At 66.9% G+C, this 110,523-nt stretch carries 115 protein-coding genes and 1 tRNA gene (2 of these 116 running past the window's edge); 47 read left to right on the plus strand and 69 right to left on the minus strand.

Annotation, left to right across the window (positions count from 1 at the left end; all coding sequences use genetic code 11):
- From KXR53_RS10045 to KXR53_RS10075, 7 genes are all read right to left on the minus strand, one after another.
- Positions 1 to 71: the 5' portion of a c-type cytochrome gene (locus KXR53_RS10045; RefSeq protein ID WP_437374988.1), read on the minus strand. Its footprint begins 229 nt before the window's first position; the window shows 71 of its 300 coding nt (coding positions 1-71); its start codon is at positions 69 to 71; the stop codon falls past the left edge of the window.
- Positions 68 to 2,242, minus strand: coding sequence for a molybdopterin cofactor-binding domain-containing protein (locus KXR53_RS10050; protein WP_437374989.1), 2,175 nt, complete (start codon positions 2,240 to 2,242; stop codon positions 68 to 70). Before KXR53_RS10050 ends, KXR53_RS10045 begins: the two co-directional genes overlap by 4 nt.
- 11 nt (positions 2,243 to 2,253) lie before the next feature.
- Entirely contained in the window at positions 2,254 to 2,727 is a 474-nt protein-coding gene (locus KXR53_RS10055; protein ID WP_437374990.1) for a (2Fe-2S)-binding protein, read from the minus strand.
- A gap of 85 nt (positions 2,728 to 2,812) precedes the next feature.
- Positions 2,813 to 2,986 carry a hypothetical protein gene (locus tag KXR53_RS10060; protein WP_437374991.1) on the minus strand — a complete coding sequence of 58 codons (174 nt, stop codon included), beginning with the start codon at positions 2,984 to 2,986 and terminating at the stop codon, positions 2,813 to 2,815.
- A gap of 145 nt (positions 2,987 to 3,131) precedes the next feature.
- On the minus strand, positions 3,132 to 3,521 hold the full coding sequence (locus KXR53_RS10065; protein ID WP_437374992.1) for a c-type cytochrome: 390 nt from the start codon (positions 3,519 to 3,521) through the stop codon (positions 3,132 to 3,134).
- Positions 3,522 to 3,574: 53 nt separating this feature from the next.
- Complete coding sequence (locus KXR53_RS10070; RefSeq protein ID WP_437374993.1) at positions 3,575 to 3,919, minus strand: hypothetical protein; 345 nt, start codon at positions 3,917 to 3,919, stop codon at positions 3,575 to 3,577.
- Positions 3,920 to 4,060: 141 nt separating this feature from the next.
- Positions 4,061 to 4,720 (minus strand): adenylate/guanylate cyclase domain-containing protein, encoded by a 660-nt coding sequence (locus tag KXR53_RS10075; protein WP_437374994.1) that lies wholly within the window; start codon positions 4,718 to 4,720, stop codon positions 4,061 to 4,063.
- Between the two features lie 184 nt (positions 4,721 to 4,904).
- Here KXR53_RS10075 and KXR53_RS10080 point away from each other — a divergent pair, with 184 nt between their 5' ends.
- Complete coding sequence (locus KXR53_RS10080; protein WP_437374995.1) at positions 4,905 to 5,624, plus strand: response regulator; 720 nt, start codon at positions 4,905 to 4,907, stop codon at positions 5,622 to 5,624.
- A complete protein-coding gene (locus KXR53_RS10085) occupies positions 5,621 to 7,057 on the plus strand; it encodes a sensor histidine kinase (protein WP_437374996.1) in 1,437 nt (478 codons plus the stop codon). The genes KXR53_RS10080 and KXR53_RS10085 overlap by 4 nt, the downstream gene beginning before the upstream one ends.
- A 20-nt stretch (positions 7,058 to 7,077) precedes the next feature.
- On the opposite strand, the gene KXR53_RS10090 is transcribed toward KXR53_RS10085, so the two are convergent.
- From KXR53_RS10090 to KXR53_RS10100, 3 genes are read right to left on the minus strand one after another with little or no spacing between them, the layout of a single operon-like run.
- The gene (locus KXR53_RS10090) at positions 7,078 to 8,181 is read right to left on the minus strand and encodes a DUF2218 domain-containing protein (protein WP_437374997.1); all 1,104 of its coding nucleotides are present in this window, start codon (positions 8,179 to 8,181) and stop codon (positions 7,078 to 7,080) included.
- Positions 8,178 to 9,332, minus strand: coding sequence for an ABC transporter substrate-binding protein (locus tag KXR53_RS10095; RefSeq protein ID WP_437374998.1), 1,155 nt, complete (start codon positions 9,330 to 9,332; stop codon positions 8,178 to 8,180). The genes KXR53_RS10090 and KXR53_RS10095 overlap by 4 nt, the downstream gene beginning before the upstream one ends.
- On the minus strand, positions 9,326 to 11,503 hold the full coding sequence (locus KXR53_RS10100) for a TonB-dependent siderophore receptor (RefSeq protein ID WP_437374999.1): 2,178 nt from the start codon (positions 11,501 to 11,503) through the stop codon (positions 9,326 to 9,328). The genes KXR53_RS10095 and KXR53_RS10100 overlap by 7 nt, the downstream gene beginning before the upstream one ends.
- 293 nt (positions 11,504 to 11,796) lie before the next feature.
- On the opposite strand from KXR53_RS10100, the gene KXR53_RS10105 reads away from it, so the two are divergent.
- From KXR53_RS10105 to KXR53_RS10140, 8 genes are all read left to right on the plus strand, one after another.
- Entirely contained in the window at positions 11,797 to 12,753 is a 957-nt protein-coding gene (locus KXR53_RS10105) for a helix-turn-helix transcriptional regulator (protein WP_437375000.1), read from the plus strand.
- 309 nt (positions 12,754 to 13,062) lie between these two features.
- Positions 13,063 to 13,821, plus strand: a complete 759-nt coding sequence (locus tag KXR53_RS10110; RefSeq protein ID WP_437375001.1) for a FadR/GntR family transcriptional regulator — start codon at positions 13,063 to 13,065, stop codon at positions 13,819 to 13,821.
- 54 nt (positions 13,822 to 13,875) lie between these two features.
- A complete protein-coding gene (gene rpiB, locus KXR53_RS10115) occupies positions 13,876 to 14,313 on the plus strand; it encodes a ribose 5-phosphate isomerase B (RefSeq protein WP_437375129.1) in 438 nt (145 codons plus the stop codon).
- A 3-nt stretch (positions 14,314 to 14,316) separates the two neighbouring features.
- Positions 14,317 to 15,219 carry an NAD(P)-dependent oxidoreductase gene (locus tag KXR53_RS10120; protein WP_437375002.1) on the plus strand — a complete coding sequence of 301 codons (903 nt, stop codon included), beginning with the start codon at positions 14,317 to 14,319 and terminating at the stop codon, positions 15,217 to 15,219.
- A 12-nt stretch (positions 15,220 to 15,231) separates the two neighbouring features.
- Positions 15,232 to 15,915: an amino acid ABC transporter permease gene (locus KXR53_RS10125; RefSeq protein WP_437375003.1), complete on the plus strand. Its 684-nt coding sequence runs from the start codon at positions 15,232 to 15,234 to the stop codon at positions 15,913 to 15,915.
- Positions 15,916 to 15,928: 13 nt separating this feature from the next.
- Complete coding sequence (locus KXR53_RS10130) at positions 15,929 to 16,600, plus strand: amino acid ABC transporter permease (RefSeq protein WP_437375004.1); 672 nt, start codon at positions 15,929 to 15,931, stop codon at positions 16,598 to 16,600.
- 49 nt (positions 16,601 to 16,649) lie between these two features.
- Positions 16,650 to 17,378, plus strand: coding sequence for an amino acid ABC transporter ATP-binding protein (locus KXR53_RS10135; protein WP_437375005.1), 729 nt, complete (start codon positions 16,650 to 16,652; stop codon positions 17,376 to 17,378).
- 44 nt (positions 17,379 to 17,422) lie between these two features.
- Positions 17,423 to 18,220, plus strand: a complete 798-nt coding sequence (locus KXR53_RS10140) for a transporter substrate-binding domain-containing protein (RefSeq protein WP_437375006.1) — start codon at positions 17,423 to 17,425, stop codon at positions 18,218 to 18,220.
- A 39-nt stretch (positions 18,221 to 18,259) separates the two neighbouring features.
- Here KXR53_RS10140 and KXR53_RS10145 read toward each other — a convergent pair whose 3' ends face one another.
- The 6 genes from KXR53_RS10145 to KXR53_RS10170 are packed head-to-tail and all read right to left on the minus strand — an operon-like array spanning position 18,260 to position 23,385.
- Positions 18,260 to 19,030, minus strand: a complete 771-nt coding sequence (locus tag KXR53_RS10145) for an SDR family oxidoreductase (protein ID WP_437375007.1) — start codon at positions 19,028 to 19,030, stop codon at positions 18,260 to 18,262.
- A 21-nt stretch (positions 19,031 to 19,051) separates the two neighbouring features.
- Positions 19,052 to 19,198, minus strand: coding sequence for a hypothetical protein (locus KXR53_RS10150; protein ID WP_437375008.1), 147 nt, complete (start codon positions 19,196 to 19,198; stop codon positions 19,052 to 19,054).
- Positions 19,195 to 20,487, minus strand: a complete 1,293-nt coding sequence (locus tag KXR53_RS10155; protein ID WP_437375009.1) for a TRAP transporter large permease — start codon at positions 20,485 to 20,487, stop codon at positions 19,195 to 19,197. The genes KXR53_RS10150 and KXR53_RS10155 overlap by 4 nt, the downstream gene beginning before the upstream one ends.
- 42 nt (positions 20,488 to 20,529) lie before the next feature.
- Positions 20,530 to 21,093 (minus strand): TRAP transporter small permease, encoded by a 564-nt coding sequence (locus tag KXR53_RS10160; protein ID WP_437375010.1) that lies wholly within the window; start codon positions 21,091 to 21,093, stop codon positions 20,530 to 20,532.
- Positions 21,090 to 22,085, minus strand: coding sequence for a TRAP transporter substrate-binding protein (locus KXR53_RS10165; protein ID WP_437375011.1), 996 nt, complete (start codon positions 22,083 to 22,085; stop codon positions 21,090 to 21,092). Before KXR53_RS10165 ends, KXR53_RS10160 begins: the two co-directional genes overlap by 4 nt.
- A gap of 43 nt (positions 22,086 to 22,128) precedes the next feature.
- Complete coding sequence (locus KXR53_RS10170) at positions 22,129 to 23,385, minus strand: NAD(P)/FAD-dependent oxidoreductase (RefSeq protein WP_437375012.1); 1,257 nt, start codon at positions 23,383 to 23,385, stop codon at positions 22,129 to 22,131.
- A 171-nt stretch (positions 23,386 to 23,556) separates the two neighbouring features.
- Between KXR53_RS10170 and KXR53_RS10175 the strand changes: the two genes are divergently transcribed.
- From KXR53_RS10175 to KXR53_RS10185, 3 genes are all read left to right on the plus strand, one after another.
- Positions 23,557 to 24,294 carry an aspartate/glutamate racemase family protein gene (locus tag KXR53_RS10175; RefSeq protein WP_437375013.1) on the plus strand — a complete coding sequence of 246 codons (738 nt, stop codon included), beginning with the start codon at positions 23,557 to 23,559 and terminating at the stop codon, positions 24,292 to 24,294.
- 419 nt (positions 24,295 to 24,713) lie between these two features.
- Positions 24,714 to 26,006: a tyrosine-type recombinase/integrase gene (locus KXR53_RS10180; RefSeq protein ID WP_437375014.1), complete on the plus strand. Its 1,293-nt coding sequence runs from the start codon at positions 24,714 to 24,716 to the stop codon at positions 26,004 to 26,006.
- Positions 26,007 to 26,428: 422 nt separating this feature from the next.
- A complete protein-coding gene (locus tag KXR53_RS10185; protein ID WP_437375015.1) occupies positions 26,429 to 27,604 on the plus strand; it encodes a Fic family protein in 1,176 nt (391 codons plus the stop codon).
- A 197-nt stretch (positions 27,605 to 27,801) separates the two neighbouring features.
- On the opposite strand, the gene KXR53_RS10190 is transcribed toward KXR53_RS10185, so the two are convergent.
- From KXR53_RS10190 to benA, 9 genes are read right to left on the minus strand one after another with little or no spacing between them, the layout of a single operon-like run.
- On the minus strand, positions 27,802 to 29,523 hold the full coding sequence (locus KXR53_RS10190) for a tannase/feruloyl esterase family alpha/beta hydrolase (protein ID WP_437375016.1): 1,722 nt from the start codon (positions 29,521 to 29,523) through the stop codon (positions 27,802 to 27,804).
- Positions 29,524 to 29,561: 38 nt separating this feature from the next.
- Positions 29,562 to 30,923: an MFS transporter gene (locus KXR53_RS10195; RefSeq protein WP_437375017.1), complete on the minus strand. Its 1,362-nt coding sequence runs from the start codon at positions 30,921 to 30,923 to the stop codon at positions 29,562 to 29,564.
- A 49-nt stretch (positions 30,924 to 30,972) separates the two neighbouring features.
- Complete coding sequence (gene catC / locus KXR53_RS10200) at positions 30,973 to 31,251, minus strand: muconolactone Delta-isomerase (protein ID WP_437375018.1); 279 nt, start codon at positions 31,249 to 31,251, stop codon at positions 30,973 to 30,975.
- Between the two features lie 10 nt (positions 31,252 to 31,261).
- Entirely contained in the window at positions 31,262 to 32,419 is a 1,158-nt protein-coding gene (locus KXR53_RS10205) for a muconate cycloisomerase family protein (protein ID WP_437375019.1), read from the minus strand.
- Between the two features lie 30 nt (positions 32,420 to 32,449).
- Positions 32,450 to 33,379: a catechol 1,2-dioxygenase gene (gene catA, locus KXR53_RS10210; RefSeq protein WP_437375020.1), complete on the minus strand. Its 930-nt coding sequence runs from the start codon at positions 33,377 to 33,379 to the stop codon at positions 32,450 to 32,452.
- A gap of 58 nt (positions 33,380 to 33,437) precedes the next feature.
- Positions 33,438 to 34,214 (minus strand): 1,6-dihydroxycyclohexa-2,4-diene-1-carboxylate dehydrogenase, encoded by a 777-nt coding sequence (locus tag KXR53_RS10215; protein ID WP_437375021.1) that lies wholly within the window; start codon positions 34,212 to 34,214, stop codon positions 33,438 to 33,440.
- Between the two features lies 1 nt (position 34,215).
- Positions 34,216 to 35,250: a benzoate 1,2-dioxygenase electron transfer component BenC gene (gene benC / locus KXR53_RS10220; protein WP_437375022.1), complete on the minus strand. Its 1,035-nt coding sequence runs from the start codon at positions 35,248 to 35,250 to the stop codon at positions 34,216 to 34,218.
- A gap of 26 nt (positions 35,251 to 35,276) precedes the next feature.
- Positions 35,277 to 35,783, minus strand: a complete 507-nt coding sequence (gene benB / locus KXR53_RS10225; protein WP_437375023.1) for a benzoate 1,2-dioxygenase small subunit — start codon at positions 35,781 to 35,783, stop codon at positions 35,277 to 35,279.
- Positions 35,780 to 37,126, minus strand: a complete 1,347-nt coding sequence (gene benA / locus KXR53_RS10230; RefSeq protein WP_437375024.1) for a benzoate 1,2-dioxygenase large subunit — start codon at positions 37,124 to 37,126, stop codon at positions 35,780 to 35,782. Before benA ends, benB begins: the two co-directional genes overlap by 4 nt.
- Positions 37,127 to 37,289: 163 nt before the next feature.
- Between benA and KXR53_RS10235 the strand changes: the two genes are divergently transcribed.
- Positions 37,290 to 38,198, plus strand: coding sequence for a LysR family transcriptional regulator (locus KXR53_RS10235; protein WP_437375025.1), 909 nt, complete (start codon positions 37,290 to 37,292; stop codon positions 38,196 to 38,198).
- Between the two features lie 225 nt (positions 38,199 to 38,423).
- Here KXR53_RS10235 and KXR53_RS10240 read toward each other — a convergent pair whose 3' ends face one another.
- Positions 38,424 to 38,627, minus strand: a complete 204-nt coding sequence (locus tag KXR53_RS10240) for an alpha/beta fold hydrolase (protein WP_437375026.1) — start codon at positions 38,625 to 38,627, stop codon at positions 38,424 to 38,426.
- A gap of 107 nt (positions 38,628 to 38,734) precedes the next feature.
- Between KXR53_RS10240 and KXR53_RS10245 the strand changes: the two genes are divergently transcribed.
- The 6 genes from KXR53_RS10245 (at position 38,735) to KXR53_RS10270 (ending at position 45,162) form a co-directional block, all read left to right on the plus strand.
- A complete protein-coding gene (locus tag KXR53_RS10245; RefSeq protein ID WP_437375027.1) occupies positions 38,735 to 39,628 on the plus strand; it encodes an MBL fold metallo-hydrolase in 894 nt (297 codons plus the stop codon).
- A gap of 64 nt (positions 39,629 to 39,692) precedes the next feature.
- Complete coding sequence (locus KXR53_RS10250; RefSeq protein WP_437375028.1) at positions 39,693 to 40,739, plus strand: sugar ABC transporter substrate-binding protein; 1,047 nt, start codon at positions 39,693 to 39,695, stop codon at positions 40,737 to 40,739.
- Positions 40,739 to 42,271: a sugar ABC transporter ATP-binding protein gene (locus KXR53_RS10255; protein ID WP_437375029.1), complete on the plus strand. Its 1,533-nt coding sequence runs from the start codon at positions 40,739 to 40,741 to the stop codon at positions 42,269 to 42,271. Before KXR53_RS10250 ends, KXR53_RS10255 begins: the two co-directional genes overlap by 1 nt.
- Positions 42,264 to 43,289, plus strand: coding sequence for an ABC transporter permease (locus KXR53_RS10260; protein ID WP_437375030.1), 1,026 nt, complete (start codon positions 42,264 to 42,266; stop codon positions 43,287 to 43,289). Before KXR53_RS10255 ends, KXR53_RS10260 begins: the two co-directional genes overlap by 8 nt.
- A gap of 113 nt (positions 43,290 to 43,402) precedes the next feature.
- Positions 43,403 to 44,140 (plus strand): SDR family NAD(P)-dependent oxidoreductase, encoded by a 738-nt coding sequence (locus KXR53_RS10265; RefSeq protein WP_437375031.1) that lies wholly within the window; start codon positions 43,403 to 43,405, stop codon positions 44,138 to 44,140.
- Positions 44,141 to 44,163: 23 nt separating this feature from the next.
- Complete coding sequence (locus KXR53_RS10270; protein WP_437375032.1) at positions 44,164 to 45,162, plus strand: ABC transporter substrate-binding protein; 999 nt, start codon at positions 44,164 to 44,166, stop codon at positions 45,160 to 45,162.
- Between the two features lie 255 nt (positions 45,163 to 45,417).
- Here KXR53_RS10270 and KXR53_RS10275 read toward each other — a convergent pair whose 3' ends face one another.
- Positions 45,418 to 46,074 (minus strand): TetR/AcrR family transcriptional regulator C-terminal ligand-binding domain-containing protein, encoded by a 657-nt coding sequence (locus KXR53_RS10275; protein WP_437375033.1) that lies wholly within the window; start codon positions 46,072 to 46,074, stop codon positions 45,418 to 45,420.
- 209 nt (positions 46,075 to 46,283) lie between these two features.
- Between KXR53_RS10275 and KXR53_RS10280 the strand changes: the two genes are divergently transcribed.
- The 11 genes from KXR53_RS10280 to KXR53_RS10330 all read left to right on the plus strand — a co-directional run bounded on the left by KXR53_RS10280 (position 46,284) and on the right by KXR53_RS10330 (position 57,018).
- Positions 46,284 to 47,273, plus strand: a complete 990-nt coding sequence (locus KXR53_RS10280; protein WP_437375034.1) for an ABC transporter substrate-binding protein — start codon at positions 46,284 to 46,286, stop codon at positions 47,271 to 47,273.
- 47 nt (positions 47,274 to 47,320) lie between these two features.
- Positions 47,321 to 48,118 (plus strand): ABC transporter permease, encoded by a 798-nt coding sequence (locus tag KXR53_RS10285; protein WP_437375035.1) that lies wholly within the window; start codon positions 47,321 to 47,323, stop codon positions 48,116 to 48,118.
- The gene (locus KXR53_RS10290) at positions 48,118 to 48,897 is read left to right on the plus strand and encodes an ABC transporter permease (RefSeq protein ID WP_437375036.1); all 780 of its coding nucleotides are present in this window, start codon (positions 48,118 to 48,120) and stop codon (positions 48,895 to 48,897) included. Before KXR53_RS10285 ends, KXR53_RS10290 begins: the two co-directional genes overlap by 1 nt.
- 11 nt (positions 48,898 to 48,908) lie before the next feature.
- Positions 48,909 to 49,733, plus strand: a complete 825-nt coding sequence (locus tag KXR53_RS10295; protein WP_437375037.1) for an ABC transporter ATP-binding protein — start codon at positions 48,909 to 48,911, stop codon at positions 49,731 to 49,733.
- 50 nt (positions 49,734 to 49,783) lie between these two features.
- The gene (locus KXR53_RS10300) at positions 49,784 to 50,620 is read left to right on the plus strand and encodes an SDR family NAD(P)-dependent oxidoreductase (protein WP_437375038.1); all 837 of its coding nucleotides are present in this window, start codon (positions 49,784 to 49,786) and stop codon (positions 50,618 to 50,620) included.
- A gap of 77 nt (positions 50,621 to 50,697) precedes the next feature.
- A complete protein-coding gene (locus KXR53_RS10305; RefSeq protein ID WP_437375039.1) occupies positions 50,698 to 51,603 on the plus strand; it encodes a 3-keto-5-aminohexanoate cleavage protein in 906 nt (301 codons plus the stop codon).
- A 64-nt stretch (positions 51,604 to 51,667) separates the two neighbouring features.
- Entirely contained in the window at positions 51,668 to 53,446 is a 1,779-nt protein-coding gene (gene dhaL, locus KXR53_RS10310) for a dihydroxyacetone kinase subunit DhaL (RefSeq protein ID WP_437375040.1), read from the plus strand.
- Positions 53,446 to 54,345, plus strand: a complete 900-nt coding sequence (locus KXR53_RS10315) for a 3-keto-5-aminohexanoate cleavage protein (RefSeq protein ID WP_437375041.1) — start codon at positions 53,446 to 53,448, stop codon at positions 54,343 to 54,345. The genes dhaL and KXR53_RS10315 overlap by 1 nt, the downstream gene beginning before the upstream one ends.
- 2 nt (positions 54,346 to 54,347) lie before the next feature.
- On the plus strand, positions 54,348 to 55,058 hold the full coding sequence (locus KXR53_RS10320) for an SDR family NAD(P)-dependent oxidoreductase (RefSeq protein ID WP_437375042.1): 711 nt from the start codon (positions 54,348 to 54,350) through the stop codon (positions 55,056 to 55,058).
- A 47-nt stretch (positions 55,059 to 55,105) separates the two neighbouring features.
- Positions 55,106 to 55,954, plus strand: coding sequence for a fumarylacetoacetate hydrolase family protein (locus KXR53_RS10325; protein WP_437375043.1), 849 nt, complete (start codon positions 55,106 to 55,108; stop codon positions 55,952 to 55,954).
- Positions 55,955 to 56,115: 161 nt separating this feature from the next.
- Positions 56,116 to 57,018 (plus strand): LysR family transcriptional regulator, encoded by a 903-nt coding sequence (locus tag KXR53_RS10330; protein ID WP_437375044.1) that lies wholly within the window; start codon positions 56,116 to 56,118, stop codon positions 57,016 to 57,018.
- Here the strand turns inward: KXR53_RS10330 and KXR53_RS10335 are convergent.
- From KXR53_RS10335 to KXR53_RS10395, 13 genes are all read right to left on the minus strand, one after another.
- Complete coding sequence (locus tag KXR53_RS10335; protein ID WP_437375045.1) at positions 56,978 to 57,256, minus strand: DUF2274 domain-containing protein; 279 nt, start codon at positions 57,254 to 57,256, stop codon at positions 56,978 to 56,980. The genes KXR53_RS10330 and KXR53_RS10335 overlap by 41 nt on opposite strands.
- 7 nt (positions 57,257 to 57,263) lie before the next feature.
- Complete coding sequence (locus KXR53_RS10340; protein WP_437375046.1) at positions 57,264 to 58,409, minus strand: TrbI/VirB10 family protein; 1,146 nt, start codon at positions 58,407 to 58,409, stop codon at positions 57,264 to 57,266.
- Positions 58,406 to 59,365: a P-type conjugative transfer protein TrbG gene (gene trbG / locus KXR53_RS10345; protein ID WP_437375047.1), complete on the minus strand. Its 960-nt coding sequence runs from the start codon at positions 59,363 to 59,365 to the stop codon at positions 58,406 to 58,408. The genes KXR53_RS10340 and trbG overlap by 4 nt, the downstream gene beginning before the upstream one ends.
- A complete protein-coding gene (gene trbF, locus KXR53_RS10350; RefSeq protein ID WP_437375048.1) occupies positions 59,365 to 60,051 on the minus strand; it encodes a conjugal transfer protein TrbF in 687 nt (228 codons plus the stop codon). Before trbF ends, trbG begins: the two co-directional genes overlap by 1 nt.
- Positions 60,048 to 61,268 (minus strand): P-type conjugative transfer protein TrbL, encoded by a 1,221-nt coding sequence (gene trbL / locus KXR53_RS10355; protein WP_437375049.1) that lies wholly within the window; start codon positions 61,266 to 61,268, stop codon positions 60,048 to 60,050. Before trbL ends, trbF begins: the two co-directional genes overlap by 4 nt.
- A gap of 3 nt (positions 61,269 to 61,271) precedes the next feature.
- Positions 61,272 to 61,532, minus strand: a complete 261-nt coding sequence (gene trbK-alt, locus KXR53_RS10360) for a putative entry exclusion protein TrbK-alt (protein WP_437375050.1) — start codon at positions 61,530 to 61,532, stop codon at positions 61,272 to 61,274.
- A 4-nt stretch (positions 61,533 to 61,536) separates the two neighbouring features.
- Positions 61,537 to 62,268, minus strand: a complete 732-nt coding sequence (trbJ, locus tag KXR53_RS10365) for a P-type conjugative transfer protein TrbJ (protein WP_437375051.1) — start codon at positions 62,266 to 62,268, stop codon at positions 61,537 to 61,539.
- Positions 62,268 to 64,700 carry a conjugal transfer protein TrbE gene (gene trbE / locus KXR53_RS10370; RefSeq protein ID WP_437375052.1) on the minus strand — a complete coding sequence of 811 codons (2,433 nt, stop codon included), beginning with the start codon at positions 64,698 to 64,700 and terminating at the stop codon, positions 62,268 to 62,270. The genes trbJ and trbE overlap by 1 nt, the downstream gene beginning before the upstream one ends.
- A gap of 7 nt (positions 64,701 to 64,707) precedes the next feature.
- Positions 64,708 to 64,971 carry a VirB3 family type IV secretion system protein gene (locus tag KXR53_RS10375; RefSeq protein WP_437375053.1) on the minus strand — a complete coding sequence of 88 codons (264 nt, stop codon included), beginning with the start codon at positions 64,969 to 64,971 and terminating at the stop codon, positions 64,708 to 64,710.
- Positions 64,971 to 65,297 carry a TrbC/VirB2 family protein gene (locus KXR53_RS10380; RefSeq protein ID WP_437375054.1) on the minus strand — a complete coding sequence of 109 codons (327 nt, stop codon included), beginning with the start codon at positions 65,295 to 65,297 and terminating at the stop codon, positions 64,971 to 64,973. The genes KXR53_RS10375 and KXR53_RS10380 overlap by 1 nt, the downstream gene beginning before the upstream one ends.
- Positions 65,294 to 66,298: a P-type conjugative transfer ATPase TrbB gene (trbB, locus tag KXR53_RS10385; RefSeq protein ID WP_437375130.1), complete on the minus strand. Its 1,005-nt coding sequence runs from the start codon at positions 66,296 to 66,298 to the stop codon at positions 65,294 to 65,296. Before trbB ends, KXR53_RS10380 begins: the two co-directional genes overlap by 4 nt.
- Positions 66,299 to 66,593: 295 nt before the next feature.
- The gene (locus tag KXR53_RS10390; protein WP_437375055.1) at positions 66,594 to 67,985 is read right to left on the minus strand and encodes an MFS transporter; all 1,392 of its coding nucleotides are present in this window, start codon (positions 67,983 to 67,985) and stop codon (positions 66,594 to 66,596) included.
- Between the two features lie 243 nt (positions 67,986 to 68,228).
- Positions 68,229 to 69,164 (minus strand): dihydrodipicolinate synthase family protein, encoded by a 936-nt coding sequence (locus tag KXR53_RS10395; RefSeq protein ID WP_437375056.1) that lies wholly within the window; start codon positions 69,162 to 69,164, stop codon positions 68,229 to 68,231.
- 152 nt (positions 69,165 to 69,316) lie between these two features.
- On the opposite strand from KXR53_RS10395, the gene KXR53_RS10400 reads away from it, so the two are divergent.
- Positions 69,317 to 70,357: a LacI family DNA-binding transcriptional regulator gene (locus tag KXR53_RS10400; RefSeq protein WP_437375057.1), complete on the plus strand. Its 1,041-nt coding sequence runs from the start codon at positions 69,317 to 69,319 to the stop codon at positions 70,355 to 70,357.
- Between the two features lie 110 nt (positions 70,358 to 70,467).
- Here KXR53_RS10400 and KXR53_RS10405 read toward each other — a convergent pair whose 3' ends face one another.
- From KXR53_RS10405 to KXR53_RS10475, 15 genes are all read right to left on the minus strand, one after another.
- Positions 70,468 to 70,920: a CopG family transcriptional regulator gene (locus tag KXR53_RS10405; protein ID WP_437375058.1), complete on the minus strand. Its 453-nt coding sequence runs from the start codon at positions 70,918 to 70,920 to the stop codon at positions 70,468 to 70,470.
- 7 nt (positions 70,921 to 70,927) lie between these two features.
- Complete coding sequence (locus tag KXR53_RS10410) at positions 70,928 to 72,910, minus strand: conjugal transfer protein TraG (protein WP_437375059.1); 1,983 nt, start codon at positions 72,908 to 72,910, stop codon at positions 70,928 to 70,930.
- Positions 72,911 to 73,057: 147 nt separating this feature from the next.
- Positions 73,058 to 74,788: a relaxase/mobilization nuclease domain-containing protein gene (locus tag KXR53_RS10415; protein ID WP_437375060.1), complete on the minus strand. Its 1,731-nt coding sequence runs from the start codon at positions 74,786 to 74,788 to the stop codon at positions 73,058 to 73,060.
- 334 nt (positions 74,789 to 75,122) lie between these two features.
- Complete coding sequence (locus tag KXR53_RS10420) at positions 75,123 to 75,407, minus strand: hypothetical protein (RefSeq protein ID WP_437375061.1); 285 nt, start codon at positions 75,405 to 75,407, stop codon at positions 75,123 to 75,125.
- A 297-nt stretch (positions 75,408 to 75,704) separates the two neighbouring features.
- Complete coding sequence (locus KXR53_RS10425; protein WP_437375062.1) at positions 75,705 to 75,902, minus strand: hypothetical protein; 198 nt, start codon at positions 75,900 to 75,902, stop codon at positions 75,705 to 75,707.
- Between the two features lie 273 nt (positions 75,903 to 76,175).
- Complete coding sequence (locus KXR53_RS10430; RefSeq protein ID WP_437375063.1) at positions 76,176 to 76,823, minus strand: lytic transglycosylase domain-containing protein; 648 nt, start codon at positions 76,821 to 76,823, stop codon at positions 76,176 to 76,178.
- A complete protein-coding gene (locus tag KXR53_RS10435; RefSeq protein WP_437375064.1) occupies positions 76,820 to 77,338 on the minus strand; it encodes a S26 family signal peptidase in 519 nt (172 codons plus the stop codon). The genes KXR53_RS10430 and KXR53_RS10435 overlap by 4 nt, the downstream gene beginning before the upstream one ends.
- Complete coding sequence (locus KXR53_RS10440; protein WP_437375065.1) at positions 77,335 to 77,799, minus strand: DUF2840 domain-containing protein; 465 nt, start codon at positions 77,797 to 77,799, stop codon at positions 77,335 to 77,337. The genes KXR53_RS10435 and KXR53_RS10440 overlap by 4 nt, the downstream gene beginning before the upstream one ends.
- The gene (locus KXR53_RS10445; RefSeq protein ID WP_437375066.1) at positions 77,796 to 78,020 is read right to left on the minus strand and encodes a hypothetical protein; all 225 of its coding nucleotides are present in this window, start codon (positions 78,018 to 78,020) and stop codon (positions 77,796 to 77,798) included. Before KXR53_RS10445 ends, KXR53_RS10440 begins: the two co-directional genes overlap by 4 nt.
- Complete coding sequence (gene parA / locus KXR53_RS10450; protein WP_437375067.1) at positions 78,017 to 78,655, minus strand: ParA family partition ATPase; 639 nt, start codon at positions 78,653 to 78,655, stop codon at positions 78,017 to 78,019. The genes KXR53_RS10445 and parA overlap by 4 nt, the downstream gene beginning before the upstream one ends.
- A complete protein-coding gene (locus tag KXR53_RS10455) occupies positions 78,652 to 79,695 on the minus strand; it encodes a replication initiator protein A (RefSeq protein WP_437375068.1) in 1,044 nt (347 codons plus the stop codon). The genes parA and KXR53_RS10455 overlap by 4 nt, the downstream gene beginning before the upstream one ends.
- Positions 79,692 to 79,988, minus strand: a complete 297-nt coding sequence (locus tag KXR53_RS10460) for a helix-turn-helix transcriptional regulator (RefSeq protein WP_437375069.1) — start codon at positions 79,986 to 79,988, stop codon at positions 79,692 to 79,694. Before KXR53_RS10460 ends, KXR53_RS10455 begins: the two co-directional genes overlap by 4 nt.
- 128 nt (positions 79,989 to 80,116) lie before the next feature.
- Entirely contained in the window at positions 80,117 to 80,659 is a 543-nt protein-coding gene (locus KXR53_RS10465; protein WP_437375070.1) for a DUF2285 domain-containing protein, read from the minus strand.
- Positions 80,601 to 80,882 carry a transcriptional regulator domain-containing protein gene (locus KXR53_RS10470; RefSeq protein ID WP_437375071.1) on the minus strand — a complete coding sequence of 94 codons (282 nt, stop codon included), beginning with the start codon at positions 80,880 to 80,882 and terminating at the stop codon, positions 80,601 to 80,603. Before KXR53_RS10470 ends, KXR53_RS10465 begins: the two co-directional genes overlap by 59 nt.
- Positions 80,883 to 81,074: 192 nt before the next feature.
- Positions 81,075 to 81,329, minus strand: a complete 255-nt coding sequence (locus KXR53_RS10475; RefSeq protein WP_437375072.1) for a DNA -binding domain-containing protein — start codon at positions 81,327 to 81,329, stop codon at positions 81,075 to 81,077.
- Between the two features lie 180 nt (positions 81,330 to 81,509).
- Here KXR53_RS10475 and KXR53_RS10480 point away from each other — a divergent pair, with 180 nt between their 5' ends.
- Positions 81,510 to 81,728 carry a helix-turn-helix domain-containing protein gene (locus KXR53_RS10480; RefSeq protein ID WP_437375073.1) on the plus strand — a complete coding sequence of 73 codons (219 nt, stop codon included), beginning with the start codon at positions 81,510 to 81,512 and terminating at the stop codon, positions 81,726 to 81,728.
- A 114-nt stretch (positions 81,729 to 81,842) separates the two neighbouring features.
- On the opposite strand, the gene KXR53_RS10485 is transcribed toward KXR53_RS10480, so the two are convergent.
- Both KXR53_RS10485 and KXR53_RS10490 read right to left on the minus strand, forming a co-directional pair.
- Positions 81,843 to 83,036: a DUF932 domain-containing protein gene (locus KXR53_RS10485; protein WP_437375074.1), complete on the minus strand. Its 1,194-nt coding sequence runs from the start codon at positions 83,034 to 83,036 to the stop codon at positions 81,843 to 81,845.
- 307 nt (positions 83,037 to 83,343) lie between these two features.
- The gene (locus KXR53_RS10490; protein ID WP_437375075.1) at positions 83,344 to 83,652 is read right to left on the minus strand and encodes a DUF736 domain-containing protein; all 309 of its coding nucleotides are present in this window, start codon (positions 83,650 to 83,652) and stop codon (positions 83,344 to 83,346) included.
- Between the two features lie 904 nt (positions 83,653 to 84,556).
- On the opposite strand from KXR53_RS10490, the gene KXR53_RS10495 reads away from it, so the two are divergent.
- Together KXR53_RS10495 and KXR53_RS10500 are read left to right on the plus strand one after the other, a co-directional pair.
- On the plus strand, positions 84,557 to 85,048 hold the full coding sequence (locus tag KXR53_RS10495; RefSeq protein WP_437375076.1) for a MucR family transcriptional regulator: 492 nt from the start codon (positions 84,557 to 84,559) through the stop codon (positions 85,046 to 85,048).
- 196 nt (positions 85,049 to 85,244) lie between these two features.
- The gene (locus KXR53_RS10500; RefSeq protein ID WP_437375077.1) at positions 85,245 to 85,484 is read left to right on the plus strand and encodes a hypothetical protein; all 240 of its coding nucleotides are present in this window, start codon (positions 85,245 to 85,247) and stop codon (positions 85,482 to 85,484) included.
- A 301-nt stretch (positions 85,485 to 85,785) separates the two neighbouring features.
- Here the strand turns inward: KXR53_RS10500 and KXR53_RS10505 are convergent, their stop codons facing one another.
- From KXR53_RS10505 to KXR53_RS10530, 6 genes are all read right to left on the minus strand, one after another.
- Entirely contained in the window at positions 85,786 to 87,366 is a 1,581-nt protein-coding gene (locus KXR53_RS10505) for an ATP-binding protein (RefSeq protein ID WP_437375078.1), read from the minus strand.
- Positions 87,363 to 88,991 (minus strand): hypothetical protein, encoded by a 1,629-nt coding sequence (locus KXR53_RS10510; protein ID WP_437375079.1) that lies wholly within the window; start codon positions 88,989 to 88,991, stop codon positions 87,363 to 87,365. Before KXR53_RS10510 ends, KXR53_RS10505 begins: the two co-directional genes overlap by 4 nt.
- On the minus strand, positions 88,984 to 90,003 hold the full coding sequence (locus KXR53_RS10515) for a DGQHR domain-containing protein (RefSeq protein WP_437375080.1): 1,020 nt from the start codon (positions 90,001 to 90,003) through the stop codon (positions 88,984 to 88,986). The genes KXR53_RS10510 and KXR53_RS10515 overlap by 8 nt, the downstream gene beginning before the upstream one ends.
- 130 nt (positions 90,004 to 90,133) lie before the next feature.
- Positions 90,134 to 91,174, minus strand: coding sequence for a hypothetical protein (locus KXR53_RS10520; RefSeq protein WP_437375081.1), 1,041 nt, complete (start codon positions 91,172 to 91,174; stop codon positions 90,134 to 90,136).
- Positions 91,175 to 92,836 (minus strand): DEAD/DEAH box helicase, encoded by a 1,662-nt coding sequence (locus KXR53_RS10525; RefSeq protein WP_437375082.1) that lies wholly within the window; start codon positions 92,834 to 92,836, stop codon positions 91,175 to 91,177.
- 225 nt (positions 92,837 to 93,061) lie between these two features.
- Positions 93,062 to 94,072, minus strand: a complete 1,011-nt coding sequence (locus KXR53_RS10530; protein WP_437375083.1) for a hypothetical protein — start codon at positions 94,070 to 94,072, stop codon at positions 93,062 to 93,064.
- A gap of 380 nt (positions 94,073 to 94,452) precedes the next feature.
- Here KXR53_RS10530 and KXR53_RS10535 point away from each other — a divergent pair, with 380 nt between their 5' ends.
- A complete protein-coding gene (locus KXR53_RS10535; protein WP_437375084.1) occupies positions 94,453 to 96,432 on the plus strand; it encodes a PIN-like domain-containing protein in 1,980 nt (659 codons plus the stop codon).
- A complete protein-coding gene (locus KXR53_RS10540) occupies positions 96,429 to 98,009 on the plus strand; it encodes an ATP-binding protein (RefSeq protein ID WP_437375085.1) in 1,581 nt (526 codons plus the stop codon). The genes KXR53_RS10535 and KXR53_RS10540 overlap by 4 nt, the downstream gene beginning before the upstream one ends.
- Positions 98,010 to 98,277: 268 nt before the next feature.
- Here KXR53_RS10540 and KXR53_RS10545 read toward each other — a convergent pair whose 3' ends face one another.
- The 4 genes from KXR53_RS10545 to KXR53_RS10560 form a co-directional block, all read right to left on the minus strand.
- A complete protein-coding gene (locus tag KXR53_RS10545; protein WP_437375086.1) occupies positions 98,278 to 98,424 on the minus strand; it encodes a hypothetical protein in 147 nt (48 codons plus the stop codon).
- 99 nt (positions 98,425 to 98,523) lie between these two features.
- Entirely contained in the window at positions 98,524 to 100,224 is a 1,701-nt protein-coding gene (locus KXR53_RS10550) for a ParB/RepB/Spo0J family partition protein (protein ID WP_437375087.1), read from the minus strand.
- A gap of 364 nt (positions 100,225 to 100,588) precedes the next feature.
- Entirely contained in the window at positions 100,589 to 100,999 is a 411-nt protein-coding gene (locus KXR53_RS10555; RefSeq protein ID WP_437375088.1) for a DUF2958 domain-containing protein, read from the minus strand.
- Between the two features lie 309 nt (positions 101,000 to 101,308).
- Positions 101,309 to 101,383: transfer RNA gene (locus tag KXR53_RS10560), tRNA-Gly, on the minus strand.
- Positions 101,384 to 101,552: 169 nt separating this feature from the next.
- Here KXR53_RS10560 and KXR53_RS10565 point away from each other — a divergent pair.
- Genes KXR53_RS10565 through KXR53_RS10590 form a run of 6 tightly spaced genes read left to right on the plus strand, consistent with a single transcriptional unit; the run spans position 101,553 to position 105,717 of the window.
- Positions 101,553 to 102,167, plus strand: coding sequence for a prolyl-tRNA synthetase associated domain-containing protein (locus KXR53_RS10565; RefSeq protein ID WP_437375089.1), 615 nt, complete (start codon positions 101,553 to 101,555; stop codon positions 102,165 to 102,167).
- Positions 102,168 to 102,227: 60 nt separating this feature from the next.
- Complete coding sequence (trxA, locus tag KXR53_RS10570; RefSeq protein ID WP_437375090.1) at positions 102,228 to 103,145, plus strand: thioredoxin; 918 nt, start codon at positions 102,228 to 102,230, stop codon at positions 103,143 to 103,145.
- Positions 103,146 to 103,158: 13 nt separating this feature from the next.
- Positions 103,159 to 103,818: an LON peptidase substrate-binding domain-containing protein gene (locus KXR53_RS10575; RefSeq protein WP_437375091.1), complete on the plus strand. Its 660-nt coding sequence runs from the start codon at positions 103,159 to 103,161 to the stop codon at positions 103,816 to 103,818.
- A gap of 25 nt (positions 103,819 to 103,843) precedes the next feature.
- Entirely contained in the window at positions 103,844 to 104,077 is a 234-nt protein-coding gene (locus KXR53_RS10580) for a Trm112 family protein (protein ID WP_437375092.1), read from the plus strand.
- 4 nt (positions 104,078 to 104,081) lie between these two features.
- Positions 104,082 to 104,468 carry a gamma-butyrobetaine hydroxylase-like domain-containing protein gene (locus tag KXR53_RS10585; RefSeq protein WP_437375093.1) on the plus strand — a complete coding sequence of 129 codons (387 nt, stop codon included), beginning with the start codon at positions 104,082 to 104,084 and terminating at the stop codon, positions 104,466 to 104,468.
- A complete protein-coding gene (locus KXR53_RS10590; protein ID WP_437375094.1) occupies positions 104,461 to 105,717 on the plus strand; it encodes an adenylate/guanylate cyclase domain-containing protein in 1,257 nt (418 codons plus the stop codon). The genes KXR53_RS10585 and KXR53_RS10590 overlap by 8 nt, the downstream gene beginning before the upstream one ends.
- Before the next feature lie 203 nt (positions 105,718 to 105,920).
- Here KXR53_RS10590 and KXR53_RS10595 read toward each other — a convergent pair whose 3' ends face one another.
- Both KXR53_RS10595 and KXR53_RS10600 read right to left on the minus strand, forming a co-directional pair.
- Positions 105,921 to 106,718, minus strand: a complete 798-nt coding sequence (locus KXR53_RS10595; RefSeq protein WP_437375095.1) for a creatininase family protein — start codon at positions 106,716 to 106,718, stop codon at positions 105,921 to 105,923.
- A gap of 13 nt (positions 106,719 to 106,731) precedes the next feature.
- A complete protein-coding gene (locus KXR53_RS10600; RefSeq protein WP_437375096.1) occupies positions 106,732 to 107,124 on the minus strand; it encodes a RidA family protein in 393 nt (130 codons plus the stop codon).
- A 225-nt stretch (positions 107,125 to 107,349) separates the two neighbouring features.
- Between KXR53_RS10600 and KXR53_RS10605 the strand changes: the two genes are divergently transcribed.
- The 4 genes in view from KXR53_RS10605 to KXR53_RS10620 are tightly spaced (at most 16 nt apart) and all read left to right on the plus strand, a layout consistent with a single transcriptional unit that may run on beyond the window.
- Positions 107,350 to 108,372, plus strand: a complete 1,023-nt coding sequence (locus KXR53_RS10605; RefSeq protein ID WP_437375097.1) for an ABC transporter substrate-binding protein — start codon at positions 107,350 to 107,352, stop codon at positions 108,370 to 108,372.
- A gap of 16 nt (positions 108,373 to 108,388) precedes the next feature.
- Positions 108,389 to 109,195: an ABC transporter ATP-binding protein gene (locus KXR53_RS10610; protein ID WP_437375098.1), complete on the plus strand. Its 807-nt coding sequence runs from the start codon at positions 108,389 to 108,391 to the stop codon at positions 109,193 to 109,195.
- Positions 109,192 to 110,049, plus strand: a complete 858-nt coding sequence (locus tag KXR53_RS10615) for an ABC transporter permease (RefSeq protein ID WP_437375099.1) — start codon at positions 109,192 to 109,194, stop codon at positions 110,047 to 110,049. The genes KXR53_RS10610 and KXR53_RS10615 overlap by 4 nt, the downstream gene beginning before the upstream one ends.
- A gap of 2 nt (positions 110,050 to 110,051) precedes the next feature.
- Positions 110,052 to 110,523 carry the 5' portion of a cytosine deaminase gene (locus KXR53_RS10620; RefSeq protein ID WP_437375100.1) on the plus strand. The gene runs 866 nt beyond the window's last position, so only the first 472 of its 1,338 coding nucleotides appear in the window; its start codon is at positions 110,052 to 110,054; its stop codon lies off the right edge, out of view.

Genomic DNA, 110,523 nt, shown 5'->3' on the forward strand with positions numbered 1-110,523 from the left:
TGCGCCGCGGCCGGAGCCGCGGCTGCCAGCATGGCGAGGAGGGCCGGCGCGACGGCACGGCGCATGGTCATGCGCTCTTCAGATCGTGCTTGGCCAGGGGCAGGGTGCGGATGCGCTTGCCGGTGGCGGCGAAGATCGCATTCAGCACCGCCGGGGCCGCGACCGCGATGGTCGGCTCGCCGACCCCGCCCCAGAAGCCGCCGGAGGGGATGATGATCGTCTCCACCGCCGGCATCTCGTCCATGCGCAGCACGTTGTAGGTGTCGAAGTTCTCCTGCTCCATGCGGCCGCCATTGACCGTGCATTCGCCGTGCAGGCAGGCGGACAGGCCGTAGACGAAGGATCCTTCGACCTGGCGCTCGATCTGCGCCGGGTTGACGGCATGGCCCGGATCGGTGGCCGCGACGATGCGGTGGATCCTGAGTTGACCGTCGGTGACCGAGACCTCGGCCGCGGCCGCGACATAGCTGCCGAAGCCCATGATCTGGGCCAGGCCACGGTGCCGGCCCTCCGGCGGCGGGCTGCCCCAGCCGATCCCTTCCGCCACCGCCTCCAGCACCGCCAGATGCTTCGGATGGTTCGCCATCAGCTTTCGGCGGAAGGCGAGCGGGTCCTGCCCGGCGGCATGGGCCAGCTCGTCCACGAAACATTCGAGATAGACCGCGTTCTGGTTCAGGTTGACGCCGCGCCAGAAGCCCGGCGGCACCGGCGGGTTGCGCATGGCGTGGTCGACCAGCAGGTTGGGCACGGTATAGCCGATGGCCCCCTCGGCCCCGCCGTCGTTGAGGCCCTGGAACACCACCGGGTCCTTGCCGTCCTGCATGCCCTCGGGCCTGACCGCCGCCAGGATCGACTGGCCCGAGATCCGCATGTGCAGCGCCGTCAGGTTGCCGTCCGCATCGAGCGCCCCGGTCAGCTTGCACTGGGTGGTGGGATGGTACGCGCCGTGCAGCATGTCTTCCTCACGCGACCACAGCAGCTTCACCGGCGTGCCGGGAAGCTGCTTCGCGATCAGCACCGCCTGGCGCACATAGTCCTGGAACGCGCCGCGCCGGCCGAAGCCGCCGCCGAGATGCAGCTTGTACACCTCGCATTGCCGCACCGGCAGCTCGGCCGCCGCGGCCGCGGCCGCCAGCGCCGCCTCGCCGTTCTGGGTCGGACACCAGACCTCGCAGCGCTCCGGCGTCCACACCGCGGTGGCGTTCATCGGCTCCATCGTGGCGTGGTTCTGGTACGGGAAGGCGTAGACCGCCGTCACCGTCTTCGCCGCGCCGGCGATCGCGGCGCGCGCATCGCCCTTCTGGTTACCGATGAAGGCGTCGTCCACATCGAGCCCTGCCGCCAGCATCTCGGCGATCGAGGCGCTGGTGACCCCGGTGTTCGGCCCCTCATCCCAGACGATCGGCAGGGCGTCGAGCGCGGTCTTCGCCCGCCACCAGGTATCGGCCACCACGGCCACCGCCGTGTCGTCGACCTGCACCACCTGGCGCACGCCCGGCATGCCGGCGACGGCGGCGGCGTCGAAGCTCTTCACCTTGCCGCCGAACACCGGGCAGGCCTTGATCGCGGCGTTCAGCATGCCGGGCCGGACGATGTCGGCGCCGTAGACCTGCTTGCCGGTCAGCTTGTCCGCCGTGTCCAGCCGAGGCAGCGGCTTGCCGGCGATGGTCCAGTCCTTCGGGTCCTTCAGCCTGACCTCGGCGGGCGGCTGCAGCCGCGCGGCGGCGGTCGCCACCTTGCCGAAGGTGGTGCTGCGGCCGCTGGCGCGATGGGTGATCACGCCCTTGTCGACCGTGCAATCCGCCGCCGGCACTTGCCATTCCGCCGCCGCGGCCGCGACCAGCATCTCGCGCGCCGCCGCCCCGCCCTTGCGGACATAGTCCTGGGATTCGCGGATGCCGCGGCTGCCACCGGTGGAGAAATTGCCCCAGATCCGGTCGCGGGCGACGTTCTGGCCCGGCGTCGGGTATTCGGTGGTGACGCGGGACCAGTCGCAGCCCAGCTCCTCGGCCACCAGCTGGGCCAGTCCGGTCAGGGTGCCCTGCCCCATCTCCGACCGGGCGATGCGGATCACCACGGTCTCGTCCGGCTGGATCACGACCCAGGCATTGACCTCGGGCACCGCCTCGGCGGCCAGGGCCTCGCCGGCGAAGGGCACGCGGAAGCCGAGCGACAGCCCGCCGATCGCGGCGGCGCCGCTGACGATGAAGCCACGGCGCGAAATGCTCTGCACGATCGTCATGCTCGCCTCCCTCAGCCGCTCTGGACCGCGCCGCCGTCGGCCGCGGCCAGCTTGATCGCCGCGCGGACGCGGTTGTAGGTGCCGCAGCGGCAGATGTTCGTCATCTCCGCGGCGATGTCGTCGTCGGACGGGTTCTTGTTCTGCTGCAACAGCGCGGCCGCGGCCATGATCATGCCGGTCTGGCAGTAGCCGCATTGCGGCACGTCGAGGGCGAGCCAGGCCTTCTGCACCGGATGCGACCCGTCGGGCGACAGCCCCTCGATAGTGACGATCTCCTGCTCCGGCGCGATCGCGCTGACCGGCATGGCACAGGAGCGTGTAGCGACGCCGTCGATATGGACGGTGCAGGCGCCGCACTGGGCGATGCCGCAGCCGTATTTGGTGCCGGTCAGCCCGATCTGCTCCCGCAGCACCCACAACAGGGGCGTGTCGGGCTCGACGTCGACGCTGCGCTCGGTACCGTTGATCCTCAAGGTAAAGGCCATGGCTGCCTCGCGGGGTGGCTGGGTTGGACCGGAACGCCGTCACGCGGTTCGCGGGCACCGGCGGGCGGCCGGTGCCCGCACCGCCTCAGCTCTGGCGGGCATCCGACGCCGGGGCCGGCGGCGGCGTGGTCGCAGGCGTGCTCTGCGCCCCGGCGGTGGTGTCCCGCTGGATGCAGCCGTCACCCTGGGCGAGCGCGGTGCCGATGGTGGCCAGCAGGGCGAGGCCGGCCAGGATCGGAACGGGGATCTTGGTGAGCACGACACGTCTCCTGTGGTTGATGAAGAAGGAAAGCCTGGACGCCGGCTGTCGCAGAACCTTGTCCGCCGGCCCCGGCCTTTGTCGCGAGCCGTCGCGAAACGGCCCGCTGACACGGTTTGATACAAATTCCTGTCCGGCCCCGGTCTCAGCGGCCGTTCAGATAGGCAATGATGGCGGCGCGCTGCGCGGCGTCGCGCAGGGCGACGGTCATGGTGGTGCCGGGCACCGTCTTCCGCGGATCGGCCAGGAAGCCGTCGAGCGACTGCGCGTTCCAGGTGACGCCGGACTCGCGCAGGGCCTTGGAGTAGCGGGCGCCCTCGACGCTGCCGGCCTTGCGGCCGACCACGCCGGCCAGGCTGGGGCCGGCCCGGTTCTGCCCGGGGTCGAGGCTGTGGCAGGAGGCGCAGCGCGTGCGGAAGGCGCGCTCGCCCTCCGCGGCGGCGCCCTGCGCGCCCATATCTTGTGCGAAGGACGGCAAGGGGGCGCCGAGCAGCGCCGCGACGGCCAGCAGCATGGCCGGACGGGCCAAGGTCATCACGAAACATCTCTCCGTTCAGTCGGTGGTCGATCGGTGTCGGGCCGGCCTGGTCACGCCGGGCCACCCTGCGGTGGTGGGGCGAAGATGAAGAGACCGGTCCCGTCGGCGGGCCCCGCAGCGTGGCAATCCTCCGCGCCGGCCGTCAGGCCGACGCCGGGCAGCCCGGCCGAGAGGATCACGGGCTCGCCGACCGGCTCACGGCCGATGATGGCGGCGACGCCCAGGATCGCCAGCAATCCGCAGGCGGCGAGCCAGCTGGCCGCCACCTCGTCCCAGCTCAGGGCCAGCCGCTCCACCGGCGGGCTCCAGCCGGGCTCGATGTGCTCGGGATCGATCGCCGGTGCAATGGCGGCGGTGTCCGGCCGGGCAGGCCGGATCGATGTCGCGTCGTGCATGGGTCATCCCTTTCGCTGAGGACCCGGGCAGCATGCCGGCCGTATGTCGCAGAACTTTGCCGACGAGACGGAGGGTTTGTCGCGGAATGTCACGTCGCGGTCCGGCACGCACAGTTTGATACGATTTCCCACTGCCGCGGCTCAGGCCGGGACGGCGGCACGGATCGCCAGCCCTTCGGCCCGGCCGGGGATATGGGTGCGCCGGACGGTGGGGAACCGGGCCAGCCGGCTGTCCGCCGGGGCATGGTCGGCCACCGCCTGGAACAGATCATCCGAGACGATGATGTCGGTCCGGTGCGTCCGGGTCATCCGCTCCAGCCGATGGGCGACGTTCACGGTGTCGCCGAAGGCGCCCAGCTTGTCGTGCCCGGCGGCGCCGACCCGGCCGATCATCACCGCGCCGGCATGCAGGCCGACGCCGATCCTGAGAGGGAGGCCGTCGCGGCGCGCCCGGTTCCAATCCTCGATCGCCTCCAGCATGGCGAAGCCGCAGCGGAGGGCGGAGCGCGCCGCGGCCGGCGCCGGGCCGCACCATACCGCCATCACTCCGTCGCCGATCGGGTCGGCAATGGCGGCGCCGTGGCCCGCCACCGCCTGCGCCATCCTGTGGTGGAAGCCGGACAGGAGGGCGAAGGTGCCGGCCGGCTCCAGCGTCTCGCACAGCCGGGTGAAGCCGACGATGTCGGCGAACAGCACCGCGGCAAAGGCGGCCCGCGGCGCTTCGGCCCGATCCGGCCCGAGGCCCGCCGCCCGCCGCGCCGGCGTCCACCCGCTATGGCTGTTCCGTCCGAGTCCCCACATGCCTCCGACCATCGCTGCTGCGCCGATGGGGCGACTATGAGCGGCATCTGTCGCAGGGATCTGTCGCCGGACCGGGTTTTGAGTCACGGAGTGTCGCAAAGCCGCGGTCCGACACAATCTGATACAATTTCCTTCGCAGAGTCCCGCGCGGTTTTCGGTATGTTCGGCCGTGGAGCGCTCGCCTATGGAATCCGTACCGCACATCGCCGTCGTCGACGACCACCGCGACATCCGCGACCTTGTCGGCAAATACCTGTCCCAGCACGGCTACAGGGTCAGCGTCGCCGAGAGCGCGGCGGCGCTGCGGCGCCTGCTCGAGCGCAGCGCGCCGGACCTGATCGTCCTCGATGTCATGATGCCGGGCGAGGACGGCCTCTCCCTCTGCCGCTATCTGCGCGGCACCAGCGACCTGCCGGTGATCCTGCTGACCGCGATGGTGGAGGACACGGACCGCATCATCGGCCTGGAGATCGGCGCCGACGACTACGTCACCAAACCGTTCAACCCGCGCGAGCTGCTGGCCCGCATCAAGGCGGTGCTGCGCCGGGTCAACAGCCTGCCGCCGCAGCGCGGCCGGCTGAAGGCGAAGGCGCTGCGCTTCGACCGCTGGATGCTGGATGTCGGCCGGCGCGAGCTGGTCGGCCGCGACGGCATCGCGGTGCCGCTGAGCACCGCGGAGTTCCGGCTGCTGAACGCCTTCCTCGACCATGCCGGCCTGGTGCTCAGCCGCGACCAGCTGCTGGACCTGACCGTCGGCCGCGCCGCCGACAGCTTCGACCGCAGCATCGACAACCAGGTCAGCCGGCTGCGCAAGAAGATCGAGGCCGATCCCAAGTCGCCGGCCCTGATCAAGACCCATTGGGGCGGCGGCTACAGCTTCGTGGCGGAGGTCGAGCCGGCATGAAGCGGTTGTGGACGCGCAGCCTTGCGGCCCAGTTCATCGGGCTGATGCTGCTGGCGCTCGCCCTGTCGCAGGGCATCGGCTTCCTGATCTCCTGGGACGAGCGCGGCCAGGCGCTGAAGGCCGCCGCCAAGAGCGAGTTCTTCAGCCGCACCGCGTCGCTGGCCCGGGTGCTGGAGGCCACGCCGCCGGCCGTGCAGGCGGAGATCCTGCGCGCCAGCGGCACCTCCTATACCCGTTTCTGGGTCTCGCCGGACGGCCCGGGCGACGCAATGGCCTGGCGGCGCGAGGCCTGGATCCAGCTGGCGAAGCCGCTGCCGAGCCTGACCCCGTGGCCGAAAGGCCCGAAGCAGGATAAGGACAAGACCGAGGAGCGGCAGGAGTCGGTCCAGATCCCCGGGATCGGCACTGCCACGGCGGCGGTCACCACCCCCTGGGCGGACGTGCCGTCCCATGCCTGGCCGCTGTCGCGCCCGGCGAAGTTCCTCTATCTCGACAATGCCTGGGGCATGGGGCTTTCGGTTCAGCTGGACGGCGGCGCCTGGCTCAACAGCGCCTACGCCAAGTCGACCGGCAACTCGATCTGGACCAACCAGTCGGTGGTGTCGGTCGCGGTCACGGCGATCGTGCTGTCGGTGTTCGGCATCATCGTCGCCCGCGGCATCGCCCGGCCGATGCGGCGGCTGGCCGTCGCCGCCGAGGCGCTGGGCCGCGGCGAATCCGTGGTGCCGCTGCCGGAAGCCGGGCCGGACGACATCCGCAACACCGCTGAGGCCTTCAACCGGATGCAGGAGCGGCTGCAGCGCTTCGTCGAGGACCGAACGCGCATGCTGGCGGCGATCGGCCACGACCTGCGTACGCCGCTGACCTCGCTGCGGCTCCGGGCCGAATTCGTCGCCGATGCGGAGGAGCGGGAGAAGATGCTGGCGACCATCGCCGAGGTCCAGAAGATGACCGAGGCGACGCTTGCTTTCGCCCGCGAGGAGGCGACGGCCGAGGGCACCCGGGCCGTCGACCTGTCGGCGCTGGTGGAGAGCCTATGCGACGACCTGGCCGAGCTGGGCCGCGACGTCACCTTCGTCGAGGGGCCGAAGATCAGCTATCGCTGCCGGCCCGACGCGCTGCGCCGCGCCATCCGCAACCTGGTCGAGAACGCGGTCCGCTATGGCGAGCGGGCCCGGGTGCGCCTGGCGCGGACCGGCGACAGCGTCGAGATCGTGATCGAGGATGACGGGCCGGGGATCCCGGACGGCGTGGGCGAGCAGGTCTTCGCCCCGTTCTTCCGGATCGAGAACTCCCGCAACCCGGAGACCGGCGGCGTCGGCCTGGGCCTGTCGATCGCCCGCACCATCGTGCGCCACCACGGCGGCGACATCGTCCTGGCCAACCAGGCAAAGGGGCTGCGCGCCACGATCAGCCTGCCTCGGGTGGGCTGAGCGCCGCCGGCCGATCGGCCCTATGCCTCCGCGTTGGCGGCGGCTTCGGCCACGTCTCCGCCTGCGCCCAGGCGCCAATAGGCGACGACGAGATGGTCTTTCGTCGCCAACCCGCGCTCCTGGCGCAGATGGCTGCGGATCGCACGGAAGGTGCCGAACTCGCACCCGGCCCAGGCATAGATCCTCGATCCATCGTCCGGGAAGGACGTGCTGCGGACCGCGTCGGCGAGCAGCCGTGTCGTGCCGGCCGGCGCGCCGTTGCGGCACAGCCACTGCAGCTCGATGGCGGCCTTGACGTCGAGCGGCTGGATCTCGGCCTCGTCCGCGACCTCGATCAATGCCCTGCCCCGCGCGCTCTCGGGGAGATGTTCGAGCATGCGGGCGATGGCCGGCAGCGCGGTCTCGTCGCCGGCGAAGAGATACCAGTCGGCCTCGACCAACCCGCCGCCGCCGGGACCGACGACGCCGATCTCGTCCCCCGGCCTCGCCCGTTCGGCGAAGACCGAGCCCGGCCCCGCATCGGTATGCAGCACGAAGTCGAGATCGAGCGTGCCGGCCGGGAGGTCGAGCGAGCGCACCGTGTATTTGCGGAAGGCGGGCCGGCGCTGCGGGTCCTCCCACTGGACCAGGCCGTTCCGGCCGAGTGTCGGCCATTGCGGCTGCGACAGCTCGGGATGCTGGACAAGGATGTTGAGGTGCAGCGCATCCATCGGCGCGAAGCGCGCGACATCCTGGCCGGCCAGGGTGATGCGGCGCATGCGGGGCGTCACGTCGCGGATGCCGGCGACCCGGAGGATCTGGAAGTTGGGCGGGCGCCGGAGATCGCCGCCATCCCCGGTCCACTCGATGGCCGGGGCCGGTCCTGCGGCGAATTCGAGGATGTGGGAGGCGACGGCCATGCGGACGAAATGCAGCCCCTCGAGGCTCGGAGCCGTCGCGTCGACCCGCGTCGTCCCGCCCTCGCACGAGAACCGGGCGGATGCCCCGGCGAAGCGCAGGATCCGCTCGCCGCCGCGCTCCTCCACCTCGGCGCCGTGCTCGATCATATGCGCGCAGACCGCGGCGATCACGGTGTCCGCATCGGCGAGGTCGATGTGGGCCTGTGCGACGAATGTCGTCTTCATCGAGAGTCCTGTCTCGGATTTTCGGAAGAGCCCTGCGCGTCCCCGAGGCTGATCCAGAAGGTGCCGTCGAGCGAAACGGGCAGGAACCGCCGGTTGATCTCGGCCAGCGTGCCGGCCGGATCCAGGTCCGGGAACAGGTCGGGATGCGTCCATTTCGCGAAGCATTCGAGGACGAGAATGCTGAGCGCGGAGATCGAGAGCTGGTGCGAGACCGCGAAGGCGCGGCCCTCGCGCACGGCGGCGAGCTCTCCGCGGACATCGCGCCCCAGCACGTCGCGCAGCGACGCCAGGGCGGCCGTCCTGTCGATCCCGCCGCCGACCACGAGCCTGCCCTGAGCGGCGAGATGCGGTGCCCCGGTGCCGATATAGACGTCTGGATCGGCCGCGAGCACGGCTTCGGGGCTGAGCTGGCCGTCATAGCCGGGGACGACCTCGGCGCCGATGCTGCGGCCGCCGGCGAGCGCCAGGAGTTGCGTCAGGCGGTTGCCCGATCCGGGGGTGGAGCAGCAGGCCCCACCCGCAAAGGCGTCGATCAGGACCTTCGGGCGGTCCGTCACGCCGTCCAGGCGCCGGGCCACGGCCTGCGCATGGGCCCTGACGAAGCCGGCGAACTCGCCCGCCCGCGCCTCCCGCCCGATCGCCTTGCCGAGGAGCCGGACGGCGAACGCCGTGGCCTCCGTTGGATCGAGCCCGGCGATGCCGGGGCCATCGAGGAAGATGACCGGCACCCCGGCGGCCTGCAGCCGGTCGGCCACCCCGTCCCAGTCGGGCTGCCACAGGCTGACCACGAACAGGTCCGGCCGCACGCTCAAGATGGTCTCGACTGAGGCGTTGGCCGGGAGCACGGCGCCGACGACCGGTATGTCGTCGATCCCGGGGAACCGCGCCCGGAAGGCGGCGACCATGCCCGGGTCGATGCGCCGGGGCGCGGCCCAGCCGGCGATCCTGGCGACCGGATCGGGATCGATCAGCGCCAGCGAGAGCAGGAGCAGGCTCTCATTGGTGGCGATCCGGGTCGCAGGGGTGGCGAGCCGCACCTCGCGCCCGGCTGCGTCGGTCAGCGCGATCTCGGCGTGCGCGCCCAACGCCGCGACCAGGCCGGCCGCGGCGAGGCAGACCAGCAGGAGCCGGCGCCACAGACCCGTCACCATGCGTATTTCAGGCCCGCCGTGACCACGCGCCCCGCCCCGTAGTTGCAGCTGCCGCCGGTGATGTTGAGGCAGTGGGAGACGTAGTCCTCGTCGAACAGGTTGCTGACATTGACCTGCAGCCGGGTGCCTTCGAGTTCCGGCACCAGCCCGCCGAGATCGTATTCGGCGCCGAGATCGACCAGGGCGCGGGCCGGGATGCGCAGCTCGCGCAGATAGGTGCTGTCGGACTGGTAGGAGGAGGTGGCGCGGAGGCCGGCGCTGAGCGACAGGCCCGGCACGCGGTCCGGGTGGTAGTTCACCCACACGCTGCCCTGGTGCTTCGGCAGGCGCAGCAAGGGCTTGCCCTCCTCCACCGGCCGGTTGGACTTCAGCACCTCCGAATGCGTGAAGGCGTAGGCGGCGAGCACGTCGATCTCCGGCGTCAGCGCGACCTTGGCCTCGATCTCGACCCCGCGCACGCGCTGCTTGCCGCTCTGCACGTTGTAGAGCGTGTTGGTCGGATCCGGCGTCAGCGCGTTCTCCAGCTCGAGGTCGAACAGGGACAGCGTCACTAGGCCGGGACCGCCCGGCGGCTCGTATTTGACGCCGATCTCGAACTGCTCGGCGGATTGGGCCTCGAACGGCTTGCCGGACTGGTCGGTGCCGAGCACCGGCAAGAACGAGGTCGAATAGCTGGCATAAGGCGCCAGGCCGTTCTCGAACACATAAGTGATGCCGGCCCGGCCGGTCAGCGCCCTGTCCTCGGTCCAGACCGTCGGCGTTCCGGGCGCGAGGCGGTTGGTGCTCTCGATCTCCGAGATGTCGTAACGCAGGCCGAAGGTGCCGACCCAGCCGCCGTAGCGGATCTGGTCCTGCAGGTAGACGCCGGTCTGGCTCTGCTTCTGCAGGCCGGACCGCTGAGAGGCGGGAAGCGGTATCGGCGTGCCGCCATAGTGCGGGTCGAGATAGTCGAGCGGCGGCACCCCCCTGTTCGCATTGCCGAAATTGGTGTCCGAGACGGCGTGGACGTAATCGAGGCCGAAGAGGGCGGTGTGGTCCAGTTCGCCCGTCTTGAAACGGGCCTCGAGCTGGGTGTCGACGTTGAAGCTCGACACCCAGTCGTCGGAAACGGCCGAGGCGCGGTTGAGCGTGCGGCCGTCCGGCTGGTAGGCGAAGGCCGGGTTGACCAGCACCAGGAACATGTTCTGGTCGGAGCGGGCGTGGCGCAGGTTCTGCCGGACGCTCCAGGTCTTGTCGAAATCGTGCGAGAACTCGTAGCCGAGGGCATAGAAATCCCGCCTGAACTCGTCCGCCGCCGGGTCGCCGAGATAGAGGTCGCGCGGGATCTGGCCCAGCGGATTGGACAGCAGCGTGCCGACGGCCGGATAGAAGCGCGGGCTGAAGGTCGGCGTGTCGTGCTGGTAGTAGCCGTAGAAGGTCAGCGAGGTCGCGGTGTCGGGCGACCAGGTCAGGCTGGGCGCCAGCATGACCTGGCGGTCGTGCTCCCGGTCGATCCGGGTATCCATGTTCTTGGCGAGGCCGATGAAGCGATAGAGCCACGTGCCGTCCTCGGTGAGCGGGCCGGTCGCGTCGACCGCGCCCTGGATGCCGCCGAAGCCCGATGTCTGCACCGAGACTTCGCGATGCGGCGTCGCCTGCGGCCGCTTGCTCACCTGATTGACGAGGCCGCCTGGGATCGTCCGCCCGTAGAGCACCGAGGCCGGCCCCTTGATCACCTCGATGCGTTCGAGCGCGTAGGGGTTGATACTCGGCACCGCATAGTTGTTCGGGTCGCCGGGCAGGACCAGCCCGTCGAGCCACATCGTGCCGTAGGTGTTGAAGCCCCGGATGTAGAGCCAGTCGTAGCGCACGTCGTAGCCGTTGGCTTCGGCGAAGACGCCGGGCGTATAGCGCAGGGCTTCGGACACCGAGTTGGCGCCCTGGGCGTCCATCTGGCCGCGGGTGACCACGCTGATCGCCTGGGGCGTTTCCAGCAGCGGCGTGTCGGTCTTGGTGGCGCCGGCGCTGCGGGTGGCGACGATGCCCTCGTCCGTCCCGCCCCCACCCTGGACGATGATCGGGTCGAGACGGACCGAGCCGTCCTGCTGCGCGAAGGCGGGCAGGGCACCGCCCGCGACGGCCGAGGCCAGCAGCAACAGTCCCCGCAAGAGTCGCGCATGCTGCACGATCATTCCCCGCCCCAAGCCATGACAGCGTCCGGCGATTGACTTTGATAGTCATTCGCATTCAATGAGTGGCGGCATCATGGCACAAGGGCGGGGCATCGGCCTTTGCACGGCAGCAAGACAGCTTTGCGGATCAACAAATCTCGGACGGACGCCGTGACCGGCGCCCGGATGATGGTCCGTGCGCGGCCCCTCCCGCCCGGACAGCGCGAAGGGCGCCGCGGATGAGATCCCATTCAGCTGCAGGTGACGGCGGTTTCGGAGACGGCCGGGGCCGACGGGTCCGGATCGGCGATCTCATGCGGCGCGACGGGGTCGTCCTCGACAGCCCCGAGGACAGGATCTCGCCGGAGGACACGCTGATCGCCGGCGAGCTGTGGCACCGGGAGCTGCGCCACGGCCTGTTCGTCCACGCCGGCAACGCGATCGAGGAGCACGCCTTCACCGTCGCGTCCCGCCTGCCCGAGGGGCTGTCCTGCATCTTCTTCCTCGACGGCGAGGTCGATGTCGAGATCGGCGGCCGCCGCTTCGGGTTCAAGGCCGGCCGGAGCGGCGCGATGGCGGCCGCGGCGATCATGAGCGTCACGCCCGAGAGCTTCCAGCGGAGGTCGATGGGCCGGCAGCATGTCCACCACCTGGTCGTGTCGGCCACGCCGGAATGGCTCAATATCGACGGGATCGAGGAGCTGCGCGGCGAGCGCCTGGCCAACCGGTTGTTCAAGGACCATCTCGCCGACCATCGCTGGACCCCGACACCGCGCGTCTCCGCGCTCGTGCGCGAGATCTTCGCGCAACCGGCCTTCATGCCCGAGTTGCACGCCCTCTATCTCGAAGGGCGGGCGGTTGAGATCGTGGCCGAGACCATCGCCGCCGTGGTGCGGGCCGACCGCGCCGCCGATGGCGGCCTTCTCACGCATCGCGAGCGGATCCGCCTGCAGCGTGCCAGGGATGCGATCGCCGCCAGCCTGACCCAGCCGCTGAGCGTGGCGGCGATCGCCCGCGAGGCCGGGGCCAGCGCCAGCGGGCTGCAGCGGCTGTTCCGCCTGGCGGAGGGCTGCAGCGTCTTCGAATATGTGCGCCTGGCGCGCCTCGACCGCGCGCTCTCGGCGCTGCGGTCCGGCGAGGTCAGCGTGCAGGAGGCCAGCGTCATCGCCGGCTACTCGAGTCCGGCGAACTTCGCGACCGCGTTCAGGCGGCGCTACGGCATCACGCCCCGCGAGGCCTCGCGGCAGGCCCCGCGGCCGAAAGCACACTAAACCGCCCGCACGGCGAAGCATCAGGGCAATCGCTCGAGACGATGAGCTCAGATTTCCTCTCCCGCCGGACGCGGGAGAGGTCGGGCTCGCGTCAGCGAGACCGGGTGAGGGCTGGTCCCGGCCTCGACGAACTCCCCTCACCCGGAGCCGCTTCGCGTCTCCGACCTCTCCCGCAAGCGGGAGAGGCAATCAGACTGTGTCTCATCCGCTACCGGAGGCGCTTCAAGCGATTGCCCTGGGCGAAGCATCGATGCCGATTGACAAGCGGCGCCAACGGCGGTTAAGTGGTCTGACCACGGTAAGATCACTATGTCCGATATCGTCAAGCTCACCCGCGATCCCGAGGACGGCCCGGGCGGCTACGCCAAGGTCTTCGCCTTCCTGCGCGAGCAGCTGCTGTCCGGCGCCCTCAAGACCGGCGACCGGCTGCTGCCGGAGCGGGACCTGTCGGCGCTGCTGGGGGTCGGCCGCCCGGTGCTGCGCGAGGCGCTGCGGGCGCTGGCGATGCTCGGCGCGGTCGAGATCCGGCACGGGGTGGGCACCATCGTGCGCCAGCCCGACGCCTCCACCCTCGGCGAGTTCTTCACCTTCGTCCTGGCCCAGCAATCCGACGTCGTCGACGACGTGATGGAGGCGCGGATCGCGATCGAGTGCCAGGCCGCGCGCCTGGCCTGCCGCCGCGCGACGCTGGCGGATTTCGAGCGCATCCGGGCCGCCCTGCAGCGGATCGAGGCGACCATCGACGATCCCGTCGCGGGCGGCGACGCCGATTTCGACTTCCACAGCGGCATCGTCCAGGCCGGTCGGTCGGAGACGCTGCGGAGCATCTACACCGCGATCTCCGATCTGCTGCGCCGGTCGCATCGCGGGCGGCGCGAGCTGATCCTGCGCGTGCCGGGCATCCGGTCCTTCCTGATCGACCACCACCACCGGATCTTCGAGGCGCTGGTGGCGCGCGACGTGCAGCGGTCGGACGAGCTGCTGCGCCGCCACTTCGAGATCGGCGACGAGTACCGCCGCAAGGCCGCCTTCGAGACCACGGTCGGCCGGCCGCAGCCGCCAGGCTGACGTCCCAGCCGGCCGAGCCCAACAAGAATGCCCGAGGAGACAGCGTTGAAGATCGTGATCGGCTGCGACCATGCCGGATTTCCCTTGAAGCGAGAGATCGCCGACTTCGTCGCGGGCCTCGGCCATGCGGTGACGGATGTGGGCAGCCACACGCCCGACCCGGTCGACTTCCCGGACGTCGCCCGGGCCGTCTGCACCGCCGTGACCGGCGGGGAGGCCGACCGCGGGCTGATGATCTGCGGCACCGGCGTCGGCGCGGCCATCGCCGCCAACAAGATCCGCGGCATCCGGGCCGCGGTCTGCCACGATTTCCATTCGGCGCATCAGGCGGTGGAGCATGACGACGTCAACGTCATGTGCGTCGGCGCCCAGATCGTCGGCCCCTGGCTGGCGCGCGACCTGGTCGCGGCCTATCTCGCCGCCGAATTCGACCCCAGCGAGGACTTCAAGCGCCGGGTCGAGAAGCTGCACGCGCTGGAGCGGGAGGGCTGAACCATGGCGGAGCTCCGTCACACGGTCGGCTTCATCGGCCTCGGCACCATGGGCCGCGAGATGGCGGCCAACCTGCTGCGCGCCGGCCACGAGGTGCGCGCCTATGACGTGCTGCCGGCGGCGGTCGAGGCCCTGGCGGCGCAGGGCGCCGTCCCCGCCGCCGGCGTGGCCGAGGCGGCCGAGGGCGCCGACCTCGTCGTCACCATGCTGCCCGACACGCCGCAGGTGGAGGAGGTGGTGTACGGCCCGGGCGGGCTGCTGGCGGCGCCGCCGCGCGGCCGGCTGGTGGTCGATATGAGCACGATCTCGCCGCAGGCGGTGCGGCGGATGCAGGCCGACCTCGCCGCGGCGGGGATCGACTTCCTCGACGCCCCGGTCTCCGGCGGGCCGCAGGGTGCCCGCGCCGCCACCCTGACGATCATGGTCGGCGGCACCCGCGCCGCTTTCGACCGGGCGCTGCCGGTGCTGCGCGGCATGGGCACCACCATCACCCATGTCGGCGACAGCGGCGCCGGCCAGACGGTGAAGCTGTGCAATCAGCTGATCTGCGGCATCAACCTGCAGGCGATCTGCGAGGCGCTGGCGCTGGGCCGCGCCTGCGGCGTCGACCTGGCGCAGATGCGCGAGGTGCTGCTCGGCGGCTCCGCCGCCTCCTGGATGCTGGACAAGCTCGGCCCCGCGATGATCGCCGGCGACGCCGGGGCGGGATTCCGCATCGACCTGATGCTGAAGGATCTGCGCCTGGTGCAGGAGCTCGCCTTCGGCAAGGCGGTGCCTCTGCCGGCCACCGCGCTGGTCACCAGCCAGTATCTCGACGCCCGGGCCCATGGCGAGGGCGGCAACGGCAACCAGGCCCTGTTCCGGGTCTATGACCGCATGACCGGGCAGTCCCCGAACGCCGGATAGAGGAGCCGGGCGATGGGCGTCACCCTCGATTTCTCCGTCGTGCTCGAGCGCTGGCCGATGTTCCTGGACGGCGCCTGGCTGACCATCCGCCTCGCCGTCGCCTCGACGGTGCTGGGCTTCACGCTCGGCACTCTGTGTGCGATCGGCCGGCGCGACGGGACGGCCTGGCTGTCGCGGCTGTGCGGCGCCTATGTCGAGGCGATCCGGAACACGCCCTTCCTGGTCCAGATCTTCGTCGTCTATTTCGGCCTGTCCAGCCTGGGCCTGTCGCTTTCGGCGGTCGCGGTCGCCGTGATCGCGCTGACCATCAATGTCGGCGCCTACACCGCCGAGATCATGCGCGCCGGCTTTGACTCCATCCACAAGGGGCAGATCGAGGCCGGGGAATGCCTGGGCCTGTCGCGGGTGCAGATCTATTGGCATGTCGTGCTGCGCCCGGCGATGGAGCGGGTCTATCCGGCCCTGACCAGCCAGTTCGTGCTGCTGATGCTGGCCTCCTCCGTCGTCTCGCAGATCTCGGCCGAGGAGCTGACCGCGGTCGCCAACTTCATCCAGTCGGACACCTACCGCGCCTTCGAGACCTACATCATCGTCGCGGCGCTGTACTTGGCGCTGTCGCTGCTGATGCGGGCCGGCTTCTGGGGGCTGGGCCTCGTCCTCTTCCCGCGCCGCCGCCGGCTCGGCACGCCGCTCTGATCGCGAGGACGCCATGCAGCCCGGCCTCAACCTGAACCATCTCGACTTCCTGCTCCAGGGCGCGGTCTGGACCCTGGCCCTGTCGCTGATGGCCTTCCTCGGCGGCGGCCTGGCCGGCTTCGGGGTCGCGCTCGGCCGCATCTCCGCGAGCCGCCTCGTCCGCGGCGCCGTCGGCTTCTATGTGCAGCTGGTCCAGGGCACACCGCTTCTGGTGCTGCTGTTCCTGACCTATTTCGGGCTGCCGACGATCGGGGTCGAGGTGCCGCCGCTGCTCGCCGCAGGCGCGTCGCTGACGATCTATGTCAGCGCCTATCTCGGCGAGATCTGGCGCGGCTGCCTCGAAGCCGTGCCGAAGCCGCAATGGGAGGCGGCGGAGTGCCTGGCGCTGAGCCGCCCCCAGCGGCTGTTCAAGGTGATCCTGCCGCAGGCGGTGCGCATCGCCACGCCGCCGACCGTCGGCTTCATGGTCCAGATCATCAAGAACACCTCGCTGGCCTCGGTCGTCGGCTTCGTCGAGCTGGCCCGGGCCGGGCAGATCGTCAACAACTCCATCTTCCAGCCCTTCGCGATCTACATGGTGATCGCGGTCCTCTACTTCGCCATGTGCTACCCGATCTCGCTCCTGAGCCGGAGGCTGGAGCGCCGGACGGGCTTCACGCCGCGGCTGAAGCCCGCCCTGGCCTAGCGCGGCCGCAAGGGTCGTGCCCCCAAGAACACGCAAGGGAGAGAACGCCATGACGGCGATGGTGACGCTGCAGAACGTGCGCAAGAGCTTCGGCGCCCTGACCGTGCTCGACGGCGTGTCCTTCACCGTGGACAAGGGCCAGGTCACTGCCCTGATCGGCCGCAGCGGATCGGGCAAGAGCACGGCGCTGCGCTGCATCGACCGGCTGGAGACGATCGACGGCGGCGAGATCACGGTCTGCGATCACAGGGTCAGCGACCCGGAGATCGACCTGCGCCGCCTGCGGCTCGACGTCGGCATCGTGTTCCAGAGCTACAACCTGTTTCCGCATCTGACCATCGAGCAGAACATCACCCTGGCGCCGGTCTCGGTGAAGAAGTTGCCGCGGGCCGAGGCCCGTGCCCTCGCCCGCAGCGTGCTCGACCAGGTCGGTCTGGGCGAGAAGGCCGACGCCTATCCCGAGCAGCTGTCGGGCGGCCAGCAGCAGCGCGCGGCGATCGCCCGATCGCTGGCGATGCAGCCCAAGGTGATGCTGTTCGACGAGGTCACCTCGGCCCTCGACCCCGAGCTGAAGGGCGAGGTGCTGAAGGTGATGGAGGACCTCGCCGCCCGTGGCATGACCATGATCATGGTCACCCATGAGATGGGCTTCGCCCGCCGGGTGGCGGACCGGGTCCTGTTCATGCATCGCGGCCGGGTGCACGAGCAGGGGCCGGCCGAGATCCTGAGTCGCCCCGAAACGCCTGAGCTGCAGCAGTTCGTCGCCAACGAGCTCTGACCCCGGACGCTCAACCAGAACATCCAAACATGGAGGAGACGCAGATGAAGCCGACCATCCGCTGGAGCCGGGCGCTGGCCCTGGCCTTCGCCCTGAGCCTCGGCGCCGTGAGCGCCCGGGCGGACCTGCTGGACGACATCATGGCGGCCAAGAAGATCCGGGTCGCGACCGATCTCGCCATCCCGCCCTCGGGCATGATCGACGACCAGATGAAGCCGATCGGCTCCGATGTCGAGACCGCGCAGCTGCTGGCCCAGGACTGGGGGCTGGAGCTGGAGTTCGTCCAGACCACGGGCGCCACCCGCATCCCGAACGTCCAGACCGGCAAGGCCGACATCATCATCTCGACCCTGTCGGTCACGCCGGAGCGGGCGAAGGTGATCGACTTCTCGAAGCCCTATGCCGCGCTGCAATCGGTGATCGGCGCCCCGGCGGACGCCCCGATCAAGGACTGGGCGGACCTCCAGGGCAAGACGGTGACCGTCACCCGCGGCACCACCCAGGACACGGAGCTGACGAAGCTGGCGTCGGAGAAGGGCTTCCAGGTCGTGCGCTACGACGACGACGCGACCATGGTGACGGCCGCTGTCTCCGGCCAGGCCCAGATCGTCGCCACCTCGGCCACGCTGGTGAACCAGATCCGGCAGAAGAACCCGGACCGCGCCTTCGAGCCGAAATTCCTGATCCGCACCTTCGACCTCGCCATCGGGCTGCGCAAGGACGAGCCGCGCTTCATGGAGAAGCTGAACGAATGGGTCGCGGCCAATCTGAAGAACCGCAAGCTGAACGACATCTATCAGAAGTACCACGGCGCGCCGCTGCCGGAAGCGATGCTGCAATAGGGCCGAAGGAGCGACGGCCGGCCGCCGCCCCGCATCGCCCTATTGCGGCCGCAGCCGGAAATCGTGGCCTTCCGGCAGGGTCTGGCCGCCGTCGACGACGATGGTGGTGCCGGTGATGTAGGCGGCGTCGTCCGAGGCCAGGAAGGCCACCGCCGCGGCCACGTCGCGTGGCGTGCCCAGCCGGCCGAGCGGCACCGCCCGCTCCATCATCGCGATGAACTCGGCGCTGCGGTGCTGCTGCATCCCTTCCGTCAGGATGTTGCCCGGTTCGACGCCGTTGACGGTGATGCCGTAGCCGGAGAACTCCAGCGCCGCGGATTTCAGGAAGCCGTTGATGCCGGCCTTGGTCGCGGCGTAGTGGCCGTGGCCCGGGCTGGTGACGCGCGGCCCGGTGATCGAGGAGGTGAAGATCATCCGGCCGCCGCCCGCCTGCCGCATCGCCGGCAGCGCCGCCCGGGCGGCGAGATAGGTGCCGCGCAGATTGACCGCCATCACCCGATCCCACTCCTCGGGCTCGATGTCCTCGATCAGCGTCCAGGGATAGATCGCGGCGTTCTGCACCAGGATGTCGAGCCGGCCGAAGCCGTCGACCGCCGCCGCCACGATCGCCTCGGCATCCGCCTTCCGGCTGATGTCGGTGGCGACGAAGCGGGCGTCGAGACGTGCCGCCGTCGCCGCCCCAGTGTCGGCCTCGGTGTCGCCGATCACCAGCCGTGCCCCCTCCTCCGCCAGCCGCTCGGCGATCGCCGCGCCGATGCCGCGCGCCGCCCCGATCACGATGGCGACGCGCCCCTCCAGCCTTGCCGGCATGTTCAGCCCTCCCCGGTCCGCTTAGTGATAGCGCGGCAGCAGGTCGCCCTGCGCCTCGATCAGATCGTCCACCAGGCGCCAGATCTCGTCGAGGGGCAGCTCCGCCGGGTTCCAGCGCCACTGCCAATATCGTCTGAGGTTCCGCTGATAGGCGGCGCGGCCGGTCACATATGCGACGGCAGATAGGTGGCGAGGCCGGGGAAGCCCATCAGCACGAACACCATCAGCACCATGATGAAGAACATCGGCAGCGCCGCGCGCGCGATGGTGCCCAGGCCGTGCTTGGTCATGCCCTGCAGCACGAACAGGTTGAACCCGACCGGCGGCGTGATCTGCGCCATCTCGACCACGACGACGATGAAGATGCCGAACCAGATCACGTCGATCCCGGCCTGACGGATCATCGGCTCCACGATCGCCATGGTCAGCACGACGGAAGAGATGCCGTCCAGGAAGCAGCCGAGGATGATGTAGAAGACCAGCAGCGCCAGGATCAGCTCGGTCGCCGACAGGCCCAGCCCCTGGATCCAGACGGCCAGGTTGCGCGGCAGGCCGGTGAAGCCCATGGCCAGCGACAGGCAGGCCGAGCCGGCCAGGATCAGGGCGATCATGGCGGAGATCACGGTCGCGCTCTCCAGCCCCTCGATGAAGCTGCGCCAGCTGAGCGTCTTCTGCCAGGCGGCGAGGCCGAGCGCGCCGAGCACGCCGAAGGCCGCGGCCTCGGTCGCGGTCGCCGCGCCGGAATACATCGATCCGATGACGAGCAGGACGAGGAGGACCACCGGCAGCAGATGCTGCCCCTCGCTGATCTTCTGGATGAAGGTGGTGCGCGGCTCGGCCGGCACCTCGCCGGGGCGCAGCAGCCCCCAGCCGACGACGTAGAGCATGAACAGGCCGGCCAGGACCAGGCCCGGGATCACGCCGGCGATGAACAGCTTGGAGATCGATTCGTTGATGGTCACGCCGTAGACGATCAGCGTCAGCGACGGCGGGATCATCAGCCCCAGCGTGGCCGCGCCGGCCAGAGTGCCGACGATCATCCGCTCCGGATAGCCGCGGCGGCGCAGCTCCGGGATCGACATGCGGCCGACCGTCATCAGCGTCGCGGCGGAGGAGCCGGAAACCGCGGCGAAGACGGTGCAGCCGACGATGTTGGTGTGCAGCAGCCGACCCGGCAGCCGGGCCAGCCAGGGCGACAGGCCGCGGAACAGGCTTTCCGACAACCGGGTGCGGAACAGGATCTCGCCCATCCAGATGAAGAGCGGCAGCGCCGTCAGCGACCAGCTGGCGGCCGAGCTCCAGATCGTGGTCGCGAGGGCCGGCCCCGCCGGCCGGCTGGTGAACAGCTCCATGCCGATATAGGCGACGCCGAGCAGCGCGAGGCCGATCCAGACGCCGGAGCCGAGCAGGAGGAACAGCGCGAGGAGGAGGATGGCGGTGGCGGTGAGTTGGTCCATGGCCTCGGCCCGGTCTCCGGGGTTGGTGGTCGCGGCGGAAGGTCAGATCTCGCGCTGGCTCTCCTCGCCCGCCTGGATCCCGGCGCTGCCGGTCACGAGCAGGGAGATCAGCCCGTCGACGAGCGCGACCGCGAAGATCACGGCGCCGGCCGCCATCGCGAGCTGCGGGATCCACAGCGGCGTCGCGTCCTGGCCCTGGCTGACGTCGTGCAGCTTGTAGGACCAGCGCACCATCGAGATCGCGTACCAGGCGAAGTAGCAGCCGAGCGCCGCGCCGACGGCCCAGCACCAGAGCTCGCCCCAGCGCCGGCGGCGGCCGAGCGCGTTGAGCAGCAGCCCGACCCGGATATGGGCGCCGCGCCGCAGCGCCAGGGCCAGGGCCATGAAGGACGACGACGCCAGCAGATAGGCGGCGTATTCGGTGCCGCCGGGGAACTGCAGCCCGAGCCAGCGCGCCGCCATCGCCGCGACGATGACCACCAGCAGCGCCAGCAGGGACAGGGCGGCCAGCATCCCCGCCCCGAGATACAGCGCATCGAGCAGGCGCCGGAGGATGCGGGCCGCCGGGGCCGGCGCGGGCCGGGCGGCCGTCGGCTGCGCCGTCATTTCGCGGCCTTGTAGGCGTCGACGATCGCCTGGCCGTCCGCTCCGGCCTTGGCCAGCCATTCCTGGGTCATGGTGTCGCCGATCTTCATCAGCTCGGCGCGCCAGGCGTCCGACGGCTTCTCCACCTTCATGCCATGGGCGGCAAGCTGCCCGACGGTGAAGTCGGTGTACTGCACCGCCCGCCAGTATCCCGCATATTCGGCGAGCGAGGCGCAGCCGCGGATGCCGGCGCGGGTGGCGTCGTCCAGCCCTTCCCAGGACTCCTTGTTGGCGAAGACGTAGTTGCGGGGCAGCCAGGCATCGACCGTATAGAAATTGGTGAGCTGCTCCCACACCTTGCGGTCGTAACCGGTGGCGCCCGAGGACATGAAGGACTCGACCACGCCGGTCGCCAGGGCCTGCGGCAGCTCCGCCTCCTCGATCTGCACCGGGTTCAGGCCGGACAGCTCGGCGAAGCGGGCGGTCGCGGCGTTGTAGGCGCGGAACTTCAGCCCCTTGACGTCGGCGTTGGAGGCCACCGGCTTCTTGAAGTAGAGCCCCTGCGGCGGCCAGGGCACGGAATACAGGAACACCAAGTTCTCGCCGTCGAGGATCTTCTCGACCACCGGCTTGGTCACCCGCCAGAGCTTCGTCGAATCCTCGAAGGAGGTGGCGAGGAACGGGATCGAATCGATGCCGAAGATCGGGTTCTCGTTCTGATGGGCGGAGATCAGCCGCTCGCCGATCGGCGCCTGGCCGGTCTGCACCGCGCGCTTGATGTCGTTGCCTTTGAACAGCGAGCCGGAGGGATGGACGACGATGTCGATCTCGCCGGCCGTCGCCTCCTTCACGCAGGCGGCGAAGGCCTGCGCCGTTCCGGTGTGGAAGTTGCTCTCGGAATAGGCCGTCGGCATGTCCCAGGTCTCGGCCGCGGCCGGACCCGCTGCCAGCACGACGACGGCGAGCGCCAGCGCCGCCTGCCGAATCCCGAATCCACGAGTTTGCGTCCCCATTCTCGTCCCCCTTGTCTGGTTTGTTTGATATCCGCCGCTTCGCTCAATGCCGGGCGAAGCGGTCGGGCGAATACGGTGCCAAATCGATGTCCGGCCGCTCACCCGCGACCAGCGCCGCCACCAGCCGCCCGGTGCGGGGGCCGGAGGTCAAGCCGACGTGATGATGGCCGAAGGCGAGATAGAGCCCGGGATGCCCGGACGCCTGCCCGATCAGCGGCAGGCTGTCGGCCGGCGCCGGGCGATGCCCCAGCCATTCCTCGTGGCGGGTGAACCGCATGGCCGGATAGGCCGCGCACAGCTTGGCGACGACGAGGTTCAGCGCCCGCCGCGTCGGCGGCGCCCGCAACCCTCCGAATTCCACCACGCCGGCGCATCGCACCCCTTCGGCCATGGGCGTCGCAACGAATTTGCCCGACGTAACCATGGTCGGCAAGCGCGGCCGGACCGAAGGGTCGCGGATCATCACGTGATAGCCGCGTTCGGTTTCGATCGGGATGCGCAGCCCGATCCGGCGCAGCAGCAGCCCGGACCAGGCGCCGGTCGCGACCACGGCGACGGCGCAGGAAATCTCGCCGCTCGCGGTCGCCACCGCCACCGGCCGGCCGTCGCCGTCGAGCCGCAGGTCCAGCGCCTTCTCCGGCACGAAGGTGACGCCCAGCCGTGCCGCATGCGCCGCCAGGTCGCGCAGATAGCCGCCGGGATCGGCGACATAGCCGTGCTCGCCGACCAGGACGCCGAAGCCGATGGCGGGACCGAGCGCCGGGTCGAGCTCGCGCAGCGCCGGCCCCTCGACCTCCTGCCAGGACCAGCCGGCCTCGCGCCGCAGCCCCCAGCCGAAGGCGTCCGCTTCGAACGCCGCGCGCGACGGATAGGCGAAGAGATAGCCGGACGGGGTCAGCCAGCCGGCGGCCGGCGTGCCCTCGGCCAGGGCCTGATGCTGCGCCACCGCGTCGCCGACCAGGGGCGCCAGGCCGCGGGCGATGCGCGCCGCCTCCACCGCCGTCGCATGGCTCAGATAGCGCAGCAGCCAGGGCAGCAGCCGCGGCAGATATCCCCAACGCAGGAACAAGGGAAAGTTCGGATCGAGCACCATCTTCGGCGCCTTGGCGGCCAGCCCGGGCACGGTCACCGGCACCACCGAGCAGGCGGCGAGGACGCCGGCATTGCCGAAGCTGGCCCGGTCCGCCGCCACGCCGGGGTCGACCAGCACGACCTCCCGGCCGCGGCGCAGCCAGATCGCGGTCGAGACCCCGACGATGCCGCCGCCGATCACGGCGACGCGCCCCGCCCCCGGGGTCAAGCCAGCCCTCGCAGCCGGCCCGCCATGCTGCAGTTTGTCTGGTGGTCAGACTTCATATTAAAGACTTAGCGGCGATTCAGGTTTCGAACGGAAGCGAATTCGCGTCCATTTGAGACGATCGTGCTCTCGGCCCGGCCGGGCCGGCGATCGTAACCACGGGGAGACGGCGGGATGACGGAACGGGGCGGCAAGGCGGTCTACGGCGCATGCATCGGCATCCTGATGCTCGAGGCGCGCTTCCCGCGCGTGCCGGGCGACATGGGCAACGGCCTGACCTGGCCCTTCCCGGTGCAGTACCGGGTGGTCCCCGACGCCTCGCCCGACCGGGTGGTGCGCCGGCGGGCGGAAGGCCTGCTCCCCGCCTTCATCGCCGCGGCGCACGACCTGGTCCGCCACGGCGCCGACGCCATCACCACCAATTGCGGCTTCCTCTCGCTGTTCCAGGACGAGATCGCGGCCGCGGTCGGCGTGCCGGTCGCGACCTCCTCGCTGATGCAGGTGCCGCTGGTGCAGCGCACCCTGCCGCCCTCGCGCCGCGTCGGCATCCTGACCATCTCGCGCCAGACGCTGACCGAGGAGCATCTGCGGGCCGCTGGCGTCGATCCGGCGACCCCGGTGATGGGCACCGAGGGCGGCCGCGAATTCACCCGCGCCATCCTCGGCAACGAGCCCGAGCTGGATGTCGAGGCGGCGCGGGCGGACAATGTCGAGGCGGCGCGCGCCCTGGTCGCGGCTCACCCGGATCTCGGCGCCATCGTGCTCGAATGCACCAACATGATCCCCTACGCCGCCGATATCCGCCGCGCCACGGGGCTGCCGGTGTTCTCGATCCACAATCTCGTCTGCTGGCTCCACACCGCGGTCCTGCCGCGCCGCTTCGACACCCGCCTCGACGACGTGCGGCCCTAGATCTTCAGCCCGCCGTTTCGTCGAACAGGAGGATCCGGCCCGCGAAGCGGGTCAAGCCGGGGACGCAGAAAACGCCCCTGGGCGCCTGCTAAGTCTCTGATTTTCCTGGGAGAAAATGGAGCGGGCGAAGGGATTCGAACCCTCGACCCCAACCTTGGCAACGGGTCCGGGTCGTTTTCGCAACTTCCGGTCTTTATACGCCAGGACGCGAAAAACTACTATGAATCAGTCACTTACATTGACAGGCGTGCCGCCGGGGGTACGCTAGAAAAGCCGCTGATTTCCGTTCGACTGCTTCCCCCCTGCTTCCCCGCTCATGCTGCACCTGCGTGGGGAAGCAGATCGGCCAGCGCACGGCCTCCGCCCATCACCCATCGGACTGATTTCAAACGCGAAATCCGGATGAAGGGTGAGCTGAAATGCCGAAACTGACGAAGCGAATCGTTGATGCACTGCAACATAGCCCTCGGCGCGACGTGTTCCTCTGGGACACCGAGTTGAGAGGCTTCGGGGTCCGCATGAAGCCGTCTGGCACCAAGACGTTTCTGATCCAGTACCGCAACGGGGAGCGCCGCACGCGCCGATTCGTCATCGGCCAGTACGGTGTGCTCACCGTCGAACTCGCCCGCGATCTGGCGAAGAAGAAGCTCGCCGCCGTGGTCGACGGCAGTGATCCGTCCGCCGAGCGGCGTGCCGCCCGCGAGGGAACGACGGTGGCGGAGATCTGCGACTGGTATCTGGCGGAGGCCGAATCGGGTCGGCTCCTCGGCCGGAACAGGCGGCCGATCAAAGCCTCCTCCGTCTCTGGGGATCGGAGTCGCATCGAGCAGCACATCAAGCCGCTCATCGGCACGCGGGTTGTGAGCCATCTTCGGCTCGCGGACATCGAGCGGCTGCAGGCCGACATCGCGGCCGGCAAGACCGCCCGCTTACAACGTCCGGGACGCGGAGGACAGACGGCAGGCGGCGCCGGCGTCGCTGCCCGTACGATCAGCACGCTCAGGAGCCTGCTCAATCACGCGCGCCGACTCGGGTTGATCGAGCAGAGCCCGGCCAACGGCGTGAGGGTGATCGCCTCCACGAAGCTCAAGCGGCGCCTCAGCGCCGGAGAGGTCCGGCATCTCGGAAAGGTGATGCTGCAGATGGAACGCGAGGGCGAGCACCCGACGGGGCTGGCCGCGATTCGCGCGCTGCTGCTCACCGGCTTCCGGCGGATGGAGGTGCTCGGCATGCGCAAAAGATGGATCGAGCAGGACGGCAACTGCGTCGCCTTCCCCGACACCAAGTCGGGACCGCAACTGCGGGCCGTCGGCGACTCCGCGATGGCCTGTCTCGTCGAACAGGCCGGCCGCAGCACCTCCCCGTTCGTGTTTCCCGCCGATTGGGGTGACGGCCATTTCGTCGGCCTGGTGCGGGTGCTCGATCGGGTCTGCGCGCGGGCCGGGCTGCAGGATGTCACGCCCCACACTCTGCGGCACACCTTCGCGAGCATCGCGGCCTCGCTGGGGTTCAGCGAGCTGACGATCTCGGGCCTCCTGGGACATGCGCCGCGCGGGGTCACTCAACGGTATGTTCATCTCGACACGGCACTCGTCATCGCAGCCGATCAGGTTTCCGCGGAGATCGCGCGCCTCCTCGGTGGTGGACAGGTGCTGTCGGTGCAGGAAGCCAAGATCCTTCGCGCGAAGACGCTGGTTTCGGTTCCTTTGTAGAAGGGTGCGAGGCGAGGAGGGTTGCGACTACCGTCGTGCCCTCCTTGTCGCGCTCCCGTCTGCCCATTCAAGCAGAACCCATCCGACGCCGTGCCAGGGAAATTGTAAGCTTCGTGCGACATATTCAGCCAATCGGTAGTGCGAAGGTGACAATTGTCTGCTCCCCCACAATCCTCCTGCTGCCGTGCGGCGCGCGTTGCGCAAGCTCTGGCGAACATCCACTCCGCGGGAGGCTGTCGCCTTGTCGCCAGGCCCTCTCGCTCAGGAGCGGGAACGTGCCTAGCGAAGCCCGCTAGGAACGGCTCCTTGACTAACGATCATAGCTAGCAAAGACTTCGTTACTAGCCGGACCGACAGGGAACGCCGCCGTGCCTTGCCCTAACCATCGGAACGATGTCGTTCCTGAGTTGAGCCGCCGAGAGATGCCGAAACGCGCCACGGGCCGATACGAAAGCGTTACCGCCGGCGGGGAGGCGGTCGACGCCTTCCTTCCCTTCGACCTGCCGCCCGCCCGGCCGGCGCTCGCCATCAGCGACACGCTGGAGCATCGCCTCCGGGAAGCCGAGCAGGCGCTGCTTCGGCTCGACTTGGCCGGCGAGATGGTGCCTTCGCTCGACTGGTTCGTCTACGCCTTCGTGCGCAAGGAGGCGGTGATCTCGTCGCAGATCGAGGGCACGCAGGCTTCGCTGGTCGACCTACTCGCCTTCGAGGCCGAAGAGCAACCCGCCCCCAATGCGGATATCGAGGAGGTGACGAACTATCTCGACGCGCTCGCCTACGCGCGCGACCAGCTCGCGTCCGAGCGCGGGCTGCCGCTGTCCATGCGGCTGTTGAACGAAGCGCACAAGCGGCTGATGCGCGGCGTGCGCGGCTCCAACAAGCAACCCGGAGAGGTGCGCCGCAGCCAGAACTGGATCGGCGGCAGCCGACCGGGGAACGCGGTCTATGTTCCACCGCCGCCGGACAAGCTCCCTCAGCTCCTCGGCGAACTCGAGAAATACATCCATGCGGATGACCCGCTGCCGAAGCTCGTTCGGGCAGGCCTCCTGCATGTGCAGTTCGAAACCATTCATCCGTATCTCGACGGCAACGGGCGGATCGGGCGGCTCCTGATCGCCCTGCTGCTGGAGCAGTGGGGGCTCCTGAAGGCTCCGCTGCTCTATCTCAGCCTGTTCTTCAAGCGTCACCGTGAGGAGTACTACCGGCGGCTCAACCTCGTCCGGTTGGAGGGGGATTGGGAGGGTTGGACCGACTTCTTTCTCGATGGGGTCGCCACGATCTCCGACGAGGCCGTCGCCTCGGCACGCGAGTTGTTCAACCTCGTCAGCGCGGATCGGGCGCGGCTGCTCGGCGCCGAGTCCGCTTCCGTCTCGGCCCTGCGGCTGTTCGAACAGCTTCCTCGTCATCCGATCGTGACGGTCGCCTCCGCCATGAAGCTCATCGAGGCGAGCAAACCGACGGCGACCCGCGCGATCGAAGCGCTGGCCGAGGTGGGAATGCTTGTGGAGACCACGGGAAAGAAGCGCGACCGCAGCTTTGCCTACCGGGCCTATATGGAGCGTCTACGAACCGGAACGGATTTGGACGGCCGCGGCTGACGAGGACAGCATGGATGGCGATCGAACCGGAGGCAAGCCCAGCCAGTCGTCTTCGCAGGTTCAAATCCTGGACACGCAGCCAACGGTCCTTGCGGCTGGTGGAAGAGGCGATATCCAAGCTGGCTGCATAGCTCGAAGGTGACGCTGCCGCGTCCTGCCGAGGATGCTCCAGCGATGCCGATGATTTCACCGCGCTGTCAAGGAACAGATGGAGCGCAGACGTAACTCGCCGCCGAAAGTTTGTCGCCGCCGACATATCTCGGATATTTCGGATAGCGGCACATCGGCCGCGCCGCCAGGACATCGAAGGGCGGGACGGCCGTCTTCACCGTCTGGATCAGCGCGTCGGCGGGCGGCTCGCCGGCGGTGACCCAGCGGTCCAGCGGATCGAGCAGATCGACCATGGTCGGTACCGGCGTGCCGTCGGTCACGCTGACGGCCGGGCCGGTGTGGGTCGAGGCCGGCGAGACGTAAAGCCGCGCGGACGTCTCCACGGTCTCATGACCGAGCTTCGCGATGACCGCGCTGAAGTAGTTGATCCCGGCCAGCGGACTCTGCGCCAGATCGCCCAAGTTCTCGCGGATGATCAGCTTGCCGCCTCGGGCGAAGAAGGCGGACAGGTCGGGGTTCGACGAGTCGATAATCTCGGAGACCTGCTGCAACCGGGACTGGAAATCCTTCGGGTCGAAACGGCTCGGATCGAAATCCGGGTCCTTCGCCACGAAAAAGCGCACGAAATTGGCGCCGTACAGCCATTGCTGCGCCGCGCTCGACGGGTCCACCGCGACGGTCGGCGCCGCCGTCCCGGTGACCCATCGCGTCATCGTGGCGTTCCTCGGATCGGGGGTGGTCTCGTTGCCGTAGAGCCACTGCGGATAGGTCGCCAGCCCGTTCGCGACAGAGAACGGCAGGGTATAGGGCGAATGCACTGCCGAGACGGTTTCGATCTGCGCGTCGGACAGGCAGTGGCTTCCGGCATCGGCGCCGTCCGGGCAGCGCAGCTTCTGCAGGTCGACGTGGGCCGGACAGGCGAGATAATTGTTGACCACCCCGTCGGCGAGCCCATCGAGCGCGTCGCAGGCATCCGAGACGAACCTCGCCAGGGTCACGACCTTGTCCGGCCCCATCCACCCGCTGCGAAGCTGGGGCCGCTGATGGGGGATGTAGGACTGGAACAGCATCGACAGCTGCACCACCGGGACGACGCTGACCACGCCGTCGTAGTCGGCGGGGAAGCGCTGCGCCATGGTCAGCCCCTCGCGCCCGCCCTCGGACCCGCCGAAATAGTAGAGCCGGGAGGGCCCGCGCCGATAGAACGAGCGCATGACGGTCACGGCCACATCCCTCACCTTCTTGTATGAGGCGTAGCCGTAGTTGATCAGCATCTCGTCGTTGAGGCCGAACGCGCCGATGCGGTCCGGCGCGAAGGCCGATGCCTGATGCCCTGAATCCGTGCCGAGGGTGGCATAGCCGCGGGTCAGCGGCAGCGGATCGCCGGGAGCGGCATCGCGCAACGGCGCCAGCCCGGTGATCAGCGTGCCGTTGTAGCCGCCACCACCATACTGCAGCGCTTTACCGTTCCAGGCGATCGGCAGATTGACCTGGAAGTTGATCGGTTGTGCCGCTGGGTCGACCGGGGCGATGGCGCCCAGCACCTTGCAGTAGTCCGGCGTGGCCAGGACCGTCTTGCCATCTGAGACCGATTGCGGCGCAGCCGGGACGAAGGTCGCGGACACGATCGCCGCCGGGCCGCTGGGCAGCCCGATGGCCGAGGGCGGAACCGCCTGCCCGGCGAGGCCAGGGCACGCCGCCTTCAACTCATCGGCGCCCGGGACATCGGTCTGTGCCTGGGCCGTACCCACCACGAGCACGATCGCGGCGACGCTGCAGAAGCGCACTCGACGGATCACCATCTTCATCCGGCTTCCCCCCGCAAAGAGTCGAACGGCGCATCCTCTCATGCCGCGGTCTCGGACATCGCGGCGACACTGGCAGCGGCAGCCGGGGTCCGGCCCCGCAGCCGGCCCTTGGCCAGCATGCCGGCCGCGGCGATCAGCGCCGGGACCGCGGCGACGCTGAAGACGGTGGCGAGATCCCAGCCGAGGGAGAGCAGGACGCCGCCGACCATCGAGCCCAGGATCGAGCCGGTGCGGCCGACGGCATTGGCCCAGCTGACCCCGGTGGCCCGGCTGGCGGTCGGGTAATAGGCGGCAGCCAGGGCGTTGATGCCGACCTGCGACCCTGCGACGCCGAAGCCGGCGCCGAAGATACCCAGCATCAGCAGCCAGGGAGAGGCCGCGGCGCTGCCCAGCAGCACGATGAAGGCCACGGCGGCGAGATAGGAGGCAGCGAGCACGCGATGCGGCTCAAACCGATCCATCAGCCGGCCGATGGCGACGGCGCCGATGGTACCGCCGGTCGCCAGCAGCGCCGCCATCAGCGAGGCCTGGCCGAGCGTCCAGCCGGCGCTGGTGATCAGCAGCGGCAGCCAGCTCGACAGGAGGTAAAAGACCAAGAGGCTCATGAAGAAGGTCAGCCACAGGAAGATCGTGCCGGCGCTGCGGCCTTCGGCGAAGAGCTGGACCACGGGAAACCCCTTCGCCTTGCCGGCCTGGGCGAATTCGACTCCGGCGAAATCCTCGGCCGGTGCGATCCGGCGCAGCACCGCGGCGATGCGGTCGGTGCGCCCTTCACGCAGCGTCAGGTATCGCGCCGATTCCGGCAGGGCGAGCCAGAGCACCGGGACCAGGGCGATCGGCAGCATGCCGCCCAGCACCAGGAGGCCCTGCCAGCCATAGGCCGCGACGATCTGCGAGGCGGCGAGGCCGGCGACCGCCGAGCCGATGGTGAAGCCGCAGAACATCAGGGTGACCAGCGAGGATCGCCGGCGTTCCGGGCAGTATTCGGCGGTCAGGGTGATGGCGCTGGGCATGGCGCCGCCGAGGCCGAGACCGGTGACGAAGCGCCAGATCGTCAGCTCCTCGACCGATCCAGCCGTGGCCGAGGCCAGGCTGGCGGCGCCGAAGCCCAGCGTGGTCAGGACCAGTACACTCTTGCGCCCGATCCGGTCGGCCAGCGGCCCGAACAGGAAGGCGCCGAGCATCAGCCCGAGCAGCCCGGCGCCGAACAGCGGCGCCAGCTGCGCCGGCGTGACGCCCCAGCCCGCCTTCAGCGCCGGGGCGATGAAGCCGATCGCCGCGGTGTCGAAACCGTCGATCGCCACCACCAGGAAGCACAGGGCGACGACCGAGACCTGGAATCGCGACAGCGGGTGCGAGTTGATGACGTCCTGGACGTCCACGATGCGCGGCTGCGCCATGGCAAAACCTCCCTTGCTGGTTGTCGTTGGGTGCGGCGGCCGCCGCGGGTCAGCCGATCGCCGAGGGGTGCCGGGCGAGCGGAGTGACCTCGATGGTCATGAAGGGGAACAGCGGCAGGGTCGACAGGATCGCGTGCAGCTCGTCGTGATCCTCGACGTCGAAGATGCTGACATTGGCGTAGCGCCCGGCGACCCGCCACAGATGGCGCCACTTGCCGGCGCGCTGCAGCTCTTGCGCCCGCGCCTTCTCCTCGGCCTTCAGCCGTTCGAACCGGGCCGGATCGACATCGTGCGGCACCCGCACATCCATCTGCACATGGTAGAGCATGGGCCTCTCCTCAGCCGCGGGCGTAGCGGCGCAGCCTGTCGCGGTCGAGCGTAACACCGATGCCGGGGCCGGCCGGCAGCAGTAGGTGAAAATCCTCGAAGCGGAGCGGCTCGGCCACGAGGTCGTCGGTCAGGATCTGCGGCCCGAAATGCTCGCAGCCCCAGCCCAGCTCGCGCAGCGTGGCGAAAACCTGCAGATGCGCCGCCGCCCCGATCGAGCTCTCCAGCAGGCAGCCGCCATAGAGGCCGATCCCCGCCGCCTCGGCCACGGCCGAGACCTTGCGGGTGTTCAGGAGGCCGCCATGCTTAACCAGCTTGAGCGACACGACGTCGGCCGCAGTTGCAGACGCGACCGCGAGCATGTCGTGCGCCGAGAACACGCATTCATCGGCCATCAGCGGTACGTCGCTGCGGGCGCGAAGCCGGGCCATGCCGGCGATGTTCCAGGCCGGCAGCGGCTGCTCCACCAGCCGGACGCCAAGATCGGCCAGAACCGGCAGGCAGCGCGTGGCGGTGGTCTCGTCCCAGGCCTGGTTGGCATCAACGATCAGCGCCGCCCGGTCGCCCAGCGCTCCGGCCAGGCGGCGCAGCCGGGCCAGGTCGGCCGCCGCGTCCTGGGCCCCGACCTTGACCTTGAAGGTCCGGTGCAGCCGGGCCGCCAGCTTGCCCTCCGCCTCCTCGATCTCCTGTCCCGGATCGCCCGAGGCCAGGGTCCACAGCACCGGGATGCGGTCGCGCACCACGCCACCCAGCAGCAAGGCAGCAGGGATGCCAAGGCTGCGGCCGACGGCGTCATAGAGCGCGGTCTCGATCGCCGCCTTGGCCGCGGTGTTGCGCTTGGCCGCCGCGTCCATCCGGGCGCCCGCCGCCTCGAACCGGTCGGCGCGCTGGCCGATCAGCGTCGGGGCGAGATAGTGGTCGACCGCGGCCTTGATGCTCTCGACGCTCTCCTCGCTCCAGCGCGGGCCGCCCAGGGTCGCCGCCTCGCCGATGCCCTCGGCGCCGCCAGCCAGGCGCAGCTCGACCACGACGTAGCTCTGCGCCGTCACCGACAGCGAGGACAGCTTGTGCCGCCGCCGGGTCGGAACGTCGACGATGGTGCTGCGGATCTCGGCGATGGCGAGATCGCGGGCGAGATCGCCGGTCGGCAGCGCCAGGGTGTCAGGCATGATCGGGGCCTCAATGGAGCGATGGTACGGTCAGGCCGCCTCGGCGTGTGCGCGGTGCACGACCGTGCCGGGCGCATTCTCGGCCTCACGGTTGAGGACGAAGTCGAAGGTGATCCGGGCGAAGGGCGCATTCAGGCCGCGGGCATGGATTTCGGCCGCATCGTCGATGCGCTGCACCGCCGGGATCAGCCCGTCGCGGGTGGCGAAGGCGAAGTCGTCGTGGAGATACGCGTCGCCGTCGATGTTGATCTGGGTGGTGAGCTTGCGGTGGCCCGGCGCCGAGACGAAAAAGTGGATGTGAGCTGGGCGGCGGCCATGGCGGCCGAGCCGGTCGAGCAGCTTCTGCGTCGGCCCGTCCGGCGGGCAGGCGTAGCCCGAAGGCAGGATCGAGCGGAAGCGGTAGCGCCCTTCGGCGTCCGTCTCAATACGCCGGCGCAGATTGTACTTCGTCTGCGATGGATCGAAGAAGGAATAGCCGCCCAGCGTGTTGGCGTGCCAGACGTCGACGATCGCCCCCGGGACCGGGTTGCCGTCGGCGTCTCGCACCTGGCCGTCCATGAACAGCACCTCGCCCGTCTCGCTGCCGTCGTCGAGCCGGGCCTCGCCCTTGGACAGCGGCGCACCGGCGACATAGAGCGGGCCTTCGATCGTGCGTGGCGTGCCGCCCTCGATCCCGGCCTTCCGCTCCGCCTCGTCCAGGCGCAGGTCGAGGAAGGTCTCGAGGCCGAGGCCCGGGACCAGCAGCCCGACCTCATTGGCCTGTCCAAGAGAAGTCAGGTAGCTCATGGCCGACCAGAACTCGTCCGGCTGGACGTCGAACTCCTCGATCGTGCGGAACAGATCGGACACGACGCGGTGCACGATCTGCTTCAGCCGCGCATCCCCGGCGTCCTGGCCGAGGCCGCTGACCTTGTCGAGCAGCGACCGGACCTCGGGGCTGTTCAGCAGGCTGTCACTCATGGCGTTCTCCTCCGTGATCGCCGCTCGCTGCGGCTTCGTGCTGTCTGGTGGCGGGTCGTCAGCCGAGATCCCCGCCGGCCACCGGCAAGGTGACGCCGGTGATGTAGGAGGCCTCGTCCGATGCCAGGAACAGGATCGCCGCCGCCTGCTCCTCCACGGTGCCGTAGCGGTGCATCAGGCTGGAGGAGACGGTCTGGTCGACCACCTCGCGCCACCACCCGGCCTCGCGCTCGTCCGGCGGCGCCGGGTTGCGCGGGATGCGCCGCGGCGGGGCCTCGGTGCCGCCGGGGGCGACGCCGCAGACGCGGATGCCATGCGCGGCGTATTCGAAGGCGAGGCAGGCGGTGATCGCGTTCACCCCGCCCTTGGCCGCGGCATAGGGCACCCGATTGACACTGCGGGTGGCGACCGAGGAGACGTTGACGATCACGCCCCCGCCCTGCGCCAGCATCGCCGGCAGCACGGCGCGGCAACCCCACAGCGTCGGGAATAGCGAGCGGCGGATCTCCGCCTCGATCTGCGCCTCCTGGTACTCTGCATAGGGCTTGGCCCAGATCGTGCCGCCGACATTGTTGACCAGGATGTCGACCCGCCCGAACCGCGCCCGCGTTCGCTCCACCGCAGTGGTCGCGCCGCCGAACGTCTCCAGGTCGGCGATCACGGTCAGTGCCTCGGCGCCTTCGGCCGCCGCCTCCTGCCGCACTTCCTCGACCAGCTCGGACCGGTCGACCAGGGCGACGCGCCCGCCCTCCCGGGCCAGCCGCAGGGCGACGGTGCGGCCGATACCTTGCGCCGCCCCGGTCACCATCGCCACCTTGCCGGCGAACCGGGCCATCTCACGCCGCCTGCCGACGGGGCGCGTCGGCGGACGCGCTGGGCGAGAACTTCTCGGTGTAGAAGTTGGCAGGCTTGATGCCCTGCTCGCCGAGCCAGCCGCGGACCGCGTCGACCATGGGCGGCGGGCCGCAGAGATAGACGTCGACCTCGCCGCCGTTCAGTTGGCCGGCCTCGATATGCCCGGTGACGTAGCCCTTGCGCGGATGCGAGCTGTCCGCCGCCGCGACGCAGCTGGCGAAGGTGAAGTCGGGGATCTGCGCGGCGAAGTCCTCCAACCGGTCGACCGCCACGAGATCCGCGTCATTGGTAACGCCGTAGACCAGATGGACCGGGTGCCCGCCGGTGCCGGCCTCGGCCAGCCGCCCGAGCATCGACAGGAACGGCGCCAAGCCGGTGCCGCCGGCCAGGAACAGCAGCGGCCGCCTCACCTCGCGCAGGTAGAAGCTGCCCTCCGGCCCGCTGAATCCGATCGCCATGCCCGGCTCGGCGCGGTCGCGCAGGAAGCCACTCATCAGCCCGCCCGGGATGTCCCGGACCAGGAAGGACAGACGGTCCGAACCCGGTGCCAAGCTGAAGGAATAGGCGCGCCGCTGGTCGGTCCCCGGCACCTGGACGTTGACGTACTGCCCCGGCAGGAAACCGAAGCCGTCCGTCCCTTCGAGCGAGAAGGCGATGGTGGTGTCGGACAACCGGTCGACCGAGACGAGGCGGGTCTCGACCGACTGCCGGCCGGTCTTGCACATCTGCGACGAGGCGGCGACGGCGACCACCAGGTCCGACTTCGGCCGCGCCTGGCAGGCCAGCGCCAGCCCTTCGGCCGCCTCCTCCGCCGTCAGCGCGTCGTCGATATAGCTGCCGCCGTCATAGGCGCCGGATTCGACCCGGCATTTGCAGGTGCCGCAGGCGCCGTCGCGGCAGTCCAGCGGGATGTTGATGCCGACGCGGTACGAGGCGTCGGCGACGGTCTCGCCGGGCCGCGCCTCGACGAAGCGGGTGACGCCGTCCTCGAAGTTCAGCGCGATGGTGTGGCTCATGGCTCCGATCCTCCGGTCGCGCGCGGTCAGATGTGGTAGATGTCGATGACGTGGTGGATGTAGTCGTTCTTCAGCACGACCTTCTTGCGCGTGATCCGCGGCTCCGGCCCGGTGGTGTCGAGCGTGTAGAAGGAGGTGCCGAAATAGGTGTCGACCGTCTTGTAGCGGTAGCTGAGAGTCACCCAGTTGCACCGCAGCCGGCAGGCGCCGCCACCCTGCTCCAGGATCTCGACATTGCTGATGTTGTGCGAGGTCCGTGGCTCCGGCAGGCTGGTGGCGCTCGACCGCTCGGTGCGGATGCGGAAGACGCGGTCCTCGAGCCCGTCCTTGCTGCCGTACCAGATCAGCGAGATCTCGGATTGCGGATCGGTAACCAGCCGGTCGTCGTCGTCCCAGGACGGCATCCAGAACTCGACCTCCGGCGCATAGAGCGCCAGCCAGGAATCCCAGTCGCGGTCATCCAGATAGCGGGCCTCGCGGTACAGGAACTGCTGCACCTCCTCGACCGACAGCCTCTCGATCACGGCGGTCATCGCTTGGCCTCCTCGGCCGCAGCGGCGCGCTGCATCGTCTCCAGCCAGTGCCGGTGCTGGAGGACGAACAGCCCTTCGTCCTCGGTGCGGACGCCGCTCATCAGCGGCTTCATGCCGATCGCCTGGGCAGCCGGGTCCGGTCCCTCGATCCAGTGGACTGCGCCGCGGCTGAGATCGTTCCAGCGCGCCGCCCGGCCGAGATAGGACATCTGGCAGGCGCGGAACTCCTCCAGATCGTCCGGCGTCGCCATGCCGCTGGCGTTGAAGAAATCCTCGTATTGCCGGATGCGGTGGGCGCGCGCCTTGGGGTCCTCACCCTTCGGCGCGATGCAGTAGATGGTGACCTCGGTCCTGTCGACCGCGATCGGCCGGTAGTGCCGGATCTGCGAGCTGAATTGGTCCATCAGATAGACGTTCGGGTACAGGCAGAGATTGCGCGACCGCCGCACCATCCATTCCGCCCGCGCCTCGCCGAACTGCGCCGCCAGCTCTTCGCGCCGTCCCCAGTTCGGCCGGTCCTCGGGGTTGGCCCAGTTGGTCCACAGCAGCAGGTGCCCGTTCTCGAAGGAGTAGAAGCCGCCGCCCTGCTTGGCCCAGCCGCCCGCATCCATGGCGCGGACATTGTCGACCTTCTCGGCCTGCTTGCGCCGGCTGGTGGTGGCCGCGTAGTTCCAGTGCACCGCCGTGACGTGGTAGCCGTCGGCGCCATTCTCGGTCTGCAGCTTCCAGTTGCCGTCGAAGACATAGGTGGAGGAGCCGCGCAGCACCTCCAGCCCGTCCGGCGACTGATCGACGATCATGTCGATGATCTTCGCCGCCTCCCCCAGATGCTCGTGCAGCGGCGCGACGTCGGGGTTGAGGCTGCCGAACAGGAAGCCGCGATAGGAGTCGAACCGCGCCACGCGGGTCAGGTCGTGCGAGCCGTTGCAGTTGAAGCCGTCCGGATAGCCGGCGCCGTCCGGGTCCTTCACCTTCAGGAGCCTGCCCGTATTGCTGAAGGTCCAGCCGTGAAACGGACAAGTGAAGGTCGATTTTGTGCCGCGCTTGAACCGGCACAGCATGGCGCCGCGATGGCTGCAGGCGTTGACGAAGGCGTTCAGCTCGCCGCTGCGGCTGCGGGTGATGACGACGGGCTGCCGCCCGATCGTGGTGGTGAAATAGTCGTTCGGGTTCGGGATTTGGCTCTCATGCGCCAGGTAGATCCAGTTGCCCTCGAAGATGTGCTTCATCTCGAGCTCGAAGAGCTCCGGATCGGTGAAGATATCCCGGGCGCAGCGGTAGAGGCCGGCAGCCGCATCCTCGATGAGGGCGGTGTCGAGGACCTGGCGGGCGGTATCGAGCATGCGCGTCTCTCCCCTGGTCTCCGCCTGGGTCCGCGGCGGACCGGAGGGCCGGTCTTGTGGCGATACCCTGGCCGTTCGTTCTTCTGGCCCCGGAACGATCGCCCCTTCTGCCGGGCAGGGTCCAAGACTAAATTGGTCGAATCCATACCCTGGAGGTATCGTCTTGGATCTGCGGCAGCTCCGCTACTTCGTCGCCGTAGCCCGCGAGCGGAACTTCACCCGGGCGGCGGAGATCCTGCGCATCGCCCAGCCCCCGCTGAGCCGGCAGATCCGGCAGCTGGAGGACGAGCTGGGCGTCACCCTGTTCGAGCGCGGCAGCCGGCCGGTGCGGCTGACCGAGGCGGGCCGCCTTCTCTACGAGCAGGCCGTGCGGGCGCTGGACCATATGGAGGAGATCCACGCCATCATGCGCCGGCTGCGCGAGGCGGAGATCCCGCGCTTCAGCATCGGCTTCGTGGTCTCGACCCTCTACGGCAAGCTGCCGGAAGTGATCCGCCGCTACCGCGCCGCCCGCCCCCGGGTCGAACTGACCCTGCTGGAGCTGACGACGCTGGAGCAGATCGCGGCGCTGAAGGAAGGACGGATCGATGTCGGCTTCGGCCGAATTCCCTTCGACGACCCGCTGATCGAGCGGGTGCTGCTGCGCAACGAGCGGATCATCGTGGCGCTGCCCGAAACCCATCCGCTGCTGGCGGGGGCGGACGCGCTGAGCCTCGGCGACCTCGCCGGCCAGCCGCTGATCATCTACCCCAAGGCGCCGCGGCCGAGCTATGCCGACCAGGTGCTGGCGCTGTTCCGCGACCGCGGCCTGAAGCCGACGGTGGTGCATGAGGTGCGCGAGCTGCAGACGGCGCTCGGCCTGGTGGCGGCGGAGACCGGGCTCTGCCTCGTGCCCGCGGGCGTGGCCCGGTTGCAGCGCGACGGCGTGCTTTACCGGCCGCTGGACGAGGAGGCCGCGCTGACGCCGATCATCATGAGCCACCGCAAGGACGACCGCTCGCCGGAGATCGCGCTGATGCTGAAGATCATCCGCGAGATGTACCGCAGGAGCGGCATCACGTTCGGCGTGTAGATCGCATCAGCGGGGAGGCGCGATCATCTGATCACCACCGGCTTCGAGCCTATTCTTTAGCATCGAGCCCGAAATTCTGCACCTTCCGATACAACACAGCGGCAGGGCTGGGCCATAGAGCGGTTGGTCGAAGATACTATACCCCAGCTCGCAGCATAGTTTCTGGTCAACGATCCGGTCACTGACACTCTGCTGACGATTCTTGGATCGGTGTTGACCGGCGCCTCATGTGGGGCAGCGTCGCTTCAGCCAGCTGATGGCCAGCTTATTGAGCGCCGCCGGTCTCTCCTGCTGCGTCCAATTGGCGATGACATGCTTCTCCAGGTCGGGAACATACGTTTCCGTCCCATCCATCATGGCTGGGGTGAGCACCACGTCGTCCTCCGCACCAATCATCAGCGAGGGAACCCGGATGGTCACGTCGCGCATTGACTCTTGGTATAAATTAATATACAGGTCGTATTGTAAACTAAATGGTTCGCGGCCACGAATTGCCGATCTCGCAAGGCCTGAGGGAGGATTGTGTGAGTAGGACGATGAGTCTCGGCTCGTTGACGATCGACCGCGTTGTCGAATGCGAGCGATGCCGCTTCGCACCGGACACGCTGTTTCCGACCTTGAACCGCACCCAGGTGCGGAAAAGTGCTTGCTGGCTGGATCCGGGCGTCATCGACCGCGCAACCGGCGAACTTTTCTTAAGCTTCCACAGTTACGTCGTTCGTGCGAAGGGCCGGGTGATCTTGGTCGATACGTGCAGTGGCAACCATAAGCACCGTCCGGCGCTCCCAGCCCATCACCAGCTCGACACGCGATATCTGGAGAATCTGGCGGCAGCCGGCGTTCGTCCCGAAGATGTCGATGTCGTGTTGTGCACGCATCTTCATCCGGATCACACCGGATGGAACACACAGTGCGCCGACGGGCGCTGGGTGCCGACGTTCCCGAACGCGCGTTACCTCATGAGCGCTGTCGATTTCGCGCAATACGAACAGCTTCATGCAAGCCGGCCCGCCGACCCGGTTGCCGCTGATGTCGCTCGCTCATTCGAGGACAGCGTCCTGCCCATCGCGGAAGCCGGCCAAGCCGACCTCGTCTCCCTTGATCATCGTGTCCACGATGAGCTCGCCACGGGCGTCTGGTTCGAGAGCGCGGCAGGCCATTCTCCCGGCCAGGTGATCATCCATACGAAATCGGAAGAACGTCACGCGGTACTTTCCGCCGACGTCATCCATCATCCGATACAGCTCTTAGATCTCGGCATGCCGATGGGCGGCGACGCCGATCCGGCTGAGGCCGCTGTGACGCGCCGGCGTCTCGTCGAAACCTACGTCGATACAGATACGCTCATTCTTCCCGCACACTTCCCAGACCCTTCCGCCGGCCGTTTCACCAGCAGCGGCGGCGACCTGCGCTTCGTATGGAGGGAATGACGTTCAAATAGGCGAACCGGCCCGAAGAGCCGCGACAACGACAAGATCAAAAGGGAGGAACGAAATGAGGATGACGACGTGGTTTGCGTCGGCGTTTGCGGTCGGCGCGCACCTGCTTTCTGGGTCCCCGATGGCATGGGCCGACTCGCAGCTCATCGACGTCGGCAATGGCATCGAGGTGCCGGTCGATCCGGGCAAGCCACTGAAGTTGGCGTATTTCGCCCCGTCCGAGAATAGCTTCCTTCAGGCGAACCTTGAATCTTTGCGCGAGACGGCGGCAAAGGTGGGCGCTGAGGTCCAGTTCTTCGACAGTGGCTGGTCCGCGACTAAGCAATACAATCAGTTACAGAATGCGATCCAGAGCGGCCGCTTCAACGCCTTTCTTGTGCAGCCGTTGGACGGACAGCTCCTCTGTAAGATTTTGAGCGAAGACGCTCCAAAGGCCGGCATCCTGGTCAGCATCACCGTCGTTCAGCTTTGCAACCGGGGCACGCTGTCTGGTGACCAGCAGTGGGCGCCTGGGACGCTTAACTTCGTCGGCGGCCAACAGTCATACGATTCCTACAAGCTCTGGATTGACCACATCGTCAAGCTCAATCCCGGCAAGCACAAGGTTGGTGTCCTCTCAGGTCCCGACCTCGTCCCCAATGCGGTCAATATGGAGAAGGCGCTGAGGGAGGCGCAGGCGGCCAATCCCGAATTCGAGGTGGTCGGGATCTGGCGGACCGACTACTCCCCGCCCCAGGGGCTGCAGAAGACGCAGAACATGATTCAGTCGCACCCCGATATCGACATCATCCTCGTCGTCTATTCGACCATCACGCGGGGCGCGGTGGCGGCGCTCAAGAACGCTGGGAAATCGCCCGGCGAGATAAAGATCTATGATTTCGGCGGAACCATCTGGGCCAGGCAGGCTGTCAAGGACGGCTGGATCGAGCTCACGTTCCCGCAATATGCCCGCAGCATTATCAGGGCAGCCGTAGAGGCGCTGGCGGCGGCCCACTCCGGCGAGCCGGGGCCACACTTCGTGCCGCGCGACGGCGTGCCGGAGAAGCAGGCCGGCATCGTGGACAAATCGAATGTCGACGCGTTCAATCCCGAGTCCGACTGATGCCGCCAGAGTTGCATGTCTCCAGCAGCGCCGAACCGCCGGCGATCCGCTTTTCGCGGGTCGGCAAGGCCTTCGGCCCGACCACAGTCCTCGCCGACATCGATCTCAGCATCGACCGAGGAACCGTGCATGCCTTCGTCGGTCAGAACGGGGCGGGCAAGTCGACCACGCTCGGCATCCTGACCGGTCGATTGTCGCCCTCGCAAGGCCATGTGGAAGTGTTCGGCCAAGCGCTGTCTCCGGGCGAGCCGCGCGCAGCGCGGGCGGCGGGGATCGCCGCCATCTATCAAGAACTGACCATCGTCCCAACGCTCTCGGCGGCCGACAATGTCTTCCTCGGACAGCCTCTCGTCCGCCACGGGATCATGAGTGACAGCGCGATGCGAGCGCGCTTTCGCGAACTCGCCGGGCGGTTCGACGCCTGCATTGCGCCGGAAACGCAGGCGGGCCGGCTCTCCATCGCCGACCACCAAATCCTGGAAATCTTACGGGCGTTGCAAGCCGAAGCCCGGATCATTCTTCTCGACGAACCCACGGCGGCCCTGCCCCCGTTCGAGCGAGACACGCTGTTCCGGCGCTTGAAGGAGCTCCGCGCGAGCGGCGTCACCATGGTTCTGGTGAGCCACAATCTGGACGAGGTGCTCGATCTGGCGGACGCCATATCGGTGTTCCGCAACGGCCGTCTGGTACGAACGGCGAAGCGCGGCGAATGGACGAAGCCGGCGCTGGTCAGGGCAATGCTGGGCCATGCCCCAGCCTCTGCACCTCGACGCAAAGGAAGGCCGTTCTCGCTGAGGCTTTTCCTGGAGGCCAGCGGCATCACCGTCCCCGGGCTCATCGAGGACGCGGCAATCACGGTCGGGGAGGGAGAGATTGTCGGCCTTGCGGGTCTCGTGGGCTCTGGGCGGACGACGCTGTTGCGTGCCCTCGCCGGGCTCGAACCTCGTGCAGCCGGCCGGCTGGTGATCGAAGGTAAAGAATATGCCCTGCCGCGAAATCCGAATAAGGCGCTTGCGCTCGGGATCGCCCTCGTGCCGGAGGACCGCAAGGGACAGGGATTGGCCCTCAGCATGAGCGCACGCGAGAATATCCTGTTGAGCGACTTCGGATCGGTTGCGACCGCGGGCGTCCTCTCTGAGCGACGGATGACAGCGCGCGCGGGCAGCCTCGTCTCGGCCTTCGGCTTCGATCCGGCTCGGTTGATGAAGCCGGCGCGAACGCTCTCGGGCGGCAGCCAGCAGAAATTGCTGCTCGCCCGCTGGAACCATCGGCGGCCACGGCTGCTCTTAGCCGACGAACCGACGCGGGGCATCGATATCGGCGCGAAGGAGGAAATCCTCGCAACCTTCCGACGGCTTGCCGAGGAGGGATTGTCGATTGTCATCGTCTCGTCTGATCTCGAGGAAGTGGCCGGTGTCGCCGATCGCATCCTCGTCCTGTCGGCGGGCCGGTCGGTCGGCTGGCTTAATGGCGGAGCATCGGTCTCCGAGATGTTGCACAAGGCGTTTGCGACGGAGCCGGACCATGACTGAGCTTCATGCTGTTTCCAAATCGCAGGTGACCGAACCCGTTCATCCGTCGCCGCATGAGGCTTCCAGCACGCAACCCGCTACGAGCGGCGGAGTGAGAAGCTTCCTCGCGCGGTTTGCAATGGTTTGGGTTCTTGTCGGGCTCGTGGCGCTCTCTCAACTTCTCTATCCCGGCTTTCTCGATATTGGGAACGTTCTCAATATCCTTAGTCAGAACGCGCCTGTCGGCATCATCGCCGTCGGCATGACATTCGTCATGATCGCCGGAGGCTTCGATCTGTCGGTGGGATCGCTCTATGCCGCGGGAGCCACTTTTTATGCGGCTCAGGCGAAGGGTCTACCTCTTCCACTTGCCGCCGCCGTCACGCTGTTGGTTGGCGTTCTTGCTGGACTCCTGAACGGCCTCGTCATCACCAAACTGAGGGTCAACCCGTTCGTCGCAACCCTGGGCACAAGCTCGATCTTCGCAGGCGCCGCGTTCCTATATTCCCACTCGGCGCCGATCATTGTGGATGATCCAGCCTTTTCGACGCTTGGTGCCGGTCGCTTGGCGGGAACGCCGATCTCGGTACTCCTGATGTTTGTGGTCTTTGTTCTTGGCGGCGCCGTCCTATCGAAGACGGTGTATGGCCGTTCCCTCTACGCGATCGGGGGGAATGCTGAGGCCGCGCATCTTGCCGGCCTGCCGGTCGATCGCCTGCGCATCTCTACCTATGTCCTGGTCGGCGTACTTTCCGTTTTGGGCGGAATGATCATTGCGTCTCGCTTGAGCATGGGTCAGGCGGATATCGGTGGCACCATCGCACTCGATGCGATCTCCATGGTCATCATCGGAGGGACTTCGCTTTTCGGCGGGGCGGGTGCTGTTTGGCGAACTGCCGTGGGCATGCTCATCCTCGCCACGCTGACCAATCTCTTTGACGCGCTTGCCCTGAACTCAAACCTTCAGCTCATCGTCAAAGGCGTAATCGTAATTTCCGCCGTCGCTCTCGACGCGCTTTCACAGCGCCGCGCAGCGTGACGCATGAGATTGGAGCGGGTTATCGACGCTTCGGAAGATCAGAATTTTCGCTTCTTCAATCGTCCTGCCGTGCGCGCGCAGCTCGCAACCATCGAAACCAAATGGAGCTAATCATGAGGAAGATCGCGCTCATAACAGGTGGCGCAACTGGAATAGGTGCTGTTGTCGCAAGAAAGGCGGCGGCCAGTGGCTACGATGTCGCGATAGCCGATATTGATGAAGACAACGGAACACAGCTGGCATCCGAGTTGGGGATTCGGTTCTTCAAATGCGATTTCGCTGAAGAAGCGGAGATCCTAAAGCTTACGAAAACGGTCGGCCCGGTGTGGCTATTGGTCAATGGTGTCGGCGTGCTCGGCCCTGTCGCACCTTTGACAAAAATCTCGACAGCTGAGTGGAAAAAGAGCTTTGATGTAAATATTACGTCGCATTTCATAACGACTCGAGAGATTCTGCCAGAAATGCTGAAGAACAAGAGTGGTTGCATTATCAATTTTTCTTCTGCAGCCGCGAAAGTTGGCTATCGCGATCGGTCGCCGTATGTGAGCTCGAAAAAGGCCGTACTCGGCCTAACGGCGGCACTCGCGCGTGAAGTCGGCACGGAAGGTGTGCGGGTGAATGCCATCATTCCGGGCATCGTAAAGGGGGAAAGGCTGTATCGAAGCGTAGAAAAGTACGCGGAACTGCGCAGCATCACCCAAGACGAAGCGCTTCAGCATATGGTTTCACGCATGGCGACCGCACGGCTCATTGAGCCTGAGGAGATCGCAGACACGGTGCTGTTTCTCGCAAGCGATTCGGCCCGGTCGATCACCGGACAGTTCATCGCTGTCGACGGCGGATTTGAATAAGAGAGCCCCGGAGGGAGGAAGTCATGACACTGGATGAATTCTCGCAGGGTCGGCGCTTTGTTGTTCGCGCGATGGTCGGCCTCGTAGCAGCAGGCTTGGTGACGGCCAGCCCGGCGGGCGTGTCACAAGCCGAGGAGAACTCAAGCTCAGCGATGAGGGAGGTGCACCTAGGTGTGTTTCCGATCACCGAGGCTGCGGTTCCTTTGCTGGGGCTCGATCAGGGGATCTTCGCTAAACATGGGCTCAAACTGTCCGTAACGACGCTCGCGAATGCTTCGATCTCGCAGTCCACAGTGAGCGGCCAAGTGGACATCGCGCTCGATTCGTTGCAGCACAATACAGCTGCTGCTTCCGCCGGACTGCCCTTGACTGTCGTTTCAGGTCTCAGTGTAAACGCTCCAGGCCCGTCCGGTCGCGACCCCGACGGCCTTCTCGTGCTAAAGAGCGGGCCGAAAAGGGGTGCGGACTTTAACGGTGCAACGGTGGCTGTCGCCGCCTTAAACAGCGCCGATGAACTGGCGACCAGGGTAATGATTGACAAGCACGGCGGCGACTCGCGCACGCTGAAATTCACGGTCTTGCCATTTCCAGCGATGAAGGTCGCCCTTATGAACGGTCAGGTCAAAGTTGCTGCGCTACATGACCCCTTCTTGAGTTCATTCATGGAGACTGGAGAATTTGCGGCGCCGTTCGGCAATCATTATTTCCAGGCGTTCGCCGACCTTCCTCGCCACGTGTTCGTCACTTCCAAGTCCTATGCAAGTAGCCATCAAGCAGAAATTAGCGCTTTTCATGCCGCGGTTCGCGACAGCATCGCCTACGCGGAAGCCCACCCCGAAGCGATCCCCGCAACCCTGATGAAGTGGTTCGGAACGCCGGCGGCGGTAGCGCAGGCCTCGGTAATGCCTAAACTGCGGGGCAAGGTTACCGCGGAGCATGTCGTCGAAATCCAAAGGCTCTTTCGACAGTATAATTTCACCAGGAGTTTCGTAGACCCGGCTGCGGTTGTGCTACCGCAATGACGAAGCACGAACTGAGTGCAAAGCTGCAATTGCGGTGCCATTCTGCGAGTCGGATCGTTCTTCCAGCGCAGTCGGCTGAACTGGTGATTGATGCCAAATTCGCCGCTAGCATGAGCGCCTGCAGCAAGGACACCATGGCGGAACGGTTCATGTTCGGCACGTTCGTTGTAGCATGAGGTGCAGATATCCCTACTCCACCTGACAGCTGGCGATCATGCGGTGGAGACGGCAAGCCTTAACGACAGTCGGCGATGTTCATTTAGCCTTGCCGTACATCTTAAGGACGATCTTCACGGTCTCTTCGGCGAGGGATTCAGGCAGTTTACGGTAACCACCGAGAAAGGCTCGGCAGATGAGGGGACCGGTTATGAGATCGCAGATCCATTCCGGGTCGGGCGAGCCCTTGAGCTCGCCGCGCTGTCTCGCCCGCTCGAGAGCGCGTGCGGTCGAGGCGCGGCGCGGCGCGATGAAGCTCTGCCACCAGGTCTCCGCGAGCTGTGGGTCATTGCTGATATCGGCGAGGAGACCCGGAAAAAGCCCGGCAATAACTGGATCGTTCCAGAAGCGAATTTGCGACTTCTGAAGTTCAAAGAGGTCCGTTGCCAGCGAACCCGTATCGGGAGTCGGATCCGTTCCGTAGTGCTCGATGAGCGCGCCGAGGACGAGGAGGACCTTGTTGGCGCCGCGGCGGTAGACGGTCGGCCGCGTCGCCTTCGCGCGCTGTGCGACGAGATCATAGGATAGCCGCTGGTAACCGACCTCCGCCAGGAGTTCGATCACAGCCTGATTGATCGCGGCATCCGTTCCAGATTCCCGCGGACGTCCGCGCGGCCGACGCGGCCGCGACTTGAGCGCCGTGCCGTCTTCCGGCTCGGGCCTCGGGGCAGGCTGTGTCGAAGCGCGGGACGCCATCACTTCTCCTCTGGATGCAGCTGCAGCACGATTAGGTATACACGCTGCATCGTAAATAGAGAAGCCGTTGTGCCGGGCTCTGCGACGAAGGTCAGAGGAGCGGCGGAGAGCCCTCACATGCCCCTTGACACGCCGGTTCAATTTCATATACATGACGTATTGTAAATATAAAGGCATCACCGATCGAGAGTGAGGCTAGGGAGGAGAACATGGCTTGTGACCGACGCCCCACGCGCCGCGACTTGATCACCGCGGGCACCTCCGCAACCGCACTGGCAATGTTTCCGATCGCATCTTCACGGGCGCAACAGAGTGTTCCCACATCTGAAGTGCGAGACATGCGCCTAGGCGTCTTTCCAATCACCGATGCTGCGGTCCTCTTGCTTGGTGCCGACCAGGGAATCTTCGCCAGAAATGGCATCAAGCTTTCCGTCACCACGCTCTCGACGGCTTCGATCGTTCAGTCGACCATCAGCGGCCAGGTCGACATCGCGTTGAACTCGCTGCAGCACAGCGTCTCGGCGGCTGCTGCAGGACTGCCTTTGGCGATCGTCTCGGGATTGAGCGTCTGGGCGCAAGGGCCTTCAGGCGCCGACCCCGATGGCCTCATCGTGCTGAAGGACGGGCCGACCACTGGGGCTGAGCTCAATGGGAAGACCATCGCCGTCGTGGCCCTCAATAGCGCTGACGAGTTGGCGGCCAGGATCACAATCGACAAGCACGGCGGCGATTCGAAATCCCTGAGATTCACGGTGTTGCCGCCGGCCGCGATGAGAGGCGCACTGCTCAACGGCGACGTGCAGGCGGCCGTCGTGCATGATCCATTCTACAGCTCCTTCGTAGCGACGGGCAGCTTCGCCGCCCCTTTTGGCAACCCGAACTTCCAGGCGTTCCCGGATTTGCCGAGGCTCGTTCTGATTACCTCGCGCGATTACGCAGGGGCGCACGAGGCCGAGATCGCGGGCTTCAGGGCCGCCATCAAGGAGAGCATCGGCTATACGCTCGGCGATCTCGGAGCCATACCCGGCACGCTCATGAAATGGTTCAACACGCCGGAGGCGGATGCCAAGGCTTCAGCCCTGCCGAAGCTTCGGGCCGAGGTCACGGTGGATCAGGTGGCCGCCGTCAAGAGGCTGTCGGAGCAATACAGCTTCTTGAAGGGCACCGTCGATCCGGCTGCTCTGGTGCTGACCCAATGACGCGCGCTGCCGAACAACCAGGGCCGCCTCAGTCGTGGACATCGGCCGTGCGCTCCGTGGGTGCAGAGCCGCTGCTCCTCGCGGCGAGCAATGCCCTGATGAAGGCACTGTTTCTGGCGCTGCCGTTCGTCCTCTGGGAAGGATTCACCAGGAGTGGCGGCATCGGCCCAGAGATTCTGCCACCGCTTTGGCCGACGATGGCGCGAATTGTCGAACTCACAGTCCAAGGCGACATTCCGAACCGCATCGGCGAGACCCTGGCCGGCTGGGCCGCGTCGCTCGGCCTCTCAATCGTCATCGCCCTGCCCATCGGCGTTCTCATCGGCTCCAGCGACTTCGCCTATCGCAGCTCCCGTCTGCTAATTGACGCGCTGCGCAGCGTGCCGCCGCTCGGTCTCATTCCGCTCGCCCTGCTGCTGTTCGGCGCACGCCGCTACACGGAGCTGATGGTGACGGTGCCGACCATGGTCTGGCCCATCATGCTCCAGGTCAGCTACGGCATTCGCGATATTGACCCCATGGTTCTCGAGACAAGCCGGTCGCTCCGCCTCTCGAGTGCCACGAAGGTCCACAGCGTGATCCTGCCGGCGATATTGCCGTATCTCATCACGGGCCTGCGGCTCGCCTCGATCATGGGACTGCTGTTGTGCATCGGGGTCGAGGTGCTGACCCTCGTTCCTGGCGTCGGCTCCGCGATCGCTGTCGCTCAGAGCGTAGGCGCTGTCCTGGATGTCTATGCCTACACACTGACGGCGATCAGCCTCGGTGTGGCGATGACGGTGGTGACATACCTCGTCGAAACAGCGGTCGTACCCTGGAAGCCGGCTTCTAGGGGGCGCGTATGATGGGAAAATGGATCCGCGAGGTCGTCGCCGAAGTGTGGCTGCCATGCCTCGTCGTCCTCCTCTGGTGGCTCACCTCGCTCGACAGCCGGTCGTTGTATTTTCCGCCGCTCGCCGTAATCTTGGAGCGCTTCGGCACGGATTGGGTCTTCGCGCGGTTCAATTCCGATCTCGTGCCGAGCCTGCGCAATCTTGGCGCCGGCTTCGCAATCGGTACAGCGATCGGCGTCTCGCTGGGGGTTGCCCTCGGGCTCTCCAGCATCGCCAGATACGTCATGCCGCTGCTGGAGGTCATGCGGGCCGTCCCGATCATCGCGTTGATCCCGCTGATCATCATGCTGCTCGGGACAGGCGACATCGAGAAGATCGCCATCATCACCTTTGGTGCGGTCTGGCCCGTGCTCCTCAATACGGCGGAGGGCGTGCGCAACATTGACCCGACGCTTCGCGAAGTGACGCGGAGCCTCACGCTAGACAGGCTGGATATCCTGTTCCGCGTCGTCCTGCCGGCGGCGAGCCCACAGATCATCGCCGGGTTGAGGCTCGCCGTGTCAATCGCCCTCGTCGCGACGGTCGGCAGCGAGCTCTTCGCCTCGACCGAGGGCATTGGCTACGTGATCCTCGCCGCGACCCAGGGCTGGGACATGCCCCAGATGTGGGCCGCTCTGCTGATGCTCGGCATCGTCGGTTATGCGCTGAACACCCTCATGACCGTCTTCGAGCGGCGTCTGCTGCGTTGGCACTGGGGTCGGGGTGCCGCCGATCGTTCGGCAACGCGATAAGGGAGAAGACAGTGCTTCGTATTTCCGGCTTGTCCATGAGCTACGGCTCGGGGGATCAGGCGAAGGTCATCTTCCGTGATCTCGACTGCGCCGTCGATCGTGGCGAGGTGGTCTGCCTCGTGGGGCCGTCCGGCGTCGGCAAGTCGACGCTGATGCGGTGCATCGCTGGCCTGGCGAAACCCGTGTCAGGCACGGTCGAACTCAACGGCACGGCGATCGACAGGCCGCACCGCGACGTGGCCCTCGTGTTTCAGGACTACAGCCGCTCGCTCATGCCGTGGCAGCGCGTCCTCGGCAATGTCATCCTGCCGCTGCGCAATCGCGTCGCATCCAAGAAGGAAAGGCAGGCGACGGCGCTCGCCGCGATCGATGCCGTGGGCCTCGGCGGCAACGAGAGCAAATATCCCTGGCAGTTGTCCGGCGGCATGCAGCAGCGCGTGGCGATCGCCAGGGCTATCGCGTGCAAGCCGCGGCTTCTGCTCATGGACGAGCCCTTCGCGTCGGTTGACGCGCAGACGCGGGCAGATCTCGAAGATCTGACTCTCAGGCTTCGCGACCAGCTCGGCATGTCCGTCCTCGTTGTCACCCATGACATCGACGAGTCCGTCTACATGTCCGACCGCGTCGTCGTCTTGAGGGGATCGCCGGCTCGCGTCGTGGAAACCCTTCGGATTTCGCTGCCCGTACCGCGCGATCAGATCACAACCAAGACGGAGCCGATCTTCGCGGAACTGCGGGCGCATATCCTGCGGCAGATCCGCGGCGAGATGGAGACGCCTCAAGTTGAGGTGCCCGCGCCCGAGGCGGCGCCGCTGCGCGTGGCCCGCAACGGCTGAGCGGCTTCCGCCGATCGCACCCGAGACCTTGTCGTGACCCGGAGAGTTTGATGACGGAACGCAAACCGCGTCTTGAAGGAAAGGTGGCCATCGTGACCGGTGCCGGTTCGGTCGGGCCGGGATGGGGCAACGGCAAGGCGGCCGCTGTGCTGTTTGCGCGCGAGGGGGCGAAAGTGATCGCCGTCGACCGCAATACCGAGGCGGCCGAGGAGACGCGCGTCATCATCGCAGCCGAAGGAGGCACCTGCGTCGCCCATGTCGCCGACGTGACCGTCGCGGCAGAGGTTGACGGGATCGTCCGCGCCTGCCTCGCGCATTTCGGCCGTATCGACGTGCTGCACAACAACGTCGGGATCGCTGTTGTCGGTGGGGCCCTGGACACAGCCGAGCAAGATTGGGATCGGGTAATGGCGGTGAACATCAAGAGCATGTTCCTGACCTGCCGCGCGGTCCTTCCCGTAATGCTTGATCAATACTCACGCGAGGGACGGGGCGGCGCCATCGTCAATATCGGCGCGATCGCCGGGCTGCGTTGGACGGGCGTCCCGTTGCTGGCCTATGCCGCCTCGAAGGGCGCGGTCGACCCCTTCACGAAGCAAATCGCCTTGCAATATGCCCGGCAGCGCGTCCGCTGCAATGCGGTGACCGCCGGGTTTCTCGAAACACCCATGATCACGATGCTCAAGGACGCCTACGGCGCCGATGACTTCGCGGAGATGATGGCCAAGCGCAATCGGCAGATCCCCCGCGGCCAGATGGGCACCGGCTGGGATGTTGCCAATGCGGCGCTCTTCCTCGCCTCGGACGACGCCGACTTCATCACCGGACAATCGCTCGTCGTCGATGGCGGCGTGACATCGCAAACCTGGCTCGACTCGAACGCCTAACGGGATAGGCCGCTGGTCTCACCTCCCGGCTTCCGGCGCCCGCCCGGCCGAATCTACTTCGAGAACTGGACAATCAGATGAACAAGAAGCTGATCATAGACGTGCGTATGAACGAATACGCGATGCGGGGCGACAATCCCAATGTTCCGTGGTCGCCTGCGGAAATCGCGGAAGATGCCGCCGAGTGCTACGAGGCCGGGGCTACCTGTGTGCATTTCCACGGTCGGGATGGACGGACCGGAGAGCCGGCCAACAGCATCGAGACCTATGCCGAGACGATCACCCGCATTCGCGAAAGGGCCGGCGACGTGCTCGTCCACTCCACGCTCGGTTACGTCACCCTCACTCCAGCCGAAAGGCGCGTCGACAACGTCCTGCAACTCGCGCGCAACCCGCTGACGCGGCCCGACATCGCTCCGGTCGACATGGGAACCCTTAATGTCGACGTCTACTCCGCCGAGATCAAGAATTTCGTCACCGACGACCTGGTTTTCCACAACCCCACGCGCCTGCTCAAGTATTTCACCGAGCAAATCCAGGCTGCGGGTGTGAAGACCATCCACACCTGCTGGAACATCGGCTGCACGCGGACCGTCCAAGCGTTCATGGAGATGAAGCTGATCAAGGGCCCAGCCTATCTCGCTCTCTTGATGTCGGAGAGTGGCCTGCTCGCGGGCCATCCCGGCAACTACAAAGGGCTCGCGGCCCATCTCGACTTCCTCCCGCAGAACGGGCCCGTCGAATGGACGACCGTGGTCTACCCGGGGAGCATCCAACCCGTCGTCACCATGGCGATCGCCGAAGGCGGCCACCTCTCCTTCGGGCTCGGCGATCACCCGTATCTCGAACTGGGCGGCAAGCCTCGCAACGCAGATATCGTCCGTCACATCATCAAGCTCGCACGCAGCATGGGCCGCGAGATCGCCACGCCCGCCGAGGCACGCGTCATGTTGGGCATTCCGAGGCCGAACTCCGCGGCGTGAGGCGAAATCTCCAGGAGCATTCGGGAACGCGAGAGGCGCGCGAAGCCGCGCCAAAGGACCTGCGATGAAGAAGCTCATCAACGACCCAAAGACCGTCGTAGCCGAGATGCTGGACGGCTTCGTCGCGCTCAATAGCGGGCTCACCCTGCTCGACGGCGAGAACATCGTCTTGCGCGCCGACACGGCCTATGTCGCCGAGCGCGGGGAGGTCGCGCTGATTGCGGGAGGCGGTGCCGGTCACGAGCCAGCGCATGCGGGCTATGTCGGCCCCGGCCTCTTGACCGCGGCCGTTTCCGGCGACGTCTTTTCATCCCCCAGCACAGACGCGGTGCTCGCCGCGATCCGCGCGGTCGCTGGCCCTGCGGGCGTTCTGTTGATCGTGAAAAACTATACCGGCGATCGGCTCAACTTCGGCCTCGCCGCCGAGGTGGCGCGCGCCGAGGGAATCCCCGTCGAGATGGTGCTTGTCGAGGACGATGTCGCGCTCGGGGCGGGTGCCGGCGCTGGCCGGCGGGGCGTCGCCGGCACGGTCCTGGTGCACAAGGTCGCGGGTGCTGCGGCGGCAGCCGGCCTGCCGCTCGTGGCTGTGCGGGCGGAGGCAGCCGCTGCCGCGGCTTCCGTCGGGACGATGGGAGTCGCTGTGTCTCCCTGCACGGTCCCGGGCACGGCCAGCACCAGTTTCGATCTGGCGGCGGACGAGGTCGAACTCGGCCTCGGCATCCATGGCGAAGCCGGCGCGCGACGCGCGCGGCTCAGCTCGGCCGATGACCTGACGGCGGAACTCCTCCAGCAAATTCTTCGCGACCGGGAGATCGTCGCGGGCGACGAGGTTGCCCTCCTCGTGAACAATCTCGGCGGCACGCCGACGATGGAGCTCGGCATCGTGGCGCGCCGGGCGCTCTCGCTCCTCGATGCCTTCGGCATCAAGGCGAGACGCGCCTGGTGCGGGACCTTTCTCACTGCCCTCGACATGCAGGGCTGTTCCTTGTCCCTGATGAAGCTCGGCGAAGGGCGGCTCGCGCGGCTCGACGCGCCGGCGACTGCTGCGGCCTGGCCGGCCACGCCGGCCGGCTGGCCCTCGGGATCCGCGACCCGGCTCAGCCCACGCCGGAAGGACGAGACAGCACCTCCCGATCCGGGCTGCGACCCGCTCGTGAGCGCCATGCGCCGCGCGCTGCTGCACCGGGTAACCGAAGCCGTCAGGCGCGCACAGGATCGGCTGACGGCGCTCGACCAAGCCGTGGGCGACGGCGATCTCGGGCTCGCGCTCGCACGCGGCGCGACCGCCTTGGAACGCGACCTCGTGGACGAGCACTTCACAGAGCCCGCGACAGTCCTGCGGCTGATATCGGCGAGCCTCCGCCGGTCTGTTGGCGGCACGTCCGGGCCACTCTATGCCGTCGCCGCTCTGCGGGCGGCAGAAGCCATCCACGGGCCCCACGCACTGACTGTCACAGCATGGGCGGACGCGTTCGCTGCTGCATGCCGCGGCATTTCCGCGCTCGGCGGCGCGGACGTGGGCGACCGCACGATGCTCGACGCCCTCGTTCCCGCGGCAGCGGCTTTCCGGCAGGCGGCGGAGCGGGGTGGAGCCCTCTCGGAAGCTCTGGGCGAAGCGGTGGCGGCAGCTCGCGAGGGGGCCGCACGCACGGCGACGCTTCAGCCGCGCCGCGGCCGATCGAGCTATCTCGGAGCGCGCGCCGTCGGCCACCCGGACCCAGGAGCCGAAGCGGTCGTCGTCTGGCTGGAAGCCTTGCGGGGCGGGCTGGCGGCGGAAGCCGCGCCGCTTGGTCTCACCGACAAGGAACGCACTCACACCGCCCTCGAATCCGGGAGAGCGTGATGGCAACGCGCAAGGTCATCGTTACGGTGGCGCCGACCGGCGGCTTCGCCATGAAGGCGCACAATCCTCATCTGCCGACCCAGCCGGAGGAGATCGCCGAGGACGTGGTGCGCTGCTTCAACGCGGGCGCCAGCGTCGCCGCCCTTCATGCGCGCAATGCCGACGACAGCGCGACCTGCAATCCGGAGATCTATCGCCGCATCAACCAACTCATTCGTGGACGCTGCGACATCGTCCTCAACAACTCCGGCGGTGGGGGCCTGAACGGCGACATGGCTCGGCCTGTATCCGATGGCTTGTGGGAAGTCGCCTTGGAGGAGCGCATGAAGGCCGCCGATGGCGGTGCCGAGATGGTGACACTGAACGCTATGACCGTGCTCGCGACCCTTGGTGGACGCGATACCCTGCTCACGGCGTCGCCGACGCGCTCTCGGGAATTCGCGCAGCGCCTGCGTGATCGCGGGATCAAGCCGGAATGGGAAGCGTTCAGTCCTGCTCACCTCTTGCAGGACATGCGCACGCTCATCGACGAGGGCCTCGACGAGCCGCCCTATTTCGTCAATCTCTGCCTCGGCCTCCATCATGTCTTCCAGGGTGCTGTCCCCTACTCTCCGAAGATGCTCCAGGTGATGGTGGAGTTCCTGCCATCCCAGTCGCTCTTCACGGTCAGCGCGGCGGGAGACGCGCAACTACCCGCGACCGTGCAGATGCTTCTGCTGGGCGGCCATGTACGGGTCGGCCTCGAGGACAACTTGCACTACCGCCCTGGCGAGCCTGCCACGAACGTTCAACTGGTCGAGCGCATCGTCCGTATCATCCGCGAGCTCGGTATGGAGCCGGCGACGCCCGCCGAAGCCCGCGAGATGCTAGGCCTGCCGCGCCGGCGGCCGGAGGCGTAAGCATGCTCGAGCTCTTCCGAATGGACGGCGAGGTCGCGATCGTCACCGGTGGGGCGAGCGGGATCGGTGCGGCAGTCGCCTCGGCCTTCATTGACGCCGGCGGCACGGTCGAGATCGCGGACATGGCTGGCTCAAGCCCGCTCGACGTGACCGACGAGGCCGCCGTGGAAGGCTTCTTCGCCGATGTGCACCATCGATATGGACGGCTCGACATCCTCGTTAACAACGCCGGGATAGCCGTCCGCCGACCGACGATGGAGCTCGGTGTTGACGAGTGGAACCGAGTCGTCGCAGTCAACATGACCGCAATGTTCATCTGTGCCCGCGCGGCCGCCCGATGGATGATGCCGCAAGGCGGCGGACGCATCGTCAACACCGCCTCCATCATGGGTCTCTCCGGCGGCCTCTATCCGAACGTCTCCTACCAGACCACGAAGGGCGCCATCGTCAATCTCACCCGCGCCCTCTCCGTGGAATGGGCCAAGGTGGGAATACGGGTCAATGCCGTTGCGCCGACCTATGTGCGTACGCCGCTTACCCAGGAGCTGCTCGACCAGATGGATATTCTCCAAGCGATCACGGCCGCGACGCCGATGGGGCGCCTCGCCGAAGCGCAGGAAGTGGCTGCTGCTTTCCTCTATCTCGCAAGCCGGGCCTCAGGGATGGTGACCGGCCATACGCTGCCGGTCGACGGCGGCTTCCTGGCGCGATAACGCGCGATCCGAGGCGGCCCCAAACCGCCCAAGCAGAGATGCTGAAGATGAAGCTTCTTCGCTACGGCCCTCTAGGGCAAGAAAAACCTGGCTTGCTCGATGAAGATGGAAGCATCCGTGACCTCTCGGGCGTTCTGGATGATATCAATGGAAACGCAATCACTCCCGAAGGCCTTGCCAGGTTGAAGGAATTGGAAGGGTCGCGTCTACCAATCGTATCTGGCTCTCCGCGCTATGGCTGTCCCATCGCGAACGTGGGAAAATTCATCGCCGTCGGGCTCAATTATTCGGATCATGCGACGGAAGCAAAATTACCGATTCCAGCCGAACCTGTCTTATTTTCCAAAGCGACCTCCTGCATTCAGGGCCCAAACGACGACATAGTCATTCCACGCCGATCGAAGAAGACGGATTGGGAGGTCGAGCTTGGCGTGGTGATCGGCACACGTGCAGCCTACGTCAGCAAAGAAAACGCCCTCTCCCATGTAGCGGGTTACGTCGTGGTCAATGACGTGTCCGAGCGCGAATACCAGATCGAACGCGGTGGCACCTGGGACAAGGGCAAAGGGTGCGACACGTTCGGTCCGATCGGGCCATGGCTCGTGACTTCGGATGAGATTGGAGATGTTCAAAAGCTGGAGATGTGGCTGGACGTTAACGGCAACCGCATGCAAGCCGGCTCAACGGCGACTATGATCTTCGATGTAAAGACAATAATCAGTTATATCTCCGAATTCATGACCCTGATGCCGGGAGATATTGTCACGACTGGCACGCCGCCGGGAGTTGGCATGGGAATTCAGCCTGAGCCGATCTATCTCAAGGCGGGAGACGTGGTGACACTGGGCATTGAGAAGCTCGGCCAGCAGCGACAAAGATGCCGCGCGTATATGTAGATTTCCACGTGCGTACTTGTCTCTATTGAATGCACTGGGTTTAGCAACAACGCTCATGTGGAAGGAAGAACTCATCAGAACGTTTCATTGAACCCGCAATCCAGTACCTGGAGAGCCTGTTTCTGGGCTCGGGGCATGCGTCGCGCATCCAAGGCGGCACAATGGATCAACCAGACTTCAAAGCGATCAAGTATGTGGTTGCCGTGGCGGAGCATTTGAGCTTCCGCCGTGCGGCAGACGCCTTGAGGATTCGTCAGTCGGCTGTCAGCCGGCAGGTCCGGAAGCTGGAAGAGGTGATCGGGGTCGCGCTCTTCGAGCGCTACTCCGGCGGTCTCCGGCTGACGCATGCAGGACGGACCTTCATTCGCGATGCCCGCTGCATCTTGATGCTACTCGATCAGGCTGTCGGCCGGGCAGACCGAAACGGGAGAGCAGAAGCTGGCTTGCTGACGCTAGGATTTTTCCCGTCGCTGGTTTCCGGTCCGCTCAAGGAGGCACTGCAGCGATTCCGTCGCCTTAGTCCCGGAATCTTGATAGAGACCATGGAGGGAAGCCCCGTCGATCAACTCCAATGGCTGCGGGCCCGGCGTATCGACGCTGGCGTGCTGGCCGGCGGCTACGAGGCATCCGACCTGAAGCAACTCCCGCTTTGGGAGGAGCAGATCTTCGCCGCATTGCCGCAGGACCATGAGCTGGCCGGCGAGGAAACCCTGAACTGGCAAGACCTCCGACGCGAGCACTGGCTTGTCCGGACCTTCGAGAGCGGTGCCGTCGTCTACAATTTCCTGATCGGCAGGATCGCGGCCGACGGGCACATCCCAGCCACATCGCTGCACCTCACCTCGCGGGAGAACGTTCTCGGCCTGGTCGGAGCGGGGTATGGCGTCACCATCGTCCCGGAAACCCTGGTTGGGCTGAACTTTCCCGGCGTTGTGTTCCGCCCGATCACAGGCGAAGGCGCGCTGCTGCCGATCTCGGCGGCCTGGCTCGGCAACAATGACAATCCCGCTCTGCGTCGCTTTCTCAGTCTGCTTCGCCAGGTCCGGACGCCACCTCCGAGGTAGTCCGAGTTGGTTGGTCGGCAGCTCGCCGCGACCGCTTCGCCTTCGCGAATCCCCGATCCGTCGCCATGAACCGCGCCAGCATCGGCGCAACCAGACGAACGGGCTCAATCGCCTGCCCAGTTTCGCGGCCGAGCAGTTCCCCGTAGGCGACGAGATCGCGATGCACCCCCGCCGGCAGCTCGACAGTGAGCTTGACCGGCCGGTCGTCGAGGATCGCACCGAGCTTGAGCTTCGTCATCGTATCCTCACTCCCGGTAGGGCTCGAGCACGAGATCGCGGCTGACCATCACCCGGATCGGGAAGGCCTGCCTGATCCTGATGGTCGGCGGAATGTCGAGATTCCGCCGCACGACCTCCTGACCGACGTCGTTGAGGGTGTCGCTGCCGGCGCGCCGCAGCGCCTGCAGAATTTCGCTCTCGTCATTGCCGGCGCCGAGCTCGGTGCCGACGCCGAGGATCGAGGACAGCGCCGCCGCGGCGAAGAGCCGGCCCCAATGGTGCTCCACCTCGTCCTCGAGCCCGGCATAGCCTTCCGTGTCCGCGCTGGGCAGCCGCTCCAGCACGATCGACCTGCCGTTCGGCAGGATGAGCCGGGTCCAGACCTGGAGCACACTGTCCTGGCCGAACGCCACCCGGCTGTCGTAGGTGCCGACCAGCAGCGACCCCTGTGGGATCAGGAGGAAGCGTCCGGTCGGGCTGTCGTACACGTGCTCCGTCACCCGGGCGATCACCTCACCCGGCCGGTCGGAGCGCAGGCCGGTGACGAGCGCCGCCGCGATGATGGAGCCGGCCTGCAGCACATAGGGCGACGGCGGATCCTGCAGCCGGTCCGAGCTCAACGTCCGGCGGTCGGGCGGAGCGTCCAGGAAAGCCTGCTCCCGATCCTGGGCACCATCGAATGCGGAAGCGGTTGCAGATACATCCGATGGCGCCGAGCCCCCTGCTCTCGCCGACTCCCCGATGCCTCCCTCCCTCTGGCCGGTGCCGACGAACAGCTTGCTGGTCCGCGCCGCCTCCTGCTCCTGGGCGATCCGCTGCAGCAGCGGATCGGGGCCAGGCTGCAGCGGCGGGGTCACGGCCTTGCCCTGCTCCTGCGCCCGCAGGATCGGCCGGCCGAGATCCCCGGGGAGCGGTGGCCCCAGCTGCGGCACGCCGGTGTAGTCCGTCGGCAGTGCCGCCAAGCCATCGGTGGTGGTCTTCGTGTCGGTGCTGTAGAGCTCCTGCTGCGGCTCGGCCCGGCGGCGGCTGTCAAGCGCCCAGACCAGCGCGCCGAGCACGGCGAGGCCGGCCAGGCCGGCGGCGCCGACCAGCACCTTGCGTGACAGCCGGGTGACCCGCGGCCGCTCGGGATGCAGGCGCAGCGCCGCCTTGAGCTCGGCCTCGCCGGTCATCGCGCATCGGTCCGGACGATCCGGACCACCTGCTGGTCCTTCGCGCCGAGCCGCAGCTCGGCCGCGGCGAAGAGCCGGTCGACGATGTAATAGTTCTGCCGGACACGATAGTTGACGAGCTGGCTGTCGCCCTCGGCGCCGATGACGAAGAGCGGCGGCATCTCGCCCTGGCCGATGCCGCGCGGGAACTCGATATAGACCTTGGCACCGTCGTCGAAGGCCTGGGCGGGTCGCCAGGGCGGATCGTCGCCCTCGATCCGGTAGCGGAAGCGCAGGCGGGTGAGGTCGACGCCGGTCGCAACCGGCGCCGCGGCTTCGGCCTCGGCGTTGCGGCGGCGCAGCGCGATCAGCTCATCCTCCGGATACTGCCAGGACACTGCCGCCATGTAGGTCGACGGAGTCGAACGCAGCTCGAGCAGATAGGTCCGCCGGTCGGTGTTGATCACGAGGTTGGTGACGAGGTCCGGCCGGGTCGGCTTGACGAGGATGTGGACCCGGCGCGTCGTCCCCGCCCCGCTCTCGGTGTCGCCGACGATCCAGCGCACCGTGTCACCGGCCGCCACCGGCCCCGAGCCGACCAGCTGCTCGCCCGGCTCGAGCGCGATGTCGGTGACCTGCCCGGGCGCCGTGTAGACCTGGTACAGCGCCCCGGCGGAATAGGGATAGACCTGCACGGCATTGATGTAGCCGTCGCGGCTCGGCTGCATCCGCGCCGCGGCATTGGCCCGGCTCACCCGCTCCTTCGGATCGGCCGGCTCCGGCGGCGCCCGGCGGGCGCCGAACAGCGGCTTCAGCTGTCCCGGCAGCGGCAAGGGCTTCGGCAGCTCGACGACCTGGACCGGCTTCGGCGGCTCGGGCAGCCGCACCGCCTCGACCGGCTCGTCGTAGCGGGTCGAGGGCGGCTTGCTCGAACAGGCGGCGACTGGAAGAAGGGCGAGGACCAGGAGGAGGCGCATCAGCCGAGCTCCTTCGACCAGTTGATGGCGTTGACATAGATGCCAAGCGGGTTGCGGCGCAGCCGGTCGGCGTCGCGCGGCGGCTCGATCACGATGGTGAGGATGGCGGTCCAGCGCTCGGTCGCCGCCAGGCTGCCGTTCTCGTAGCGGCGCTCGACCCAGGCGATGCGGAAGCTGTCGTCCGAGGCGCGGATCACGCTCGACACCTCGACCGCGACCTGCTGGCGGCCGACCTTGCCGAAGGGATCGTTTGCCCTGGCGTAGTCGTTGAGCGCCACGGCGCCGCGGTCGGTCACGAAGTCGTAGGCGCGCAGCCAGGCCTGCCGCACCACCACGGGATCGGCCGGGAGCCCGCGCACGTCCTCGACGAAGCGGGCGAGATGCCAGGCGATCTGCGGATCGGTCGGACGGTAGCCGGCCGCGGCCGGCGCCACCGCCTGGGTCTGGCCGAGGCGGTCGACCTCGACCACCCAGGGCACCACGGTGCCGCGCGCCGCCTGCCACAGGAGCCCGGTGCCGAGGCCGCCAGCGAGCATCAGGCAGCCGAAGGCCATGAGCCGCCAGTTGCGGGCTTGGACCCGGGCCGAGCCAATGCGCTCGTCCCAGAGCTGCGCCGCCTTCTGGTACGGCGTCTCGGGCTCGGGCGTGCGGCCGTAGCGGACGGAGGAGCGGCGGAACGGGTTCATCGATCCTCCTCGGCGAGCGGCACCGAGGCCGAGCCGCCGCCATGGTCGCTGGAGCGGACGGTGTGGACCGCGGCGGAGACGCCATGCCGGACAGCCTCGCTGTGCTTCAGCCGCTGCGCCCAGCCCGGCGCCGTGCCGGCCGGTCCGGACGGCTGCGACGGACGGGTCGGCGGCACGGCCGGCGCGCCGCCGCCTGGCGATGCCCCTCCTCCGCCACTGCCCAGCGTCCGGAACTTGCGAGCGAGCTCGGCCCTGCCGGCGATCTGCCGCTCGACCGCGAGCGTGCCGGTGAAGCGGCCGCTGGCGGCGCCGAGCCGGGCCGCAGCCGAGACGGCGCCGGTCGCCGCCATGCCGCCAGCCACGGCGAGGCCGCCCGCGGCGAGCGCGGTGCCGGCCGCGGCGCCGGCGCCGAGCTGCGGCGCGCCGGAGACGAGACCGGTGGCGATGCCCGGCCCGAACAGCCCGAGGCCGAGCAGCGACAGCGCGGCGAGCACGAGCGCCAGCGCATCCTCCAGCGTCGGCTGCGCCTCGCCGAAGCCGCGGGTGAACTCGCCGAAGAGGCCGGTGCCGATGCCGACGATGACGGCCAGCACCAAGACCTTCACGCCCGAGGCGACGATATTGCCCAGCACCTTCTCGGCCAGGAAGGCGGTCTTGTTGAACAGGCCGAAGGGGATGAGGACGAAGCCGGCCAGCGTCGTGATCTTGAACTCGATCAGGGTGACGAAGAGCTGCACCGCCAGCAGGAAGAAGGCGACCAGCACCACCAGCCAGGCGATCAGCAGCACGAAGATCTGGATGAAGTTGTCGAAGAAGGAGACGAAGCCCATGAGCTGGCCTGCGGCCTCGAGGATCGGCCGCCCCGCGTCGAGCCCGACCCGGGCGAGCCGGCCCGGTTGCAGGAACTCGGCCTGGCCGATCGACGAGCCCGCGGCCTTGAGGCCGAGGCCCGCGAAGCTCTCGAAGACGATGCGGGCGAGGCCGTTGAAGTTGCCGATCAGGAAGGCGAAGAGGCCGATGTAGAGCGTCTTGCGGATCAGCCGGGCGAGCACGTCCTCCTCGGCGGCGAGCGCCCAGAACAGGCCGGCGAGCGTGATGTCGATCGCGATTAAGGTCGAGGACAGGAAGGTGACCTCGCCGCGCAGCAGGCCGAACCCGGAGTCGATGTACCGGGTGAAGACCTCGAGAAAGCGGTCGATGACGCCAATCCCGCCCATGGCTCAGCGCTCCCCGCCGCCCGTGCCGAGGAAGCGCTCGCGGACCTTGGCCCAGGCGGCCCGGCAGCCGGGATCGTCGGCCGCGGCGAGGTCGAGCGACCGACAGCGGGCGAGCTCGGCCGAGACATCGTCCGTCCGCTCAGGCACGACGCGCGAGACCGGCACCGGCGCCTCAGCCTCGCGATGGGCCGCGATCGCCGTCGCCAGAAGCGCGGCGCCGAGCAGGGCGAGGGCGGCCGCCCGGAAGATGGTCCGCGGCTCCATGGCGTCACTCATGGAACATGCTGACGGCCGAGGGCTGGTAGCCGATGCCCTCGGCCAGGAAGCGCCGGCGCTGCTCCTCGGCCTGCTGCTCGGCCGCGGCCTGGCGAGCCTGCTCCAGAGCCTGCGCCCGGCCCTGGGCCGCGAGCAGCGCCGTGAGGTCCGCCAGCTGTTTTGTCTGCACGGCCAGCAGCTGGTTGCCGGCCTGGGTCGCCTGCAGCACGCCGACCGCCCCCTGGCTGGCGTCGACCAGCGTACTCGTCTCCGCCTGGGTCGCCGGCAGCTCGTTGACCACCCCGGCGCCCACGGTGAGCGCGTGCTGGAAGGCCGAGACCGAATTCTGCCAGCGCTGGCGGGCGCCCGCGATCAGCTGCTGGTCGCTGAGATCGGATCCGAGATCCCGGTACTGCCGGAAGGCGTCCTCGATCGCCTCGACGTCATAGGCGATGCGGTCGGCCTGGCGCAGCAGGCCGTGGATCTCGGAGAAGGAGCCCTGGATCTCGCCGAGCACCGAGGTCGGCAGCGAGGCAAGCTGCCGGGCCTGGTTGATCAGCATCTGCGCCTCGTTCTGCAGGCTCGTGACCTGGTTCTGGATCTGCTCCAGCGCCCGGGCGGCCGAGAGCAGGTTCTCGCTGTAGTTCCTCGGGTCGAACACGATCCAGGCCGCATCGGACCGGGAGGCCGGCAGCGACAGCAGAGCGCCGACGATCAGCGCGGCGCGAAGGCGATGATGGGTCATCAGGCAGGCTCCGGGGCAAAGCTGGGGAGAAGGTCGGCCGCCCAGGCGACGCCGCGGCGGCGAAGCCAGGCTTCGGCGAAGCCGGCGCGGCCGTGTGCGGCCAGGGTGTCGGCGATGGCGGCCTGGTCGGACTTCGATGAGGCGGCGCAGAAGGCGAGCGCGGCCTCGCCGAGACCGAGTTCGAACAGGCGGTTGCCGCGCCGCGACTGGCAGTAATAGTCGCGCTTCGGCGTCGCGCGGGCGACGATCTCGATCTGCCGGTCGTTGAGGCCGAAGCGTCGATAAATCGCGGCGATCTGCGGCTCGATCGCCCGCTCGTTCGGCAGAAAGAGGCGCGTCGGGCAGCTCTCGACGATCGCCGGGGCGATGGCGCTGGTCTCGATGTCGGCGAGCGACTGGGTCGCGAACACCACGGCCGCGTTCTTCTTGCGCAGGGTCTTCAGCCATTCGCGCAGCTGCGCCCCGAAGCTGGCGTCGTCCAGGGCGAGCCAGCCCTCGTCGATCAGGATCAGGGTCGGCTTTCCGTCGAGGCGCCGGTCGATGCGGTGGAACAGATAGGCCAGCACGGCGCGGGCGGCGCCGGTGCCGATCAGCCCCTCGGTCTCGAAGGCCTGGACGTCGGCATCGCCGAGGCGCTCGGCCTCGCCGTCGAGCAGCCGGCCATAGGGCCCGCCGAGGCAGTAGGGTTGGAGCGCCCGCTTCAGCACCGCGGACTGCAGCAGCACCGCAAGGCCGGTGAGGGTCCGCTCGGACACCGGCGCCGAGGCCAACGAGCTGAGAGCCGTCCAGATATGCTCCTTGTCCTCGGGGCCGACCGCCAGCCCCTCCCCTAGCAGGATTCCGGCCACCCACTCCGCCGCCCAACCGCGCTCTGCCCCGTCGTCGATGCCGGCGAGGGGCTGCAGCATTACGGCGTCCCCAGCCTCGTCAGAGAGACCACCGCCAAGGTCGTGCCAGTCGCCGCCCATGGCGAGGCAGGCGGCGCGGATCGAGCCGCCGAAGTCGAAGGGGAAGACCCGAGCCCCGGCGTAGCGCCGGAACTGCAGCGCCATCAGCGCGAGCAGAACGCTCTTGCCGGCGCCGGTCGGGCCGATCACCAGCGTGTGGCCGACATCTCCGACGTGGAGGGCGAAGCGGAACGGGGTCGAGCCCTCGGTCCGGCCGTAGAACAGCGGCGGGCCGTCGAGATGGGCGTCTCGCTCGGGCCCGGCCCAGACCGCCGACAGTGGGATCATGTGGGCGAGGTTGAGGGTCGAGACCGGCGGCTGCCGGACATTGGCGTAGACCTGGCCCGGCAGGCTGCCGAGCCAGGCCTCGACCGCGTTGACCGTCTCGGCGATGCAGGTGAAGTCGCGGCCCTGGATCACCTTCTCGGCCAACCGCAGCTTCTCCGCCGCAACGCCCGGGTCCTCGTCCCAGACCGTGATGGTCGCGGTGACATAGGCCTGGCCGATCGCGTCGGTGCCGAGCTCCTGCAGCGCGGCGTCGGCGTCCATCGCCTTGTTGTGGGCGTCGGTGTCGACCAGCGCCGAGGCCTCGTTGGTCATCACCTCCTTCAGGATCGCCGCCACCGACTTGCGCTTGGCGAACCACTGCCGGCGGATCCGGGTCAGGAGCCGGACGGCATCGATCTTGTCGAGGCAGATCGCCCGGGTCGACCAGCGATAGGGGAAGGCGAGGCCGTTGAGGTCGTCGAGGATTCCGGGGAAGGTCGCGCCCGGGAAGCCGATGACGGTTAGCGTCCTGAGATGCGCCGCGCCGAGCCGCGGCTCGAGCCCGCCGACGAGCGGCTCGTCGGCCAGGAGCGCGTCGAGATGCATCGGCGCCTCGGGCACGGCGACAAGCTGCCGCCGGGTCGAGACGCAGGCGTGGAGATAGGAGAGCGTCTCCGCATCGTCGAGCCAGGCCGCCTCGGGCACGAAGCCCTCGGTCAGCTGCAGGATGCGGCCGGTGCGGTCGACGAAGCCGCGCAACAGCTCCCAGGGATCGACGCCGCCACGGGCGCGGCCCTCGTAGAGCCAGGACTCGATGCGCGACGTCTCCTCGGCCGGCGGCAGCCAGACGAAGGTCAGGACATACGCGCTCTCGAAGTGGCTGCCCGCCTCCTCGAACTGTGCCTTCCGCTCGGCGTCGACTAGGGCCGAGACCGGGTCGGGGAAGCGGCTCTCGGGGTAGCTCTCGGCCGGCTGCCGGCGAGCTTCGGCGAAGATCGCCCAGCCGGAGCCGAGGCGGCGCAGCGCGTTGTTGAGCCGCGCAGCGGCGCCGATTAGCTCGGCCGGGGTGGCGGAGTCGAGGTCGGGTCCGCGGAACCGGGCGCTGCGCTGGAAGCTGCCATCCTTGTTCAGCACCACGCCCGGCGCGACCAGCGCCGCCCAGGGCAGGACGTCGGCGAGATGGGCGGACCGCTTGCGGTATTCGGCGAGATTGAGCATCGCCGCCTCACACCGAGAGGTACGGCGGGTAGCGCAGATGCCGGCGCACCACCTCGACGAACCAGGGGTCGCGCTTGGCCGCCCAGACCGCGGCGGCGTGGCCGACGAGCCAGAGCACGACGCCGGCGATCCAGAGACGCAGGCCGAGGCCGATCGTGGCCGCCAGCGTGCCATTGGCGATGGCGACGGCGCGCGGGGCGCCGCCGAGCAGGATCGGCTCGGTCAGCGCCCGGTGCACCGGCACCTGGAAGCCGGGGACGGGCTCGGTCATCAGACGAGCGCCCCGCCGCCAAAGGAGAAGAAGCTGAGGAAGAAGCTCGAGGCGGCGAAGGCGATCGACAGGCCGAAGATGATCTGGATCAGCCTCCTGAAGCCGCCCGAGGTGTCGCCGAAGGCGAGCGTCAGGCCGGTGACGATGATGATGATCACCGAGATGATCTTGGCGACCGGTCCCTCGACCGATTCCAGGATCTGCTGCAGCGGCTGCTCCCAGGGCATGCCCGACCCGGCGGCGTGCGCCGGCATGGCTGCGAGCGTGAACCCAGCAAATCCGAGGGCACTGAATACTCCACGAAGACGAGTGAACGAGATGGTCACGGCCGGACTCCTGGCGGGATGAGGTCGTCGGGATCGGGGGCGGCGGAGGCGAGGCGATAGTCGCCGGCCTCGGACAGGCCGCGGAGCTCGGCGAGGTCGACGAGCCGGCGCTGGGCGCCGCGGCCGGCGAGGACGGCGATCAGATCGATGGTCTCGGCGATCAGCGCCCGCGGCACGGTGACCACCGCCTCCTGGATCAGCTGCTCGAGGCGGCGCAGCGCGCCGAGCGCCGAGCCGGCGTGGATGGTGCCGATGCCGCCCGGATGGCCGGTGCCCCAGGCCTTCAGGAGGTCGAGCGCCTCGGATCCCCTTACCTCGCCGATCGGAATGCGGTCGGGACGCAGGCGGAGGGAGGAGCGGACGAGGTCTGAAAGCGAGGCGACGCCGTCCTTGGTGCGCAGCGCCACCAGGTTCGGGGCGGTGCATTGCAGCTCGCGGGTGTCCTCGATCAGCACCACGCGGTCGCCGGTCTTCGCCACTTCGGCGAGGAGCGCGTTGACTAGCGTGGTCTTGCCGGTCGAGGTGCCGCCGGCGACGAGGATGTTGCGGCGCTCGGCGACGGCCCGGCGCAGCGCCTCGGCCTGGCCCGGGCGCATGATCCCGGCGGCGACGTAGTCGTCGAGGGTGAAGACGGCGACGGCCGGCTTGCGGATGGCGAAGGCCGGCGCCGCCACGACCGGCGGTAGCAGCCCCTCGAAGCGCTCGCCGGTCTCCGGCAACTCGGCCGAGACCCGCGGCGCCCGGGCATGCACCTCGGCGCCGACATGATGGGCGACGACCCGGACGATGCGCTCGCCGTCAGCCGGCGACAACCATTCACCGGTGTCGGCGAGGCCGTCTGTCAGACGGTCGACCCAGAGCCGGCCGTCCGGGTTGAGCAACACCTCGATGATCGCCGGATCGTCCAGCCACGCTGCAATCGCCGGCCCGAGCGCGGTCCGCAGCATGCGCGCGCCGCGGGAGGCCGCTTCCGCGCTGTCCGGGATTGCTGCCACCGTGATCCCCTCTCCTGGCGGCCGCACTACGCGGCCGGCGAGCTGGGATGATTAGAAGATGCAGAATCCGCCGGAACGCAACAAGCGGGACGGAAGCGTAGGGCTATAGCGTGGAAAGACAAGAGATCGACTGAGGCTCTGAAATCAGATCGACAGCGATGAAGCGAGCTGCCAGCCCCGTCTTACGCCGCGGGGAAGCGTGGATCGTCAGCGCCGGGGTCCTGTGAGCTCGATTGTCGATATCGGGCCTCAGCGACGAACACGTTTCAGCAGGACAGCGGAGAATGTCGGCACACAATCGTTACGGTGAAAGCTCTTCAAGGATCCGACCCTTGGTTTCGATCGCGAACACAGCGGTCACAATTGCGCCAATGGCAAGCACGAGAGCGAAGGCTGCAAACACGAACTGGATGCCGGCATATCCCATCAGAGTGCCGACGATGATGGGACCGGAGGACGACCCAAGCCGAAGCCAGGCACTCCCGAGCCCGGTGCCGAGGGCCCGGAGCCGCGTCGGATAGAGCTCGGCCGAGTAGAGATAAAGGGAGAACGTGATCGTCTGAACGATGGCATAGGCCAAGCCAGCAAGTATGAGGACCTCTTCGGGGGAGGTGGCGCCGAGAACGGCAAGCGCAAGAAGCGGGATGGGCGCCGCAATGAAGGCCGCGGTGTACCAGCGCTTCCGGCCAATCTTGTCGATCAGGAGCGCACAGCTGACAGAGGCGACCACGCCGGCCACTGAGGTCAGGAGACCGTAGAGGAGGCTCGTTTCCAACGGCAGGTTGAAGGTCTGGCGGTACAGCGTCGGCAGCCACGCAATCATCCCATTGGCGACCAGATAGGAGCAGAACCACATGGCCCAAATGGTCAGGGTGCGGCGTCGATAGATTCCGGTGAACAGCTCTCGCCAATGCGAGCGGCCCGCCGTCCCCATGACGATCGGCTTCGGCTCAGCCAGTGTGTGGCCCGCGGCCGCCGCGCTCTTTTCCAAATCGGTGACAATCCGGTCGGCCTCATCGTAGCGGCCCTTGGAAGCAAGCCAACGCGGTGATTCCTTCATGAAGAAGCGGAGGGGAATGAGGATTGCGGCCGGCACGAGGCCGACTAGGAACATGGCCTGCCAGCCATAGACCGGCACAAGGGCCCGGGCGATCAGGCCGGCCCCGACCAAGCCGAGAAGGAACATCACTTCATAGAGCAGGAAAAAGCGGCCGCGCCCCTTCGAGCCGATGTACTCGTTGATGTAGGCACTCGCCACCGGCACTTCGCCGCCCGTACCGATGCCCTGGATGAAGCGGAACACCATCATGGACGCTGCCCCCCAGGCGAACAGGCAGGCGATGTCCATGCTCACGAAAAGCAGGATGGTGAAGAGGAGCACACTCAAACGACCGATGCGCTCTGCCAGCCAACCGAACAGGATCGCACCGAAAAGCTGTCCGACATAACCCATAGACAGGATCATGCCGGTCTGCTCGGGCTTCAGGCCCCATTCCTGAACCAGGACGGGCATAGCATAGGCAATTGCTATTACGGTGTAGCCATCGAAGAAGGTGGCTGCTCCGATAATGTTGCGTGTCCAGAAGACTCGCTTGGTGATCGGAAGACGCTCCAGACGGGCGCTGATATCTGCCTGGCCGTCGAGCGCGGTGGCTACGCGATCGTTCGGCCGTGACGGCGCCTCCATAAGCATTGCGTTTCCTCCAAGTTGAGATTCGTTGATTCTACTGAAGGGCTGTGATCTTTCGGGCGCGCCGGTGTTTCCGAGAGACCCTTTGCTCAAGCGGCCTCTGCGTTTCGAAGCCGGCAACAAGTCTCACGCACCAAGCTGACAGGATCTCAGCAGCGGAATTGGGCGTGCCTCATTCCATTTCGCTAGCCGATCTGCCGGAAGCGGTCCGGACCTGCAGTTCGGGACGCTTCCGGCCGGACGGCATCAGGCGGCTTTGGCTTCGATCAGGCCGGCAGCTGTGAGCGCGGTCCGGATTTCCTCCTCAGCGCCCGGTCCGAGCGGCATGAGCGGCGAGCGGATGTGAGCCTCTCTAATGAGGCCTCGGGCCTTCAGCCCCAGCTTGAGGGCCACGGTGCCCTCCATGTGCGAACCACGATGATAGACGGCCTTGGTGACTGGGAGGAGCCGATCATGGAAGGCGCGTGCTGCGTTGTAGTCGCGCGCCTTGGCGGCGGCGAGATATTGGACCAGCGGCTCGGGCGCGAGGCTGCCGTACCCCACCAGAAGGCCATCGACGTCGAACATGGTCGGCAGCAGCCACTCGTCATGGCAGGACAGGATCTGCAGCTCCGGGAAAGCCTTGCGCAACTCGGGAATCTCCGTGTCCCACCGCTTCATGTTGCGCACGCCGTTCTTGGTGGCAATCACGCCCGGCTGGGCCGCAATCTCGAGTTGGGTTTGCAGATCGTAGGACGCCTTCGTGGCGTCTGGATACTGGAACAGGATGCACTGAAGCCCGGAGGCTTCGTGGATTGCCCTGTAGCGATCCTGCGGCGCGCCCTTCTGGTAGCCGAACCGCAGCCAGCCATGATTGGGATAGACGAGGGCCCCAGTGGCGCCTGCATCGGCGGCGCGCTTGGCTTCGATTGCGGCCACCTTCGTGCCCTCGCCGGTGATGCCGGCGATGATCGGAACCTTGTGCCCGGCTGCCTCCACATAGGTCCGGATGAGGGCGACCTGCTCATCTGAGGTCAGGAACGTGCCTTCGCCGGCATGGCCGAGAATCACGAGGCTCTTGACGCCTTCGATGGACGTCAGCCAGCGGGCCAGTGCTGCATTGGCTGGATGATCTACTGAACCGTCGGCGGCAAAGACCGTGACGGGCGCTGGGTTAATGCCACGCAAATTCATGATGGCCATTGGTTTCTCTCCCTCGATGACCTGCTTGAGCCCGCTGACGGTCGTCTGGGAACGATTGCGGGAACGTTTGCAGTAACGTTCCCGAGGTTGAGCTTGAGGCTTTGCTCGGTCAAGCGCTAAATGCTTGTGAAGAGTCCGAGAGGGAGAGAGGCGTGTTTCAGGATGCCGACGCGCAGGAACGGCTGGTCCGCGTCACGCTTCATGACGTTGCCGCAGCTGCAGGCGTGTCCAAGTCCACGGTGTCGCGAATTCTCGACGAGCGGCTGCCGCGTTCGGATAGCGAGACCGCGCGACGTGTCAGGGAAATCGCGGCCAGGCTCGGCTACGTCCGTGATGTATCAGCCGCCAGTCTCCGGCGAGGCAAGACGAACACGATAGGCGTCATTGTCCCTCGCCTGACCGATACCGTGATGGCCATGCTCTATGAAGCTCTGGCCCACGCCTGCGCCCGATCGAAGCGGTTCGCAATCGTCGCGACGACCGATGATCAGCCGAAAGCCGACCGAACCGCTGCCCGCACACTGCTTCAGCGCGGGGTAGACGGCCTAGTTCTCTCGACAGCGAGGGAAGATGATGACTTCCCAAGCGAATTAGCTGACCTCGGCGTTCCGTACGTTCTTGCGCTGCGCACCGACGGCAAAAGCCTCTCGTCCGTGGGTGACGACCAGCTGGGTGGCTATCTCGCGACGCGGCATCTGCTCGATCTCGGTCACCGCCGCATCGCGATCATTGCGGGCCCCACCTACGCGTCGAGCAGCCGCGGTCGCCTGGAGGGTTATCGCCGGGCTCTTGCGGAAGCGGGCGCGATTTCCGATCCGGCATTGATCGTGGAGTCCACATTCGGCATCGATTCCGGGGCCGTCGCAATGGAGCGCTTGCTGGAGTTGAACCCCTTGCCGACCGCAGTCTTCGCGGTCAATGACAACACGGCGATTGGTGCGCTTTCCGCGATCGCCAGGATGGGGCTGCCCGTTCCAGAGGCCATATCAGTCGTCGGATACAACGATATTCCGCTGGTGAGCCGCCTTCCTGTTCCCCTCACGACCGTGCGTGTTCCGTTCGACCAGATAGCCGTTGCCGCCCTTGAGCTTCTTTCCGATGGTCCGGCATCGGACAACTGCCGGATCAGGGTCGCCACACCAACTCTCATCCCCCGGAGGTCGACGGCAAGTCCTCGGGCGGACGCAGACTGACATGCACCGTGGTGGGTATGGCGCACCCGAGATTCTCATCTTAGATCCGAAGCCGAGGCAAAGGAGCTAGGTCGCTACAACTAACGGCTTCGAGGAGGAACTGATCGTCCTCATGCATTGTTTGAGGTGTTGCTGCTCCCAGTTTTCAGGGCGTTGTCCCCGTTGATCATTTCAGTCGAAATCTCCTGGAGCAGCCCCCTCCCCTTGGCGAGCCGCTGTCCGAGCGTCTCGACGAAATCCTGGTATCGCTCCCGTCCCTTTGCCTGCGCGGCCGCCTGCGCCTCGCTCGGCAGGGGCGGCGTGACGGTGAGCCAGAAGCGCACAAACAGCGCGAGCGCCTCAACCGAGATCCCGACGTCACGCTCCAGCCGCTCGATCTGTCGCGACAATCGGTCGAGGCGACGGGTGAAGGCAGCCTCCTGCTGTTCCGCCCCGTCCGGCGACAGAAAGGACGCGACCGCGGCCTCGATAATCGAGGAGCGCGACAGCCGCTTGCGGTCGGCGAGGTCCTCGATCCTGCGCAGGAGGTCGGGCGAGAAGTAGACGTTCAGTCTGGTCTTCATCGGCCGCTCACAGCCTGATGCCGTCGTCGGGGTCCATCGCCGCCTGTCGGGCGGCCACGCGCATGGCCCGCCGCACCGCCCTCGCCTTCACGGCCTCATCGTCCGGCTCGTCCTCGAGATCGGCGAATTCTCTCACTGACTCGGCCGCCTCTGGCGAGATGGCCTCGTGCTCGGGCAGCATCGGCTCGCGACGGATGCCGCCATTCGCCGGATCCTCTGTACTGTCCCCAGCGCGTTCGGTCGCAGCCGATCCGTTGCCTGGAGGCACACTCCAATCGCTGGCGCCGACCGCTGCTTCCTTCGGCGCCAGCGAAAGCTCTGGTGGTGGCGACAGAACCCGGCGGGCGAGGCGCGGATCCTCATAATAGCGAACCTTGCGGGCCTGGATCGGCGGCATGCCGGAGACGAGCACGAGCTCCTCCGTCGGTGGCAGTTGCATTACCTCCCCCGGCGTCAGCAGCGGCCGGGCTGTCTCTTGCCGGGAGACCATCAGGTGTCCGAGCCAGGGCGACAGCCGATGGCCGGCGTAGTTCTTCATCGCCCGGAGCTCGGTCGCGGTACCAAGAGCATCGGAGACGCGCCGGGCCGTTCTCTCGTCATTGGTCGCGAAGGCGACACGGACATGGCAGTTGTCGAGGATCGAGTTGTTCGGCCCGTAGGCTTTCTCGATCTGGTTCAGCGACTGGGCGATCAGGAAGCTCTTCAGGCCGTAGCCGGCCATGAATGCGAGCGCGCTCTCAAAGAAATCCAGCCGCCCGAGTGCCGGGAATTCGTCCAGCATCAGGAGCAGGCGATGGCGCCGACCCGCCGGTTCCAGCTGCTCGGTCAAGCGGCGGCCGATCTGGTTCAGCACCAGTCGGATAAGGGGCTTGGTCCGGCTGATATCGGACGGTGGCACCACGAGATAGAGCGTGGCCGGCCGGTCGCCCTCGACCAGATCGCCGATCCGCCAGTCACAGCGCGCCGTCACCGCCGCCACGACAGGATCTCGGTAGAGGCCGAGGAAGCTCATCGCCGTCGACAGCACGCCGGAGCGCTCATTGTCGCTCTTGTTGAGGAGCTCGCGCGCCGCCGAGGCCACGACCGGATGCGGCCGGCCGCCGAGATGCCGCGTCGTCATCATCGCGCGCAGGGTGCTCTCGATCGGCCGCCTCGGATCGGACAGGAAGCCCGCGACGCCGGCGAGGGTCTTGTCCGGCTCGGCGTAGAGGACGTGGAGGATGGCGCCGACCAGAAGGCTGTGGCTGGTCTTCTCCCAATGATTGCGGCGCTCGAGCGCCCCTTCCGGATCAACCAGGATGTCGGCGATGTTCTGGACGTCGCGGACCTCAGCGTCGCCGCGGCGGACTTCGAGCAGCGGATTGTAGGCGGTCGAGCCCTGATTGGTCGGATCGAACAGCAGCACGCGGCCGAAGCGGGCGCGCCAGCCGGCGGTGAGCTGCCAGTTCTCCCCCTTGATGTCGTGTACGATGGCGGCGCCGGGCCAGGTCAGCAGCGTCGGCACGACGAGGCCGACGCCCTTGCCGCTGCGGGTCGGGGCGAAGCAGAGGACGTGCTCCGGCCCATCGTGGCGGAGGTACTCCCCCTCGAAGCGGCCGAGCACGACACCATCGGCCCCGAGCAGGCCGCCCTCGCGGATCTCCTCCCCTGTCGCCCAACGGGCCGAGCCGTAGGTCGAAGCCTCCTTCGCCTCGCGCGCCCGCCACACCGACATGCCGATCGCGATCCCGATCGCGGCGAAGCCGCCGACGGTCGCGATCAGCCCGGCCTCGATGAACAGGCCAGGCGCATAGGCGTCGTACCAGTACCACCACCAGAACAGTGCCGGCGGCGGATAAAGCGGCACGCCGCCGAGCTCGGCCCAGGGACTGCCGAGCTCGGGTTGGTAGCCGAGCCGCCAGGCGGCCCACTGGGTCGCGCCCCAGACGGAGGCGAGCACCACCGCGAACACGACGACGATCTGGCCCCAGAGGATCTTGGTTCCCGACATGTCGCACCTTGCGAGAAGCACCGCACAGGCGATGTCGGGAAGCCCGGTCGCAAGGCAACCGCCGAAAGCCCGCCGTCGCACATACGGCGAACCCATCGCGCGAAGACAGGTTCTGTGCGGAGCACCCAGGGGAGGAACCTCGCCACCTCAGATCCCGAGCCCCCGTTTGCGCTCCAAGCTCCAGTCAACGCCGCCATCGGCCCGTACAACCCCGGAGACTTCCTGTCCGAGGCGCCGCTTCAGCGCCGGCGACCAGGGCACCAGGCTGAAGCCGAGGCCGTCGTCGATCATAGCGAAGCGGCCGGAGGCGAGGTCGAGCCGTCGGCGATAGATGCCGCCGACCGGATCGCCGGCGGCCGCCCCGGATCGCGGCAGGCCGGTCTCCGAGGCCAGCGCCGCCGCGGCAGCATCGAGTTCGCGTCGGCGCAGCGTGGCGAGGAGGTCGCGGGCGAAGACCACCCGCTGTCCCCGCCGGCGCGCCAGCCCGTCCTCGGCGAGCCGCTCGATCCGCGCCTCCAGGGCTGTGCGGACTTCGGTGCCGAAGCCGCCCTCCGACAACGTCGCCGGCTCGCGCGCGACGAGATGGCGGTCGAGCCAGGTCGCGCCACGGGCGCCGACCTGCGCCTGGATGTCGAGATCCGAGCGTGTGATCAGCTCCGCTCTCCCCGCCCGGATCTCGACCATTCCGCCGAGCGGCGGCGTGTGCTCGAGCGCGCTGAGGTCCGCGAGACGGAGATGGTGGACCCGGCCGTCGATCCCGTCGATGACCGCATAGGCTGTGCCGGCGAGTTCGTCGTGCAGGCCCTGGTCGACGAGGCGCCCTATCACGGGAATCGTCATCCCCGCCCCGTGGATGACGTAGTCGCCGAGCGCCCGCTCCGTCCCCTGCTCGGCCAGGCTGCAGTGCATCGTGCGGATGATATCGCCACGGTCGCCGAGCTCGCGCAGCGTCCGCTCGGCCTCGGCACCGACCACCCATTGGGCCGGGCCGGCAGGCACCGTGAGCCCCATCCGCTCCAGCCGTTGCAACCGGCCGATCATCAGCCGGCGGAGATCGGACGCGTCGTCGCCGGAGCCCGTGGGCCGCAGGTCGACGAAGCCTTCCTCGTCCACCATGCGGCGGATCTCCGTGTCGAGCCGGGTCCAGCGCTCGGCCTCGACCTCCCGCTCCAGTCCGAGCTGCACCGCATGCTCCGGCTTCGGGCCGAGCTCGAGCGTGACCAGCGCCTCGGCCCGCGCCCGCAGGCCGCGGCTGATGTAGTCGCGGGCGATGACAAGGTCGCTGCCGTCCTCGGCGATACCGCGGACCAGGAGGTGGACGTGCGGATTGTCAGTGTTCCAGTGGTCGACCGCGATCCAGTCGAGCCGAGTGCCGAGGTCGCGCTCCATCTGCGCCGCCAGGTCCCGGGTAAAGGCCCGGAGGTCGGTCATCTCCGCCGCATCTTCCGGCGAGACGATGAACCGGAAATGATGCCGGTCGTCCCGGCAGCGGGCGGCGAAGGCGGCGTCGTCCGCCGCATCGCTGCGGGCGTCGAACATGTGGGCCTTCTCGCCGTCCCAGGTGACGCCCTCGCGCCTCAGATAGGCGAGGTGAGCGGTGATGGGCGCCGAGCGGAAGGCCGGCCCCTTGTGCCGGACCACCCGGGCCTTGACGACCACGCGCCGCCCGGGCGCAAAGAGCCGCTCGCGGCTGAAGGCGAGCCGTCCGCGGCCGAAACCCGACCGGCTCGGCTGCGGCAGCCGGGGTGAGCGCGGCCCGACATGCCCGCTCTTCTGCGCCGCCTTCAGCACCTGGGCGATGAATGTCGGCCGGCGGCCACCGCCGCGGCTGCGGATCCGGCCCAGCCGGATACGGAGATCGTCGTCAGGCGTGCCCATTGCCGATCACCTCAGAAGCTGCTCCAAGCACAGTGCTGCGAAGGGCATTGATCCGATTGAGAAATCCCCCTGCGACAGCACTCCAAAAAACTGCATGGCCGCAAAAATATCAGCCGGATCAAAGGCTTACCCATCCACCAGCCACACCCTTTTATCTCGCCGTAGCTCAAAAGTTGTTTTCACTCTCTCGGATACGCAACTCGTAGTAGTAGGATATCGCAGCCCGTCGGGCTGCATCGCGGTGTTGGGCCAGTACCCGCCCGGCAGCGCTGCTGAGCGCTGAATGCAGAAGGCGGGAGCGGCACCCTGGGCACCGCCCCCGCCGTGGAGAGGCCTAGTCGATGAGAGCGAGCCGCTTCTGGGCGGTCAGGATCTCGACGACGGTGGAGCTGTCGCGGGCCTCACCCTTCAGCTTGGCGGCGTGATCCCAGGGCCCGAGATTCTCGACCACATCGTCGAAGTTGTCCTCCTCATCGTAGTCCGGACCGGGCAGGTAGAGCGGCGCCCGCTTGCACGCCGCGATGGCGTTCTCGAGCCGGCGGATGAGGGCGAAGGCCTCCCGCCGATCATGCCAGTAGGCGTCGGTGCCCGGGATGAGACGGGATGATGCGATGGTCATCGGAACGCTCCTTGGTTGACGTCCTCCGCGTCGAGGACGTGTCCCGGGCTCGGCCGGCGGAGCGGCCGTCAAGGACGCCGGAGGCGCCGCGGAGCGGGGCGTGGGGGAGCCGAAATGCGTCAGCATTTCGGGGGGACCACGCCTCCTTGACGGGCGTTTCGTCCCGGCTGACAGGATGAGACGACCGAGACGAGAGAGGGGTTGGAGCAGGCCTCTCCAGGTGCGTCGGTCAGTCGCCGGATGGCGGGCGCGACGCTCGACGAACGCCGCGCCCGATGCGCTTGGAGCTGTCTGCGATCAGCTTTCCGGATGCCGATAGGCTGCAGCACGGCGGCGCCGCGGTCGCGTGTCGAACAGCGCGTCGAAGGCGCGGTCGAGCTCCGCCTGGCGGGCGATCGCCTGCGCGAGCTCGGTCTCGGCCGCACTCCGCTCGCGGCGGGTCAGATGGCAGTGGAGCAACTCGGCCTCGAGCTCGCGGATGTGGTCGTGGAGCATGGTCCTCTCCGTCCCAAGTCTGAAGACGGGAGGTGCGACGCATGCCGGGACGGGCCGGGTCGTGGATCGCCGCAGGCGACCGGCTGGCCGGCGAGCGGGGGAGCCGATTTTGTCGAGCGGGACGACAGACCGGCGCGCGCAGCGCGCACCTTGCGCTCGGCAAAATTGGGGGGACCGCTCGTCCACGACGCGGCCCGTCCCGGCATGGGAGAGTGGGCGATCCGAAGAGACGGCCTTTCTCTCCGATGGGGCTCCGTCGGTGCCGCCGCGCCATCAAGGTGTCGACTTCCGCGCCGTGCTCACCGGGACGAACAGGCCGCCGGCCGACGACGGCCGGAATGCCGCCCCTCGGCCGGTGCCATGCAGGTCGACGAACAGGCTGACGGTGGATGCGATCGCGGTCAGACGCTGCCGTGCCACGTCCGCATGGCCGAAGGCCGCGAGATAGGCCTGCGTCTCGGCCGGCAGAGCCCGGCCCTCCGACAGGTGCTCGTCCATATGCCGCGGGCCGGCATTGTAGGCAGCGAACAGGCCGGGATAGCCGTAGCGGTCGTGCATCTCGCGGAGATAGGCGGCGCCGGCCTGGATGTTGTCGCGCGGATCATAGGGATCGGCACCGAAGCCGTAGCGGCCGCGCAGTTCGGCCCAGGTCTCGGGCATGATCTGCATCAGCCCCATGGCGCCCTTCGACGAGACGGCATGCGAATCGCCGCCGCTCTCAACCCGCATTACAGCGCGGATCCATGACTCCGGCACGCCGAAGCGCCGCGATGCCTCGGCGATGTTGGCCGACCAAAGGTCTTGCGCCCTCGCTGCGATGCTGCTCGCGAGCTCGGCACGGACAGGGATCGCCCATGTGCAGACACAGAGCAGGATGGCTGCGGCCAACCGGCCCCGGCGATGGCTGCCGATCGGCGTCATCGCCGTCCCTCATATGTCCAGAGCGGCGCCGCGCGGCCGACGATCGAGGCGACCGGCACAGGCCCGAAATACCGCCCGTCGAGCGAGTCCGGGACGCCCCGGTTCATGAGGAAGACCTCACGGTCGCCGAGCAGCCGGCAGCCCTGCCAGACGGGCAGCGTCCGGCCGAGCCGATCGCGCCCGAGCGCCCGTCCGACGGCGACGCCGTCGATCAGGATCCGGAGACCATCGCGGCAGATGGTGCTGCCCGGCAGCGCGGCGACGCGCTTCAGCAGCGGCACGCCGGCCGGCAGGTAGCCGCGATCGGCGAAGAGCGGGACGAGCGCGGCCGGCGCCCGCGCGAGCACGATGTCGCCGACGGCGAGACGGTCAACTGTGTGCACGCGGTAGAACCCGACCGGCAGGCTCGCCGAGGCGTTCCAGACGAGGCGCGGCACCGGCGGGCCGACCGCTGGGCCTGCGATCAGACTCACTCCGGCGAGCATCGCGGCCAGAACAGCGATACGCGCCCTCATGCTTCGATCCTCCGGCGCTTGAGCCAGGCGGCATGCCGCTCACGGCTGTAGGGCCGCGGCTCGAAGCCGGCGCTGAGGCGGTTGTGGACGTGCCGCCAGTGATCCGGCGCCGCGTCAGCCGGATCGATCCGGAGCGCCAGGACCGCGTCGATCGCCTGCAGCACGTGCTCGATCTTCGGCCAGCCGGACTGGCGGAGCAGGATCTCGGCGCCGGGCCGCACATGCGGCACCGTCGCGCAGCCCTCGCCCGGCGCCACCGCTCGCAGGATGTCGATGCGCGAAACCCCGGTGCCGAGATCGGTCGCAGCCCAGCGCAGGACGGCGAAGACGCTGCCGGGCGCGAAGGACAGGACGCGCCGATGCTGATCGACGGCCGCCTCCGCGACCGGCCGGCCGAAGCGGAGCCAATGCTCGATCCGCCGGTGCAGCCGCAGCAGCTCGAGTCGGGTGAGATCGCTCATGATGCGTCTCCGGTCTCGTCGGATGCGGGGAAGTGCCGCGCGAGCAGGTCGCGCAGCAGATCGGCGACGGTGACGCCCTGGCGGTAGGCCGCGATCTTGATGCGGCCGCGCAGCTCCGGGGTGACGTCGATGGTGAGCCGGGCGGTGAAGGGTCTGCGCGCCTCCGGTGCCCGGATCCAGGCTTCTGGGCTGCGCGGCCGCTTGGCGAACGGCCGGCTCATGGCATCAGCCTCTCGATCTCGGCGGCGAGCATGCGGATCTCGCGGACGGCGATCCGGCTGCGCGGGAACTCGCCGACGAGGCGGCCGCTGCGGGCGGCGTCGGCGAAGGCGACGCGCTGGCCGATGCGCACGGCGAGCGCCGGCGGGTCGGCCCTGGCGAGCGACATCGCGGTGTCGTGCGCGATCACAGTGCCGGCACCGCAGCGGTTCAGCAGGAACCGCGCCAGCAAGTCGGGCCGGAACTGCCGCGCCTCCTCGAGCAGCCGGAGCGTCTCGGCCGAGGCCCAGCCGTCGAAGGGCGAAGGCTGGACCGGGATCAGCACGAGGTCGGCAGCGAGCAGCGCCGAGCGCATCAGCGCGGCGACGCGCGGCGGCCCGTCGATGACGATGTGGTCGACGCCGCGGGCGATTTCCGGCGCCTCCCGGTGCAGCGTGTCGCGGGCGAGGCCGATGACGCCGAAATGTCGCGGCCGGCCGGCCCGCGCCCGCTGCTCGGACCAGTCGAGCGCCGAGCCCTGCGGGTCGGCGTCAATGACGGTGACGCGCCGGCCCTGGCGGGCCCACTCGCCGGCAAGGTGCAGGGCGAGCGTGGTCTTGCCGACGCCGCCCTTCTGGTTGAGCAGCGCCACGATCATGGCGGGCCTCGACGGGCAGCGACGGCTGCACTCCGGAGCGCACCATCATCAATGTTAGAGTTTTCTAAGTTAGACTCTAAGTTACGGGCGCCGATCTCGTTGGCAGACCAAAGACTTAGCTGGGTTCCGTGCGCCTGATGTACCGATAGCGCCGCGCCCGAAGTACCGATACCCGCTGCGCCCGATGTACCGAGTGCAGTCACAGGCTTATCCACCGATTCTGTGGATAAGTCGGGGCCTCCGGTGGGTATAACCCATAGCAGGCCGCCCGCCTCGAAAACCAGCCGATAGCCGGGCAGCGGCTGGCGGGCGGCGATACGGCGGAGGTCGAGGGCGAAGTCGGACAGCCGGGCCAGGCTGCCGGACTTGGCGTGGAGATGGCGGACCTCGAAGGCCCAGCCCGAGGGCTGTCGGCCGGCATGCTTGCGGGCGACCCGGTAGAGCCAACGCTCGATCCCGCCCGTCAGCCGGAAGTACGCCGGGTCGATGGTCAGCACCAGCGAGCGGTCCAGCACGCCGCGGTAGAACCAGTCCGGCAGCACGAATTCCATGCCGCGGCAGCGGCCGAAGCCGTCGACCAGCTCCTGCCATTCGCCGATCCAGGAGAACTGGTGCCGGCGCCAGTTGGGACCCTGGCGGATCGTGGTCAGCACCACGGTCGACTGCAGCCGCTGCAGCGCCGCCTTGAGGAGCCGGTATTGGCGGAAGCCGGTGTCCCGGCCGGTCGCCCGCAGGATCTGGTACGGCGTGAAGCGCAGGAAGCGCGAGGTGCGGAGGCCATGATCAGCAGCCTCGACGATCTGGGTCGCGGCCCAGATCAGGATGTCGGCGTCCCAGATGGTCGCCATGCCGTGCTCCGGCACGGCGTAGATCTGCACTTCCGTCTCACCGGCCTGATAGAGGATCGGCCGGGTGCGCCGGCCCTTGGCCAGCGAGAAGAAGGGCCGCTCCATCAGGTCGCGCTGGTCGCGCGGGCTGACGCCGTCCCCGGGCAGCGCCACGAAAGGATCGAGTGTTGCCCGCTCGGGGAGACTGGTCATCGTCCCCTCCCCGGCTCGGGGCGATCGGCGTATTGCGGTGCCACCGCGGCGTGGCGCTTGGCCGGCAGCACGGTGTCGGTGCCGGGATCCGAGGTAGAGCGCTTGGCGCCGCGGTCGGCCCAGGCCTGAAGGTCCTCGATGGTGTAGACGACGCGGCCGCCGATCTTGCGGTATCGCGGGCCGGTGCCGTAGGTGCGGTGCTTCTCCAGAGTTCTGCCGGACAGGCCGAGGAAACGCGCGGCCTCGGGCGTCCGGAGAAAGCGCGGCGGCATTCCGGCCAGAGGGTCAGGCATGGTCGGGCTCCGTGATCTTCGGGAAGGCCGCCGGACAGGGCGGCCGGTCGAAGGCCACGGTGGCGAAGCGCCGCCGCGCGGGCGGATGGCGAAGACCGGGGTGGCGACAATCGCCACCCCGGCTGCTTTCAGCGTCGGGGCCCGAGCAGCCGGCGATAGCCGCCGCGCATCAGGGCCAGGCCGGAGCGGACGAGACGGATGGTCCGGTCCCGGATCGACGAGGTCTTCCAGCTTTCCTCGCAGACGCGGTCGGCGCCGAACAGCACTTCGGCGATCTCGCGATAGCTCGCGCCCTCCGACCGTCCGTCGAGGGCGCGGAGCGACGCGACAAGGCGCGCCCGTCGCTGCGTCGGCAGGATCGGCGGAGCCTGTGGTCGTCCCTCGCGAAGCAGACGCCAGAAGCGAAGCGTCGCTTCGGCTCGAAACGGTGCTGTCACGTCCAGCGAGAGGGCCGCATCAACGGTGGTGCCGCGGGCCGGAGGCCCCGGCAGCCAGAGGCGATGCGTGCTGCGGCCATCGCGCAGCAGCAGATGCAGGCCATCCGCGCTCCGGCGTTCGGCAACGGCGCCGAACCAGGCGTCGGGATCGAAGACGATGGCGTCGGTCGGAGGATCAGGGAGGGAGGGGGTCAGAATCACCGTGCGGACGTGCAGCTCGGGCAGCCAGAACACAGGCTGCTCGGAGGCACGCCGGCGCGGATCCGCCAGAAAAGGTCAGCCCCCAGCGCCGGGCGAGGTACGCAACCTCGGCCTCGGGGCCGAGAGCCTCCTTCCCCTGCGCGCGCTCGTAGTCGCTCCGATACTCCGGATACCGCCGCAACGCCTCCCAGGCGAAGTCCGGGGCATCCAGATTGGAGTCGTAGGCGGCCCGTGACCGCCAGTCGCCATGTGGCATGACGTCTCCCTCGGTCCGGCATCATCAACGATGCACCGGCCGCATCTTGGGAGAAGTTTCCTGGCTGAGAAGTCCTCGCAACGGCATCACGTGATGCCGATTGCGTGCACAGCCGACTCCGCGCCTCGCCTCAAAGCTGCAAGTGCGACGATGTGACTCTCCGGAAATCCGGTTCTCCGGATCGGCGGCGGGTCAGCCTTTGCGCAGGAGCTCGCGATAACCTTGGGCGCTGAGCCAGCGGGCCCGGGCGAGATGGCTCTCATGGCATTTGCGGACGCGCTCCGGATCCCGCTCGGGATCGAGGCCGAGCACAATCCTGGCGACCTCGCGCCAGTCTGCCGCCTCTTCCGCCGCGTCGAGCAGCCGGAGATAATCCACCAGATGCTCCCGGTCGTAATCGGTCAGCTCGTCGCCGGTCGGCGCCGTATCGGCAAACGAAGGAGCCACTCGTCCCTACCCCCTCATCGGGTCCGCAGTGTCAGCCGCCGGACAATATGCCCTACAATTAGCGGGGCTGTCACGGCCGTAGCAGATCTGGCTTGCCGGTCGTCGATCAGCGAAGCCGGCTAATGTAGACTATAGTCCGTGGTTCGATAGTCAACAGACGGCTTGTCTGCATGCATGGACATGCGCAAGCTGGTGGCCCGCAACCTCAAGAAATTCCGCATCGACGCGGACCTGTCTCAGGAGGAGCTGGCAGAGCAGTCCGGAGTCGATCGCACGTACATCAGTGGGATCGAGCGCGGTGTCCGCAATCCAACAATCGTCATGCTTTGGCAAATCGCGTCCGTATTGAAGATCGAGCCTTGGCAACTGATCCATCCGGACTCGACGGCAGACGAGTGAAATGAGAAGACCCGCCGATCCGCGAATGCGGATCGGCGGAAAATAGCAGATCCTGGAAGGCGTAGAGACGCAAGGCCGTGCAGCCGGCAATCCAGCTGCACGGCTCCGTGATGATCAGGCGGCGCGCTCCAGCAGCGCCCGGGCCTTGCCCTCGAGCTCGAGCCGGCCGTCCTGGTGCGGCTTGGTCCGCGCCAGCGCCGTGATCCCCTGCACGAAATCGAACAGGCTCTCGGGTGGATGCCCCTCCTCGTTCAGCACGGTCGCGATGATCCGTGCCGTCTCCGGCTTGGAGAAGCCCCGCTTGCGCAGGAAGGCCTGTCGGTCCTCCTCGGTCCGGGCGACGATCCGCTCCCGTGCCGCTTTGATCCCGGCGACGAAGGGGGCCGGGCTGGAGTTGGCGAAGCTGGCCAGGGCCGGCGCCGCCTCATGGGCGAAGCGCTGCGCCGCGAACTTCGAATGTCGGATGGTGATCTCCTCAAAGCCTTCCACGCCCCAAAGGTTGCGATTCTGGCAGACGGCGCGGAGATAGAACGAGGCGATGCCGAGGGTCTTCGACCCGACTTCCGAGTTCCAGGCGTAGAAACCACGGAAGTAGAGGTCCGGCTCGCCGTTCGGCAGCCTGCCCACCTCGATCGGGTGTGTGTCGTCGACCAGGAACAGGAACACGTCGCGGTCGCTGGCGTAGAGGGTGGTCGTCTCCGCCGTCACGTCGACGAACGGGTTGTGGGTCATGGTCGCCCAATCGAGCACGCCCGGCACCTTCCAGCGGGTGTCGCCGGTGCCGTTGCCGGCGATGCGCTGGACAGCGGCGACGAGTTCGTGATCCCAGATGCGGCCATAGTCTGGCCCGGTGACGGCGCGGAGCTCGATCCGGCCGGCCTCGGCTTCGAGAGTCTTCACCAGTTCGCCGCGATGGTTAAGCAGACCGTGCTGCAGGTTGATCCCGGCCAGCGGCGCCGGCAGTTGCCGCAGATAGGTCGACGGGGCGCCGATCAGGGTGCAGAGCTGACCAAAGCTCCAATGTGTCGGCGAAATCAGCTCGTCCCGGCCGGGGACGATCAGTGCCAGACGCTCGGCATCGTCGCGGCTGGCTTCGACGCGCACCGCCCGGCTCTCCACCGTGCGCGCGGTCGCCCGCTGGGCACGCGCGAGCACCGCCGCATGCAGATCGGAGAGGCTGAGATACCGCTCGTCGGCGGGACGGGCGTACCACTCCGACGCGACGCGGCCGATCCGCTCGCCGCGGCCGATATCGACATGGAAGCCGTTTGAGGTCGCCTGCTCGTCCGAGGTCACGCTGGTGGTCATGGTCGATCTCCTTGGGATGGGGTGTCAGCGCAGCGCTGCGCTGCACCCCTGCCCGTCGGCGAGACCGGGGGAGCAAGGGCAAGGGCGGCCGGAGCGGAGGGGGATCACCCGACCTGCACGAAGGAAGGTCGGGGAGACCGCGCCGGCCGAGCATCGCGGTCCCTTGCCCGCGCGGGGGCGGAGCCCCAAAGCAAGACTCTACGGGACAGGTTGGACCGCAGGTCCTCCGCATGGATCGCTCGCTGGCCCGGCATGAGCATGCGAAGGCGCCCCGCTCCGGAGAGCGGGGCGCCGTGATCCGGCCGGATCAGTCGCCGTTGCGGCGGGACCAGATCAGCGAGAGGGTGTCCTCGCCCTCGATCTCGACCAGCGAGGCGTAGATCGGGGCCGGGAAGCTCGGATCGTCGAGCTTGACCGAGAGGTAGTCGCGGTCCGCGTTCGAGGTCTTCTTCCAGGCGGCGCCGAACTCGATGGCGCCGGCGTAGACGCGGTAGTCCGGGGCCTTGTCGTTCTCGCGCTCGGCCGGACGGATGGTCGCCTTGACGTTGAGGGTCAGGGTGCGGACCGCGCCGGAGAAGCCGTCCGCGGACTTGGTGAAGGTGCCGATGGTCGCCATGATGCTCTCCTCTTCCGTTCTCGGGCCGCGCCCATCGCGGCCTCGATGGCGATCGCGAGGCCGAGGGACGATCGCGCCGCAGCCGCAGGCCCGCAGCGCAGCGCAGGACGGCGGGCACCGGCTTTTTTGCCTGGCGATGCAAAGCCGGGCCCGCCCCGGCGGCGGAAAAAAGCCGACGCCCGCCGTTGCGGACCAGCGATCGAGGCGAAGCCGACCCCTCGGCCAGATCGGGCCATCCGAGGCGGCATGGGCGTGCCTGCGGACGGGCCACGAGGAGACGTGGCGGCATGTGCACTGCCGCCAAGGGAGGCGGTACCGCAGGGGCGTGCAGGAACCCGCTCCAGCAATGGCATGGCAGCAAAGACTGGTGAAGGGAAGCATCCGGCAAGGCCCGGCCATCCGGCTCGACAGCGGAACACCGGCACGAGGCAGGACAAGCTCCTCTGTCCGCCCGGCCACCGCTCGATCCCGCGTCAGCCCACAGCAGGCCCCGGTCTGTCCGATACGCCTGGTTCGGGACGGCACCGCGCACCGCTGCATCCCGGCGTTCCGAGCACGATGCGACACAAAAGAACGGCCATATCGTCGCCCGCACTATCCGGCCGGGAAGCGGTGCCGCGGTCGGGCCATCGGGATTCCCACGGGAGCGGAGCTCGCTAGGCTCGGCCGCCAAGGGCGGCCGAGCTGACATGAGGCAGCCGCAGGAGCGTCAGCGAAGCGATGGCGCAGCCGGGACGCGGGGCCGACTGCGTCCGCTCGGGCCGTGCCGCATGATGATCGAGGATGCGATCATACGGCGGCTGGGGTTTCATCGCAGCTTGGAAGCAAAAACAGAGAATGGACGTGGCCCTTCAGTGTCTCTACAAAGACGACGTCTTAAATATTGGCCACGGGAAAAATGCGAATGGCAGTGAACGGGGAAGCGAAGGCGTCGCATGACGAACTTCTCAAGCTGACGACGACGATCGTCTCGGCCCATCTCGGGCACAACACGGTTGCAACGACGGATCTACCGAGCGTGATCCAGCAGGTGTTTGTCGCCCTGGAGAAGCTCGGCCAGCCGGCCGAGCCCGTCGCGACGAGACCCGAGCCGGCAGTGCCGATCAAGAAGTCGGTGACGCCGGACTATCTGGTCTGCCTGGAGGACGGCAAGAAGCTGAAGATGCTGAAGCGTCATCTGGCCTCCGCCTACAACATGACGCCAGATCAGTACCGCGAGCGCTGGGGATTGTCGGCGGATTACCCGATGGTCGCGCCGAACTACGCCCAGCAGCGCAGCAGTCTGGCGAAGTCGATCGGCCTGGGTCGAAGCCGAGCGGCGACGAGGCCGGCCGAGCCAGAGCCCGCCTCAGCACCTGCGCCGGCGAGAGGGCGAAAGACCAAAGCGAAGGCGTGAAGAGGACGATGGCAAGACCGCCGCTCCGTGACTGTCGAATGGGAACGGCGGCCATTCCGAAGGGACTGCGCTGAGAGCAGATCCAGCGTCGGCACATCGGAAGCGGACATCCCCAGAGCCGGATCGACGAACTCCTGCCTTGAGCTTATATCGCCAAGGCGGGCGGCGACGGTTCCGCCGGCGAAGGAGGGCGATGATGACCAGACGGGCTGCGGTCTGGCGCCAGGACGGAATTGATCCCGGCTGGTTCTTCGCCGAGGGCATCGGGTCGGTCAGGAGCAGCAAGAGCTACAATCGGCCGGGCGGCTGGTGGTTCCTGCCAGCCTGGCTGTCCGACACCGAAGAGCACGATATCGGACCGTTCCGATCCAAAGCCCTCGCGCTCAGCGAGGCCGAACGCCTCACCGCGGAGCGTCATCGCCAAAGCCGAGTTTGATGTGGACGGGCCGCTACAGCGGCCGTCCGCTCGGCCCCCGAAGCAGCACTCACCAACCCAGGCGGGCGTTCGACATCTGGCCGGCACACCACAAGCAGGTCTAGCTCCAGCATCCGGGAGGGACGTTAGATGGAACTCCGGAGTCGGCCCAGAGCGATACTTCCCCACCTTCTCCACTACATCGGCAATGGCCATTGCAATAATCGAACTCACCGACTTGCGGTCCAGCTTCTCTTGCCCCCTGACGGATAATGTCCAATTTGAAGGGAGATCTCCAGTCGACAGCCGAAAACACAGTCCATCAAATTGGCAGCCTTTGGCCTGCAATCTCCTGTTCTAGGATTCGATCAACTAACGCCTTAGCTGCATTCTTGTTGGTGGAATGGGCATAGATGATCTTGATCATACGCTGGAAGAATGCCCGCTCTGCTTCCGGCAGATGCTCAAGAGGATCACCCGCTGTTTTCGTTTCGGTTGCATGGATCAGATCTCTCTTCAAACCGGCGATCTGCTCTACGAGGCCGGGCGCAGCCTCCGCAAGTAGAGGCATAGCGGCTATTTTTTCCAGCTTCAGCAATGCTGTTTCAGCCGCAGCCATAACGCCGCTTCGGCCGCTCTCATCAAGCCCTCCCTGGCTCAGCACATCCGCCCGGCCGCGGACGTCGGCCGCGGTCAGTTCGAACTCCCGGAGCTTGGATCTCCGGGACGAATAGGTACGACAGCGAGTGGCAATGTCCCGGGTCAGTGGCCCCAAGTGGTTAAGCAGATTGGTATAGTGAACATTGGGCTCGAACTGGTCTCGGCGACCATTGGGGATCAACCGCGGATCGAGAACGTGCACCTCGCCGACGGCCCAGGAGTTAAAGCGCAACTCCGGGAAGATGCCCTCCAGAATTGCAGAGTCTCCGACTTGGAGATTGCCTACCCGGAGACGGACGCCCTTCACTAAAGTACCAACGGTAAGCGCGCCTTCATAGCCATGGTGCAGAAACCATGCGATCGCAGCCAAATTCTCACCATCTAGCGAGGGAATTTCGGTAAAGGTCGGCGCTTCGAAGGTGCTGACCCGTCCGCCGAGATCGACGGTGTTCCGGTGCGGTCGGGTAATCGGCTCGGCTTCGTTGATGCGAATCTCCAGCTCACAAAAGCCCGGATGGGCACTGAGCCGCCTTGTGATCAAGGGCCCAAATGTGAACTCTGGGTGGAACGGCACGGGCGCAATCTGAGCCAAGTAGTCAGAAACATCTTCGGGACTGAGCAGCTTATCACTTCGCCCACGCGCCACGCGCAACAGCTCCACCTCAAAAAAACGGGGGCCATCTTCTTTAGTTGTCGGCCGCGTCGAAGCATTCACCACTTGAGCGACTAGATCAGCAACGTTACCATCGAAGGTCAGATCACTGAGGAACGCCTTCAATTTGCGGCAGTCCCATCGGATCTCGGACACGTCCGGCTGGCCTTCTGCGCGCGAGCGAAACACGAGCTCCTGCGCGTGACCGAGGCCCGCCAGTCGGCCTACGCCGCGGAAGCCACGTGCGGCCGTGCCGCGTTTTTTGCTGCCGCCCAAAGCGATCATCCGTTCCAAGAAGCGTCCGGGCTCGATCGCCTTGCCGTCATCTCGGATGCGCACGGACCTAGCTTGGGCGTCAATCCGGATCGAGACTGAACCCGGGGAATCTGCGTTCAGCAGCCCGTCTCGGCGGGCGGCATCTACGCTGTCGGCTGCGTTCTGAATGTACTCTCGGTAGACCACAAGTGGATCGACATACATAGCCGTCGAGAGCAACTCCAGCACGTCCTTCCCGAGCCAGACGTCACGGCGGTCGACCTGTAAGGCCGCCGCTACGGGCTTCGCGGCGGCGCGCAGCGGGACCGTGCTCATGCCCTCACCATTTGCGGCTGGGTGCGAGCGACGTCTCCGAGCGGATTGCTGGCGTCATCGTAGTCGAGCCCTGCGTCTTCCACCCGCTCGTCTTCGGCTAGGCCGAGGTCCACGGGCACGGTGCCCCGTGCCTTCTGCTTGGCCCAGATAGTGAACAGTTCCTCCTTCGGGCGCGGCACGTAGTAGGGCAGCACCCTGCGGACTGCGGCGCTGATCGCCTGCTCGCGCAAACCTCGAAAATCGCGAGGGTCGCAAGAAGACAGCAAGGTGAGAAGCTCGCCCCGCTCATCAGCATCCAGCCGGGAGTAATCGGATTGGAACTCGTCAAACTCGGGGCGGCCGTCGTGGTGCTCGTACCAGTCACGATTAAAAATAAAGTCGTGAGGAAGGGCCAAGATACGCTCGTACTCTTCGCTGGTGTCGCCAAAAGCGCGTTTGAAGAACTCGGGTTCACCACTCACGACACCGTGAGTGGCCTGCAGGATGATCTGCATAGACCGCAGCTGATATCGGCTCCAGCGCTCCCCAATGTGACCGCGATCAGGCCTGTCGGTGGGTTGGTAGCGCATAGGGAATGACCAAATACGCACACCCAACTCTTCATTGAGCGTCACATTCAGTCGCATGCGCTCGAATAGATCAGATGGCCCATCATGGAAGTTATAGAGCATGTAGTTCGACAGCTCAGTGAGGCCGAATTCGTGAGCGAACCGCACCGCCTGCTCATACGGCTTGCGCACACCAAGATGATCAAAGGCGATCCGAAGTGGTCGCAGGCAAATGGTGGCCAACTCCCGCAAGTACATAGGATCCTTGCAGAGAATGCGCGCATCGACGCCTTGATTGAAATCGACGCGGCGCTGGACCGGCGCGCGCGCGCCGGGCCGAGTCAGCTTGACCCCTGGAGTAAACCCCAGGTCTCGAATTTCAGCGATAATGTCCTTGAAACGTGGGCTCGCGACAACGTTGTTGTCCATCAGAATCAGGTCTTTTTTCGGACCGTAGAGCGCGTCGATTGCCTGCACCACAGCCGTCAACGAGTCGGTGTCTCGCTGCATGCCTTCTAGTTTGGGCACCCCGCAGAAGTGACATTTCCGAATGCAGCCCCGAGAAGTATAAGCGAAGTACGCATCCCTCACGGGGTATTTATATTGAATCTGATCCAGGATGCCATAGTCGGGAATCAAGTCCTCAATGGCTTTACCTGATCGATCGGTGGCGTAAAGTTCTTCAGCAAACTCATCTAGTTGCAGCGCAACTGCCGGCGGGTCGGACAAAAGCCCCTTGATGAAACGCACACCCTGCCAGCGGCGCTCTTCAACAAATCGCTCGTGCATCAGCGATGCGGCGATGCCGCCGACAAACACTTTATCCGCCTGGCCGTTCGCGACTTCCAGTGCGAAATCGATCGTCTGGGCGATCTTTGGGTATTCGAAGGAGAAGAGAGTGGTGACGTAGATCCGATCCCACGCCTGAGAAAGCACCGATCGATCCTGCCCCTTGATGAAGCGGACGTTGTCACGCTTGCCACGAAGGCCGTGATACTGGGCGATCTTCATCAAGCCCAGCGGGGGATACTTGTTCTTGTAGTCCGGCTCGACGAGGAGAATGTTTTTGTCAGCCATGTGCCACCCGGAGCGGTGCGCGAAGCCGAGCCTCGCGAATGATCTGCACGGCGGATGAGACCCCGCTCTCACCGCCTAGCCCCCTGAGAGGCCCAGTGCTGGACCAGTCGAAGGTCATGGCAAAATCGCCAAGCGCGGCGGTGAAAACGTCCACGTCCAGGCGACAGCCGGCCTGCTGCTCATTCACGATATCCGCAGCCACTTCCATCAGGGCATAAACGCCAATACCCTTGGTCACCAAATGCGTGCGCGCTCGCATGAAGACGTGCGGCGCGACGGCGGCCATGGCCACCCAAAAGTCATGGACGGTACGCGCTGCCTCCTCGGCGGTTGCCAGCCGGCCGGGCTTGAGCCGACGCAGGAACAGCTTGGCTGCCTTCTGCATCGTGCGCAGGGACGCACGTCGCTCCAGTCCGGAAACCGGCGTGCCTCCGAGGTCAAGCCTGTTGTACCAGGGGGAACTCGGCTCGTTTTTTAGATAGAGCGCGATGAGCAGCTCCGGCCTTTCGACAGCCAAGTCAGCGCACAACTGTGCATCATGGAAATCCAAGAGGCTTCGCGACAAACCGCGCGCTTTGCCATTGATGACGCCGAAGATCTCCATCTCCTCGCGCTCAGTGAGCCCGAGGAAGCACATGAAGGGGAGGGGAATACTCAGGTCCGTGAGATAGCCCAGGCGATGCTGGCAATCGACCTGGGCGAGAGGCCGTCGCCCCGGACGCACACGAAGCTCCAGCACGCCCATAGACTCTTCGACCAGTTGCCAGCTGTCATCGTCCGCGGGGCGCAGATTGAAGGTCAATGGGATAGTGGCGCTCCCCGGCTGCTGGATATAACGACGGAAGTCCAGGCTATGCCGGGCGTTGAAGCGACGCTGATACCCGCGGCCGGTCCGTTCGTCGAGCACGTCAGCGAAGCTCAAGGCGTGCAGCAATGCAGCGGGCGCAAACCCCATCATGACCCGTCGGTCGGCCGATGCTCCCACCAATCCGTGCAGAACCGCGGTGTTCAAACCCTCCCCCCGGGAATGCTCGCCCCTCAAATTGCAGCGGCGCGCTGCGATTCCTGCAGCCGCCCACTGCAATTACCCCAAACTGACTCAGTTTGTCGATCGGAAAAATGGCGCTAAGAGCCGGCCACCTTTAGCTGATCAAGTTTTTCCTGGAATCCAGCAATTCCTTCAATTTCCTGGATTTTTTTTCGATTTCCTTTAGCTCGAATTGCATGCTGTCTCGAATGGCCTTGGGTGCCTCCAAGAGGTCGTCCTCCGTGGTGGACTCGACCAACCACCTGCGAAAGCGTCGCAGTTTGTTCAGTGCGTGGTTCTCGCCACCGGCGGTCACCGCCTCCTCATAAGCGTCCGCGAAGCTGTACGTCCCGACCATGTAGCGCTTCAGGATCTTCGGATTGCCTGAACAGATGGTCGGCAGCTTGTCCCGGAGCTCCATCGCCTTGTCGATGGCGCCCGACTTGATCTGCTCAACGATGAAGGCGTCGAAGCCCGCGACATCATCCCGGACTTTCTTGATCTTTCGCGATTTCAGGAGCTCATCATAGTAGCTCCAGCGCTCCCGGTTGGTATCTTTGTGCTCGATCATGAACTCGTACACCGCCACCAGATGGCGTGCTTCCTCCTTTGTCAGACCGATCTCAGCGGCAATCACCGGCAGATCCACGTTCTGCGATTTAAAGCGTCGATATACAAAGCCGGCCTTCTCGTAAGGCGCCCAATCCTTCTTGCCTTTGACATGATATTGCGCCAGAAGGGCAAAGATTAGCCGGTCGTCCATATTGGCAGGCAATAAGGTGCACTTCACCTTGCTAAAGTGGACAGGATCCTCGGAGGCCAAATGGTGATAGGCCGCCAGGCGGCTGTTGCCTTCCAGAACCACGAAGTCTCCATCGCGCACGATCAAGGGGTCGATTAGTCCACCGTTCGCGCGGATGTCCTGCACCAGCTCGCGCACATGCTCCAGTCCCAGCAGGCGCTCCAGTATGTCTCCCTGCGACGGGGTTTGACCGTCGGCTCGGACGAAGGAGTAGACACGAGGGTTGTCGACATAGAACTGGAGCTGCTTGTACGGGACGTCCCGAGTTACGGTCGCAACCGTCTGGCCCCGAATCAGAAGCGTGCCGGCCGCTCCCTTGGCACTCGCCGGCACGGTTGTCTCCAAATCGCTCATCTACTCGCCTGCTCCCAAAATATCGCGGATCACCCGACCGAAATCATAGTTTGCCAGGCGAGTGTATTCGTCTCGGCCTACATCCGCCTGCGCCAGTTGTGCAGCCAGCCGCTTTGCCGTCAGAAGCGAGTCGACCCACTCGTCCACCGTTTCAGCGCCAATCAGATTCCAAACAAAGCAAGTCTGAGTTTGGGAAATCCGGTGAATGCGGTCTTGTGCTTGCAAATAGTCGTCGAGGCTGAACGAGCGGTCGAAGAAAACGGCTTGATTGGCTACCGTCAAAGTGAGCCCCTCCTTGGCCGCCCCCGGGGTGGCGACCAGCACGTTGACCTCCGGATCGGTCTTGAAGGCGGCAATGGCTGCGTTGCGCGTCTCCATGTCGAGTGCGCCGTGTACTTTGACCGAGCCATGTTCGGCGAGTTCGGCGGCCAGCCAATCAGCGTTGGCCACGAATGATGTCCAGACGATGATCTTGGAACCAGCGTTCACCGCCTCCTTCACCAAACGGTGCAAGACAGCTAACTTGCCCGGCACCTCGGCATAGGCCTCATCAATCAAGCGGGGATTGGAGGCGAGCTGTACTAGGCGCAGCAGTCGTTTCAATACTTCCTCGGCGTCATCCTCTACCAGCTGATCACCGGTCACAACAGTGGCGCGCAGATCTCTGCGGATGGCTTCATAAAGCTCCCGCTGGCGTGGTGCGAGTGGCACGAGGAGATTGGCGATCTGCTTGTCCGGCAGCTGCAAGCCCGCGGTCGCCTTGGTCTCTCGTACCGAGAAGGGAGCGATGCGAGCGAAGACTTGCTCGAGCTCCGCCTCGAAGTCACGACGACGCGCATCGTCCTTCCAAAGGTCGTTGGTGAGGTCAAGTTTGGCCTTGAAGCTCGAAAAGTCGCTGCCTAGCGCTCGGCCTTGATCCAGGAAGAAGATCTGGGACCAGAGGTCGTAGGGTCGGTTCGCCACTGGCGTGCCCGTCATGATGACTCGTCGTGTGAAACCGGACGCCAACCGATGTAGCGTCCGCGTCACCTCCGCGTCAGGATTCTTGATCTTATGCGCCTCATCGAGAATGGCCGCCACACGCCTCGTCTTCAGGAACAATGCCAGGCGACGCTCCTCGCTTCGCAGCACCTCGTAGTGCGCGAGGAAGATTGGAGTCGGCGAGTTAAGGGCGTAGAAGTTGGCCCCGTGGTTCTGGTCCAACACGCGGGCTTTCAGATGCGAATGGGCTGCGATCTCTTCCGTCCAATTTTGCACCAGGCTTCGTTTGGTCACAAAGAGCACGGCGTCCACGGTCCGCGCTCTCAACCACTCCAACGCCAAGTCGATGCCTATCTTGGTCTTCCCCAGCCCCTGTTCGTGAAACAGCGCCGCGAACGGCAAGCCTTTCACCGCCTCCACTGCCTGCAACTGATAGGCGAAGGCATCGTGCCGAGCGCCGAGATTCAGGTTGTCTGGGCGACGTGTCCGAGGCAAAGCGGGATCAAGCGACGCCATCAAAGACCTCAATGCTGACAGCGGCATGATGAGGCTCACAAAGTCCGCGCAGCACTGTACGAGCACGAGCGGCAGTGAACGGCGGAACAGCGAGATAGAAGGTCGAGCCAGGGCGCACTGCGAGATGATCCAGAAAGGCACGGATCTGCCGAGCAGAGCGGTCACTCTCCAGGTCGGGGAAGGTCTTTGCCTCGCCCACGACCTCAAAGGTCGTTGGCAGGTCGCTGGCGAACAGGTCAGGCAGAAAGCCACCTATAGTCGGCGGCCGGTCTAGGCCGAAGTCCGGATGATCGGCCAACAGCAACAGGCCACGCAACGGCCGGTGTCGGGCTCGCACCAAGGCGATGAGTCCCTCCACGAGTCTAACGTGGTTTATGGACTCCCCAGCCATCAAGCTGACTGATTGATCTCGGCGACCAGCCCTTGCAATGCCTCCAAGGCGTCCACGACATAGCGGACTGTATCATCCTCTGGATTCGCCCGTAGCCGCTGCAGCTCGACCAACGGGATGCCTTCCACCTTCTCGGTGAGAGCGCGGGCGAGTTGTCCCACAGAAGCGTTTCGCAGGTCCGCGCTGAGCTCTGGCCTCTCAATGGCGTCCAGCGCTGGCTTTATCCCCTTTTTCAAGAACATGGCGCGGGCTTGACGGTCGCCGAGCACCCTCGGTAACTGGCGAATAGACGCCAAGCCGATGATCTTCTTGTCTTTTATCCAGGCAGCAAAGTCGTCGAGCGTGAAACCAGCCTTTAAGATCGCTGTCTTTACCTTGTTGTTCTGCAGCTCTACAAAGCCGCTAAACCGCTGGGTGTCATAGTACTCGCCAGGTTCATGGAGCTTTCGGAAATGATTCTCCATGTCCGCGAATGCGTTGATGGACTTTTGCACATCGCGTCGATCGCCCCCGCACAGATCAACTAGCCGGTCCAACGGCATCATGTGTTTATAGTGCAGCTCCCACTGGTACTTGGCCTTTGAATAGGCGTCCCAAGCGCGCGGACCGACCAAGTGCGCCTGCAGGCGGATGGCGTCCAATCCTTCGCCCGTGAGCCCCTCGTGCACAATCGCCGGGATCGTCGACCAGTCACCCTCCACACCATCGCTGTTGAACTGCCGGTAGATATAGAGGCGCGTGTTGCCTTCGATGCAAACGAGCTTCCCGTCAGCACGGCGATTCACGATGATCGGCTGCATTATTCCACGATTGGCAAGGATCGAGTTGCGAAGCTTTTCTGGAGTCGTCGCGCCCTTGCCTTCCTCACCCTCGCCGGCAACGTCCAGCGCGAGCGCTATGTGATTGTCGTCCAGTTCGCCTTCGTAGCTCTCGAGAAAGCGCCGGATTCTTGGATTTTCACGGTCGAGCTCCACCTCGTGGATCGACAAATTCTGTTGAATGCCTGCCATGGGAAAAGCACCTCAGCTGAAAGCCGCACTATAAGGCGAGGGCGCCGTCAGCGGATAGCCCTTGCGGCACCCTCGGCAAGGAGTTACGGCGGTGAAACACGTCAAGGGGCCCTCCCAGAGCACGTCACGGTCGTTGACTGCCTGCCGTCGCAGAGTGGGCCGGATGTCATTCAGCCCGATGTTCCGCCATCAGCAGGCGATCGGAGAAGAGTGCGGCGGGCGCAGAGCCTCAGCGCGCATCCGCTGAAGCGCGTCATCGCTTGGAGCCACAAGCACCAGCCTGGCTATACGCCCCTTTTTCGATCCGCTACGTTGACCAGAATTTAATCCCGCGCTGTTATGACCATCCAATTTGAGATTCGCATTCAAACGCCAAGCACATGGAGCGTCTGCTGAGAAGCCCTAATCGATCCCGCAGTTTGGCGGACGCACTCTTCAAGCTGTCGCTGCATCCGAATCGTACATTCCGCCCGCATTCAGCCCCGCCGGCTCGGGCCGCGCTGACCTTGCCGTTGGTGGCGGAGAGCAGCGAAGCGTTTCTGCATCGCCTCGGCAAAGCTCTGAGCGATCGCAGAACACGAATCTATATCGATACGTCATTCCTCATGTGGATGACGACAATTGGCGCCCCAGCGCGCCAGGAATTGATCGCGTGGCTCTCCACGCTTTGCGGCAATCGCCTGCGTGTGCCGGTCTGGGCGGCACACGAGTACTACCGCCATCACACCGAGGGCACGCTGGTCAACGACCTACGGAGACAGCTCGACAGTCTTGAGGTCGCAGTCGCTACAACATATGCGCAGATATGGCCATTGCTGGACGAGCCTCTCGGCCGGGCGGCCAGCGCGCGCACACAACAAACGGATGTGCGTGACGCACTCCGCGCAGTGGCCGGCGTAACGGCGCTGGCACGCAGTTGGTTTGATGAGTACGGTCGCCATGCTCGAGACGTGATCGGCTTCATCAATGCGCACGCGCTGGAGGACAGCGATGTCCCTGGCTACTTCGAGACATTAGAGGCCGTGGCGGACGCACGCTTCACTGGCCGCGTTCCACCTGGATTCAAGGATCGTCGCAAGAAGGAAAGAAACGGAAGGGAACCAGACGATAGCGAGACTTTGGTTGGCAGCAACCGCTGGGGCGATCTCGTCTTCTGGCGTGAGATCGTCGATGACGCCCGCCGTCGCCGCGCCCATGCCGTGGTGGTTCTAACCCGAGATGGCAAAAATGACTGGCGAATGGCGGGTGATCTGCCGAGCACCGCGGAGGACGGCGGCTTGGCAAAGGGAACCCAGCCCACCCATCCATATCTCACCTTCGAAGCCGCATTAAACGCGGGCGTCGGCGAGGTGCTGATTTTGGACCATCTCCGACTCGCCGCTCTAGCTTCGAAGATCGCCGAGTCGAGAACAGAGAGCTTTAGATTTGTTGCGTCTTCTCCAACCCTGCCAAGCCCAAAGACCCTGGCCGAGCGCCGTGAGGAGGAGATCCAACGCGAGGCTGCGGCCCGGGAATCGGCTCGTCTGGCAGTCGCCTCTTCCATGGGAGTGCGATTTCTCGACCCAGAAAACCTCCGGGCGACACCCGCGACTCTCGGGCGAGCGCTGCTAGGCAGCCGTTCAGATAGGGAGATACCGGCGGAAGTAGTCGCCTTTGAGCAAGCGCTGACGCAGGCCGGAGGCAATCTGGACAACCTCCTGACAGAAGCAGCGGCCGCCCGGCTGGGTTGCAGTGGTTTGACTGCGGTTGCACGTCGTATGAGCGAACGCGCTGACGACGCCGGAACGAATGCCGCGCTGATCGTCGACCTCGCAGCCGACCTGCCGCGTTTGCCACTGAACACCGCAGCATCGCTGTACTTTGGGCTTCTCGTCGGTGCCTACCTCGAGCCCGAACGCAACGAGCCCCGTCCGGCGCCGCGCTCAGTAATCCTACAACAGCTGTTCGCGTTTCAGCCTCTGCAGTTCGCACGCGAACCGATCAGCGCACTGGTTCAGCGGCTCAAAAAGGCCGAACGCACGCCTCTTTACCTACCGGACCCGACCGCACCGCGGCTCGTTGTCGAGATGCATGCACACGGCGACAGGGAGCCGCCGACATTGCTTCGCTCGATTATCATCAAGGGACTGACTCTGTTGACACCCGCTCAGGGTGATCCAGAGATGCAACTTGCGGTCCGCTTCCGAGGTCAAACCGTCACCCCACAAGCGCTGCTGGAGCACCTCGCAGAGGTTTACGGTTTACCACTCGCTCAACTCGATATCGACGCCGACGTCGACGTAGCCTATGACCTCGAGCCGGTGCTGGGTTTCCGTGGTCCGCGCCACGTATGGCTCGATCCAACGGAGATTCGATCATGAGCCCCTCCCGTACTGTTCCCGTTAAGCCTTACTTCGGAGGCTTCGTCCTTGAGACATTGACAGTTGGAATGTACGGTGAGTCTCGAAATGCGATACGCGAATACGTACAGAATGCCTTCGACTCGATCCAGAGGTCTATCGAAGAACTAAATCTTCTACGCCCCGGCGATGGGCTCATTCGAATTATCTTCGACGAAGACTTAAATGGTCTTGCAATTCGGGATAATGGGGCAGGTCTTCCTGTAAGGATTGCCTCGGAAACGCTTACTTCTATCGGCGCCTCGCGGAAGGACTACACAACCGATGCGGGCTTTCGTGGAATTGGGCGGCTCGCCGGAATCGTATTCAGCGACACTGTTACCTTCACCACTAAATCAACAGGCGAAGCGGAGCAGACCCAGGTCGTTTTCGACGCCCGAGAAATGCGTAAGCTGATGGCTCCGGCCCGAGCTAGCGAGCTTACTGCTGAGGAGCTTTTGACTCGTTGCGTCAGTGTGACGATCAGCGAGGTCGATCCGGAGATTCCGTCTTTCTTTGAGGTCAAGCTCAAGGGCTTCAGCGAAGCGCCCGACGAATGCAGTCAACCCAAGTTGATGGAGCGTTTCCTCTCGCAGGTGGCGCCAGCGCCTTACGGTGATTCATTCAATCACCGAGAAGATATCCGAGAATTTGGGAAGAAGGTCGGCATCTCTATCGAAGAAGTTGACCTCGTCATTGAGCAGGTTGGTGAACCGGATTTGCCAATCTTTAAACCATTCACAAACAAATATGAGGTGCAGGACGCTCCCGACCTTGTGCCCCTTTCGGAGATTGAATTCTTCGAGGGAGAATCTCGCCGATGGTGGGCGTGGCTCGGGAAGAAATCAACACCCGGCTCATACATTGACTCTGCTGTTCGCGGCATACGCATGCGCGCAAAGAATATTCAGATCGATGGCGAGGACGTTGTCCGCGAGATCTTTCAGAAACTCGCCAAGTCGAATGCACGCTATCAAGACTGGTTCGTTGGAGAAATATTCGTCGATCTTAAGGCAGTGACACCGAATGCACGGCGAGACGGCTTTGAGGACACTGCCGCTTGGCGGCAAATTCGAACAGACATTTCCAAGAAAGTCTGTGCCGAGGCCGGTCGTTCCGCACAAAGTGTGTCGAATCAGGGACAGCTCACGCTTCAAAAACTGAGCGACCGCACGGAACGGTTCAACGAGGAACTTGAATCGCTTCGTCGCAACAATTTTCGCAATACGGACAAGACGCTGACACTGTCGGCCGATGTGACCAAGCTGCAGAAGGAGGTCGCCCGCGCATCGCGCAACGCCGATCCCGAGGCCCAAGCCGCGTTGCAACATCTATCGTTTCAGCTGGTGGACATGAAGACCGAAGCTGTCTCACGCGTAGCGGCCGCGACACCCAGCATTGATCGCGAAAGCGTCGAGCAGGAGGCGCGTCAGGAGCTGTTGGCTGAACTCATGTCACTCTTTGAAGACCGTCTTCCGGCCCCCTGCCTGGCGGCGGTGCGGAACCTAATACGTGAACAATATGACTGGCCGCTTGCCGCCGGGCGCTCATCCGATTGAGCATGCTGTGGCTAGCCGTCGTGCTTGTAGTGGGTCTCGTATACCATTGTCTCGCCTTTGTGACGGTCGCTGGCGAGCTCAGGGGCAGCGACAGCGCGCTTCCTAAAGCATTAACCGAGTCGCAGCCGTGGAGCCGAACATCTTTGCGACGGCCAGCAATCTCATGACCCGAGCGCGACGAAGGCGGATGGCGGTATTCCGCAGATCGCTGACGGATTTCAGGCCTGGGAAGAAGCCGGGGCCGCTCTGCAACCCCGGCCAGGTGGTGCTATTCAGCAGCGTCCGCATATCGCCCGCCTCGGGCCGTATCGACGCTCGTGCCTGGCTCCGCGCCTGACGTCAGGAGCAGCGCCGGCAACCAGCCGGTTCCGGCCAGAAGCGCCTCCGCGGCCTCTGCCATCTCGTGCTTCTTCATGCCCGCCATCCGCTCCACCGCCTCATCCGAAACGCCCTCGCGCACGGCGGCGAGGATGTGCGCCTTCGTAACCCGCCCGAAGTAGCTCCGCGCCGTCGGCTACCAATACGTCGTCATGTCGAGGCTGAGTGCCTGGGTCAGCGCATCCGCCATCGCCAGCGCCTTCGGTCGCGGATCCCAGGGGATCCTCACCGCGAAGACGGTCAGCGCCGCACAATGGGCAAGCAGGGCCATCCGGCTGTCATGGTCGAGGCCGACGACGAACTTCCACAGATCGGCCACATCCGCTGGCATCTGCGTGGCCCAAGAGGCATGGCGCTCTCCAAGCTTCTGTGCCGCCGCCGTGTCGGCAATGCCATCCGCATGCCCGCCCAGGAAGGCCGAATTCGGGCGGATGTCGAGGCAGGAGCCGTCGTCCTCGCCCCGGAAGAAGGTCCGTGCGGCCAGGGCGTGCGTGACTGCGAGCAGCGCCACGTCCGGGCTCTCGCCGAGCGCGATCCGCAGCCCCAGCGTCCGATGGGCCATGAGGTCGCGGACCAGAGTGTCCGACAACGGCTTGTCGGCGTCGCGGTCGCCCTCATCCTCGTCCGTGACAGTCTCCCCGTCCGTCTCGCCTGTGTCCGCATCCTCCGCGGCGGGGTCTGCGCTCTCCGCCTCCGGCTCGTCCTCCGGCTGGACGAAGCCCCGCTCGATCCGGGCGGCGCCGTCATGGCCGAGCACCACATAGACCCCGCTGCGGGCGATCAGGTCCGGGTCATAGGCATGCCGCTGTGCCGACAGCCGCTCGATTTCGGCATTCAGCGCATCCAGACGGGCGGCGACCTCCTCCGGCAGATCATCGATCCCGCCATACTGCTGGGCCAACTCGTCCCACTCTGCCGAGAGCACATCGAGCCTCGCCTGATCTTCGGGCGTGAGTTCCACTGGCTGCGGATAGGCCCGGCTGAGGCCGTGGGCATAGGGGTAGTCGATGTAGACCTCCACCCATTTCCAGCCCTCGGCCCGAACCTCCTCCGCCACCTGCTCCAGCTTCTCCAGCACCAGCTGGTCGAGCAGGCCAGCATCCTCGAACCAACCGCCGCCGTCCTCGGTGAACAGGTCGCGGACAATGATTCCACCTGCCGCCTCATAGGCGGCAGCGCCAACGAACACGGCCCGGCGGTCGCGGGCCGAGACATGCCCCTCGGTCAGCATCCGCCGGATGTAAGCGGGCTCCCGGTTCCAGGACAGCCGGGCGAAGGCGTCCTCCTGGCGGGCGTGGTCCTCGGTGACGGCGAAAGCCATCAACTGCTCCAGCGTCAACCCGCCGTCGCGATAGACCTGCATCAGCTTCGGGCTGACGGCGCCGAGCCGCAGCCGCTGCCGCACCGCCTGCGGCGTCACGCCGAAGCGGGCCGCGATCTCCTCCGCCCCGAGACCGCGCTCGTCCGCGAGACGCTTGAAGGCCTCGAACTGGTCGGCCGGATGCAGGTTCTCGCGCACCACGTTCTCGGCCAGGGACAGTTCCTCGCCCTTCCCCTCGACAATAACACAGGGGACGGGCGCGGATTTCGGGGCCTGCTTGCGCTTGGCCAGCAGCTTGAGCGCGGCGAGGCGCCGGCCGCCGCCGATCACCTCGTATTTGCCGGTCTCGGCCCCCTCCCCGTCCAGCACCGGCCGGACCGACAGGCTCTGCAGCAGGCCGTGCGCAGCGATGCTCGCCGCCAGTTCCTCGATCCCACTCTCCCGTGCCATTCGGCGGACGTTCTGTGCCGAGGGCACGAGCTTCGACAGCGGGATGTCGCGAATGATTGTCGTCATGGTCGCTCTCCTTTGACAAGGCCACCGCGCCTTTCCCCGACACAGCGGGGTGGGCGGCGGAGAGCGGCCGGCAGGCCCGCCGAGGGAGGCGGTCCGCACCTGGTCGGGGTGGTCGCGGCGGTGCGCAGGATGAGCGGCAGGGCCGGAACGGAGTGGAGGACGCGCGCAGCACGTTGCGGACCGGCGCGGCGGGCCTACAGGCAAGCGACGCCCACCCCGCTCCGTCGGGGATAGATTCGAGCGGGACGGTGCGCACAGCGACTACGGTGGTGGCTGTGCCGTCCCGCTCGCCGCATTACCTGAGATCCGGAACTGCAGACATAAAAGAAGCGCCCTGCCCGAAGGCAGGGCGCGGAAAGGCGCATCAGGCCCGGATGATCCCGAGGCGTTGTGCCTCTTCGGCGTATCGGCTCAGCGGCCGGTCAGCCCGGAAGAAGCGGTCGCGCTCGACCGGAAGCCCGAGCCGGCCGCGAACGGCGGTGATCTCAGACAGCCGCACCGAGCCAAGTTCGGGAAAGCCCAGGCCGAGGTCGCAAAGGCCGAAACCGAGGTCCGGATCGGCCGGGTCGAGCTCGGTGAGAAGCCAAGTCGCGCCGGCGTCTGGGGTGAAGAGCTTGACGACGGGATAGGGATCGATCGTCTCACCGGCCGCGGTGCGGGTGCCATTGGCGAGGAGCTCGGCCCGCTGCGCGTCGGTAATGAGGGGATGGGACATGGTTGCCTCCGTTGCGATCGCCCTCCGATCGAGGGCGAGGAGGCGAAGGGCCGGCGCCATCAGGCCGCGGCGTCAGGCCCAACACGGTCCGGTGCGGGCCGGGCTTGACGCCGCGGCGGCGCCAGCCAGCGTCAGGAGCCCACGACCGGGCGATCGCGGCGGAGGCAAACGGACTGGCCGCTCTGACGACGGCTCGCATGGCATCGCCCGAGTCGGCCTCAACCGCGGATCATCCAATCGCAGCGTTGGCGACCCACCTGCTTCAGGTCGCCATGAGAATCGTGGTGACCAAGTGTTGACCAACACCGAACGGCACGAGGCGGCCTCGGATCCGCAATCTGCCAAGCCACTGATTTTCCTGGGAGAAACTGGAGCGGGCGAAGGGATTCGAACCCTCGACCCCAACCTTGGCAAGGTTGTGCTCTACCCCTGAGCTACGCCCGCTCTGGCGTCGTCGGCGCCGGAGCGCCGTCGAGGTCGCGGGTTATATCCGATGCCGCGGGATTTGCAAGCATCTAAATGCGGAAATTTTTTCGGCCCCGGGACGGCGCGGCGAAACGCCGGGCGGGGCCGGGCTTGGAAGCCCGGCTGCAGGCTCGTATAACACCGGGCCATGACTGCGCCCGACAGCACCATCGCCGAATCATCCGCGCCCGCCACCGCCGCCCGGCCGTGTGCCACGCCGGAGGACCTGTTCGCGCGGCTGCGCTCGCTCAGCGTCCCGGTCACGACGCATGAGCACGAGGCCGTGTTCACGGTCGAGGAATCGCGCCACCTGCGCGGCCTCCTGCCCGGCTGGCACTCCAAGAACCTGTTCCTGCGCAACAAGAAGGGGCAGGAATGGTTGGTGGTCAGCGAGGAGGAGCGGCGCATCGACCTGAGGGCGCTGGGCGACCTCCTGGGCTCCGGCCGGCTGTCCTTCGGGTCGCCCGACCGGCTGATGGAGGCGCTCGGCATCACCCCCGGCTCGGTCACGCCCTTCGCCCTGATCAACGACACGGCGCGGCGCGTGACCGTGGTGCTGGACGCCGACATGATGCGGCACGGCACCCTGCACTTCCACCCGCTGGTCAACACCATGACCACGGCGATCGAGCCTGCCGGCCTTCTGGCCTTCATTGCCGGCTGCGGCCACGAACCCCATATCGTCGATCTCGACCCCGTCACCCTGCCGGCGGAGCCGGCCACCGTCACGCCACCGGCGGAGGCCGCGCCTGACGGCGGCTGACGCTGCCGCTTGCCGCCGCCGGCCTCCGGTACAGATCAATACCAGACCTGGGACAACGCCATGGACGCCCTTCTCAACGCCGCCGCCGGCGGCGCCGCACCGGTGATCAAGGACAGCAGCACCGCCGGCTTCCGCGCCGATGTGATCGAGGCCTCGATGGAGGTGCCGGTCATCGTCGACTTCTGGGCCACCTGGTGCGGGCCCTGCAAGACGCTGGGGCCGATCCTGGAGAAGCAGGTCCAGGCCGCAAAGGGCAAGGTCCGGCTGGTCAAGATTGACATCGACCAGAACCAGGCCCTGGCGGCGCAGCTGCGCATCCAGTCGGTGCCGACGGTCTATGCCTTCTACCAGGGCCGGCCGGTCGACGGCTTCATGGGCGCGGTGCCGGAAAGCCAGGTCAAGAGCTTCATCGACAAGCTGGTGCAGCTGGCGGGCCATGACGCCCACGATCATGTCGACCAGTTGCTGGCCGAGGCCAAGAGCGTGCTCGACGCCGGTAACGTCGAGGAGGCGGCCGGCATCTATCAGCATGTTCTGGCACATGCCCCCGACAGCGCCCCCGCCGCGGCCGGCCTGGCCCGCTGCTTGATCGCGCTGGGCGAGACCGAGCAGGCCAAGCAGTTCCTGGACAGCCTAAGCCCCGACCTGGCCCGCCATGCCGACGTTCTGGCGGCGAAGAGCGCGCTGGAGCTGGCCGAGCAGAGCGCTGCCGCCATCGCCGGCCTGGCCGGGCTGCGCCAGCGTCTGGAGGCCAACCCGAACGACCACGAGGCCCGCTTCGAGCTGTCCACCGCCCTCTATGGCGCCGGCCAGCGCGAGGCGGCGGTGGACGAGCTGCTGGAGCTGTTCCGCCGCGACCGCGAATGGAACGAGCAGGCGGCGCGCAGGCAGCTCGTGAAGCTGTTCGAGGCCATGGGCCCGACCGACCCCTTGACCCTCTCCGGCCGGCGTCGGTTGTCCTCGCTCCTGTTTTCATGACGCGGATCAAGACATGAAGAGGGGGCCGCGCGCGCCCAGCTTCCAGGATCTCGGCACCGACCTGCCGGTCTTTCCCCTGCCCGGGGTCCTGCTGCTGCCGCGCGGCCTTCTGCCCCTCAACATCTTCGAGCCGCGCTATCTCTCCATGGTCGAGGACGCGCTGGCCGGCAACCGCCTGATCGGCATGATCCAGCCACGCCCCGGCCACTGGGGCGCGGCGCCGCCGCCGCTCTACGCCGTCGGCTGCGCCGGGCGGATCACCAGCTTCGACGAGACCGATGACGGCCGCTACCTGATCACCCTGACCGGGCTGTGCCGGTTCCGGGTGGAGGAGGAGTTGGAGGAGCAGCGCGGCTATCGCCGGGTGCGGCCGGGCTGGGCCGGCTTCGCCGCCGACATGGCCCAGCCGGCCCCGGCCCCGATCGACCGCGCCGGGCTGGACCGGGCGCTGGCCGACTATTTCCGCATCGCCGGCCTGTCCGCCGACTGGGAGGCGATCGGCCAGACGCCGGATGAGCGCCTGGTCACCTCCCTCGCCATGATCTGTCCGTTCGAGCCGCAGGAGAAGCAGGCGCTGCTCGAGGCGAAGGATCTCTGCGAGCGCACCGAAGTCATGCTATCGATCATCCGGATGGCGATCCATGGCGGCCATGCCGGCCGCGTGCGCCACTGACGGACCTGTTCCCGGAACCCGTGCCATGAACGAGACCCCCGAGGCCACCGGCCCCTCCACCCCCAGCAGCCCGACGGCCGTCGATCCGCGCCTCCTCGAGATGCTGGTCTGCCCGCTGACCAAGACGCCGCTGCGCTACGACGCCAAGGCGCAGGAGCTGATCTCGGACCAGGCGCGGCTGGCCTATCCGATCCGCGACGGCATCCCGATCATGCTGGTCGACGAGGCCCGGCCGCTCGACCCCGACGCGCGGCGCTAACGCGATGAGCAACATGGGCAGCCCGCCTTTGACCGGCAGCGCCGCCCGGCCGGTCGAGATCCGGCTGAAGCGGGCCGAGCGCGTGCTGGAGCTGCGCTTCGACGACGGGCTGCACGTCACCCTGTCGGCCGAGCTGTTGCGGGTCGAGAGCCCGTCGGCCGAGGTGCAGGGCCACGGCCCGTCGCAGAAGACCATCGTCGCCGGCAAGCGCAATGTCGCGATCACCACGGTCGAGCCGGTCGGCCACTACGCGGTGCGCCTGGTGTTCGATGACGGCCACGACACCGGCATCTACTCCTGGACCTATCTGCACGAGCTCGCCACCCGCCAGGACGAGCTGTGGCGCGCCTATCTCGCCGCGCTGGAGGCGCGGGGGCTGTCGCGTGGGTGACCTGCCCGCCGCGACGGCCGCCGCCCTGGCCGGTGTACGCCGCTGGCTGGGCAACCAGGCGCTGATGGCCGGGCCGGTGTCGGATGTCGCCGAAGGCTTCGCCGACCGGCTGCTCGCGGCCGGCATGCCGCTGTGGCGGGCCTATCTTTCGGCCACCACGCTGCACCCGCAGATGGAGGCGTTCGGCCTGATCTGGACCCGCCAGGGCGGCCGGCAGAGCGAGGAGTACGGCCACGGCTCCTGGGGCAAGATCGCGAGCCCCAGCCCGATCTATGAGGCGGTCATCGCCGCGCAGAAGGCTGCCTGCGATCCCGCCGCCGCCCGGGCCGAGACCGTCGTGCGGCTGACCCGCTACCGGCTGGAGCAGGGCGAAGGGGTGGACCGCTTCCCGGTCCTGGCCGAGTTCCGCGCCGCCGGCGCCACCGACTATCTCTGCTTCGTCCTGCCCTTCGCCTTCGACGGTGCGCTGCACCCGCTGCGCACCGGGGCTGCGGTATCGTTGGCCACCGACCGGCCCGGCGGCTTCACCGCGGCGGAGGTGCGGGCGATCGACGAGTTGATGCCCGCCTTCGGGGCCGCCATCCGGATCAGCATCGACCTCGCCGCCTTCCGCACCGTGCTGGGCACCTATCTCGGCCGCGATGTCGGCCGCCGGGTGCTGCACGGCGAGATCCGCCGCGGTTCGGTCGAGACCATCTCGGCCGCGATCCTGGTCGGCGACCTGCGCGGCTTCACCGCCCTGGCCGATGCCTTGCCGCAGGACCAACTGGTCACGATGCTCGACGACTATCTCGACGCGCTGGCGACGCCGGTCGAGGAGCGCGGCGGACAGGTGCTGAAGTTCATGGGCGACGGCCTCTTGGCCACCTTCGCCTTCGCCGAGGATGATCCGGCCGAGACCTGCGGCCGGGCCCTGGACGCCGCCACCGAAGCGCTGGACCGGATCGCCGCGATCAACGATCGCCGGGCCGCCGAGGGCGCGCCGGTGATGACGCTGGATGTGGCGCTGCATGTCGGCGACGTGCTGTACGGCAATGTCGGGTCCGGCCGGCGCCTGGACTTCACCATCATCGGCCCGGCGGTGAACGAGGCCGCCCGGCTCGAGCATCTGTGCGGCGCGCTGGACGTGCCGATGGTGGTCAGCCGCCGCTTCGTCGAGGCGCTGGCGGCGCCGGAGCGCTTCCGCTGCCTCGGCCCCCAGACCCTGCGCGGCGTGCGGAGCCCGGTTGAGGTGTTCACACCGGCCTAAGTCTCTGTCCGATAGGCCGGGACCGCCCCCTCACCCGAAATCGCTGACGCGATTTCGACCTCTCCCCAGGGGAGAGGTGATAAGACGCGCCGCTCCAGAATCCCTCTCCTCGGGGAGAGGGAGGGGCCCATTCGCGTCAGCGAATGGGAGGGTGAGGGGGTAGCTCGGACAGCTTCTTTGGAACGACAGTGCTCGACGTTGGATCACTCCGCCCACAGCCGCGACAGGTCGAAGCCGTGCACGTCGCGGCACAGGGCGACGAAGGCGGCGGCCTGGTGGTCGACCACTTTGCGTCCCTTCTCCGCCGAGGCATTGGCGGCGTTGCCGACCGCGCCGCCGGGGTTGAGGTCCTGCGCCATCCAGCCGAACTGCGACACGCCATGCGCCCGCAGATGCGCGAAGTCCCGGATGAAGTCGAGCTGGGTCGATCGGAAATCCTGCGCCAGCTCCATCCGCACCAGGTCGGGGCGCAGATGCAGCATCACCGAGGTCTCCATGTCGCCGCCATGGATGCCGTAGGTCGACTCCTCCGGCGGGAACAGCCCCTCCGGGTTGCCGAAGCGCGACCAGGCCGAATGCACCGCCAGCATGCCGTGCCGGACCCGCAGCTCGCGCGCCACCACGTCGAGGATCGGCACGTTGCCGCCATGGGAGTTGATCAGGATCAGCTTGCGTACGCCGGCCCGCCGCACGCTCTCGCCGATTTCGATCAGGTATCGCGTCAGCGTCTCCCAGGACAGCGTCAGGGTGCCGGGCGAGGCGATATGCTCGTTCGACTTGCCGACCGCCTGGATCGGCAGGAAGGTCGCCGGCAGGTCTTCCGGCAGCAGCTCCAGCACCCGCTGCACCATGCCTTCGGCGATGCAGGTATCGGTGTAGACCGGCAGATGCGGCCCGTGCTGCTCGATGGCGCAGACCGGCTGCACCGCGATCCAGCCTTCCGCCCCGCCGTCGCGGAAGTCGAGCGTCGTCATCTCGTGCCAGTGGCGCTTCGGCAGCATGGGCTGGGTCCTTTCAGGCGGCGGGGCCGGCGGCGACGACTTCCACCTCGACCAGGAATTCCGACCGGGAGAAGCCGGAGACGATCATCAGGGTGGAGGCCGGGGGCGGGTCGGCGACGTAGCGGTCGCGCACCGCCATGTAGCCTTTCAGATGCTCCCGCCCGGTGACGAAGGCGTTGATGCGGATGATGTGGGACAGGTCCAGCCCGGCCTCCGCCAGGATCGCGCGGATGTTCTCGAAGCACAGCTCGGTCTGGCCTTCGACCGTCGGCGGCACCGCCTCGTCCGGGCCGATGCCGAGCTGGCCGGAGCAGAACACCAGACGGCTGCCCGCCGGCACCTCGACGGCGTGGCTGTAGCGGGCGAAGGGCGGCCGGAGTCCGGCGGGGGTGATGGCGCGCGACAAGGGGTCCGTCTCCCGCAAAGGCCAAGGAACCGTAGGGCCGACGGCTGGTCGGGCGCAAGGTTGCCGCGTGCCGGAAATCTCAGCTAGGCTGCCCATCGGTTGGGCACCCGATGGGCGGCGCCAGCCGCGGCCGCGGCAGTTCCTGGAACCAGGGGCAGATGGCATGGCCGTTGCATCCTATCGTCTTCGGCGCTGCGGCAGAAAAACGACAATGGGATCGGCTTCATGCAACTCTTCGGACGGGTCCTCGGTCTCGCCCTCGGCCTGACGGCGGGGCTGGCGGCCGGCGCGGCCTTCGCGCTCGATAAGATCAGCTTCGGCACCAACTGGCTGGCCCAGGCCGAGCACGGCGGCTACTACCAGGCGGTGGCGGACGGCACCTACGCCAAGTTCGGCCTGGACGTCAGCATCGTCATGGGCGGGCCGCAGGCGGCGAACCGGGCGCGGCTGATCGCCGGCCAGATCGACTTCTTCATGGGCGGCACGCTGGACGCCTTCGATTCGGTCAAGGAAGGGGTGCCGGTGACCAACATCGGCGCCATCTTCCAGAAGGACCCGCAGATCCTGATGGCCCATCCCGACCAGGGGATCGAGACCATCGGCGACTTCGCGAAGCTGGACACGCTGTTCCTGTCCGGCGAGGGCTACGACACCTATTTCCGCTGGCTGAAATCCGCCTATCCCGGTTTCCGGGACGAGCAGTACAAGCCCTACACCTTCAACCCCGCCCCCTTCATCGCCGACCCGAAATCGGGCCAGCAGGGCTATCTGACCTCGGAGCCGCGGGACATCGAGCAACAGGCCGGCTGGAAGCCCAAGGTCTTCCTGCTCGCCGACAACGGCTACGAGGCCTATGCCAACACCATCGCCGTGCAGCAGTCGCTGATCGATCAGAACCCGGAGCTGGTGCAGCGCTTCGTCGATGCCTCGATCATCGGCTGGTACAATTATCTCTACGGCGACCACGCCGCGGCCAATGCCCTGATCAAGAAGGACAATCCGGAGATGACGGACGAGCAGCTGGCCTATGGGCTGGAGCAGCTCAAGACCCAGCACATCGTCATCGCCGGCGACGCCGAGACCCAGGGCATCGGCTGCCAGAGCGCGGAGCGCTACCAGCGCTTCTACGACAGCATGGTAAAGGCCGGGGTGCTGGACGCCGGGCTGGAGGTGAGCAAGGCCTTCACCAACCGCTTCGTCTGCAAGGGTGTCGGCCTCGACCTCTACAAGAAGCTGGCCGGCGGCTGAGGTGGACACGGCCGGCTTGACCGCGCCCGGGGACAGCGCCGCCGGCGGCCGGGTGCTGGTGTCGCTGGACGGCGTGTCGAAGCGCTTCGCCAACGGCACCCTCGCCCTCTCCGCCATGACCCTCGACATCCGCGAGGGCGAGTTCGTCAGCCTGCTCGGCCCCTCGGGCTGCGGCAAGTCGACCGCCCTCAGGCTGATCGCCCGGCTCGGCGCCCCTTCCGCCGGCGCCATCCGCTGGCCGAACGGCGGCGCCCGCGGCGCGCCGGAGGGCGAGGTCGGCTTCGTCTTCCAGGAGCCGACGCTGATGCCCTGGGCCACGGTGTTCAAGAATGTCTGGCTGCCGCTGCGGTTGAAGGGCCTGTCGCGGGCGGCGGCGCGCGACCGGGTGATGGAGGCGCTGGCGATGGTCGGGCTCGACCGCTTCGCCGACGCCTATCCGCGCGAGCTGTCGGGCGGCATGAAGATGCGGGTGTCGATCGCCCGCGCCCTGGTCACCCGGCCGAAGCTGCTGCTGATGGACGAGCCCTTCGCGGCGCTGGACGAGATCACCCGGATCAAGCTGAACGACGACCTGCTGCGGCTGTGGCAGGGCCAGAACTGGACCATCGTCTTCGTCACCCATTCGGTGTTCGAGTCGGTCTATCTCTCGACCCGGATCGTGGTGATGGCGGCGCGGCCGGGCCGGGTGATCGAGGAGGTGGCGGTCGACGCGCCCTACCCCCGCGGCAACGAATACCGGATGTCCACGCCCTATAACGAGCGCTGCCGCACCGTGTCGGACGCGCTGATGCGGGCGATCATGGTGGCGGCGGAGCAGCGATGACTCAGATCGAAATCCAGGCCGAGGACGAGGCCGCGATCGCCGAGGCCCGGCGGGCGGATCCCGGGCGCCTCCGGGAAATGGCGGCGCGGATCGCGGTGCCGGTGGTCGCCTTCGCCGCCTTCGTCGCGCTGTGGCAGTGGTACGTTACGGCCTATCAGGTGCCGCGCTACATCCTGCCGGCGCCGACCGAGGTGGCCGCGACCATGGTCAGCGACTGGCCGATCCTGTCCGCGGCGCTGGCGGTGACGCTGACCATCACCTTCGCCGCGCTGGCCGCGGCGCTGGTCGGCGGCGTGGCGCTGGCCATCCTGTTCATCCAGTCGCGCTGGCTGGAGCTGGCCTTCTACCCCTACGCCGTGGTGCTGCAGGTGACCCCGATCGTGGCGATCGCGCCGCTGATCATCATCTACGCGCCCTCGACCGAATCGGTGCTGCTGATCTGCGCCTTCATCGTCGCTTTCTTCCCGATCCTGTCGAACACCACCCAAGGGCTGAAGAGCACCGACCACAACCTCCTGAACCTGTTCGAGCTGTACGGCGCCTCGCGCTGGCAGTCCCTGCTGCATCTGCGCATCCCGGCCGCCCTGCCCTATTTCGCCACCGGGCTGCGCATCGGCGGCGGCCTGGCGCTGATCGGGTCGGTGGTGGCGGAGTTCGCGGCCGGCTCGGCCGGGGCGCAGTCGGGCCTGGCCTTCCGCATCCTCGAGGCCGGGCGGCGGCTGAACGTGCCGCGGCTGTTCGCGGCCCTGATCCTGATCACCCTGACCGGCCTCGCCATCTTCGCCCTGACCAGCCTGATGTCGCATCTGCTGCTGCGGCGCTGGCACGAAAGCGCGGTCCGGCGGGAGAACTGATCATGCCCGGCTTCGCTCCACCGCCGGACGCCCGGCGCTATCGGCTGACCAACGCCACCGTCCCGGCCTGCCTGGTCGAGGGCACCGAGCTGGCGCCGGACCATGAAGGCCTGGCCCGGGTCGACCTGACCATCGACGGCGGCACCCTGGCCGCGATCCGCCCCGCCGGCAGCCCCGCCCCGGACGGCCTGCCGGCGCTGGACCTCGACCGCGGCATGGTGTGGCCGGCCTTCATCGAGGCGCACACCCATCTCGACAAGGGCCATATCTGGCCGCGCGGGCCGAACCGGGACGGCAGCTTCGATGGCGCCCTCACCGCCGTGCGGGCGGACCGGGCGGTGCACTGGTCGGCGGCGGATGTGCGGGCGCGGATGGAGTTCAGCTTGCGCTGCGCCGTCGCCCACGGCACGCGGCTGATCCGCACCCATATCGACAGCGACCCGCCGCAGCACAGCATCTCCTGGTCGGTTTTCG

Source organism: Inquilinus limosus (assembly GCF_051487185.1).
Classification (GTDB): domain Bacteria; phylum Pseudomonadota; class Alphaproteobacteria; order DSM-16000; family Inquilinaceae; genus Inquilinus; species Inquilinus limosus_F.

Bases quoted from the DNA above. Each gene is read 5' to 3' on its own strand.
- KXR53_RS10050 (WP_437374989.1), bottom strand. From the start codon at position 2,242: ATGACGATCGTGCAGAGCATTTCGCGCCGTGGCTTCATCGTCAGCGGC.
- KXR53_RS10055 (WP_437374990.1), bottom strand. From the start codon at position 2,727: ATGGCCTTTACCTTGAGGATCAACGGTACCGAGCGCAGCGTCGACGTC.
- KXR53_RS10065 (WP_437374992.1), bottom strand. From the start codon at position 3,521: ATGACCTTGGCCCGTCCGGCCATGCTGCTGGCCGTCGCGGCGCTGCTC.
- KXR53_RS10070 (WP_437374993.1), bottom strand. From the start codon at position 3,919: ATGCACGACGCGACATCGATCCGGCCTGCCCGGCCGGACACCGCCGCC.
- KXR53_RS10075 (WP_437374994.1), bottom strand. From the start codon at position 4,720: ATGTGGGGACTCGGACGGAACAGCCATAGCGGGTGGACGCCGGCGCGG.
- KXR53_RS10080 (WP_437374995.1), top strand. From the start codon at position 4,905: ATGGAATCCGTACCGCACATCGCCGTCGTCGACGACCACCGCGACATC.
- KXR53_RS10085 (WP_437374996.1), top strand. From the start codon at position 5,621: ATGAAGCGGTTGTGGACGCGCAGCCTTGCGGCCCAGTTCATCGGGCTG.
- KXR53_RS10090 (WP_437374997.1), bottom strand. From the start codon at position 8,181: ATGAAGACGACATTCGTCGCACAGGCCCACATCGACCTCGCCGATGCG.
- KXR53_RS10095 (WP_437374998.1), bottom strand. From the start codon at position 9,332: ATGGTGACGGGTCTGTGGCGCCGGCTCCTGCTGGTCTGCCTCGCCGCG.
- KXR53_RS10100 (WP_437374999.1), bottom strand. From the start codon at position 11,503: ATGATCGTGCAGCATGCGCGACTCTTGCGGGGACTGTTGCTGCTGGCC.
- KXR53_RS10105 (WP_437375000.1), top strand. From the start codon at position 11,797: ATGCGGCGCGACGGGGTCGTCCTCGACAGCCCCGAGGACAGGATCTCG.
- KXR53_RS10110 (WP_437375001.1), top strand. From the start codon at position 13,063: ATGTCCGATATCGTCAAGCTCACCCGCGATCCCGAGGACGGCCCGGGC.
- KXR53_RS10120 (WP_437375002.1), top strand. From the start codon at position 14,317: ATGGCGGAGCTCCGTCACACGGTCGGCTTCATCGGCCTCGGCACCATG.
- KXR53_RS10125 (WP_437375003.1), top strand. From the start codon at position 15,232: ATGGGCGTCACCCTCGATTTCTCCGTCGTGCTCGAGCGCTGGCCGATG.
- KXR53_RS10130 (WP_437375004.1), top strand. From the start codon at position 15,929: ATGCAGCCCGGCCTCAACCTGAACCATCTCGACTTCCTGCTCCAGGGC.
- KXR53_RS10135 (WP_437375005.1), top strand. From the start codon at position 16,650: ATGACGGCGATGGTGACGCTGCAGAACGTGCGCAAGAGCTTCGGCGCC.
- KXR53_RS10140 (WP_437375006.1), top strand. From the start codon at position 17,423: ATGAAGCCGACCATCCGCTGGAGCCGGGCGCTGGCCCTGGCCTTCGCC.
- KXR53_RS10145 (WP_437375007.1), bottom strand. From the start codon at position 19,030: ATGCCGGCAAGGCTGGAGGGGCGCGTCGCCATCGTGATCGGGGCGGCG.
- KXR53_RS10155 (WP_437375009.1), bottom strand. From the start codon at position 20,487: ATGGACCAACTCACCGCCACCGCCATCCTCCTCCTCGCGCTGTTCCTC.
- KXR53_RS10160 (WP_437375010.1), bottom strand. From the start codon at position 21,093: ATGACGGCGCAGCCGACGGCCGCCCGGCCCGCGCCGGCCCCGGCGGCC.
- KXR53_RS10165 (WP_437375011.1), bottom strand. From the start codon at position 22,085: ATGGGGACGCAAACTCGTGGATTCGGGATTCGGCAGGCGGCGCTGGCG.
- KXR53_RS10175 (WP_437375013.1), top strand. From the start codon at position 23,557: ATGACGGAACGGGGCGGCAAGGCGGTCTACGGCGCATGCATCGGCATC.
- KXR53_RS10180 (WP_437375014.1), top strand. From the start codon at position 24,714: ATGCCGAAACTGACGAAGCGAATCGTTGATGCACTGCAACATAGCCCT.
- KXR53_RS10185 (WP_437375015.1), top strand. From the start codon at position 26,429: ATGCCGAAACGCGCCACGGGCCGATACGAAAGCGTTACCGCCGGCGGG.
- KXR53_RS10190 (WP_437375016.1), bottom strand. From the start codon at position 29,523: ATGAAGATGGTGATCCGTCGAGTGCGCTTCTGCAGCGTCGCCGCGATC.
- KXR53_RS10195 (WP_437375017.1), bottom strand. From the start codon at position 30,923: ATGGCGCAGCCGCGCATCGTGGACGTCCAGGACGTCATCAACTCGCAC.
- catC (WP_437375018.1), bottom strand. From the start codon at position 31,251: ATGCTCTACCATGTGCAGATGGATGTGCGGGTGCCGCACGATGTCGAT.
- KXR53_RS10205 (WP_437375019.1), bottom strand. From the start codon at position 32,419: ATGCCTGACACCCTGGCGCTGCCGACCGGCGATCTCGCCCGCGATCTC.
- catA (WP_437375020.1), bottom strand. From the start codon at position 33,379: ATGAGTGACAGCCTGCTGAACAGCCCCGAGGTCCGGTCGCTGCTCGAC.
- KXR53_RS10215 (WP_437375021.1), bottom strand. From the start codon at position 34,214: ATGGCCCGGTTCGCCGGCAAGGTGGCGATGGTGACCGGGGCGGCGCAA.
- benC (WP_437375022.1), bottom strand. From the start codon at position 35,250: ATGAGCCACACCATCGCGCTGAACTTCGAGGACGGCGTCACCCGCTTC.
- benB (WP_437375023.1), bottom strand. From the start codon at position 35,783: ATGACCGCCGTGATCGAGAGGCTGTCGGTCGAGGAGGTGCAGCAGTTC.
- benA (WP_437375024.1), bottom strand. From the start codon at position 37,126: ATGCTCGATACCGCCCGCCAGGTCCTCGACACCGCCCTCATCGAGGAT.
- KXR53_RS10240 (WP_437375026.1), bottom strand. From the start codon at position 38,627: ATGCGCGACGTGACCATCCGGGTTCCCTCGCTGATGATTGGTGCGGAG.
- KXR53_RS10245 (WP_437375027.1), top strand. From the start codon at position 38,735: ATGAGTCTCGGCTCGTTGACGATCGACCGCGTTGTCGAATGCGAGCGA.
- KXR53_RS10250 (WP_437375028.1), top strand. From the start codon at position 39,693: ATGAGGATGACGACGTGGTTTGCGTCGGCGTTTGCGGTCGGCGCGCAC.
- KXR53_RS10255 (WP_437375029.1), top strand. From the start codon at position 40,739: ATGCCGCCAGAGTTGCATGTCTCCAGCAGCGCCGAACCGCCGGCGATC.
- KXR53_RS10260 (WP_437375030.1), top strand. From the start codon at position 42,264: ATGACTGAGCTTCATGCTGTTTCCAAATCGCAGGTGACCGAACCCGTT.
- KXR53_RS10265 (WP_437375031.1), top strand. From the start codon at position 43,403: ATGAGGAAGATCGCGCTCATAACAGGTGGCGCAACTGGAATAGGTGCT.
- KXR53_RS10270 (WP_437375032.1), top strand. From the start codon at position 44,164: ATGACACTGGATGAATTCTCGCAGGGTCGGCGCTTTGTTGTTCGCGCG.
- KXR53_RS10275 (WP_437375033.1), bottom strand. From the start codon at position 46,074: ATGGCGTCCCGCGCTTCGACACAGCCTGCCCCGAGGCCCGAGCCGGAA.
- KXR53_RS10280 (WP_437375034.1), top strand. From the start codon at position 46,284: ATGGCTTGTGACCGACGCCCCACGCGCCGCGACTTGATCACCGCGGGC.
- KXR53_RS10290 (WP_437375036.1), top strand. From the start codon at position 48,118: ATGGGAAAATGGATCCGCGAGGTCGTCGCCGAAGTGTGGCTGCCATGC.
- KXR53_RS10300 (WP_437375038.1), top strand. From the start codon at position 49,784: ATGACGGAACGCAAACCGCGTCTTGAAGGAAAGGTGGCCATCGTGACC.
- KXR53_RS10305 (WP_437375039.1), top strand. From the start codon at position 50,698: ATGAACAAGAAGCTGATCATAGACGTGCGTATGAACGAATACGCGATG.
- dhaL (WP_437375040.1), top strand. From the start codon at position 51,668: ATGAAGAAGCTCATCAACGACCCAAAGACCGTCGTAGCCGAGATGCTG.
- KXR53_RS10315 (WP_437375041.1), top strand. From the start codon at position 53,446: ATGGCAACGCGCAAGGTCATCGTTACGGTGGCGCCGACCGGCGGCTTC.
- KXR53_RS10320 (WP_437375042.1), top strand. From the start codon at position 54,348: ATGCTCGAGCTCTTCCGAATGGACGGCGAGGTCGCGATCGTCACCGGT.
- KXR53_RS10325 (WP_437375043.1), top strand. From the start codon at position 55,106: ATGAAGCTTCTTCGCTACGGCCCTCTAGGGCAAGAAAAACCTGGCTTG.
- KXR53_RS10330 (WP_437375044.1), top strand. From the start codon at position 56,116: ATGGATCAACCAGACTTCAAAGCGATCAAGTATGTGGTTGCCGTGGCG.
- KXR53_RS10335 (WP_437375045.1), bottom strand. From the start codon at position 57,256: ATGACGAAGCTCAAGCTCGGTGCGATCCTCGACGACCGGCCGGTCAAG.
- KXR53_RS10340 (WP_437375046.1), bottom strand. From the start codon at position 58,409: ATGACCGGCGAGGCCGAGCTCAAGGCGGCGCTGCGCCTGCATCCCGAG.
- trbG (WP_437375047.1), bottom strand. From the start codon at position 59,365: ATGCGCCTCCTCCTGGTCCTCGCCCTTCTTCCAGTCGCCGCCTGTTCG.
- trbF (WP_437375048.1), bottom strand. From the start codon at position 60,051: ATGAACCCGTTCCGCCGCTCCTCCGTCCGCTACGGCCGCACGCCCGAG.
- trbL (WP_437375049.1), bottom strand. From the start codon at position 61,268: ATGGGCGGGATTGGCGTCATCGACCGCTTTCTCGAGGTCTTCACCCGG.
- trbK-alt (WP_437375050.1), bottom strand. From the start codon at position 61,532: ATGGAGCCGCGGACCATCTTCCGGGCGGCCGCCCTCGCCCTGCTCGGC.
- trbJ (WP_437375051.1), bottom strand. From the start codon at position 62,268: ATGACCCATCATCGCCTTCGCGCCGCGCTGATCGTCGGCGCTCTGCTG.
- trbE (WP_437375052.1), bottom strand. From the start codon at position 64,700: ATGCTCAATCTCGCCGAATACCGCAAGCGGTCCGCCCATCTCGCCGAC.
- KXR53_RS10375 (WP_437375053.1), bottom strand. From the start codon at position 64,971: ATGACCGAGCCCGTCCCCGGCTTCCAGGTGCCGGTGCACCGGGCGCTG.
- KXR53_RS10390 (WP_437375055.1), bottom strand. From the start codon at position 67,985: ATGCTTATGGAGGCGCCGTCACGGCCGAACGATCGCGTAGCCACCGCG.
- KXR53_RS10395 (WP_437375056.1), bottom strand. From the start codon at position 69,164: ATGGCCATCATGAATTTGCGTGGCATTAACCCAGCGCCCGTCACGGTC.
- KXR53_RS10405 (WP_437375058.1), bottom strand. From the start codon at position 70,920: ATGAAGACCAGACTGAACGTCTACTTCTCGCCCGACCTCCTGCGCAGG.
- KXR53_RS10410 (WP_437375059.1), bottom strand. From the start codon at position 72,910: ATGTCGGGAACCAAGATCCTCTGGGGCCAGATCGTCGTCGTGTTCGCG.
- KXR53_RS10415 (WP_437375060.1), bottom strand. From the start codon at position 74,788: ATGGGCACGCCTGACGACGATCTCCGTATCCGGCTGGGCCGGATCCGC.
- KXR53_RS10420 (WP_437375061.1), bottom strand. From the start codon at position 75,407: ATGACCATCGCATCATCCCGTCTCATCCCGGGCACCGACGCCTACTGG.
- KXR53_RS10425 (WP_437375062.1), bottom strand. From the start codon at position 75,902: ATGCTCCACGACCACATCCGCGAGCTCGAGGCCGAGTTGCTCCACTGC.
- KXR53_RS10430 (WP_437375063.1), bottom strand. From the start codon at position 76,823: ATGACGCCGATCGGCAGCCATCGCCGGGGCCGGTTGGCCGCAGCCATC.
- KXR53_RS10435 (WP_437375064.1), bottom strand. From the start codon at position 77,338: ATGAGGGCGCGTATCGCTGTTCTGGCCGCGATGCTCGCCGGAGTGAGT.
- KXR53_RS10440 (WP_437375065.1), bottom strand. From the start codon at position 77,799: ATGAGCGATCTCACCCGACTCGAGCTGCTGCGGCTGCACCGGCGGATC.
- KXR53_RS10445 (WP_437375066.1), bottom strand. From the start codon at position 78,020: ATGAGCCGGCCGTTCGCCAAGCGGCCGCGCAGCCCAGAAGCCTGGATC.
- parA (WP_437375067.1), bottom strand. From the start codon at position 78,655: ATGATCGTGGCGCTGCTCAACCAGAAGGGCGGCGTCGGCAAGACCACG.
- KXR53_RS10455 (WP_437375068.1), bottom strand. From the start codon at position 79,695: ATGACCAGTCTCCCCGAGCGGGCAACACTCGATCCTTTCGTGGCGCTG.
- KXR53_RS10460 (WP_437375069.1), bottom strand. From the start codon at position 79,988: ATGCCTGACCCTCTGGCCGGAATGCCGCCGCGCTTTCTCCGGACGCCC.
- KXR53_RS10470 (WP_437375071.1), bottom strand. From the start codon at position 80,882: ATGCCACATGGCGACTGGCGGTCACGGGCCGCCTACGACTCCAATCTG.
- KXR53_RS10480 (WP_437375073.1), top strand. From the start codon at position 81,510: ATGCGCAAGCTGGTGGCCCGCAACCTCAAGAAATTCCGCATCGACGCG.
- KXR53_RS10485 (WP_437375074.1), bottom strand. From the start codon at position 83,036: ATGACCACCAGCGTGACCTCGGACGAGCAGGCGACCTCAAACGGCTTC.
- KXR53_RS10490 (WP_437375075.1), bottom strand. From the start codon at position 83,652: ATGGCGACCATCGGCACCTTCACCAAGTCCGCGGACGGCTTCTCCGGC.
- KXR53_RS10495 (WP_437375076.1), top strand. From the start codon at position 84,557: ATGGCAGTGAACGGGGAAGCGAAGGCGTCGCATGACGAACTTCTCAAG.
- KXR53_RS10500 (WP_437375077.1), top strand. From the start codon at position 85,245: ATGACCAGACGGGCTGCGGTCTGGCGCCAGGACGGAATTGATCCCGGC.
- KXR53_RS10505 (WP_437375078.1), bottom strand. From the start codon at position 87,366: ATGAGCACGGTCCCGCTGCGCGCCGCCGCGAAGCCCGTAGCGGCGGCC.
- KXR53_RS10510 (WP_437375079.1), bottom strand. From the start codon at position 88,991: ATGGCTGACAAAAACATTCTCCTCGTCGAGCCGGACTACAAGAACAAG.
- KXR53_RS10520 (WP_437375081.1), bottom strand. From the start codon at position 91,174: ATGAGCGATTTGGAGACAACCGTGCCGGCGAGTGCCAAGGGAGCGGCC.
- KXR53_RS10530 (WP_437375083.1), bottom strand. From the start codon at position 94,072: ATGGCAGGCATTCAACAGAATTTGTCGATCCACGAGGTGGAGCTCGAC.
- KXR53_RS10535 (WP_437375084.1), top strand. From the start codon at position 94,453: ATGGAGCGTCTGCTGAGAAGCCCTAATCGATCCCGCAGTTTGGCGGAC.
- KXR53_RS10540 (WP_437375085.1), top strand. From the start codon at position 96,429: ATGAGCCCCTCCCGTACTGTTCCCGTTAAGCCTTACTTCGGAGGCTTC.
- KXR53_RS10545 (WP_437375086.1), bottom strand. From the start codon at position 98,424: ATGAAGAAGCACGAGATGGCAGAGGCCGCGGAGGCGCTTCTGGCCGGA.
- KXR53_RS10550 (WP_437375087.1), bottom strand. From the start codon at position 100,224: ATGACGACAATCATTCGCGACATCCCGCTGTCGAAGCTCGTGCCCTCG.
- KXR53_RS10555 (WP_437375088.1), bottom strand. From the start codon at position 100,999: ATGGCGCCGGCCCTTCGCCTCCTCGCCCTCGATCGGAGGGCGATCGCA.
- KXR53_RS10565 (WP_437375089.1), top strand. From the start codon at position 101,553: ATGACTGCGCCCGACAGCACCATCGCCGAATCATCCGCGCCCGCCACC.
- trxA (WP_437375090.1), top strand. From the start codon at position 102,228: ATGGACGCCCTTCTCAACGCCGCCGCCGGCGGCGCCGCACCGGTGATC.
- KXR53_RS10575 (WP_437375091.1), top strand. From the start codon at position 103,159: ATGAAGAGGGGGCCGCGCGCGCCCAGCTTCCAGGATCTCGGCACCGAC.
- KXR53_RS10580 (WP_437375092.1), top strand. From the start codon at position 103,844: ATGAACGAGACCCCCGAGGCCACCGGCCCCTCCACCCCCAGCAGCCCG.
- KXR53_RS10585 (WP_437375093.1), top strand. From the start codon at position 104,082: ATGAGCAACATGGGCAGCCCGCCTTTGACCGGCAGCGCCGCCCGGCCG.
- KXR53_RS10595 (WP_437375095.1), bottom strand. From the start codon at position 106,718: ATGCTGCCGAAGCGCCACTGGCACGAGATGACGACGCTCGACTTCCGC.
- KXR53_RS10605 (WP_437375097.1), top strand. From the start codon at position 107,350: ATGCAACTCTTCGGACGGGTCCTCGGTCTCGCCCTCGGCCTGACGGCG.
- KXR53_RS10615 (WP_437375099.1), top strand. From the start codon at position 109,192: ATGACTCAGATCGAAATCCAGGCCGAGGACGAGGCCGCGATCGCCGAG.